This is a genomic window from Methylovulum psychrotolerans, from assembly GCF_002209385.1.
GTDB lineage: Bacteria > Pseudomonadota > Gammaproteobacteria > Methylococcales > Methylomonadaceae > Methylovulum > Methylovulum psychrotolerans.
Window position 1 is genome coordinate 2134434 of record NZ_CP022129.1, and the last position, 115343, is coordinate 2249776.

The 115343-nt window shown below is 50.9% G+C and carries 92 protein-coding genes, 3 pseudogenes and 2 CRISPR repeat arrays (2 of these 97 cut by a window edge); of the genes and pseudogenes, 40 read left to right on the plus strand and 55 right to left on the minus strand.

The window, feature by feature from the left end; translation table 11 throughout:
• The 3 genes from murA to CEK71_RS09760 all read left to right on the plus strand — a co-directional run.
• Positions 1-1020, plus strand: the 3' portion of a protein-coding gene (murA, locus tag CEK71_RS09750) for a UDP-N-acetylglucosamine 1-carboxyvinyltransferase (RefSeq protein WP_088619211.1). Its footprint begins 246 nt before the window's first position; the window shows 1020 of its 1266 coding nt (coding positions 247-1266); the start codon falls outside the window, past its left edge; its stop codon occupies positions 1018-1020.
• An 11-nt stretch (positions 1021-1031) separates the two neighbouring features.
• Positions 1032-1661, plus strand: coding sequence for an ATP phosphoribosyltransferase (hisG, locus tag CEK71_RS09755; protein WP_088619212.1), 630 nt, complete (start codon positions 1032-1034; stop codon positions 1659-1661).
• Positions 1662-1746: 85 nt separating this feature from the next.
• Entirely contained in the window at positions 1747-2571 is an 825-nt protein-coding gene (locus tag CEK71_RS09760; protein ID WP_088619213.1) for an RpnC/YadD family protein, read from the plus strand.
• Positions 2572-2862: 291 nt separating this feature from the next.
• On the opposite strand, the gene hisC is transcribed toward CEK71_RS09760, so the two are convergent.
• The 8 genes from hisC to rlmH form a co-directional block, all read right to left on the minus strand.
• The gene (gene hisC / locus CEK71_RS09765; protein WP_088619214.1) at positions 2863-3948 is read right to left on the minus strand and encodes a histidinol-phosphate transaminase; all 1086 of its coding nucleotides are present in this window, start codon (positions 3946-3948) and stop codon (positions 2863-2865) included.
• 257 nt (positions 3949-4205) lie between these two features.
• Positions 4206-5645, minus strand: a complete 1440-nt coding sequence (gene tldD, locus CEK71_RS09770) for a metalloprotease TldD (protein WP_088621566.1) — start codon at positions 5643-5645, stop codon at positions 4206-4208.
• Positions 5646-5887: 242 nt separating this feature from the next.
• Positions 5888-6532, minus strand: a complete 645-nt coding sequence (gene bamC / locus CEK71_RS09775) for an outer membrane protein assembly factor BamC (protein WP_088619215.1) — start codon at positions 6530-6532, stop codon at positions 5888-5890.
• 1 nt (position 6533) lies between these two features.
• Positions 6534-7352: a carbon-nitrogen hydrolase family protein gene (locus CEK71_RS09780; RefSeq protein ID WP_088619216.1), complete on the minus strand. Its 819-nt coding sequence runs from the start codon at positions 7350-7352 to the stop codon at positions 6534-6536.
• A gap of 115 nt (positions 7353-7467) precedes the next feature.
• Positions 7468-11415 carry a YhdP family phospholipid transporter gene (locus CEK71_RS09785; protein WP_088619217.1) on the minus strand — a complete coding sequence of 1316 codons (3948 nt, stop codon included), beginning with the start codon at positions 11413-11415 and terminating at the stop codon, positions 7468-7470.
• Positions 11416-11515: 100 nt separating this feature from the next.
• Positions 11516-12970: a ribonuclease G gene (rng, locus tag CEK71_RS09790; protein WP_088619218.1), complete on the minus strand. Its 1455-nt coding sequence runs from the start codon at positions 12968-12970 to the stop codon at positions 11516-11518.
• 470 nt (positions 12971-13440) lie between these two features.
• Complete coding sequence (locus tag CEK71_RS09795; protein WP_088619219.1) at positions 13441-14013, minus strand: Maf family protein; 573 nt, start codon at positions 14011-14013, stop codon at positions 13441-13443.
• Positions 14013-14480 (minus strand): 23S rRNA (pseudouridine(1915)-N(3))-methyltransferase RlmH, encoded by a 468-nt coding sequence (rlmH, locus tag CEK71_RS09800; protein ID WP_088619220.1) that lies wholly within the window; start codon positions 14478-14480, stop codon positions 14013-14015. Before rlmH ends, CEK71_RS09795 begins: the two co-directional genes overlap by 1 nt.
• A 294-nt stretch (positions 14481-14774) precedes the next feature.
• Between rlmH and CEK71_RS09805 the strand changes: the two genes are divergently transcribed.
• A complete protein-coding gene (locus CEK71_RS09805; RefSeq protein ID WP_088619221.1) occupies positions 14775-15251 on the plus strand; it encodes a hypothetical protein in 477 nt (158 codons plus the stop codon).
• Between the two features lie 179 nt (positions 15252-15430).
• Here CEK71_RS09805 and CEK71_RS09810 read toward each other — a convergent pair whose 3' ends face one another.
• Positions 15431-15637 carry a hypothetical protein gene (locus CEK71_RS09810; RefSeq protein WP_088619222.1) on the minus strand — a complete coding sequence of 69 codons (207 nt, stop codon included), beginning with the start codon at positions 15635-15637 and terminating at the stop codon, positions 15431-15433.
• Between the two features lie 449 nt (positions 15638-16086).
• On the opposite strand from CEK71_RS09810, the gene ligA reads away from it, so the two are divergent.
• Positions 16087-18102: an NAD-dependent DNA ligase LigA gene (ligA, locus tag CEK71_RS09815; RefSeq protein ID WP_088619223.1), complete on the plus strand. Its 2016-nt coding sequence runs from the start codon at positions 16087-16089 to the stop codon at positions 18100-18102.
• A 54-nt stretch (positions 18103-18156) separates the two neighbouring features.
• On the opposite strand, the gene CEK71_RS09820 is transcribed toward ligA, so the two are convergent.
• The 4 genes from CEK71_RS09820 to CEK71_RS23150 all read right to left on the minus strand — a co-directional run bounded on the left by CEK71_RS09820 (position 18157) and on the right by CEK71_RS23150 (position 19442).
• Positions 18157-18591 carry a hypothetical protein gene (locus CEK71_RS09820; RefSeq protein WP_088619224.1) on the minus strand — a complete coding sequence of 145 codons (435 nt, stop codon included), beginning with the start codon at positions 18589-18591 and terminating at the stop codon, positions 18157-18159.
• Positions 18592-18806: 215 nt separating this feature from the next.
• Positions 18807-19166 (minus strand): hypothetical protein, encoded by a 360-nt coding sequence (locus CEK71_RS09825; protein WP_088619225.1) that lies wholly within the window; start codon positions 19164-19166, stop codon positions 18807-18809.
• A gap of 32 nt (positions 19167-19198) precedes the next feature.
• Positions 19199-19348, minus strand: coding sequence for an IS3 family transposase (locus CEK71_RS24145; RefSeq protein WP_088618104.1), 150 nt, complete (start codon positions 19346-19348; stop codon positions 19199-19201).
• Positions 19296-19442, minus strand: coding sequence for a hypothetical protein (locus CEK71_RS23150; protein ID WP_198328626.1), 147 nt, complete (start codon positions 19440-19442; stop codon positions 19296-19298). The genes CEK71_RS24145 and CEK71_RS23150 overlap by 53 nt, the downstream gene beginning before the upstream one ends.
• 259 nt (positions 19443-19701) lie before the next feature.
• Here CEK71_RS23150 and CEK71_RS09835 point away from each other — a divergent pair, with 259 nt between their 5' ends.
• Genes CEK71_RS09835 through hypF form a run of 3 tightly spaced genes read left to right on the plus strand, consistent with a single transcriptional unit; the run spans position 19702 to position 24062 of the window.
• Positions 19702-20670: an SPFH domain-containing protein gene (locus CEK71_RS09835; protein WP_088619227.1), complete on the plus strand. Its 969-nt coding sequence runs from the start codon at positions 19702-19704 to the stop codon at positions 20668-20670.
• A gap of 21 nt (positions 20671-20691) precedes the next feature.
• Positions 20692-21735, plus strand: a complete 1044-nt coding sequence (hypE, locus tag CEK71_RS09840) for a hydrogenase expression/formation protein HypE (RefSeq protein WP_088619228.1) — start codon at positions 20692-20694, stop codon at positions 21733-21735.
• Entirely contained in the window at positions 21699-24062 is a 2364-nt protein-coding gene (hypF, locus tag CEK71_RS09845) for a carbamoyltransferase HypF (RefSeq protein WP_332455535.1), read from the plus strand. The genes hypE and hypF overlap by 37 nt, the downstream gene beginning before the upstream one ends.
• A gap of 125 nt (positions 24063-24187) precedes the next feature.
• Here the strand turns inward: hypF and CEK71_RS23920 are convergent, their stop codons facing one another.
• The 5 genes from CEK71_RS23920 to CEK71_RS09860 form a co-directional block, all read right to left on the minus strand.
• Entirely contained in the window at positions 24188-24316 is a 129-nt protein-coding gene (locus CEK71_RS23920; RefSeq protein ID WP_269766616.1) for a hypothetical protein, read from the minus strand.
• 178 nt (positions 24317-24494) lie between these two features.
• Positions 24495-24647, minus strand: coding sequence for a hypothetical protein (locus CEK71_RS22525; protein WP_198328534.1), 153 nt, complete (start codon positions 24645-24647; stop codon positions 24495-24497).
• A gap of 535 nt (positions 24648-25182) precedes the next feature.
• Positions 25183-26448, minus strand: coding sequence for a type II toxin-antitoxin system HipA family toxin (locus CEK71_RS09850; protein WP_198328537.1), 1266 nt, complete (start codon positions 26446-26448; stop codon positions 25183-25185).
• Positions 26435-26773, minus strand: coding sequence for a helix-turn-helix transcriptional regulator (locus tag CEK71_RS09855; RefSeq protein ID WP_088619231.1), 339 nt, complete (start codon positions 26771-26773; stop codon positions 26435-26437). The genes CEK71_RS09850 and CEK71_RS09855 overlap by 14 nt, the downstream gene beginning before the upstream one ends.
• A gap of 875 nt (positions 26774-27648) precedes the next feature.
• The gene (locus tag CEK71_RS09860; protein ID WP_088619232.1) at positions 27649-28338 is read right to left on the minus strand and encodes an IS6 family transposase; all 690 of its coding nucleotides are present in this window, start codon (positions 28336-28338) and stop codon (positions 27649-27651) included.
• Here CEK71_RS09860 and CEK71_RS09865 point away from each other — a divergent pair.
• From CEK71_RS09865 to tnpA (CEK71_RS09880), 4 genes are all read left to right on the plus strand, one after another.
• A complete protein-coding gene (locus CEK71_RS09865) occupies positions 28312-33294 on the plus strand; it encodes an SIR2 family protein (RefSeq protein ID WP_198328539.1) in 4983 nt (1660 codons plus the stop codon). The genes CEK71_RS09860 and CEK71_RS09865 overlap by 27 nt on opposite strands.
• Positions 33295-33538: 244 nt before the next feature.
• Positions 33539-33799, plus strand: coding sequence for an IS66 family insertion sequence element accessory protein TnpA (gene tnpA, locus CEK71_RS09870; protein ID WP_232463797.1), 261 nt, complete (start codon positions 33539-33541; stop codon positions 33797-33799).
• Positions 33787-33987: an IS66 family insertion sequence element accessory protein TnpB gene (tnpB, locus tag CEK71_RS09875; protein WP_157679621.1), complete on the plus strand. Its 201-nt coding sequence runs from the start codon at positions 33787-33789 to the stop codon at positions 33985-33987. Before tnpA (CEK71_RS09870) ends, tnpB (CEK71_RS09875) begins: the two co-directional genes overlap by 13 nt.
• Before the next feature lie 40 nt (positions 33988-34027).
• Entirely contained in the window at positions 34028-34321 is a 294-nt protein-coding gene (gene tnpA, locus CEK71_RS09880; protein WP_088619234.1) for an IS66 family insertion sequence element accessory protein TnpA, read from the plus strand.
• Between the two features lie 88 nt (positions 34322-34409).
• On the opposite strand, the pseudogene tnpC reads toward tnpA (CEK71_RS09880), so the two are convergent.
• Positions 34410-36064: pseudogene (tnpC, locus tag CEK71_RS09890) on the minus strand (IS66 family transposase).
• Between the two features lie 96 nt (positions 36065-36160).
• A complete protein-coding gene (gene tnpB, locus CEK71_RS09895; protein WP_088619235.1) occupies positions 36161-36433 on the minus strand; it encodes an IS66 family insertion sequence element accessory protein TnpB in 273 nt (90 codons plus the stop codon).
• Positions 36434-36565: 132 nt separating this feature from the next.
• Here tnpB (CEK71_RS09895) and CEK71_RS09900 point away from each other — a divergent pair, with 132 nt between their 5' ends.
• The 4 genes from CEK71_RS09900 to CEK71_RS09915 all read left to right on the plus strand — a co-directional run bounded on the left by CEK71_RS09900 (position 36566) and on the right by CEK71_RS09915 (position 40100).
• Complete coding sequence (locus tag CEK71_RS09900; protein WP_088619236.1) at positions 36566-37255, plus strand: IS6 family transposase; 690 nt, start codon at positions 36566-36568, stop codon at positions 37253-37255.
• 55 nt (positions 37256-37310) lie between these two features.
• Positions 37311-38150, plus strand: a complete 840-nt coding sequence (locus tag CEK71_RS09905) for a histidinol-phosphatase (protein ID WP_088619237.1) — start codon at positions 37311-37313, stop codon at positions 38148-38150.
• Between the two features lie 91 nt (positions 38151-38241).
• Positions 38242-39303 carry a hypothetical protein gene (locus tag CEK71_RS09910; protein ID WP_198328541.1) on the plus strand — a complete coding sequence of 354 codons (1062 nt, stop codon included), beginning with the start codon at positions 38242-38244 and terminating at the stop codon, positions 39301-39303.
• Positions 39300-40100: a hypothetical protein gene (locus CEK71_RS09915; protein WP_088619238.1), complete on the plus strand. Its 801-nt coding sequence runs from the start codon at positions 39300-39302 to the stop codon at positions 40098-40100. The genes CEK71_RS09910 and CEK71_RS09915 overlap by 4 nt, the downstream gene beginning before the upstream one ends.
• On the opposite strand, the gene CEK71_RS09920 is transcribed toward CEK71_RS09915, so the two are convergent.
• The 13 genes from CEK71_RS09920 to CEK71_RS09980 form a co-directional block, all read right to left on the minus strand.
• Positions 40055-41392, minus strand: coding sequence for a glycosyltransferase family 9 protein (locus tag CEK71_RS09920; RefSeq protein ID WP_198328543.1), 1338 nt, complete (start codon positions 41390-41392; stop codon positions 40055-40057). The two genes, CEK71_RS09915 and CEK71_RS09920, sit on opposite strands and share 46 nt — an antisense overlap.
• A 316-nt stretch (positions 41393-41708) precedes the next feature.
• Positions 41709-42041, minus strand: a complete 333-nt coding sequence (locus CEK71_RS09925) for a hypothetical protein (RefSeq protein ID WP_088619239.1) — start codon at positions 42039-42041, stop codon at positions 41709-41711.
• A gap of 196 nt (positions 42042-42237) precedes the next feature.
• Complete coding sequence (gene brxL, locus CEK71_RS09930) at positions 42238-44295, minus strand: protease Lon-related BREX system protein BrxL (protein ID WP_198328544.1); 2058 nt, start codon at positions 44293-44295, stop codon at positions 42238-42240.
• Between the two features lie 5 nt (positions 44296-44300).
• Entirely contained in the window at positions 44301-46907 is a 2607-nt protein-coding gene (gene pglZ / locus CEK71_RS09935) for a BREX-1 system phosphatase PglZ type A (protein ID WP_088619241.1), read from the minus strand.
• Between the two features lie 51 nt (positions 46908-46958).
• Positions 46959-48203, minus strand: coding sequence for an RNA-binding domain-containing protein (locus CEK71_RS09940; protein ID WP_088619242.1), 1245 nt, complete (start codon positions 48201-48203; stop codon positions 46959-46961).
• Positions 48204-48214: 11 nt separating this feature from the next.
• Complete coding sequence (locus tag CEK71_RS09945) at positions 48215-50875, minus strand: TrlF family AAA-like ATPase (protein ID WP_088619243.1); 2661 nt, start codon at positions 50873-50875, stop codon at positions 48215-48217.
• A gap of 24 nt (positions 50876-50899) precedes the next feature.
• Positions 50900-54628, minus strand: a complete 3729-nt coding sequence (pglX, locus tag CEK71_RS09950) for a BREX-1 system adenine-specific DNA-methyltransferase PglX (RefSeq protein WP_088619244.1) — start codon at positions 54626-54628, stop codon at positions 50900-50902.
• Entirely contained in the window at positions 54625-55047 is a 423-nt protein-coding gene (locus tag CEK71_RS09955; RefSeq protein WP_088619245.1) for a type II toxin-antitoxin system VapC family toxin, read from the minus strand. Before CEK71_RS09955 ends, pglX begins: the two co-directional genes overlap by 4 nt.
• Positions 55044-55277 carry a hypothetical protein gene (locus tag CEK71_RS09960; protein WP_088619246.1) on the minus strand — a complete coding sequence of 78 codons (234 nt, stop codon included), beginning with the start codon at positions 55275-55277 and terminating at the stop codon, positions 55044-55046. The genes CEK71_RS09955 and CEK71_RS09960 overlap by 4 nt, the downstream gene beginning before the upstream one ends.
• 77 nt (positions 55278-55354) lie before the next feature.
• Positions 55355-58960: a BREX system P-loop protein BrxC gene (brxC, locus tag CEK71_RS09965; RefSeq protein WP_088619247.1), complete on the minus strand. Its 3606-nt coding sequence runs from the start codon at positions 58958-58960 to the stop codon at positions 55355-55357.
• A 28-nt stretch (positions 58961-58988) separates the two neighbouring features.
• Positions 58989-59576 carry a DUF1788 domain-containing protein gene (locus CEK71_RS09970; protein WP_088619248.1) on the minus strand — a complete coding sequence of 196 codons (588 nt, stop codon included), beginning with the start codon at positions 59574-59576 and terminating at the stop codon, positions 58989-58991.
• The gene (locus CEK71_RS09975) at positions 59576-60169 is read right to left on the minus strand and encodes a DUF1819 family protein (RefSeq protein ID WP_198328545.1); all 594 of its coding nucleotides are present in this window, start codon (positions 60167-60169) and stop codon (positions 59576-59578) included. The genes CEK71_RS09970 and CEK71_RS09975 overlap by 1 nt, the downstream gene beginning before the upstream one ends.
• 63 nt (positions 60170-60232) lie before the next feature.
• Positions 60233-61141: a WYL domain-containing transcriptional regulator gene (locus tag CEK71_RS09980; protein ID WP_088619249.1), complete on the minus strand. Its 909-nt coding sequence runs from the start codon at positions 61139-61141 to the stop codon at positions 60233-60235.
• A 264-nt stretch (positions 61142-61405) separates the two neighbouring features.
• Between CEK71_RS09980 and CEK71_RS09985 the strand changes: the two genes are divergently transcribed.
• The 7 genes and pseudogenes from CEK71_RS09985 to CEK71_RS10015 all read left to right on the plus strand — a co-directional run.
• Positions 61406-62761 carry an effector-associated domain EAD1-containing protein gene (locus CEK71_RS09985; RefSeq protein WP_088619250.1) on the plus strand — a complete coding sequence of 452 codons (1356 nt, stop codon included), beginning with the start codon at positions 61406-61408 and terminating at the stop codon, positions 62759-62761.
• A gap of 31 nt (positions 62762-62792) precedes the next feature.
• Entirely contained in the window at positions 62793-64070 is a 1278-nt protein-coding gene (locus CEK71_RS09990; protein WP_088619251.1) for a GTPase-associated system all-helical protein GASH, read from the plus strand.
• A gap of 80 nt (positions 64071-64150) precedes the next feature.
• Positions 64151-65026 (plus strand): TRAFAC clade GTPase domain-containing protein, encoded by an 876-nt coding sequence (locus tag CEK71_RS09995; protein WP_232463799.1) that lies wholly within the window; start codon positions 64151-64153, stop codon positions 65024-65026.
• A complete protein-coding gene (locus CEK71_RS10000) occupies positions 65019-65864 on the plus strand; it encodes a TRAFAC clade GTPase domain-containing protein (RefSeq protein WP_088619253.1) in 846 nt (281 codons plus the stop codon). Before CEK71_RS09995 ends, CEK71_RS10000 begins: the two co-directional genes overlap by 8 nt.
• The gene (locus CEK71_RS22530) at positions 65861-68302 is read left to right on the plus strand and encodes a GAP1-N1 domain-containing protein (RefSeq protein ID WP_157679115.1); all 2442 of its coding nucleotides are present in this window, start codon (positions 65861-65863) and stop codon (positions 68300-68302) included. The genes CEK71_RS10000 and CEK71_RS22530 overlap by 4 nt, the downstream gene beginning before the upstream one ends.
• Before the next feature lie 39 nt (positions 68303-68341).
• Positions 68342-68581: a hypothetical protein gene (locus tag CEK71_RS10010; protein WP_088619255.1), complete on the plus strand. Its 240-nt coding sequence runs from the start codon at positions 68342-68344 to the stop codon at positions 68579-68581.
• A pseudogene (locus CEK71_RS10015) lies at positions 68565-68867 on the plus strand (IS6 family transposase); the annotation flags it as partial. The gene CEK71_RS10010 and the pseudogene CEK71_RS10015, both read left to right, overlap by 17 nt.
• 34 nt (positions 68868-68901) lie before the next feature.
• Here the strand turns inward: CEK71_RS10015 and CEK71_RS10020 are convergent.
• A protein-coding gene (locus CEK71_RS10020) for an IS3 family transposase (protein ID WP_232463800.1) occupies positions 68902-70079 on the minus strand; the annotation gives its coding sequence in 2 pieces (ribosomal slippage) (positions 68902-69806 and positions 69806-70079; 1179 coding nt in all).
• A gap of 57 nt (positions 70080-70136) precedes the next feature.
• Here CEK71_RS10020 and CEK71_RS10025 point away from each other — a divergent pair.
• Positions 70137-70535: pseudogene (locus tag CEK71_RS10025) on the plus strand (IS6 family transposase); the annotation flags it as partial.
• A gap of 499 nt (positions 70536-71034) precedes the next feature.
• Here the strand turns inward: CEK71_RS10025 and cas6 are convergent.
• The 9 genes from cas6 to csm6 all read right to left on the minus strand — a co-directional run bounded on the left by cas6 (position 71035) and on the right by csm6 (position 81501).
• Positions 71035-71958 carry a CRISPR system precrRNA processing endoribonuclease RAMP protein Cas6 gene (gene cas6, locus CEK71_RS10030; protein WP_088619256.1) on the minus strand — a complete coding sequence of 308 codons (924 nt, stop codon included), beginning with the start codon at positions 71956-71958 and terminating at the stop codon, positions 71035-71037.
• Positions 71959-72118: 160 nt separating this feature from the next.
• Positions 72119-73264 (minus strand): type III-B CRISPR module RAMP protein Cmr6, encoded by a 1146-nt coding sequence (cmr6, locus tag CEK71_RS10035; RefSeq protein ID WP_088619257.1) that lies wholly within the window; start codon positions 73262-73264, stop codon positions 72119-72121.
• Positions 73261-73686, minus strand: coding sequence for a type III-B CRISPR module-associated protein Cmr5 (cmr5, locus tag CEK71_RS10040; RefSeq protein WP_088619258.1), 426 nt, complete (start codon positions 73684-73686; stop codon positions 73261-73263). The genes cmr6 and cmr5 overlap by 4 nt, the downstream gene beginning before the upstream one ends.
• A 1-nt stretch (position 73687) precedes the next feature.
• The gene (gene cmr4, locus CEK71_RS10045; RefSeq protein ID WP_198328547.1) at positions 73688-74626 is read right to left on the minus strand and encodes a type III-B CRISPR module RAMP protein Cmr4; all 939 of its coding nucleotides are present in this window, start codon (positions 74624-74626) and stop codon (positions 73688-73690) included.
• Complete coding sequence (locus CEK71_RS10050) at positions 74627-75913, minus strand: type III-B CRISPR module-associated Cmr3 family protein (protein WP_088619259.1); 1287 nt, start codon at positions 75911-75913, stop codon at positions 74627-74629.
• Positions 75906-77894, minus strand: a complete 1989-nt coding sequence (gene cas10 / locus CEK71_RS10055) for a type III-B CRISPR-associated protein Cas10/Cmr2 (protein ID WP_088619260.1) — start codon at positions 77892-77894, stop codon at positions 75906-75908. Before cas10 ends, CEK71_RS10050 begins: the two co-directional genes overlap by 8 nt.
• Entirely contained in the window at positions 77891-79072 is a 1182-nt protein-coding gene (gene cmr1, locus CEK71_RS10060) for a type III-B CRISPR module RAMP protein Cmr1 (protein WP_088619261.1), read from the minus strand. The genes cas10 and cmr1 overlap by 4 nt, the downstream gene beginning before the upstream one ends.
• A 9-nt stretch (positions 79073-79081) precedes the next feature.
• Positions 79082-80263: a TIGR02221 family CRISPR-associated protein gene (gene csx2 / locus CEK71_RS10065; RefSeq protein WP_088619262.1), complete on the minus strand. Its 1182-nt coding sequence runs from the start codon at positions 80261-80263 to the stop codon at positions 79082-79084.
• 116 nt (positions 80264-80379) lie between these two features.
• Positions 80380-81501 (minus strand): CRISPR-associated ring nuclease Csm6, encoded by a 1122-nt coding sequence (csm6, locus tag CEK71_RS10070; RefSeq protein WP_088619263.1) that lies wholly within the window; start codon positions 81499-81501, stop codon positions 80380-80382.
• A 404-nt stretch (positions 81502-81905) separates the two neighbouring features.
• On the opposite strand from csm6, the gene cas2 (CEK71_RS22535) reads away from it, so the two are divergent.
• The 6 genes from cas2 (CEK71_RS22535) to CEK71_RS10100 all read left to right on the plus strand — a co-directional run bounded on the left by cas2 (CEK71_RS22535) (position 81906) and on the right by CEK71_RS10100 (position 91563).
• Positions 81906-82187 (plus strand): CRISPR-associated endonuclease Cas2, encoded by a 282-nt coding sequence (gene cas2 / locus CEK71_RS22535; RefSeq protein WP_157679118.1) that lies wholly within the window; start codon positions 81906-81908, stop codon positions 82185-82187.
• Complete coding sequence (gene cas2, locus CEK71_RS10080) at positions 82184-82531, plus strand: CRISPR-associated endonuclease Cas2 (RefSeq protein ID WP_088619265.1); 348 nt, start codon at positions 82184-82186, stop codon at positions 82529-82531. The genes cas2 (CEK71_RS22535) and cas2 (CEK71_RS10080) overlap by 4 nt, the downstream gene beginning before the upstream one ends.
• A gap of 109 nt (positions 82532-82640) precedes the next feature.
• Positions 82641-83615: a CRISPR-associated endonuclease Cas1 gene (gene cas1 / locus CEK71_RS10085; protein WP_157679121.1), complete on the plus strand. Its 975-nt coding sequence runs from the start codon at positions 82641-82643 to the stop codon at positions 83613-83615.
• On the plus strand, positions 83608-84447 hold the full coding sequence (locus tag CEK71_RS10090; protein ID WP_088619267.1) for a reverse transcriptase domain-containing protein: 840 nt from the start codon (positions 83608-83610) through the stop codon (positions 84445-84447). Before cas1 ends, CEK71_RS10090 begins: the two co-directional genes overlap by 8 nt.
• Before the next feature lie 120 nt (positions 84448-84567).
• A CRISPR array of direct repeats spans positions 84568-85516; the repeat unit is 36 nt; unit sequence GTTTGATAGGTATCCCTGTTCAGAAGGGATTAAGAC.
• Between the two features lie 162 nt (positions 85517-85678).
• The gene (locus CEK71_RS10095; protein WP_088619268.1) at positions 85679-88426 is read left to right on the plus strand and encodes a PD-(D/E)XK nuclease family protein; all 2748 of its coding nucleotides are present in this window, start codon (positions 85679-85681) and stop codon (positions 88424-88426) included.
• Positions 88423-91563: a UvrD-helicase domain-containing protein gene (locus CEK71_RS10100; RefSeq protein WP_198328548.1), complete on the plus strand. Its 3141-nt coding sequence runs from the start codon at positions 88423-88425 to the stop codon at positions 91561-91563. The genes CEK71_RS10095 and CEK71_RS10100 overlap by 4 nt, the downstream gene beginning before the upstream one ends.
• A 193-nt stretch (positions 91564-91756) precedes the next feature.
• Here CEK71_RS10100 and CEK71_RS10105 read toward each other — a convergent pair whose 3' ends face one another.
• A complete protein-coding gene (locus CEK71_RS10105; protein WP_088619270.1) occupies positions 91757-93868 on the minus strand; it encodes a hypothetical protein in 2112 nt (703 codons plus the stop codon).
• Between the two features lie 447 nt (positions 93869-94315).
• Here CEK71_RS10105 and CEK71_RS10110 point away from each other — a divergent pair, with 447 nt between their 5' ends.
• Both CEK71_RS10110 and CEK71_RS10115 read left to right on the plus strand, forming a co-directional pair.
• Positions 94316-94645, plus strand: coding sequence for a DUF1232 domain-containing protein (locus tag CEK71_RS10110; protein ID WP_088619271.1), 330 nt, complete (start codon positions 94316-94318; stop codon positions 94643-94645).
• 25 nt (positions 94646-94670) lie between these two features.
• Positions 94671-95096: a YddF family protein gene (locus CEK71_RS10115; RefSeq protein ID WP_157679124.1), complete on the plus strand. Its 426-nt coding sequence runs from the start codon at positions 94671-94673 to the stop codon at positions 95094-95096.
• Between the two features lie 274 nt (positions 95097-95370).
• A CRISPR array of direct repeats spans positions 95371-95756; the repeat unit is 36 nt; unit sequence GTTTGATAGGTATCCCTGTTCGGAAGGGATTAAGAC.
• A 144-nt stretch (positions 95757-95900) separates the two neighbouring features.
• Here CEK71_RS10115 and CEK71_RS24150 read toward each other — a convergent pair.
• Positions 95901-96104 (minus strand): IS3 family transposase, encoded by a 204-nt coding sequence (locus CEK71_RS24150; RefSeq protein WP_088619273.1) that lies wholly within the window; start codon positions 96102-96104, stop codon positions 95901-95903.
• 298 nt (positions 96105-96402) lie between these two features.
• Here CEK71_RS24150 and CEK71_RS10125 point away from each other — a divergent pair, with 298 nt between their 5' ends.
• The 6 genes from CEK71_RS10125 to rapA all read left to right on the plus strand — a co-directional run bounded on the left by CEK71_RS10125 (position 96403) and on the right by rapA (position 103183).
• Positions 96403-97617, plus strand: a complete 1215-nt coding sequence (locus CEK71_RS10125; protein ID WP_088619274.1) for a hypothetical protein — start codon at positions 96403-96405, stop codon at positions 97615-97617.
• A gap of 162 nt (positions 97618-97779) precedes the next feature.
• On the plus strand, positions 97780-97983 hold the full coding sequence (locus CEK71_RS10130) for a hypothetical protein (RefSeq protein ID WP_088619275.1): 204 nt from the start codon (positions 97780-97782) through the stop codon (positions 97981-97983).
• 8 nt (positions 97984-97991) lie between these two features.
• Positions 97992-98378 (plus strand): type II toxin-antitoxin system VapC family toxin, encoded by a 387-nt coding sequence (locus tag CEK71_RS10135; protein WP_198328549.1) that lies wholly within the window; start codon positions 97992-97994, stop codon positions 98376-98378.
• 228 nt (positions 98379-98606) lie between these two features.
• A complete protein-coding gene (locus CEK71_RS10140) occupies positions 98607-99536 on the plus strand; it encodes an ABC transporter ATP-binding protein (protein WP_198328551.1) in 930 nt (309 codons plus the stop codon).
• Complete coding sequence (locus CEK71_RS10145) at positions 99533-100297, plus strand: ABC transporter permease (protein WP_088619278.1); 765 nt, start codon at positions 99533-99535, stop codon at positions 100295-100297. The genes CEK71_RS10140 and CEK71_RS10145 overlap by 4 nt, the downstream gene beginning before the upstream one ends.
• A gap of 60 nt (positions 100298-100357) precedes the next feature.
• A complete protein-coding gene (gene rapA / locus CEK71_RS10150; RefSeq protein ID WP_088619279.1) occupies positions 100358-103183 on the plus strand; it encodes an RNA polymerase-associated protein RapA in 2826 nt (941 codons plus the stop codon).
• Positions 103184-103252: 69 nt separating this feature from the next.
• Here rapA and CEK71_RS10155 read toward each other — a convergent pair whose 3' ends face one another.
• Positions 103253-104725, minus strand: a complete 1473-nt coding sequence (locus CEK71_RS10155; protein WP_088619280.1) for a RimK family protein — start codon at positions 104723-104725, stop codon at positions 103253-103255.
• 263 nt (positions 104726-104988) lie between these two features.
• Here CEK71_RS10155 and CEK71_RS10160 point away from each other — a divergent pair, with 263 nt between their 5' ends.
• On the plus strand, positions 104989-106080 hold the full coding sequence (locus CEK71_RS10160; protein WP_088619281.1) for a DUF2817 domain-containing protein: 1092 nt from the start codon (positions 104989-104991) through the stop codon (positions 106078-106080).
• Positions 106077-107195, plus strand: coding sequence for a GNAT family N-acetyltransferase/peptidase C39 family protein (locus CEK71_RS10165; protein ID WP_088619282.1), 1119 nt, complete (start codon positions 106077-106079; stop codon positions 107193-107195). Before CEK71_RS10160 ends, CEK71_RS10165 begins: the two co-directional genes overlap by 4 nt.
• An 87-nt stretch (positions 107196-107282) precedes the next feature.
• Here CEK71_RS10165 and ald read toward each other — a convergent pair whose 3' ends face one another.
• From ald to accB, 9 genes are all read right to left on the minus strand, one after another.
• The gene (ald, locus tag CEK71_RS10170) at positions 107283-108380 is read right to left on the minus strand and encodes an alanine dehydrogenase (RefSeq protein ID WP_088619283.1); all 1098 of its coding nucleotides are present in this window, start codon (positions 108378-108380) and stop codon (positions 107283-107285) included.
• A 265-nt stretch (positions 108381-108645) separates the two neighbouring features.
• On the minus strand, positions 108646-108924 hold the full coding sequence (locus CEK71_RS10175) for a helix-turn-helix domain-containing protein (protein WP_088619284.1): 279 nt from the start codon (positions 108922-108924) through the stop codon (positions 108646-108648).
• 1 nt (position 108925) lies between these two features.
• On the minus strand, positions 108926-109906 hold the full coding sequence (gene dusB / locus CEK71_RS10180; RefSeq protein WP_088619285.1) for a tRNA dihydrouridine synthase DusB: 981 nt from the start codon (positions 109904-109906) through the stop codon (positions 108926-108928).
• Positions 109907-110150: 244 nt separating this feature from the next.
• Positions 110151-110696 carry a hypothetical protein gene (locus tag CEK71_RS10185; RefSeq protein ID WP_088619286.1) on the minus strand — a complete coding sequence of 182 codons (546 nt, stop codon included), beginning with the start codon at positions 110694-110696 and terminating at the stop codon, positions 110151-110153.
• 228 nt (positions 110697-110924) lie between these two features.
• Positions 110925-112121: a class I SAM-dependent rRNA methyltransferase gene (locus CEK71_RS10195; RefSeq protein ID WP_088619288.1), complete on the minus strand. Its 1197-nt coding sequence runs from the start codon at positions 112119-112121 to the stop codon at positions 110925-110927.
• A 1-nt stretch (position 112122) separates the two neighbouring features.
• Entirely contained in the window at positions 112123-112797 is a 675-nt protein-coding gene (locus CEK71_RS10200) for a DUF3426 domain-containing protein (protein WP_088619289.1), read from the minus strand.
• A gap of 9 nt (positions 112798-112806) precedes the next feature.
• Complete coding sequence (gene prmA / locus CEK71_RS10205; RefSeq protein WP_088619290.1) at positions 112807-113685, minus strand: 50S ribosomal protein L11 methyltransferase; 879 nt, start codon at positions 113683-113685, stop codon at positions 112807-112809.
• A gap of 198 nt (positions 113686-113883) precedes the next feature.
• Positions 113884-115227, minus strand: a complete 1344-nt coding sequence (gene accC / locus CEK71_RS10210; protein WP_088619291.1) for an acetyl-CoA carboxylase biotin carboxylase subunit — start codon at positions 115225-115227, stop codon at positions 113884-113886.
• An 18-nt stretch (positions 115228-115245) separates the two neighbouring features.
• Positions 115246-115343, minus strand: the 3' portion of a protein-coding gene (gene accB / locus CEK71_RS10215) for an acetyl-CoA carboxylase biotin carboxyl carrier protein (protein ID WP_088619292.1). The gene runs 349 nt beyond the window's last position; 98 of the gene's 447 nt are visible here — the last part of the coding sequence; its start codon lies off the right edge, out of view — the gene reads right to left on this strand; its stop codon occupies positions 115246-115248.

Sequence of the window (115343 nt, forward strand, 5' to 3'; positions counted from 1 at the left end):
GAAGCCCCTTACGAGCTGGTCAAGACCATGCGGGCTTCGATTCTGGTGCTAGGGCCGTTACTGGCGCGGTTTGGCGAAGCCCATGTGTCCTTGCCCGGCGGTTGCGCCATCGGCACCCGTCCGGTTGACATCCATTTGAACGGCATGATCAAAATGGGTGCGGACATTACGGTCGAAAACGGCTATATCCACGCCTACGCCAAACGCCTGAAAGGTTGCCGATTAGTGCTGGAGCAAGTCACGGTAACGGGCACGGAAAACCTGTTGATGGCGGCAACCTTGGCGGAAGGCATAACCATTATCGAAAACGCCGCGAAAGAGCCGGAGGTGACCGATTTGGCGCATTTTTTAAATGCGCTGGGCGCGAAAATCACGGGTATCGGCACCGATGTGCTGATCATTGAAGGCGTGGAGAAATTGGCCGAGCAAGGTGTCCACTATGACATCCTGCCAGACCGTATCGAAACCGGCACTTATCTGGTGGCGGCGGCGATTACTGGCGGCAAGGTCAAGCTGAAACATACCCGCCCCGATATTCTTGATGCGGTTTTAGATAAGTTGATTGAAGCGGGTGCGGACATCACCACGGGTGACGACTGGATAGAATTGGATATGCACGGCAAAAAGCCCAAAGCCGTCTCGTTGCGCACCGCCCCGTATCCGGCTTTCCCGACCGATATGCAGGCGCAGTTCATCGCCATGAACACCGTTGCCGAAGGCGTGGGCGTGATTACCGAAACCATTTTCGAAAACCGTTTCATGCACGTCCAAGAACTGCACCGCATGGGCGCGGATATTAAATTGGAATCCAACACCGCGATTTGTACCGGAGTTGCCCGCTTGACCGGAGCCCCCGTCATGGCGACCGATTTACGCGCGTCCGCCAGCTTGGTGATCGCCGCGCTGGTCGCCGAAGGCAGCACCTTGGTAGACCGCATTTACCATATTGACCGTGGTTATGACCACATTGAAGAAAAACTGACGCAATTGGGCGCTACCATCCGCCGCGTCGCCAAATAAAAGGTTGCCCCATGCTGACGATTGCCGTATCCAAAGGCCGTATTTACGAAGAAGCCCTGCCGTTTTTGGCGGAGGCGGGTATTGTACCGACCGATGACCCTACCACTTGCCGCAAATTGATTTTACAAACCACCCGCCCCGATGTGCAGTTGGTCATTATCCGCGCCACCGACGTGCCGACCTTTGTCGAATACGGCGCGGCTGACCTAGGCATAGCGGGTAAAGACGTGCTGCTCGAACACGGCACGGAAGCCTTATACGAGCCGCTCGACCTGAACATCGCCCGTTGCCGCCTGATGACCGCCGCCCACAAGGACGCGCCGCCGATTACCGGACGGGTGCGCGTCGCCACCAAGTATGTCAAAACCGCGCAAAGTTATTTTGCCAGTTTAGGGATTCAGGCGGAGATTATTAAGTTATACGGTTCGATGGAACTCGCCCCGCTGGTCGGCCTCGCCGATTGTATCGTCGATTTGGTCGATACCGGCAACACCTTAAAAGCCAACGACTTGGAGCCGCGCGAACTGATTATGAACATTAGCTCGCGCTTAGTGGTCAATAAGGCCGCGATGAAAATGAAGAATGCCGATATTGCCCAGTTGTTGGCGCAGTTTGAGAAGACCTTGGCGCAACGGGTTTAAGCATTAAACGTTAAAGGTACCTTGTTGCCGAGTTGGGGTGGCGGGTTTTGGTCGGCTTAGTCAAGGATTGCGGATAGGGTGGGGCATGGGGCAAAAAGACATTATCTCCAAGCAGATTTTTAAGCGCATCCTCGTGGATGTGGCGACGTATATCTTTAACTTGCCCTTGGCGGCGGCCGAGCTGATAGAAACCGAGCAGCAACGCCTGGAAGACAGGCGGGCAGACTTGCTGGCGCGGGTTAGCGACCATAGCGGTAAGACGTTCATCCTGCATATCGAAATCCAAAATCAAAACCAAACCGATATGCCGGATAGGATGTTGCGGTATCTGACCGACATCAGGTTGTGCCATCCGGGCGAGGAAGTCTGCCAATATTTGCTGTACATCGGCAAATCCGCTTTGGCGATGCCCGGCCATATCCAAACCCCGCAGTTGCACTACCGCTATACGGTGCTGGATATGCACGAGATGGACTATCGGTTTTTTATCAACCAAAACAGCCCTGATGCCATCGTGCTGGCTTTGTTATGCGATTTGCAGGGTACCGACGCAAAAACAATCATCCATGACATCATCACCAAGCTGATCGCCATTACCCAAGACGACAGTAAGCGGCTACGCGAATATCTCAGCATGTTGGAGATATTGGCCAGTAACCGGAACATCCACCTAGACATACAGCAGGAGTTTGCAATGTTACAAATAGAGATAGAGAAACTGCCTAGCTTTATTTTGGGGCAGAAGAAGGGCATTGAGCGGGGCATCGATATGGGCATGGATATGGGTGAACGGAATAGGGCCATCATGGTCGCCAAGCAGCTAATCCAAAGAAATTTTTCTGTAACGGAAATCGTGGAAATTACAGGCTTGGACGCGAGTGAGTTGCCATTTATTGACGAAGAGCGTTAATGTAGGTTTTTTTGCGGGAAGAACTTAATAAGCTAGCTGTTCTGTCCACGCGCTTTTAGCCAAACAATCGGCGTGTTAAGGTGTAACATCTTAAATGGAACCACCTTAATTAGCTGCACAAAACAACTCACCCCGAAACACTTTCAAGGTTAGCTACGCGAAGTTAATGTCCTTTGCACAATGGCCGAACTGCGTGTACAAACGATAAGCTGCAACAACACACCATAAACGCGCATAGGGTGAAAAGCTCGACCATACACCCTACCCATTGCTTAGTTTCCCCAAAGACAGTCAATCTTTAAGGCTCTGCCCCAAAGCCTGCAAAAACGCCGCATTTTCTTCCGGCGTACCTACCGTAACGCGCAGGCAGTCGGCCAATAGCCCGCCTTGGGGGCTGAGGTTTTTAATCAACACCCCCTGCGCTTTCAACGCGGCAAAAATAGCGTCGGCTTGACCGCTGGGCGTTTTAAAGAGGATAAAATTCGCCGCGCTAGGATAGGCCAACAGTCCGGGCAAGGCGTTGATATGTGCCATAACCACCGCCCGTTGTTCACAAATGCGCTGGGTTTGCCCGTCAAACAGGGGCTTATGGCGTAAGGCGAAGTCGGCGGTGATTTGGGTCAGGCTGTTGATATTATAAGGCAAGCGGATTTTATTCAACTCGCCTAGCCATTTCGGCTGGCCGACCAAATAACCTAGGCGCAGCCCCGCCAAACCTAACTTAGACACCGTGCGCATCACCAGCAGGTTATCGTAAGCGGCCAGTTTGTCCATAAACGTGGCGTGGGCAAACGGCGCGTAGGCTTCATCAATCACCACCAAACCGTATGCGGCTTCGATAATGGCAATCATGGCGGCGGGGTCGAACAGGTTGGCGGTCGGGTTGTTAGGGTAGGCGAGAAAAATCACCGACGGCTGGTGTGCGGCAATAGTCGCCAACAGGGCGGGCAAATCCAAGCCAAACCCGTCGGCGACTAGGGGGATAGCGTGGTAACGCAGGTTGAGGCTGTCGCTCAGTTGTTTGTACATGACAAAACCAGGCGCAGGTGCCAAAACGCTGGCGGTCGGCGGCAAGGCCATCAAAAGCATTTGGATGATCTCGTCGGAACCATTGCCCAGCAAAATATCAAAGTCAGCGGGGATTTGCTCCACCTCCCGCAAGGTCGCCGCCAACTGCCGCGCTTCGGGGTCGGGGTAGCGGTTAATCGGGCAATCTTGGAGTTCCGCCAACCACGCGGCTTTAATGTCCTCAGGCCAATGGTAAGGGTTTTCCATCGCATCGAGCTTGACCATACCGCTGGCATCAGCGACTTTATAGGCGGATAGGGCGAGGATTTCTGGGCGGAACAGGTCGGTAGGCTGGCGTTTTTCGGTCATGGCTGGATTGTGGGGTTAAATAAGGTTTTGCTGATATAAGAGAGTACGCGGGTCAATTCGGGATTCAGGACTGACACCCGATGCTTTTCAGGTAGGCAGGTAAGGCAAGCGGTTCTGCCCGACGTTTTCGCAAATCCGCTTGCGTCAATCCGGCCATCTTAATAGCCTTAAGCACAAGCAGAAGACCTGGCAAAGGTCGGGCAGAACCGCTTGCCCGACCTACAGCCACATAGGCTTCCCGCTGTTAATGGCTTTGCTTAAACGCTAGTCCCGCCCACCGTCAAGCCGTCAATTTTCAAGGTCGGCTGGCCTACGCCTACGGGTACACTTTGCCCGTCTTTACCGCAGGTGCCGACACCGCTGTCCAGTTCCAAATCGTTGCCGACCATGGAGACTTTGGTCAACACATCCGGGCCGTTGCCGATCAGGGTCGCGCCTTTGACCGGACGGGTGATTTTGCCGTCTTCGATCAGATAGGCTTCGCTGGCGGAGAAGACGAATTTGCCGGAGGTGATGTCCACTTGCCCACCGGCAAAGTTTTTCGCGTACAGACCTTTTTTCACCGATTTGATGATTTCTTCAGGGTCATGCGCCCCCGGCAGCATATAGGTGTTGGTCATGCGCGGCATGGGCAGGCTGGCGTAGGACTCGCGCCGCCCGTTACCGGTCGGGCTTACGCCCATCAAGCGGGCATTTAGTTTGTCCTGCATATAACCTTTCAAAATGCCGTTTTCAATCAGTACGGTTTGCTCGGTGGGTGTGCCTTCGTCATCAATGCTTAAAGAGCCGCGACGGCCTGACAAAGTGCCGTCGTCGACCACGGTGCATAAGCTGGAGGCGACCCGCTCGCCGACACGGCCACTGAATGCGGAGGTGCCTTTGCGGTTGAAATCGCCTTCTAAACCGTGGCCGATGGCTTCATGCAGCAAAATCCCCGGCCATCCGGGGCCTAAGACGACGGTCATATTACCCGCCGGGGCTTCGCCCGCCTCCAGATTGACCAATGCTAAGCGTACCGCTTCGCGCCCATAGTCCAAAGCGCGGTCTTGGGTAAGGAAATAGTGGTAGTCGGCCCGCGCCCCGCCACCCATGCTGCCCTGTTCGCGTCGGCCATTTTCGACCACGATTACGGTTACGTTCATACGCACCAAAGGCCGGATGTCCGCCGCTAAAGAGCCGTCTTGATTGGCGACCAGAATGCTTTCGTGGACACCGATCAGGCTGACGATGACTTCTTCAATCCGGCTGTCGAGCTGGCGGGTAGCGGATTCCACCGCTTGCAGCAAGGCGATTTTTTCTTGATCCGGCAGGGATTTTAGGGGATTGGCAAACGGATACAGGCGGTTCGGGCTGGCGGCAATTTTTAAATTGACTTGCGCGTCTTGGCCTTGTTTTAAGATGGCATTAACGTTAGTCGCCGCCGCCAGCAGCACCGGCAGTTCTAAGCGGTCGCTGTAGGCAAAGCCGGTTTTTTCGCCCGCGACCGCGCGTACCCCCGCCCCTTGTTCGATGTTGTGGCTGCCTTCTTTGATAATGCCGCCCTCCATCACCCAGGATTCGGAATGGCTGGTTTGAAAGTAGATGTCGGCGGCATCGACAGGCACGCTAAGCAAGCGGCTCATGATGGTTTCAATATCGCGGTCTTGGAGGCCCGCAGGGGTCAAGATAGCGTCTCTGGCAAGGTTTAATAAATTCATAATAAGATCCGCGCCAAAGGCTGATACCGGCACAATAGCGGTTTGGGTTAAAGGGTTGGAAGGATATGACAGCATGGCAAAGGTTTGTCGGGCGGGCGTTGTTGTTGCCCGACAAACCCATATATTAGGTTGCCCAAAGCCCGTCAACAAAAGCCACTGCTATTAAACCTGCCTCGGTTTAACAGCGGCGCGGCGGGCAGAAACCGCTTGCCCGACACAGTCGCCTGTTGCGCCTTAAGTCCTTATATCATCTTCAAATCATCATGCAAGGTTTCGAACAATTGGTATAGCAGGGCTTCGGCATCATCAGCGGCATCTTGGTCGATATTCCGCGCATCCAATTCGCTGCTTTGCTCGGCTTCACTGGCTTTTTTAACGCTGACCCGGGTCTCTTGGCCGTTAGGTTCGACGCTGATCACATAAATGACCTGCTTTTCTTCCTTAATAACCAGTGAGGCGACCGCACCTAACAGGGATTTGGGGTTGTAGGAGACAAAAAACAACCCCTTATCACGCACAGCGTCAGTGACTTTGATTTCACTTTGGGTCAATGCCAATTTCAACGTATCCCACGCAATCCCCAATGGTTGTTTGATGTTAAGCACTGGCGGCTTGGAGGCAGTAACATAAACATCGTCTTTCAAGCCTTTTTTATGCTTGGCCTTAGGGACAATGCTATCATCTTTGACTACCGCAAGCTCGGCCTCAGTCGCGGGGGCCGCAGTAACGTCAGCATCTACGGCGACTTGTTCCGCCGCCGTCTTATGGGTTATCAAAACAGGCGGGCGTTCGAGCATTTCGGTGTTGTGATAACGCGGGTCATCGCCGCTACACGCGGCCAATACCGCCAAGGCCAACACACCCATAGTTTTTCTGGCAACTTTCATATCATTCACAGTTAAAACGTCGATGGTTTAAGACAGGAAACGCCCCGCGCACTTGGCTGAGGCGGGTTAGATCAATATCAGCCAAAGCAAAGCCTGGGCCTTCGGCGTGGCAATCCTGCACCGCCCCCCATGGGTCAATGACCATACTGTGGCCAAAGGTCTTGCGGCCATTGCCGTGCAAGCCGCCTTGATTGGGGGCAATGACGTAGCAGAGGTTTTCAATAGCCCGCGCCCGCAGCAGCACTTCCCAATGCGCCGCGCCCGTAGCGGCAGTAAAGGCGGCGGGAAATACCAAAATGTCCACGCCTTGCTGACTCATGGTGCGGAAGAATTCGGGGAAGCGCAAATCATAACACACCGCCAAACCGATACGCCCGAACGGGGTATCGACCACCACCCGCTCTTGTCCGGCTTCAATGGACGCGGATTCGCGGTAGACTTCACCCGTCTCCGGCACACTGACATCGAACAAATGGATTTTATCGTAACGGGCGACCCGCTCGCCCCTGTCGTTATACACCAAGCAGGCGGCGCGGACTTTCTCCTCGGCCTGTGCCGCTATCGGCATCGTACCGGCAATAATCCAGACCGCGTGTTGCCGAGCGGTGGCGGCAAGAAAATTTTGGATGGGGCCACTGCCATCGGCTTCTTTCACCTTGACCTTATCCAATTCATGCAGCCCCATGAGCGCGAAGTTCTCCGGCAACACCACCAGCTTCGCGCCCTTCGCGGTGGCGGCGGCGATCAGTTCGCCAGCGGCTTGCAAATTGGCGGCGACATCCGGTGAGGATACCATCTGGATAGCGGCACATAAGGTCATAGTTACTCCTTTTTGTTAGTTTTTTTAGGGTATGGCTTGCCTACACAGGACACAATGCGTTAAACCGGAACCCAAAGCGTAAAATCATTTCGGCATTTACCAGCCATCTTTTATCTTAGTGGCGCTTACCGTCATCCAGCCAAGAAAAGTCCGTCAGCCCACTCCACAATTTCGGTACCACGCCGTCGCTTTCATGCTCGGGAACCACTTGCAGCACTCCCCATTGGCCTACCAATTGGTATTGCGATCCCAGCAAGAAGCCGTCCTGATCACTACCTGTCAGGGTATGCGCCACCAAACTGGTAAATTTATCGACAATTGTACCAGCAATAGGCAAGGCATCGGCACTTTTGGGAATGACGCTGGCTTGAATATCCAAGGTTTTATTAACAAAATCAGTGCCGCCGCTGAGGCTAATCCGTGCCGGAATCGCATCCATCAACAGATCATGGGTCACGGCTTTACCATTGGCAATTTGGAAATGGCCTTTGCTAAAATTAAACATCAGGCCTTCTTCGTACAGGTCGCGGAAATCCAATTGCAGCCGTTTCGCCCATTGATCTATCGCCAAAATGCCCAGCACCCGCCCCAAGCCTGGTTCGATACTTAAAATCCGCCCTTCGTTGGCATATACATCCAGCGAACCTTGCAAGGCCGCCAAGCTAAACTGGTGCGGCGCACCGCGCCAGTGTCCGGTAAAATCGGCGGTGGCGTGGCTACCGACCAAATCATGGGTCAAATCCAACTCGGCTAAAGTGCGCCCGGCATTAGGCAAATCCAGATGCCCATGCAATTGGGTTTGTTGCCGACCGTCTCTGACCGTCCACTCCCCGGATAGCTTCAGGGTCTGTGCGGCATTGCCCAGTGTCAGCGCCGTCAAGGCAATGCCGTCCGCCAAGCGTTCGGTACGGATATCCAAACTGCCTAAATCGGCGGCTTCCCAACGCGTTTTATGACTGTGCAAGCTTAATAACGGCAAGGTTTGCGGTGCTGGTGCCGAATCCGCCGCCGAGGCCGTAGCCGCCGCTATATGACTAGGGCGCTCAGTCCCTTGCAGTTTTTTAATGACCGCCAAATCTAGCTGTTCCATCGCCAAGGTAACAGTGCTAACCGGAGTAACCGCTAAAGGCACAGTCAGCGTACCGACGGCAAAAGCACTGTCAATCTGCCCCTGCCAATGCTGCGGTTGCGCCTGTAGGCGTAAATCAACCGCCCCTAACGGGGCTTGCGCCCAAGTAGCGTTGTCAGTATGCAAATGGACGCTTTGGACGGCCAAGCCCTGATTTTGTCCTGAGCTGCCCGCCAGCCCGCCTAGCATGGCTTGTAAATCCACCGTCGGGCGGTTGATGCCGATACTTAAGCCGTGGGCGGTGGCGTCGGGTAACACGGCACTGCCGGCCCCTAAGATCAAATGCCCTGAGACCACCCGTTGCTGGGCGGAGTCAAAGCGCAAGGCGGCTTTTAGGGTATCGGCGTAATTGAGCGTGATCGGCAGGGTTTGCGGATTACCTAAGCCAAACACGATACTAAAGGCCTGCTTCTCACGGCGGGGTTTAGCCAAGAGTCCCGGCAGCTTGACTTCGACCCCCAGCAAATCCGAATTGATCGTTATCTCGGATGGCTGCTTGTCCAACGGCAAGGGGAAAACCAATTGATAATCCAGGCCACCGTCAGCGTAGGCGGTATGCGGCAAGCCGAATTGCGCTTCCAGATCACCCAGCTCGGTATGGCCTGCCGCCATTAAAGTGGTTTGCCCGTGGTTGCTGCTAACAGTAACGGCCACCGGATAGTTTAAGGTTTCCGCCTTAATGGTATCGCTGTAAACACCCTGTTCGTTAAATTTTAACAAGCCGTTGATATGCTGCATCGGCAAGTCCAAAGCCACTATTTTTAAGCGGGCATTATTCAAAGTCGCCTTGCCGTCCACTTTAGGTTGCGCCCCCAAGGCCAAAGGTATGCTTAAGTCTAAGCTAACCTCAGTGTCGCCTTGGGTGCTGATGGCATCGGCCACCGCCCCAATACGGCTTTGCAAAGGTGAGGCTTTTAAAAACGCCAACGCATCGGCAATTTTGCCGTTGACCAAGCCCTGCACCAGCAAATGGTCGCTGACCCCCACCGCCGGATTAATCACCGTCACTTGGCTAGCCTTTAATTGCTGGCTATGGCCTTCGTCGCCGTGCACCACCAAACGGTTTTGTAAAAAGCGCAGCTGACCATTAACATCGGTCAATTGCGGCCAACCGGGCGCATAATTCAGTTGCAAATGCCGGACTTCCATTAACGCCTCAAAAAAACCGCCGCCCAGCGGTTCGCTAGCGATAACCGTATCGGTAGCGCGGGCAGGTTCACCGCTAGCGGCCACGGCCGTGTCCTTCACTTCAAAATCTTGAATAGGGCTAGCCAGCGCTTGCCCCAGATATCCCGTATACACCAGCTTACCTTCAGGAATTTGTCCCTGCACAAATGCCCCGTCCAGCCAAACGATGTCAGAGGGCTTCATTACCCCGACCGGAAAATAGTGTTTTAATTGACTGGCATCCGTGCAAATTAAGGCCGTTTGTAAATCCAAAAACGGTAAAGCTGACACTTGTTCGGGTAAGGTCAAGCGGAGCTTGTTAACGGTTTGCACCCCTAACAGCTCAAGGGCAAGTCGGTCGCTGGACAAGGTTAAACCACCCGCCTGGCGTTGCCAGGCTAAACTACCGTCCAAGCGTTTAATCACTAAGGCCTTCCGAAATAATGTTGGCAAAAGTAACTGGGCATCACCAGTGCGCAACTGAAGCACTCCGCCTTGCCCAGTACCGTGCAGGTGGCCGCTGAGATTCTCCACGCCCGGCAAGGCGGCGACGGGAGCAAAGCCTAGATGGTTAATATCGGCGTTAATGGCGGCGGCGCGGGTCGGCACATCTACCCATAACGAAACATTATCGACCGTACCTTGGGCAGTGCCGGGCAATTGCACCGCCAGTGCCGGCGCAAAAAATTGGACGGTGCGTAATAAGGGTTGGATATCCAGTTGACGGGTCACTAAAGCCAGTTGTTGCGGGGCAAATGCGTCGGCGCTTTGTCCTGACAGCCGGAAACGGACATCGGCGAGGGTTGCCTCGTTATGGCTTAAGAGCAAACGCGGCACTTCCAGCCGCCAAACGGGAGCCAGCGCCTCCTGTTGCCAAGCAAAAGTGCTGTGCAATGCTGTCAGTTTCCAGATCGGCTGCTTATCGCGCTGCACCTGCACCTTATGCGCCGACACCGCGCCAGATACCGCCATCATCCGTGATTGGGCAATATGTCCCCAGACCTCGATATCCGCCTGCCCGGCACGAATGTCCAGACCTTGGGTCTGCGGCCACTGCCGGAGCGGCACAGCGGCAGCGTTCAATTGCTTAGCGGCCAAATACGCCGTACCGTTGAGGCTACCACTGGCAAAAGGGTTGCCAGTAAAGTCCGCCACCAGTGTTAAAGCTTGCCCATAAGCGGCGGGCAGTTTCGCCAATAGCTTGATGCTGTGCTGTTGGCCTCGGTTAAACACCACCAAATCCACGCCTTTGAGACTCAGCGGCTGGTTAGAGTTAAGCTGGCCTTGCCAGAGAATGTCGCTTTGCAATAACTCGAAACGGCGGCCTTGCCATAACCAGTCCGGTTGCCCGCCCCCCGCTTTCAGGCCGACAATGGCAATCCGCCCATCCACTTGGCGTTGCACCGAAAGCTTAGCGCCCACCAGCGTCACCCAAGCGGATGACATAACCTCGCGGTTCGCCGCCATCGCCAACAAATTCACGCCGATACGGACTTGCCGCAAAGCCACAGCAGGGCTTTGGCCAGGCGTAGACGCGGCGACGGTAATATTGTCCAAAATTAGCTCAGGGGTAAAGCCGCGCAATTTGGCACGGAACCGTCCGATACTGACTGGCGCACCGACTAACGTGCTGATTTGCGCCGCCAATTCGCGTTGGTAATGCTCCAATCCCACCAACGCGACACGCAATCCCGTCAGCCCCACCGCCACCGCCAGTAAGCTCCAGAAAATAACGTGCCGTGATAAACGGGTCAAGCGTGGGATCATGACATTATGCCGGGCTTAAAGGGTCGTCAAATAGTCCCAAGATCGTGTCAACGTATTACGCTGCACACAAATAAAGGCCTCGACGATCTTGAATATCGGCTTACAACAACACCACATCGTACTGTTCCTGATTATATTGCGCCTCGGCACGGAATTTTATCTGCACACCCAAAAACGTCTCCAGTTCGGCGAGCATGTTCGCCTCTTCATCAAGCAGCATTTCCACCACGGCATTAGAAGCCAACACCAGCAGGGTTTGCACTTTATATTGCCGCACTTCGCGGATGATTTCGCGGAAAATCTCCAGACACACAGTTTCGGCGGTTTTCAGCACTCCCCGGCCACCACAAGCACTACAGGGTTCACACAGGATATGCTCCAAGCTCTCGCGGGTACGTTTGCGGGTCATCTCCACCAAGCCTAAAGCCGACACCTCGGTGATCTTCGTTTTGGCGCGGTCTTTCTCCAAATGCCGTTCTAAAGCCTGCAACACTTGCTTTTTATGGTCTTCACTCTTCATGTCGATAAAATCAATAATGATGATACCGCCCAAATTGCGCAAGCGCAGTTGTCTGGCAATGGTTTGCGCCGCTTCCAGATTGGTCTTAAAAATGGTCTCTTCCAGATTACGCCCTCCGACATAGCCGCCGGTATTGACATCAACCGTGGTCATGGCCTCGGTTTGGTCAAACACCAAATGCCCGCCGGATTTCAGCTTAACCTTACGTTCCAAGGCTTTTTTAATCTCATCCTCAACGCTGTAAATGTCAAATACCGGACACTCGCCGCTGTAATGCTCCAGCACCGGAACAATTTCCGGCACGAACATTTCCGCAAATTCGACCATACGCAAATAAGTCTCACGCGAATCCACGCGCACCCGATCAATGCTTTCCTTATATAAATCCCGCAAGGTACGTACACTCAACGGCAAATCGTTATGGATAAATTCCTTCGGTTTGGCGGTGGCGATTTTTTCCGAGATGGCTTCCCATAATTTCAGCAAAAACGCCATATCGGCCAGCAACACCGACTCCTCCGCGCATTCGGCAGCGGTTCTGGCGATAAAACCGCCGCAGCCATGTTCTTTCCGAAAACCGTCCAAACAGGCACGCAAACGGGCGCGTTCGGCATCGCACTCAATGCGTTGCGATACCCCCGACGTTTGCGAAAACGGCATATACACCTGATAGCGCGAGGGAATGGCGATTTCGGTGGTCAGCCGTGCACCCTTAGAGCCTAACGGATCTTTGACCACCTGCACGATAATGGCTTGGCCTTCGTGCAGATAATGCTCGATATTTTCCGAACCTTTCTTTTCCAGCTCTTTGCTGCATAAATCGGACAAATGCAAAAACGCCGCCCGATCCAAACCAATATCGACAAACGCCGCCTGCATTCCGGGCAAAACCCGACAAACTTCGCCTTTATAAATATTGCCGACCAACCCGCGTTCGCGGCTACGTTCGATAATCAGTTCCTGCACCACACCATTTTCAATCACCGCCACCCGGGTTTCTGGCGGGGTCACATTAATTAAAATCTCTTCGCTCATTATAAATACTGTCCATTATGGGGCTAAGTTTAAGCCATTACCGACAGGCACAGCCTGACGCTTAAGCCCTATCGCTGGCATCCTAACCTTATGGCTAGCGGCATACTTTCAGTATGCCGCCCCCTGTTATGTCCCGCAATAGACCGCCACTGAAATTAAATTTTGGTTATGGTCGAGCAGGATACAGACAAGCGGCGACTGATGCAATCGGGCGATTGGCAGGGCTATGCCGACCAAAGCCAACTGAGTTACCGCATAGAGTCTTAGGAAGGGAATTAATTCACAGAGATTAGGTGAATCGTTGACAACGTGATGCTCAGTTGGCAGTGTGGGTAGCCGCTGCCATTATAGGACAAAGGGTTAGGCTTGCCAGGGGGAAGAGGCTTTTTTCCCTGCGAAGGGAGGCTGGGGTGGGTTTAACATGCTGTGGTGCAATGAACGCCTGCTTAACTTTATGCACATCCCTAAACTTAAAAGACCTTAATCCCCTGCGCGGCTAACAATTGCGCAGTTTCAAAAATCGGCAAGCCGACCACACCGGAAAAGCTGCCGTTAAGGGCGGCGACAAACACCCCGCCTTGGCCTTGGATGGCATACGCCCCGGCCTTGTCACGCGGCTCGCCGCTGGCCCAATAGGCCAGCAGTTCCGCTTCCGCCAAAGGCCGGAACGTCACCGCGCTAATACTGACCGCCTCGCCATGCCTAAGGCCGCGTAACGACACGGCGGTATAAACCTGGTGGGTCGTCCCCGATAAACGCCGCAACATCGCCAGCGCGTGGGCTTGGTCTTGGGGCTTGCCCATGATCTCCCCATCTAAGACCACGCTGGTATCGGCCGCCAGTACAGGAATATCCGTGCCGAAGCGCAGCACAGCCGCCGCCGATTTTTCTGCCGCCACCCGTTGCACATAAGCCAACGGGGCTTCATCCGGCCTAGGGGTTTCATCAATATCGACCGGACAAACCCGATAGCGGATACCGATTTGGTCGAGCAGTTCGCGGCGGCGCGGCGAGGCGGAAGCTAAAATAAGCGCGGCAGTCATTAGCGGTGATAAGGGTGGTTGTTTAATAAAGTCCAAGCACGGTAAACCTGTTCGGCGACGATGATGCGGACCAACGGATGCGGAAAAGTCAGTTTCGACAAACTCCAAGACTCTTGCGCCCGTTGCCGCGCCGCGTCCGCCAGCCCTTCGGGGCCACCGACCAGCAACGCCACGGATTGCCCGCTGCCCATCCAGCGGCGCATGGCTTCGGCCAGTTCGGGAGTCGTCCACGGCTTGCCCGGAATATCCAAGGCCACAACCTGCGCCCCGGACGGAATCGCCGCTATCATCCGCTCGCCTTCGTCACGCACTAACCGCGCCACGTCGCTGTTCTTGACCCGTTTGCCCGGCGCAATTTCCTTAAGCACCAGCTCGCATTCACGCGGCATCCGCTTGGCATATTCATCGTAGCCTGTCAGCACCCAGCCCGGCATACGGTTTCCTACTGATATGAGATGTATTTGCATAGGCGGGCAGGATACAGATAAGCGGGGCTTGATGCAATTAGGGCGTTAGCATACCCGCACTGCTTGCCGGGTTACCTTCGCGGTTTGCCCACCCCAACGAAACAATTACTTATAAAATACAAGAACCGAAACAGACTAAAATAGCTTGCTAAAGGGCAAACCCATCAGCACAGGCAGTTTTAAAAAGTGATATAACTCACATTTTAAAACACTTAAAAATCACTTAGCGGTGACAAGAGCACATTTGGAGGCTATGATTAAGGAAGCAGACCTTTCAACTTTTTAGAGAGATTTATGAAGCTACCTTACGCCCTCATCGCTTGCCTTGCCTTGGCAACCGCCCCTGCCCACGCCCGCAGTTTTTCCAAGCAAGAAGCTAATCTGATGGCAGCGACCATAAAAACCTTACAAGCCTATAAAGACGCGGGGTTAGATGGGGTAATGGAAAGTGTCAGCGGCTGCTATAGCCGTCTCCAACAGAGTAACCCGGTCGTGGCAAAAGAAGCCGAGTTTTGTATCGCCAGCGACCTTAGCGCCTTTATCATCGACAAAGATGTGGCCAAAGCCAACGGTTTACCCATCGATCCGCGTTTTACTGACCGGGCACGCGCAGAGCGGGCCCATCCCATACTGGTACGCGCAGGCTTGGCAAAAGACCCTAAGGACAGCCAAAATTATTTACTGGCGCGTCTTGAAAAAGTGCAACGTTATACGGCACATGGCATAGGCCAAGAACCATTAGAAACCACAGAAACAGAAACCGACAAATAACCGCCGCCACACAGCTTAAGCAGAACACGGAGAAGCCAAAAATCTCGTGAGAGAGGGGGATTGCTGGCAATAAGCCCGGCTTGGCCGCTAAGGCGGACGGTCACTTGTGCGGTTAAGAGGGGCAGTTATCCGGCACTGGCTGGCTGTCCAGCAGCGCCGACACTGCGCTTAGGGGATGATCAGGCTTTAGCCAAACGCTTTTCTAAGGCGGCGGCAAGGCTGGCGTTTTCAGTGCGGATCTGGGTCAGAAAATGCCGTCTGAGGATAGAGTCTTCAGGCACATCCAGTTCTTTTGCCAATTTGGCGACATTAAATTTGTTAATGAGCGGAAAACAACTGGCGGCAACCGCAACAGCCAGCAAACCATAGATAATAATCTCAATCATATCAACACCTTTAGACAAGTGAAAAAATAATGCGTCACACGCATTGCACCATGCTATAAAAGCGCATGGCCTGTTTAGTCGTGCAAAAAAAGTGCCACGCCTCTCCAAAATAGCCTGTACAGGCCGCAGAGCCTGCCAACACTGGGCTTACCATCAGAAATGGCGATTGAATTAAGGCGGTGAGAGCACGGCTTGCTGTTGGTTTTGTGACAATGCACCAGAAAAAGGGTTGGGATTGGTGGTTTTAACCATGTGTGGGGCGATTATGCACCTATCAGGGCAGACGGATACCCAAATAGCGTCAAAGCGCACGGCGTATTAGTGCCAGCACACTCCCCAAGCATTCTTTGCGGCCAAGATAATTCATTTCTTATCCCTTGGTCTAGTTTGTTATGATAACGCCTTGGTTGCTTAGGCCCTAACGCATTATCCACCCTCCAGGATCAACCTTGAAACACGCTTACACACAACTGCTCGCCACACTCAAACAATGGGATTACGAATACTATGTACTCGACAACCCCAGCGTACCCGATGCCCAATACGACCAAGCTTTCCGCGACTTGCTGGATTTGGAAGCGGCGCATCCCGATTGGGTCACGCCCGACTCGCCTTCGCAGCGGGTGGGTGGCCAGCCGATTGATGAATTTACCAAAATCGAACACCGCGTCAGGATGCTGTCGCTGGCAAACGCCTTTTCTTTAGAGGAAACCTACCAGTTTTTTGAAAAAGCCGCCAAAGACCTCGATGTCGCCACCGACACCCTCCCCATCATCAGCGAACCCAAGTTGGACGGGCTAGCAATCTCTATCCATTACGACCATGGCCAGTTCAGTTACGCAGCGACCCGTGGCGACGGACAAATCGGCGAAGATGTCAGCCATAACATCAAAACTGTCCGCACCGTACCGCTGCAACTCGCCACCGCCAACCCGCCCGCTATCCTAGAAGTGCGCGGCGAAGTGTTTATGCCCAAAGCCGCATTCGCCAAACTCAACCGCTGGGCGGAAGCCAATAATGGCCGCGTTTTTGTCAATCCCCGCAATGCCGCAGCGGGTACAATCCGGCAAATGGACCCGAAAATCGCCGCCAGCCGGGATTTGCGCTTCATCCCTTACGGCCTGGGCGAATACCAAGGCGACCGGGAATTTACCTCCCATGCCGAAATACTGGACTATCTGGTCAGCTTAGGTTTCCGTAAAAATGCCCCTTGCCAGCAATTTTGTGGCAGTTTCGCCGAATTTAGCCAAAACTACGCCATGATGGAACAAGCCAGAGATGGCTTGCCGATGGAAATCGACGGCATTGTCTACAAAATCGACACCTTAGCCTTGCAAAATGCCTTAGGCTTTATCGCCAGGTCGCCAAAATGGGCGGTGGCGCGTAAATTTCCCGCCCAAGTCGCGGTCACAGCCTTATTAGGGGTAGATTTTCAAGTCGGGCGCACCGGCGTATTAACTCCCGTCGCGCGGCTGGAACCCGTCTTTGTCGGCGGCGTCACCGTCAGCAACGCCACCTTGCACAATATGGACGAGATCGAACGCCTGGGCTTGTGCATCGGCGATAGCGTCGAAATCCAACGCGCGGGCGATGTCATCCCAAAAATCACCAAAGTCGCCCACCACGGCGATACCAGAACGCCGATTATCATGCCTACTGAATGTCCGGTCTGTGCGGCGGCAGTTGAACGCACCGCCGGACAAGCCGCGTTCCGCTGCACGGGCGGCCTAAGCTGCGCCGCGCAAGGGGCGGAACGCATCCGCCACTACGCCTCGCGCAAGTGCATGAATATCATCAACCTCGGCACAAAACTGATAGAAGCCCTCTACAGCAAAGGCAGCCTACAGACCATTGCCGACATTTACACGCTCCAGGCCAACGACATTGCCGACTTGGACGGGCAAGGCGAAAAGAGTGCGCAAAACGTGCTGGACTCCATCAATGCGGCTAAAAACACCCAACTAGGCACCTTTATCGCCGCCTTAGGTATCCACGAAATCGGCGAAGAAAGCGCCAAAGCCGTCGCCAAGCATTTTAAAACCTACCCTGCCCTAGCCAACGCCAGTTACGACGACCTGCTGCAAGTCCCCGACATAGGCCCAGTCATGGCGCAAAACATCGTCGATTTTTTTGCCGATACCAAAAACCAAGCGATAGTGCAGGCGATTATCGACGCAGGCGTGACGTGGCCGGAAATCAGCGCCGACCCCGCCCAAGCCCAACCCTTAGCCGGGCAAACGTGGGTCATTACCGGAACACTAAGCCTACCCCGCGACAAGGCCAAAGACTTACTGGAAAGCCTAGGCGCGAAAGTGTCCGGCTCCGTCTCGAAAAAAACCACAGCCGTGCTGGCAGGCGAAGAAGCCGGATCGAAACTGGCGAAGGCGGAAGAGTTGGGGGTTAAGGTGTTTGATGAAGTGGCGTTTAATGCCTTGCTAACGGAATTGGGGGTGGCACAAGCCTAGGAGCACGGGCATCTTGCCCGATATTATCCCCTAAACCCTTGCCAATAACAGCCTTTACAAAGGCGATTCCGGCGGCTCTGTCAGCATCCAGCCGTTTTCGGTTTTGATAAAGGTCAGGTGGTCTTGTTTGACGAAGCGGTCACCCGCCTTAAAGTTGCCGTAGGTGACGTTTAGCCCCAACAAATTAAAGCCCGTAATCACGCTTTGCAGGCCTTCGATCAGGCCGTCGGGGGTGTCTTTGGGCATAGATGTTTTCGCCAAATCGGCATAATTGACCTTAAACACCAAGTCGTAAGCAATATCAATGGTATAGGTGTTGCCGTCGGTTTCATAGCCGTTGGTTTTGCGCAGGTTTTTAATGTCGGCAATGTCTTTGGTGCTGGCGGTGGCGAGTAAAGGCAGCACTTGGCTTTGTATTTCACTGTCGCCGGGTTTATTAGAACAAGCCGCAACCATTAGCAGCAAAAATAAGATAAGGAAGCGTTTCATTGGGCAATACCTAAAAAAGGGCAGATGAAGCCTAAGATTATAGTTACCCGGTTACGCCTTGGGTAGTGAATACTTTGCTATGGGCTATAACCCCGACTGACAAGCCAGTCAGCGCTTTAGAGATGCAGGTATCTTGTCGGCTTTTGCGGGCAAGATGCCCGCGCTCCCAAGCCAAGCCGCATTAAATCGCCCTATTAAAGCAGCAAAATACTGAGTTAACTTAAACGCCCCTTTTTTAGCAACAGCAACGCGTTCATCATCTCCATAACCGCCTGCATGTCTTTCATATCAGCATCTGGAATAGGAGCCGAACGCTTAGCATTTTCTTTATCGATCAAAACATTAAGCGTCCACGCAATCGGATAGTTTTCTACCGTTTGTGTGTATCGGGTCAGCAACCGGTTGGTATCCATGCCGGGAATCGTTAACAGACGGTCAAGCATAAAGACATTGACTGGCAGAACGTTCACTTCATCACCTGCCACAGTGACTTCGGCAACCCCTGGGAAAACATCGCCATTTTTTAACTCAATTGCCGCCGAAACGATAAATTGCCCAAAACTTAATCTGGGCACTTTGTAATGGTCAACAAAAACCGGACACTTTCTTAGGCAACCTTGCTGTAAAATTCCCGCTCAAATTCCAAAGGGGTTTTATAGCCCAATGTCGAATGCGAACGTCTGCCGTTATAAAAAGCGAAATAATCAATAATGCTTAGTTTTGCGGCTTCTTTTGTCTTGAACCTTTCGTAGTTCAATTGCTCGTGCTTTAGGCTCGAATTGTCGGCACAAGGCGCGGATGTTCGCCCCTTCTTGGCAGGCCAATAGGACAAATTCTTTTCGGGCTGACATTAGGGTGACCTCTTTCCAAGGCATGAACTTTTTCCGGTAGGTTAAAATTCACGCATTCTAAAGTGTTACCCATGTCCCCGAACATGTGTTACCTATGTCTCCAGTCCATACACCCTTCGCAGGGGAGGGGGACGGATTCCATTGCAACTTGTTGTTTTTACTTAATTAAAATACTAATCCAATATTTAGTGGCTAAGTTGCTTATTCTAATATTAAAAACTTGATGATCGAGTTATAAGAACCATTAAGAAGTAGGACTATGAAAATGCTCATGTCGAATATTGCCGAGACTTCAACCAGTCAATTCAAATCATGGCTAGGTTACGGCTTGGCAGTCCTTTTGCTGGTCTATAACACCGTGTATACGGTTGACCCCTCAGAAATGGCCAATGTCCGCCGCTTAGGCAATGTCGTTTATGAACAGCCGATTAAGCCTGGGCCGCATTTTAAAATCCCGTTTATTGATACGGTCGATAAAGTGCAGGTGAGCCTGACCACGCTGCATATCCCGCCTTTTGATGTCAACACGATTGACAATCAAAAGATCACCTTAGATATGAATTTCAATTTCACCATCCCTAAAGACAAGGTCAACCACTTGCTTTATGAGGTCGGCAAAACGGGTGATGTCGATATTGCCGACAGCATTATCCCCATTGTTAAAGACCGTGCCGGACGGGTATTTAACAAAAAGAACACCACGACCATTTCCCAAAACCGCGAAGCCATACAGGAAGAAGTCACCACGATTGTTTTTAGCGCCGTCGTCGAACTGTTTGGCCTCCAGCCGCATAGCCTGCAAATTGCCCAGATTGTCTATTCGCCTGCGTTTGTGCAGTCGAACGAAAATGCCGTGAAGGCGAAAAACGATGCGGTGGCGGAACAAAACAAGCAAGTGGTGGAAACCGCGAAAGCGCAACAAAAAGTGATCGCTGCCAAAGGCGCGGCAGATTCCGCTATTGAAGCCGCAACCGGGGCCGCCAGATCGGTGGTGATTGAAGCGGAAGCCAATAAGACCAAGCAACAGTTGGATGGTGAAGGGCAAGCCGCCCGCCTGAAACTGGAAATTGCCGCGTTTAATAATAACCCCGAATTGTATATCCGTTATTTGCAAGCCCAAGCCCAACTGCAATGGGACGGGCAAGCCCCGCAAGTGGTCAGTGCGGGTGGCGGTGCGGGGCAGAATGCCATTATTGTCCCCATGACGCTGCCGTCTGGGGTTAAGTAAGATGACAAAAATTCCTTGATAATGAAAAAAACCTACACCTCACGCCTCAACCTAAGCACGGGCAAAGTCGATTTAAGCCACGGCGGTGGCGGGCGGGCAATGGCCCAACTGATTGACGAATTGTTCATCAAACATTTTGATAACGACTGGCTGCGCCAACGCAACGACCAAGCCTTACTCAGCCTACCCGCCGGGCGGCTGGCGATCAGCACCGACGGCCATGTGATTTCGCCGTTGTTTTTTCCGGGCGGCGACATCGGTTCGCTGGCGGTGCATGGTACGGTCAATGATGTGGCGATGTCGGGTGCGCAGCCGCTGTATTTGGCGGCGGGCTTTATCCTCGAAGAAGGTTTGCCGCTGGCGGATTTGGAGCGCATCGTCATCAGTATGGCCGCTGCCGCCCAAAGCGCAGGTACGCCTATTGTCACGGGCGACACCAAAGTCGTCGAACGCGGCAAGGGTGACGGCGTGTTCATCACCACCACTGGGGTCGGCATCGTCCCGGAGGGTGTCAATATTGCCGGCCACCGCGCCCAACCGGGCTGTGCGGTATTACTGAGCGGGCCGATAGGCGACCACGGTGTCGCCATTATGGCCGGGCGGGAAAACCTGCAATTTGCCACCCGCATCCTTTCCGATTCCGCCGCGCTCAATGGTTTGGTGGCGGCAATGGTCGCCGCCGCGCCTGCCGATATTTTCTGTTTGCGTGACCCGACCCGGGGCGGTTTGGCGACGGCATTAAACGAATTGGCGCAGCAGTCGGGGGTCGGGATGCTCATCGACGAAACCCAAATACCGATCAGGCCTGAAGTGCAAGCCGCTTGTGAAATCCTCGGCCTAGACCCGCTGTATGTTGCCAATGAAGGCAAGCTGGTCTGTATTTGCCCCGCCGCCGCTGCCGAACGTTTATTGGCGGTCATGCGGGAACATCCCTTGGGGCGTGATGCCGCCATTATTGGCGAAGTGGTCGCCGATGCCCACGGTTTTGTGCAGATGCGCACCGCTTTTGGCGGCAAGCGCATTGTCGATTGGCCGGTGGGCGAGCAATTGCCGCGTATCTGTTAATGCCGGGTAAGGCGATACGGATACGCGGGCTGGTTCAAGGGGTCGGCTTTAGGCCGATGATTTGGCGGCTAGCCAGGCAACACCGATTAGGCGGCGAAGTGTGGAACGATGGGCAAGGGGTGATGGTCCATGCCTTCGGCAGCGCCGAAAATTTGGCCGCCTTCATCCGGCAAATACCGCTGCATATCCCGCCCTTGGCACGGCTGGACAGTCTGGACGTGCAAACCTTGGCTGGCTTGCCCGCTCCTGATAGCTTCCGCATTGCCGCCAGCCAAGACGGCGGGGCGCAAACCCCTATCGCCGCTGATGCCGCCACTTGTAGCGATTGTTTGGCTGATATTGCCGACCCTGACAACCGCCGCTACCGTTATCCGTTCACCCATTGCACCCACTGCGGGCCGCGGTTGTCCATCATCAGGGCAATGCCTTACGACCGCGGTCACACCAGTATGGCCGACTTTGTTATGTGTAGGCACTGCCAACAGGAATATCAAGACCCCAACGACCGCCGCTTTCATGCCCAAGCCAATTGTTGCCCGGACTGCGGCCCTACGCTATGGCTGGAGGATAAGCACGGTCAACGCTTGGCGGGCACTGACCCGCTCAGCCTAGCCGCCGAACTGCTCCGGCAAGGCCATATCCTTGCCATTAAAGGGGTGGGTGGTTTCCATTTGGCCTGCAATGCCGCCGATGCCGCCGCCGTCAGCCGCTTGCGGGCAGCAAAGCGGCGCGATGCCAAACCGTTCGCCTTAATGGCTAAGCATATCGGGATGGTGTCGCGGTATGCGCAGGTCAATGCGCAAGAAGCCTGCTTACTGCACGATAAAGCCGCGCCGATTGTCTTGCTGGCTGCACACGGCGCAACGCTTGCGCCAGGCGTTGCGCCTGATGATGACAAACTCGGTTTCATGTTGCCTTACACGCCGCTGCACACGCTGTTAATGCAGGATTTGGCCGCCCCTATCGTGTTGACTTCGGGTAATCTCAGTGACGAACCGACCTGCACAGACAACACGCAAGCCCGCGCAAACTTGACCGCTATCGCCGACTATCTGCTGCTGCACAACCGTGTCATCGTCAATCGTCTGGACGATTCGGTGCTGCGGGTAATGGCCGGCGAAGCCCGCGTGTTACGTCGGGCGCGGGGCTACAGCCCGGAGGTGTTGGCCTTGCCGCCCGGTTTCGGGGAGGCAAACGCCATTCTGGCAATGGGCGCGGAATTGAAGAACAGTTTTTGTTTATTGAGCAATGGCACGGCCATTGTCAGCCAGCACATCGGCGATCTGGAAAACGCCGCCGTCCAGCAAGAGTACCGCCACCTGCTGGAGGACTACGGCAAGCTGTATGGCTTTAAGCCCCGCGTTATTGCCGTTGATCGCCACCCCGGCTATTTATCGACGCAATACGGTTATGCACTGGCCGATACTTACGGCGCAACCGTCATACCCGTGCAGCACCATCACGCCCATCTGGCGGCGTGTTTGGCCGAACAGGGGGTGGCCTTAGATGCCCCGCCCGTGTTGGCGGCTTTATTTGACGGTTTAGGGCTGGGCGATGACGGCGGCTTATGGGGCGGCGAGTTTCTGTTAGGCGATTACCGCCACTACACCCGCCTCGGCCATTTGCAGCCAATGGCCTTGCCGGGCGGCGCCCAAGCCATGCGCGAACCTTGGCGCAACGCCTACGCGCACTTGCTGCATTATTTTACCTGGCCGTACTTGCAACAAACCTATGGTGAGTTGGAGATTATCCGCTTATTGGCCAGCAAACCCTTGGAGACCTTGGCGACCATGGTCAGCAAACAGCTCAATTCCCCACTAAGCAGTTCTTGTGGACGTTGGTTTGATGCTTACGCCGCCCTGCTTGGCCTGCATAGCGGTCGAATCAGCTACGAAGGCCAAGCCGCGATAGCCTTGGAAAAGTTGGCAACCCCGCCGTTTGCTGACGAACAGGCTTACCCGGCGGCTTGGGTGATAGCCGAGGATAACGGCATGGCGGTGTTAAGTTGCCAAGGCTTATGCCAAGCGGTGTTAGATGACTTAAAGCGCGGGGCCGATAAAGCCCGGATTGCCGCGCGTATCCATCACAGCTTGGCTGACGTGACCGTCAGGGTACTGTGCCAACTCAGTACCCAAACAGGTGTTGACCGCATCGTGCTGAGCGGCGGGGTGTTTCAAAACCGCCTGCTTTTGGAGGCGGTGACCGGGCAATTGCACAAGCACGGCAAAACCGTGCTGTTACCACAAGCCTATCCCCTAAACGATGGCGGCTTAGCCTTAGGGCAAGCAGTTGTTGCGGCGGCACAGGGCATTAGTCCCGAAATCTAGCCATTGGTTGGCAAATAAGAAGGTTACTGTGTAACTTTAGTGATACCCCAACTAAAAAATTCAAAGCTCTCTATGGGTTTCAAGGTCTTTTGATAAAATGCGCGAATGGAAACATCAATTATCACTCAACTGATTTTACCCGCGCTGGTGACGGCGGTGACGGGAATGCTGCCGTTGGCGGCAAAGCCTATGGTGACGTTGAAGTCGGTGAAGCCACCCACCCAGTTTTTAAAGGCTTCGGCAGGTTTTATCATCGGGTGAATCCAAATAAACACAAAATATATATCGTTATAATCGCCAGCATCGCAATGATTCCTCCATATAAGAGGAAAATAAGTTGAGATCTTGATAACTTATCACAATAAATATAAGCAATTCCAATTGAAAATATTCCTATGGCACTAAAAACCATAAAAACGTATATATTAATATTCATGAGTCAGTGCAATTTTGTATAACTTCACTAGGTGCAAATAATCCAACCCCTCCTGAAATGACAGTTGCCAATAAAGCCATAAGGGCATCAAACATGTCTTTGCGCAAATTTCCAGCAGAAAATGAACCCAAAGAATTGAAAATCATCATCACTTGTCCTATCCCCGCCATTACTGATGTGAATTGAGCTCCAGCACTAATGCCTTGCCCGTTCATTAAGCTAAAAGTAAAAGTGTAAATAACCGATGCCCTACAAAACAGGCGGATAGGGCCGCCTGTTTACACGTTTACTTTAACGCATTTAAATTAAAAGCGTAAAAAAAAACGCGGGTTGAAATGACGGTTTAAGAAATGTGCTTAAGGGTCCGCCCCGCACCCGCCAACCCGCCGCCGCCCGTGTGGCGGCGGCCTCCGCGTCCGCCGTGTTTACAAGACATGTTTAATTCCGGTGACACTTTTAGTTTAACGGACGGCCGGAAAAACCGGCAGGATACCCACGGCTTCCTGTATAGATTATGGGGATTATCTATACCGGCATGACCTATTAGTGAAATTTAACGGCCTTAGGCTGAAAAAATTATTCACCGGACCGCCGGGTGTTGGGCGTTTTTGTAGAGGTAGGGGTGTAGGGTAGAATAAATGGCTTTGGGCCGCCCCAAACCCCGCCTTCAGGATGCCGGCGCCCTTAACGGCCTATAATGGAAAAGGGGTTGAAAAATTGCCTGCCCCAGAGCAGGTTCTTGTCGGTTTCGGACAGCCGGGCTTCGGCGCACACCCCGTCCCAGTGCGTTTCGATGGCCGCAGCCACCCGGTCAATAATGGCATGCGCCTCGTCCTTGCCGAGCAAGAAATGGTGCGCCGCCGCCAGGCAGGTGGCGAGCTGGCTGAGATTGTCGGCGCCGGTGATCCGCATCGCCTGGGAGGCCTCATAACCGGTGCGGGCCTGCGGGCAGATGTCATACGCCGGGGTCAGCCTGAGCGTTTGGCCGTCCCAAAAGGCCGCATGGTTGCGGGCGTGGTCGTCGGTGTTGCCGCACAGGACATTGAACACCAGGCGGGAGAACAGCTCCCTGAGCGTGTTTTTGGGGTGGGCGAAGCGGTGCCGGATGATCGCCGCCAGCTCTTCGTAACTGGCATAACGCGCCGCCAGCTCATCCAGCCCGAACAGGGTCAACGCCGACACCATCGCCTTGCGCGACCACCCCGCCGCAGTTTTTTCGCGGTCAAACCGCTCGACCAGCAAAACGTCCTTATGGGCGGCTTGCCCCAGCCGGACGGCGGCCACCTCCAGCCCCGCCAAGGCCGCCAAGCGCATGGCAACGAATTCCGCCTTGACGACGCTGTACAGGTCGGTGCCGGAAGAAAATTTGGCGATGTATTTTTTGCCTTGGTCTTCGACCAGGGCTTTGGGGCGTGCCCCGCCAATGGAACTGCCGTGAAACAGGGCCAGGCCGAGTTCCGGCGAAAGCGGCAGGCCTTTTTCCACACGTTCCGCCGCTTCCAAGAGCTCCTCTATGCTAGCGTTAGTGTAGGCGCGGGGGCTATATTCTGAGGGTGACCGCTGAAAATCCAGGGCGCCGATGCGGTCGGAGCCCGATTCCAGCAGATAGGTCAGCTCGTCCAGCACGGCGGTATCCGCATCGGTGCCTTTCAAGCCCCATTTTTTGTTGATGATCACCCGCCGCCCCCACGCATCTGGGGCGGCATCACGGATGCAGCCGGGCATGCTCAGCCCGTCCACTAAAGGCAAGACCCCCCGTCTTAAAGGCAATTCCGGTTCGTAAATGGCGATGGCCGGGGTGCTGTCCTTGACGCGTTCCAGATAGCTTTGGCCGTAATTGAAGTGTATTGTGCCGCCGCCGCCCTCCAGCTTGCCCGCGACGACCGGTTCGGTCGCGCCCGGCAGCCAAATCCAGACGAAGGCCTCCCTCGCCGGTTCAGAACGCATCATCGGCCACCTGGGTCGGTTTCCGTACGGATTTGGGCAACAGCACCAGTTTGGCCTCGGTTTGGCGCAGCTGCTGGGCCAGGGCGGGGCCGTCGGCGTCAAACAACCGGATCCCCACAATGGCGGCGACCTCAAAGACGACGCCGACCTCGCACTTCATGTCGCCCTTTTCGATCCGCTGTAACAGCCCTCGGGATATGCCGGCGCGGTCGGCGACGTCTTGGACGGTGAGCTTGCGCTCCTTGCGTGCCGTGCGGATCAGCCCCGCCAACAGGGTGGCCGCCTCGCGGCTGTGGCGGGAATAGGTGCGGGTGATGGATTTTGGCATGGCGGTTAATTAATCCTTATATGGATCATAATAGGCTATTATGGCCTCTTTATAGGGCAAATTAACATGATTTGCTTGGATAAACAAGGTGGATTTGTAAGGGGTCTTGAAGCCCGGGTAGTTTCTTGGCCTGTTGTCGGGTAATTTCATGGCGAAATGAAGCCAACCAGAATATCGGCAGTCAGCTGTAGGAACGCTACTTTCCACAAGAAGGGGAGTCGCTATTTTTGCGAAAGATTGCTTCGGCATCCTTGCCGGTCAATCAGCAAAAATCACGCGACCGCTTATGCCTTCGGCTGCCCCAGCCGTCCTGGTCACTCGCTCGCCACCCAACAAGGGGTGGCTCACATGCTCTCCAATGACTAGACGCGATTTCGTATAGCCTGCATTTTCACTTCCGCTTCGCTTCGTGAAAACTCAGGCACTATCGCTTCTGGGGACTACTCGACTCCTGTCTCGCAGCGGCGGAAAAGACGTGAAATGTGCACATAATCATCTTCGTTACCCCAACGTCACCCACAAAAATAGATAAAGCATCCCCGGTCATCGGTATGGGTTATGGCGGTTTTTTATCTAATTTAGCGTGATTCTACCTAAAATTGCATATGGCAGAGAATAATAGGATTGGTAATTCGAAAACTATCATGTTAATAATCAATGACATGTAAGTAAAAATAGGATATTGTGAAAAAGTCCACTATTTTTTTGGTAATCCTTAATAGTATTTGCGCAAATCTTTTGCTACGCTCTGCTAAAAGATTCATTTTGATTGAATCAAGCGTAAGCAAAGTGAGTTTTTATAATTTCGATTGGCTTACCCGGGTTCTGTCGCAAATATTTACAAGAGCCGAGCCCGGCCTGATTGGCGGGCAAAACTAGCCTGCCAAATTGATAAATTGCTGGTAAGCGGGAAGTGTCTTCCCGGCGAGTTGCCCCTTGCGGATCATGTGGGCGGTTTCTATCCCGTCGAGGGTCGCCTGCGCGGAATGGAAGGCTTTGAACCCCAACATTGGCCCGGTTATCTTTTTGATGAACCGGTGATCTTGTTCCACCCGGTTATTGAGGTATTTGACTTGGCAAATGTCGACCATCAGGCAAAGCAGGCCTTCCAGCACCAGCAAGGCGTTGATGTTTTCCAATCCGGCCAGGTTGGCACCGCTTTTGTCCATGACCACTTTTTCTGGCAGGCCACTGCCATCAATGGCTTGCTTGAAGAAGGCGGTGGCCGCCGCTTCGTCACGGCGTTCGGACAGCATAAAGTCAACGGTGTCGCCAAACTTGTCGACCGCGCGGTACAGGTAAACCCATTCGCCTTTGATTTTGATATACGTCTCGTCCATACGCCAAGAGCCGGCAACCGTCCGTTTGCGGCTTTTTGCCGCCAAAGCGATCAGTGGCGAATAGCGGACAACCCAGCGGTTCAGGGTCGCATGATCCACGGCGACACCGCGCTCCGCCAAAATTTCTTCCAGGTCGCGGTAGGAAACGCCATACCGGACATAGAAGAAAACCGCGTGCAGGATAACGTCTTTCGGATAGTGGGCACCTTTAAAGCTGATCTTCATAGTCTGGCAACAAAAATTGGCGGATTATCCCCCAAAATTAGAAAGTTTGCGACAGAACCAATCAGGCCGGCCCCAGCTTTTGCAAATATTTGCGACAAAACCTTCTTAATCAATACCAAGAGGTACAAAATGGCATCTGCTCAAAAAGATTATGATTTTAAACCCACTAAAGACATAATTGATGAAATTACCGAGCAGTCTAGGCATAGGCCAATTGTACCTTTTATAGGTTCTGGCATTTCTGTTGCGGCTGGTTATCCTTCAATTGGTTCGGTCATACACTATCTGGCCAAAGTTCTTTTTGCCATTGAGTTTGGAGTCTACAAAGATCGGCTTCCACAACTTGATGGCGATGGTAAAGATAAACTTTTAAACAAGTACAGGCAACATCCTAGTCAATACATGCGAGATTTCGGTTGGCCTAACTTAGGGAACTTAGATACCGATCTGTGGAACTGGATTGATAAAGATGAAAATAAAAATTTTTTTAAGGCAAACTTTAACGATGAATTGGAAAATGACGAACTGGAAGTAGAATACCGTGATTCACTACTGGCTATAGTCCAATGGGTTTTGCGCCGAGAACAGCGTCAACGGGATTCAGGCACAACTAGGGGTATAGAAGAAGAATGGCGTCGATGGAAATGTAGGCGAAAACGTAGTTTATCATCTGAAGAATGCAAACCTGAACCTAAACTATTGTACGGTGATTGGGAGATTCTTTTAGATAAACTTTGCGAAGGCGATTTTGCCTTAGCAGACCAGTTATTCAGTGAATTTGAACAAGGACTCTACCCCACTCAAGCACATCGCTTGTTAGTATTTTTGCAAGCAAAACTGGGTATTCCTTTGATGATGTCCACTAATTTTGATTCCTTTCTAGAGCGTGCCTTTAATGAAGAAGGAATTAACCCTAAAATTTTCGACATACACCGTGATGCCGAATTGCCAGATTACAGCCTTGTCAATCATCAATTTTCTATATTGAAATTACATGGCTCCGCTTATGGATTACGCCTTGGTGAACGACTCAAACTTCAGTTAGAAACAGATGCCCGCCAAAACGCCCTAAAATATCTACCTAAAAATGCGTTAATCTTAGTCATCGGGTTTTCTGGTTCTGAACGGCGCATGATGCAATTGCTGAATGCATTTATAGAGGCTGACAATGAAAATACAGAAGAACTCGATTTTTTAGAAGAGAATAAAGAAAAAAAGAAACTTAAATTAATATGGATTCAAGGTCCAAGTAATCCTGGTCCTTTATACGACGAGTTAACAATAAACCATGGTGAAAAAATCACAGCTTGTCAAATTAGACATGCCGATACGTTTTTACAAGAACTTTACTTTCAAATTGCGAATAGTCATCAATCTGCTAACAATCCATACTCTAGCCTTCCAGGCCACAACTACCTAACTGCATTGAGCCTAAACCTCCCGAAGGAAGATGATAATGCTGTTGATCGACTTAAAGCGATACAGATTTTTTACGACGATCAATCTGAGGAAATTAATTTAAGCGGTCAAACAGAAAAAAATATTTCAAAAAGCTGGGCAACATTAGCCGGTGCCGCTTTTGTGCAATCGTTAGCTGCGGAAGGTTATAGAATTATTTGGATAGATGTTGAAAACCATAGGACACTTGAAAGTGTATTGGCAGAAATTTTTTTTCGGATACAACTTATCGATTCACTTGCACCGGGTTTCAATATTTCAATCCCCTTGGAAATTTCAGATGATAATGCTAATAAAGCTATTAATAAAGCAGCCAGCAGAATATTTGACGTTTTAAAAAGAGGTAAATTTGTGCTTGCGCTTGATTCACTTGACTCTTTCGGTCGTCAACCATTAGGTCATCATGGCATACCTAATTACAAGCATAAAGAAGAAGAGTTAGATAATACATTTAAGCAACAAATGAAGCGTTTAACGTCTTTAATTGAAAAGCTTATTCTGGATCATAATAAAAACCACGATGATAAAAAAATTCACGATTCTTACATTGTTTTAACCATTGAAAAACCATCGATTAGGCATCCACTAAATAACAAAGATGAAAAATTAGAACGAACATATAAAGAAACTCAAGAAGCTATTAGAAAAATTATTGACATAGCAGAAAGACATGACATAAGCGTCTTTAAAAATCCCGATGCGCCTTTTTGTGATTACAGCAAATTTAATAAGGAAGCTTTTAACGAAATTCCCACAGACAAGGCCACTAAAAACTATAGCGAAAATTGGCTGCTTAAAGAAGTTACGCAAGAAGGACATCTTATGCGTGCCCTAAAGCGAAGTAAAGATGTTTACGATCTATTGTCATTCATTAAAGCAACAAAAAAAGAAGGTAATCCCGTTGATGAATTAAATCGTAATCCTGATGGAATTTTGACTGCTTTTGTATGCTGGTTGTCAATTTTCAGACGGCCTAGAACCTTGCCGGTTTTACGAGGGATGGTTAGCCAATGGGCGATTGGACAGGATTTTGTACCAGAAGAAGATGAAAAGTCCTATCATCAAAATTTTCGAAATTTATTGGCATTAATCATGCCGCATAAAAAGTGCAGTCATAAGCATAATTCTAACTTCATAGGTGAATACGATAATTTAATAAGCCTACAAAACCGGATTGGCATTGTTGCACAACAACTTGAAGGCGGCAGTATCTGGCTGTTTAGGGAAGCACACGAGGCATGCTATGAAGCGTTAACACAAAATGTCCATCTTCAAAAATGGGTTGATGCTTGGCCTGAGAAAGCTCGCCCTGATGACCTTTCTGCTGAGGCGGCGATTTTAGACGGTATGATTGTTGTCAACTGGCATCTGCAAGCTGCCATAAACTGCCATGTTAACGTATACTTACCGACAAAGGATGTTCAGGCATTTTATGAATACTTTTACCATCGAATCTCTGCGTTAAGAGTGATCACATTACTCATTGAAATTATTTGTTGGATAAGCAATGACGAATGGAAAGATATTGAAGACAAAGTCGTCCATGAATCCCAGAAAATGTCCTTAGATTGGTTGCGTCCAAAAGACAACGAAAGCATTTTCTATTGTTTTGCTCAGCAAATTGGAACGTTTTCAGAAATATCCGATCCTGATCCGAAAACACTCGAAGCTAAAAGAGAGCATTTGTTAGTACGGTTATTAAAACTTAGGTGTAGTTTATTCAAAAAGACATATATGTCGCTGAAACGTAACGTAGAGCCTCTAATAGCATATTCCGTCCCTGAAATTGTTTGGTCTTGGTCAAGACACATATTAACCCGTGACTTACCTGAAATATCCTTTAAAGAACCTTTTGAAAGTAAACTGGTAGAAGAAAAATATGATGACTCGGCATTCGATCAAAGAGCTGTTAAATTTAAAATCTTACTAAAAAACTTAGAGCTCAAGGCACTGTATGCAAAATTAGATTTTGATTTTGAAGGGCTTAGAAAAGAAACCCTAGAAGACAACTTTGAAGAAAAAATCGCTAAAATAAGATGCTTGTTGCAACAAAACAATATTGAAGCATTAAAAAGAATACTAGAAGAAGAAAAATATCTTGAAAACAAGATTAATAACGAGAAAGAACAAAAACTGGATATTGAAAAAACAATTACCAGACTAGGATTTATGATAGAAAAAAATACTTATAAAGTAATGACAGAAGACGAATTAAAGTTATTGCAAGAGTTCCTGAAGAAAAATGAAGCTAATGAACCCTCTGATACAGAAAAAAATCTCAGAGATTTATACGCTTATGGAGCTAAAAGTATTTTGGCAAAATGGACAGTTTGGGGATATTTCAATAAACGTATATTTTTTAACTATAAAGAAAATAGAGAAATTAAAGCTTTATTAGAAAACTTAACGGATTACACCAAAAAATATGAACTTTTTTTGCGAAAAACTTGCGACTCCAAAGATGAAGAATTAATTCATCGGAATGAATGTTTTGCAATTAAGGCAAGGGTTTTATACTTACAAGAGCAATTTCAAAAAGCACATGGATACTTGGATTTGGCCGGTTCCAATCATCAACCCAAAGAAATTGAACATAGGGTAAATGCGGGCATGGTGCATATTTTACGCGCAGAACTATTAGCTATAAGTGCCGATAGCCACTATAAAATATGTTTAGAACAAAAAGAACAAAAATTATTTTTAAATCAAGAGATTGGAGCATCTTTAAAAAAAATAGACCGAGCTGAACAAGAACTAAATTTAGCCAAAAACGTATTCGGCACCATGTCACACCAAAAGCTTTGGCAAGTATACATGGAATTAGGTTTTGCACGATTAAAGCTAGAGCGCATGTTATTCGAGTTGGAGGAATTGTATTTAAATTGGCGACAACCAAACCAAGATGAATATTTAAAAATAAGTGGCAAAATTGAACAGACCATAATTGATACTTTAGGTTATTTGCGTAGTGTTTTTGATTTATTGCCTTTCAATTCTTCAGATTGGGCTAGCGCATGCAAATCCGAGGATGTTTTTAGCAATGATCTTCCATCTTTAACAAAAATAGAAATTATAAGTTATGCGCTTTGGAATAGTCTATTTATAGTAGGAATATTTTATAGTGCTTTACTTGGCTTATCAGAAAAAAAAGAAAATAAAGAGCAAAAGTGGAAACTACCACCAACCATTCACGAAGCGTTTAGCAATGTTGTTTGTATACAATTTATGCCTTATGCTTTGCGTTGGAAAGCATGGAATAAATCAATGCGTTTCCACAAAATGCATACTATGCCATTGACATTGGAGCTAGGCCGTGAAATGCGATGTGAGAATGGTAAGGAAACAGTGCAAGAAATCCCTGAAATATCGGGATGCTCTATAAGAGAAATAGTGATACAGATAATTGAATATCAAAACACAAAAACCAGAATCGGTGAAATTTGGGACAAACGGAGAGAAGAAACCTCGAAGCAAGCTGAAACTGGTAAGAAATTTTGACGGTTTTGTCGCAAATATTTACAAGAGCTGAGCTTGGCCTGATTGGGTGAATTTAAACAAACGACAGAATTGTTTCATAGGATTTCGAGTATCTTTTGCCGCCTGCTCCAGAAAAAACGCTCAGGGTAGAGAGGGAATCAATCCACGGTAAACGTCTAACCCAGCCACCTAGGCAAACCTGATACGAACTGTCATCCTTGCCCTTTTGTATGGGGAATGACGATAGCATTATCAAAGAAGTGGATTGGGCATATTGAAGCATGGCGGCCTGGCGCAAGCGGATTATTGCCGACAACAGCAGTTAAACGCCAAAACTTTTGCGGCACGATTGTGCGAATACCGTCGGGTGCAACCGGCATTGCCGCCTCCGGCCTTCATTCCGGTACAAGTCCAAGTGCCGGCATCCGAGCCTTTGGTGCTGCGGCACGCGGGCGGCCACAGTCTTGAGTTGCCGCCGGGCGTGTCGGCGGCTTGGTTGGCGGAGCTGTGGCGATGCCTGGGCTGATCCCATGCCCGCCGCACATTTGGCTGGCGGTGTCGCGCAAGGGTGCCGACGGCCTGTCGGCCATCGTCCAGCAGGCGTTGGGGCATACGCCGTGCGCGGGTTCCGCGTTCGTGTTCCGCAACCGGGCGGGCAACCGCCTGAAGCTGTTGCTGTGTAAACGTCTAACCCAGCCACCTAGGCAAACCTGATAGGAACTGTCATCCTTGCCCTTTTGTATGGGGAATAACGATGGCATTATCAAAGAAGTGGATTGGGCATATTGAAGCATGGCAGGCCAGCGGCCTGCCGCAAGCGGATTATTGCCGGCAACAGCAGTTAAACGCCAAAACCTTTGCGGCACGATTGTGCGAATACCGTCGGGTGCAACCGGCATTACCGCCGCCTCCGGCCTTCATTCCCGTACAAGTCGATACGGCGGCACCGACCCCCTTGGTGCTGCGGCACGCGGGCGGCCACCGGCTTGAGCTGCCGCCTGGCGTATCGGCGGCTTGGTTGGCGGAGCTGTGGCGATGCCTGGGCTGATCTCATGCCCGCCACAGATTTGGTTGGCGGTGTCGCCCGTAGATATGCGCAAGGGCGCCGACGGCCTGTCGGCCGTAAGCGCGTGTCCCTACCACGTTGCCTTTTCAGGTAAAGTTTGTTTGATCGCCTTTATTTGTTCGGGTGTCAAAGGCAACAATTCATCAATGCGGCTATTAGGCCACACGGGCAGTTTTTCTAATGTTTCTTTCAGCCATGCCGCCGGGTTTAGGCCATTAAGCTTGGCCGTGCCCAGTAAGGTTTGGATCGCGGCGGCACGTTGCCCGGCACGTTCGGAGCCGGCAAACAGCCAATTTTTCTTGCCCAACGCAATGGGCCGGATGCAGTTTTCCACGGGGTTGTTGTCAATCGGCAGATGTCCGGTTTCCGCATAACGGACTAGGGCGGGCCAGCGTTTTAAGGTGTAATCCAAGGCTTTGGCGGAAGCGCCGCCGGGGGCGGTGACGGTACGGGTTTTCAGGAGCCAGTCATGGAAGGCACGCAGTTGGGGCTGGCTTTTTGCCGCCCGCAGTTGTTGGCGTACCTCAATGCCCAAGGCTTTGCCTTCCGCTTCGATGGCATAAAGCACGCTGATGCGTTGTAATGCTTCCCATGCCATTGGGCTCTGGTTGGCTTGGTGCAAGTCGAAGAACTTTCGCCGCGCATGGGCAAAACAGGCCAGCTCGGTGCAAGGGCCGCTGTTGCCGGTGTCCGTGAACAGGGCTTTGTAACCGGCATAGCCGTCAACCATCAGGTGGCCTTTCCACACGCCCAAAAACTGGCGGGCATGTTCGCCGCTTCGGCCTTTTTGGTAGTCGAAGACGATCAGCCGGGGCCCGGCCTCCGCAAGGTCGTTGCTGCGGTACGCCCACAGGTAGGCCTTACGGGTTTTGCCGCTGCCGGGGTCAAGCTGCGCCACGGGGGTTTCGTCGGCATGTAAGGCGCCGCCCTGCAACAGGTGCCATTTCAGCCGCTCCGCCAACGGCTGCAACGCGACGCCGACACGCCCGACCCAATCGGCCAGGGTTGACCGGGACAGGATGACCTTGTCGCGGGCGGCGATTTGTTCGAGGCGGTACAGCGGCAGGTGGTCTTGGTATTTGCTGACCATCACCCAGGCCAACAGGCCGACGGCGGCCATGCCGCCATCAATCACTGCCGGCGGAATCGGTGCCGCCGTGACGGTTTCGCAAGCGCGGCAGGCATATTGGGGACGGATATACCCGCAGGGCATAAATGGCGGCGGACAAAGAATTTGGCGGGCTCGACATCCAGTTGTTCGGTGACATCCTCGCCGATTTTGACCAAGTTTTTGCCGCAATGCCCGCAAGTGCAGGATGCCGGCTCATGGAGGTGGTCGACACGGGGCAGATGGTCAGGTAAGGGTTGGCGTCCGGCGCGGGGACGTTTGGGTTTCGCCACTGTACCGCTGGGCTGGCCATCCTGAAGCTGTTCGGCCTCCGCTTCGATGGCGGCAAGGTCGGTGTCCAAGGTTTCCTCGAACACGTCACGTTGCAGCGGCGGCAAGGTTTCGCTTTTCGCGCCGAAGCGGATACGCCGGATATGGGCGAGCTCGTGGGTCAGGGCTTCGATTTTGAGGTCTTTGGCTTGGATTTGCGCGTCTTTGAGATGCAACAGCTCCGCATCATGTACAGTTTGCTCAAGCAACGCCCGGATCATACCCGCCACTTGGCTTTTGGCAGCGGGGTCGAGGTCTAAACTGTCGAGTTCGGCGAGTGGGTTCATAGGTCATATTATACCAAAAAAACACCTGTATGCCTTGTCAATACTGGGTTTACCCCAAATTTTCGGCGTGCTTTTTAGGTGCCGGAACCTGTCTGTTCAGGGTTGCCAATGTGCGGCTGGGGCCGCCGACAAACGTTGCCAATCCACCCCGGCCACCAACCAGCGCCATTCGTCCGGCGTCATCGAAAAACAACTGTCCGTGGCTTTTGGCCAGACAAAACCGCCCCGGTGCAAACGGCGTTGGCACAACCAAACGCCGTTGCCGTCCCACAGCAACAGCTTCAGGCGGTTGCCCGCCCGGTTGCGGAACACGAACGCGGAGCCCGCGCACGGCGTATGCCCCAACGCCTGCTGGACGATGGCCGACAGGCCGTCGGCGGTAAACGTCTAACCCAACCACCTAGGCAAACCTGATACGAACTGTCATCCTTGCCCTTTTGTAGGTTCTGTCGCAAACTTTCCAATTTTGGGGGATAATCCGCCAATTTTTGTTGCCAGACTATGAAGATCAGCTTTAAAGGTGCCCACTATCCGAAAGACGTTATCCTGCACGCGGTTTTCTTCTATGTCAGGTATGGAGTTTCCTACCGCGACCTGGAAGAGATTTTGGCGGAGCGCGGTGTCACCGTAGACCATGCGACCCTGAACCGCTGGGTTGTCCGCTATTCGCCACTGATCGCCTTGGCGGCAAAAAGCCGCAAACGGACGGTGGTCGGCTCTTGGCGCATGGACGAGACGTACATCAAAATCAAAGGGGAATGGGCCTACTTGTACCGCGCGGTGGACAAATTTGGCGACACCGTCGACTTTATGCTCTCCGAACGCCGCGACGAAGCGGCCGCCACCGCCTTTTTCAGGCAGGCCATTGACGGCAACGGCCTGCCCGAAAAAGTGGTCATGGACAAAAGCGGCTCCAACCTGGCCGGGCTTGAAAACATCAATGTCCTGCTGGTGCTCGCCGGGTTGCTGTGCCTGGCCATTGAGATTTGCCAAGTCAAGTACCTCAATAACCGGGTGGAACAGGATCACCGGTTTATTAAGAAAATCACCGGGCCAATGCTGGGGTTCAAATCCTTCCGTTCCGCGCAGGCCACCCTCGACGGGATAGAAACCACCCACATGATCCGTAAAGGGCAACTCGCCGGACGGGCACTGCCCGCCCACCGACAATTTATCAATTTGGCAGGCTAGTTTTGTCTGCCAATCAGGCCAAGCTCAGCTTTTGCAAATATTTGCGACACTACCCATGATCGACTCTCACTGCCACACTTTCTATTCAAAGCATGCGACTGGCACTGTCGACGAACTGGTTCGTGCCTCGATCGCAGCTGGGGTGACCGTGCTGACGATCACCGATCATGCCCCTTTTCCGGTTGACAGCGACAACCGCCTGCTGGAGTCAGAACTTGAACAATATTTTGCCGACATCGACAGTGTGCGGCAGACCTATCGGGGGCAGATCACAATTCTTCGGGGTCTGGAGCTGGATTACATGCCTGGCACCGACAATTTCAATCGCGAATTGCTGGCACGTTACCCAATGGACTTTGTGATCGGTTCCATTCATTACGTGGAAGTTCCAGACGAACCCATGGTGAAAGTCTGGGAACTGTCACGACTAGCTAGTCCAGCGTTCCTGGATCGTTACTTCGCCAACCTCGAAGCGTTGCTGGATAGTGGTTTGGTTGACGCTGTTGGGCATGCCGATACTCTGCTGCGTGGAGTGCCGGAAGATATTCTCATCCGTCGTTTCGAGCCCTTGCTGGAGTTACTAGCCCGAAGTGGCATTGCATTCGAGCTCAATGCTTCCGGCCTCCGCAAGTCGAGTCTGGATTCCGTAACGGGGATGGAGGTGCTGGGCTTATGGACTTATCCGTCGCGGGAATTGTTGGGGCAGATGATCGCTCGTGACGTACCTTTCACAATCGGCTCCGATGCCCACAATCCTCGCGATGCCGGCGCAGGCATTGCAGACATGCTCGCAACCCTGCGACCGCAGGGGCTGCTCCAGCGTATCAGTTACTACGAGCAGCGCCGACGAATCGATGTCGCTCTTGACACTCTTGTATCGCCAAGCAATCCATAACCTTATAAGGATTTATATAGTCTTGAACATGATGTCCCCTGAGAACTCAATACGGTGGCCTGAGGTACTTAAGGAGCCGGTCGATTTCCAATTGTCCATATTCCAACAGGCTACTGCTCGAATCCATGCTGATCATGTGAAGTCCGGATTTCGTGCGTTCGCGGCCGACCTGTTTGCTCGCGATCAGATCACCATGGCCGACTATGTCGCGATTCTCGGAGGCAATGCCCTGAACTACCTGACACCCGACAAGTCGGGTCTATTCCTTGACATGACTACAGGCACAGATGCATCGACGCTGGCCGGGATCTACAGCCGTGCCAAGTACGGCAGTGTGAGTGACATCCATTATCTCGCACGAGAACTGATCGATTACCTGTGTCGCGAGTTGGATAGCTCAGACTCTCAATGGTCTAACCTGTTCCGAAACGCCAAGGCGTGTGGCGACACCGTGGTGATGATGACTACAGGTTGGCGCAACGTGCCCTCCATGGCGAACGTGCTCTACCAAATCGTGGTCGAGGAGGTCAACGTTAAACTGGCGCATATGGCGTTGCCAACGATCATCAACGTTAAGCTTCCCAGGATCGCACCGCCCTGTGAAGACTACGCCATCCTTAGCATTGAGGAGCGCGAGCGCGTCAATTTGATTCAGGATCATGTCATACCTGCCGAGAACTTCTACCGTTGGAGCGGCGTGCATGTGATTTTCGGTGACGATGTATTGGTCACAGGCTCGACTGCGGACAAAGTGCTTTTTGAATCCATGCACTGCGGTGCCAAGTCGTTCCGAGCGATCTATCCGGTGGCAATTGACCCGCGTGTAGCTCTGAGCGATGCCTCGGTTGAGGATCGTCTAAATAACGTGGTGGTCGGGGAGATGCTGGACGATACCCTTGCTGATCTATTGTCTTGGCCCGACTACCAACCCATCCTGCGTACCCTGCGTTTGCTATTCGGAGAAGGCAACAGGGAGTCGCTCGCGGCTTTCCTACCCAAGGTTCCGGCGTCGACATGGTTGAGGCTGTATAAGTCTGCTTTAGGTAACGAATTCCTCGGTCAAGCGCAATGTACGCAGTCCTTAATGATATTAATGGCCTATCTGACCGAACTCGGATTGCTGAATGCTGATGGCAGGGCAATGTGTCAATGAACAGATCTGCTTGCGCTTCCGTGCGCTATGTAAGCTATTGGGAAAACGCCCCCGGGCAGATCATGCCAGCCTACGTCGCGCTGGCACTGGTTTCGATGCGCAGGGCCTTGGGTGAACGCTTCTCTTTGCTTACACCACGAACGGTCAAGGACCAGATCGATCCGCTCATCCTTGGCAAAGCGTGGGCCTTTGAACCGTTGCCTTTCACGCTGGCAGCGGGGATCGAGGCCATAGTGGCCAAGAGCGACTTCATTCGCATGGCCTTCGTCCATCGTAATGGAGGTGCCTGGGTGGATGCTGACACACTGCTCTTTCGAGACCCAACCAATTCGCTGTTCCCGACAGGCTTAAGCCATAAGCTGCATTGGAATAGTGAATGTATTTTCGCTTCTCAACCGGGTAACGCCTTACTTTCCAGGGCGTTGGCTGTTGGACTTGATGGGGGGGCTCATGCTTGGGGTAATCCCGGCTGCATCAAGGACATCGTGGCGCAGGCAGATGACACTCTGGTGCCTATTTCAGAAGATGTCGTCGACCCCGGCTACTGCCCACGGTATAAATTCGCCAGTTGCGAGGTGATGCGTCGTCAGGACGTGAGTGTTGAGGATTTCCTGCTGACCGATGTGGCTATGCTGAAGCTCTACAATACTTACTTTCGGCGTACATCTAAGCGCATAGAGTCCGTTGAGGAGTTTCTCGCTGGCGGCACTCTGCTAGCAAAGTTGTTTCTGCACATTGAGGCGGATCCTGGCTATTGGCTAGGTGAGAGTGAGCAGTTCATGGATGCCGTTTCTTGATCCGTACATGGTGTTAACGATACGGCACTAGCGCGTACATGAAGTCGGCACTCACTGGCATTGCTCAGGTTTACTTGCCGGGCAATCACCTCATGAATATTCGACGTGCAGCGGTGAGGAGACCCATGGGCAACGTACAGCCATGCTGCCACGCGTGCTGGTAACTGGTCGAATTCGAGTTCAACACGCACTAGGTCGAATATTTCGGTAGTTCGTTCGCTTGGCGTCCAAGCGAGCGGAAGGGTGCGGTGGTCGGGCTGTGTCACTTCTATTGAGAATTCGAATTCCAAATTTATAGTCCCGGGATGGCAATCGGCGACTTCGGGGAAATTTTGGCTGATTAGCGGCAACTGGCGTGCGAGAGTTCCCTGCGCAACACCCAGGCCAGGTACGATCCGTGCTCTGATCGAGAGAATGGACTCCGGATCCGGTACTGTGGCTAAAAGCTCTTGGAGGTTGTTGAGCAATTCCTCGATCGAGAATGCATTCATGTCCTTTTTACCTGCGCGCAGATATTGGCCAGGAGGTTGCCGGCTATAGACCACACGGGTCAAAGGGGACGGGGGAGGCAGCCACAGGCTGGCTTGTTTATCCACGGTTGGGTAGATTGCCACCAGTCTTGTGTCCAGACCAACTGCCATGTGCACGATTGCCGTATCGACAGTGACCACTGCTTGCGCTTGGTTTATAACCCCTGCAACGTCCTTGGGTGATACCAGTCCATTGATTAATCTGACGTTCTCCCGTGCCACGGTGATTTCCATTTGCAGCGCATTCCCATGGGTCGCAGGGCTACACAGAATGCCAACAGATCGGTTTGGATAAGTATCGGCTATCGCACGCAGCAAGCTCACCGATCGGTCGAAGGCCAAGCTTTTGTTTGGTCGGCTGGCGTAAGGATTGAACAGGATATGCGTGGCCTGTGCAATATTTTGTAGTGTCTCAGGAAGAGGGACGATGTACTTCCTATCAACCACGTTTGCGCCTAGGTCTGTAAGGACTCTCCGGTAGAGTTCGGCCATGTCTAGTCCGGCTGTCGCTATGCCAAATTTGCGATTGACACAGCGCAAACGGTCATCGAGCGAATAAACCCAAATCGGGCACAACAGTCTCAGAAAAAGGATTTCCGCAGGCTGAATCCTCCAGACCAGATGCACCACTACATCGATCTGCCCAAGCTGGCACGCCAGACGGCAGAGCTCGCGAACTCCGGGGTTAGCGTTGGTGATTACAACTTGATCTACCGCAAAATCAATAGCATACATCTTGGCAAGCTCTGCGACCGTCAACACGGTCACTCTGGCGTTAAGTCTGCGAGCCTCCCGAAAGAAAAATGACGAAACGATCGAGTCACCTAACTTGGCATCCCACCGAGGAACGAGAATGTGTAACCTTCCTTCCGTCGCCCTGGGTGTCAGCAACCGATCGGCCAATAATCGAAACACCACTCGTGCGCATGCTTTGCGTGTATTCCGCAGGGATAATATGTTATTCAAAAGTAGTGTCAATTTTTCCGAAACAGATAGTAGTTGGCGGGCTAGTTTTGTTCGCCAATCAGGCCAAACTCAGCTCTTGTAAATATTTGCGATAAAGCCATTTGGACAGCCATTAATCGTCGCCGCCACCCCTGCCGCTTTTGTTGGGCTTCATGCCGTTAACCCGGTGATGCGGACGGGCTCCCTGTCCCCTTTGGCGACCCAGTTTGCCATAACGGTTGGCGGGCGGCGGGGTTTTGTAAGTTGGGTAGTTGCTCCCGTAACCGGGGGGAACTTGTTGGCCATTACCCAAATTGGAACCGTTTCCGTACGGGTTGCCTTGTGCGGGGTAGGCTTGCCCATAAGCACCATTTTGGACGTTATTGCTATTATCATTATCGTCATCTTCATCCGAAAGGGCTGGGAATGACAGGATCAAAAGCATCACCGCGATCAATTTATACATAGTATGCCCTTACTGCAAGGTTAACGGAAAGTCAGGCCAAAGCCTGCTTGATATGCTCCGGCGGGTTATCGGTTGTTGTTCTACACCATCCGGGCAATATCGTAAAGCAGCAGGTTTCAAACATTCTTCGGCCAAGCACAGCCAAACCTGTCTCTGGCAACAGGTCATATTCTAAAGCGATGCGGCTCTTGACCATTTATTCAGCCCCCAACGCCTTAAACACCGCGTCAACCGGATCGGCATAAAAGCTGATTTGGAATTTTGCGAACAGTTCGCCCCTGACGGTCGGAATATCGCTGACACTGGCCATCGGCAACAATATCCGCTTGCCCCCCGAATCAAAGGCCATCTGTAACGTTTCCGCCAGATTTTCAACAGGGATAATATTTCCGCCCAAGGTCATGGTACCTAAAATAAGCATCTGGCTTTGCACGGGCTTATTCAGGATGCCTGAACAAAAGGCGATAAAACCCGCCATTGTTAGGGTAAGTGATGGCCCGCTGTTATGCAATTCAACCAGATGCAAATGATAGTCGCGGTCTGCCGCTTTGGCGGAACCGCTGACCCTGGAAATATTGCCTTTATAATAGTCAAATCCGACTTTGACGGCTTCTTTGGCTTGGGTGTTGCTGCCAAAACCGGACAGGTTCAGCTTGCCATTGCCGGCGGACATTTGCGTTTCAATCCTGAACAACCCCAAATGGCCTTTGGCCCCTTGGGAAATGGTATGCAGCACGCCCGCTTTTAATGTGCCTTCCGGTATCAGCTTATCGCCGCCTTGCTCCGGGACGGCCACAAATTTTTCCTCCAGCGTTTCTTGGTCGATATAGCTAAAATGCACGTCAAAAAACTCCATGCCGCCGAGCTTTTTTAATTGCTCTTTAACACGGCGGCGGGTTTCCAACGCGTACTCAAGGCATTGCGCAACGGCGGCCTTGTCATAATCGCCATGCGGGTAAAGCAGCTTTAACAAACCCGATACCGTGCGCCGGACGGCAATGGTGTCGCGTTGGTTGAGGTTATTGCCCAGCTTGAAATGTTTATCAATGGCATCGGCAAAGCTGCGCTTACGCATTTCGCGCATAAACTCGGCCAAGTAATCGACAATAAAGCCATATTGGTTGGTGAAAAACTCCGGGCGCATTTTGGGGATTTCCCAACCAGGGATGTAGGCATGGAAGCGGTCAAAAAACGCGGTGTCAATCATCACATCCGGGAACGGCGTCAATAAGTGGCTGGTTTTGACCAACGTATCAACGGATTGGTTGATGTTGCCGATGAACACCATACTGGCCGACGCCACAATGGAATCCCGCCCTCTGGCAAACGAGCCGGAGGCCATAAAGTCTTTCATGATCTGGATGCCGTCCTTGTCCTTAAAGGCTATGCCCGCCACCTCATCAAACGCGACGACATCCCATAACCCCACCAAGCCGATGCTTTGCCGCCCCAGATTATAAAAAAGGTTCGCGACGGTGGTCTGTCCGCCGGAAATCAGGATGCTGTTGGGGCTGACCTCTTTATAGATATGGCTTTTCCCCGTACCGCGCGGCCCCAATTCGCAGACGTTATAATTGTTCTCCACAAAAGGGATCATGCGTGCCAGCAAATGCCATTTGGCACGGCCAGTAAAATGTGCAGGCTCCATGCCGGTCGAGCGCAGCAAGACATCCAACCATTGCCCGGCATCAAAAGCCTTACGCCCTTCAAATAAGGCCTCCATATCCATATTGGGCATTTGGATGGGCTTTAATTCGGTGATTTGAAAAGGCGACCCGGCCTGCCCTTCCTCAAACACATAATGCAGCGTGATGATGCACCAGATACCCCCGGCCAACAGCTTTTCATACGCCTTAACCAAGCGGTCAGAAATTTCAACGCCCTTAACCCCCAGATTGAACAGCATGGCTTCGTAGACATCACGGCGTTCGTTCAGCTTGACGGCGACCTTATCAATCACCTTATAACTGCCGCTTTCCCTGATTTTGGACTTGATCTTTTCGGCCTCATCAGGGCGCACATAATTATCCGCCAAGATGCGCTTGACACTGGCCAAACCGGCCTGGATAGTCTGCTCGTCATCACTGGCGCAATACATGCCCAGCAAATATTCCAACACATACACCGGCACATTCGCGCCTTCCTTGACCAGCTTGGTCAAATCCTTACGGACGACCTTGCCGGCAAACGTGTGGTTTAATAAAGCGTCCAGACTCGTGTCCGTCCCGTTAGGGGGTGGTTTCCCGTCCATCATTCCTCCTAAAAATCGTTACTAAAGGCCAGATCAACTTGCAACGGCACCCGCAGCATTTCGACTTTGGTCGTTGCGTCACGCGCAACCAGGAAATAATCTTTGTTGCGGTCATAAGCGCCCGATAACACGGTCAGCACGACCGAGCGTTTGCGCTCATCCAGCAATTGGGAAGGGCTGTCAAAAGTGACCGTCTGTTCATTACTGATGGGCTGGTCGCCATCGCGTAAACAGACCACCACCGTGCGGGGCAAGACCCGTTCGGACACCGCCTCGTTCTGGATAAACTCAAAACGTTGGGTATTGGTGACGACCTTATTGGATGCGCCAAGCAAACTGATACTGGCCGCCTTAGTCTTAGCCAATTCCGATTCGCTCGCCCGGACGGTGATCACCGGCACCACAATCTCCTGGGGCATGGCGCCGCCATGCACAAACCGTGCGCCGCCCGTAAAATGAAAGCGGTTAATGCCTTTGGGTAGCCAAAAATCCAAGCTGCCATCCGCCCCTGTGCCCGCCGTCAACGCCGTATTGCCAGACCAAGCCTTGGCATTAGTGCCCAGACCTTGACCCAACACATAACGCTTTTTCGCCAGCAATGTCCCTTTCGGCTTATCAGCCAACACCGATTTGTCGGCTTCCGCCAAAGCCGACTCCTGATAGATAAACCCATGATCGGCGGTCACCAACACGTTATAGCCGTTCAGGCTATTGACGATAAAGCCCACCAATTGCGCCAATTCAATGACGGTATCGGCGGCGGCTTCAAAGGTCTTGGTTTCAGAGGCTTGTTTGTCGCCAATCAAATCAATCCGGTCGTGGTAAATATAAATAAGCCGACGGTCACGGACAAATTCGCGGCCTTTCTCTTTGCCCATAGCCACCAAATCTTCGGCCTTAATGGCCGCCCCGCCATGCAAACCTAAATAAGCGCCGCGTTGCTCCATTGACGACACCGGCTTGCCGTCCGCGCTCAGCTCCAGATTGCTGTTAATCTTATAGGCCAAGCGCTGATGGGGTAATAAAGCCGCCATGCCCAAACCGGTATAACTGGGCAATACGCCCAGCATAGCGGATAGCGATGCCTTAATCCGGCTCTTACTGTTGATGGCCTGCACCAACTCCTCGGCCACCTCAAAGCGAAACGCATCAGAGATGACGACAAACACCCGCTTGGCGCCGTCATCGGATAGCGGCGCCACCACTTTGGCAAAAAAATGCTGTTGGTTAATGACACCGGGTAGCTGCCAAGATGACAACAACCCTGACCCGCCTTCGAGAATATTGCCCCAAGCCGAACTGAGCTGGGGCATAAACCAACCCGAATAAGCCGCTTCAATGCGCTGTTTCACCTCATGCAGGACTGACCAACCCATCGGCTCGACCAACTCGTAGGCCCGGTTAAAATGCCGGTAGCCTTGGTCAAACCTAAACAACCCGGTTTGATAAGCCGAAAACCCCGCCTTACCCGAAGCAAAACTAAAGCCGTCCTGATACTGGTCTTTCAATGCCAAAAAGTGGATGGCGGCTTCCAAGGCATCATAACTGGCGGCTAACGCCCGGTTGACATCATGGGTGTTCGCCAAAACCGGATTGGCCCAATGCCCATCCCTGCGCCGGGCAATCAAAGCCAGCACCGCCTCCAAAGCCGCCCCCGCCCCGCCCAAAACCCGGTCTTTCAAATCACTGATGATCCGGCGTTCCACGTCTTCAAACGTCATCACCTCAGCCAAGTCATCGGCGGACAACCCGGACAACAGGTGCGCCAAAGCCAAATCCTGGCCGACAGCGGCGGACATCAGGTTATAGCTTGAATAATGCGCCATATCCGCACGCCAGCGTGACGCGAAGACGGACGCATTGGCGGCAAGACGGCGTTCCGGCAAAACAAAATGTTGCAACGCCCCGACCGGCTTGGCGCCGACAGAGCGGGAAAAATCGGTCACCAAAATGCGGAACAACAAATCCCGCAGACCGGGCTCGGCTTCCGCGTAACCCAACTGTGTTTTCACCGCTTGCCAAAAAGCCTCTTCCAAATCATTGGCGATAATGTCCTGCCAGATTTTCGGTTGGGCATTCAGGTCAACCTCGCCTTCCTGCACAAAAGCCACGAACAAACGCAGCAGGATGGCGAACAGTTCCGGCTGGTCGGCACGCACTAACACCGCCAACATTTTCCGGTCAAGGTCATCGGCGGTGTCACTGGCAAGCACCAGCCGTTTTAAGCGCCCGACCCGTGCCGATGAGCGCAAAAACTTCGCCCGCGCCTTTAAATGCCCGCGTAGGTTTTGCGACGCCAACCCTAATTCCGCCAACAAAATAGAAGCCGAATCGGCTTTAAAAGACTTGCTGCGCAGGCGGATATCCAATAACCAATCGGCATAAGGGTCAGGTTCGGGCTGGGTGCTGTACAGCAGCCAGCATTGCCCAGGCTGGCGTTCAATAGCCAGTTTGACTTGTAACGCGGGCGTGTCCTGCAACCGGACAAGCGCGGCATTCTCCGGTACGAGATTGTCCACCGTTGCGGCAAACTCGCCTTCAGCATCGTGCCAAAACACGATGGGCTGCACGGCAAACAAGGCCGCTAGAGAATCGGTGATACGTTGTAGGCTCAAACTGTTAGCTTCCGTTTAAAAATTATTCTGGGACGGTGTGGGAATGATCCCTTACAACGCCGGACGTGCGGGAATCACCACCCGTAAATGATCGTCAGTAAGATCAAAATCCGCCTCTTTTCCAGAAAACAAACGTGTCAGAGGAATTATTTTTCTCCTAACCCCCATGCCGCGGGCATCCACATAACCATAATCACGCATAATTTCAACAATGATGGGGTTTCTGGCCGAACGCTGGCCTGCGAGCATTTTCTCGACCGTCATGGAGTTTTGCAGTGTGCCGGGGCTGATGACTTCCAGCCGATCGGCATAGTTGACAACTTCAACCTCGGTTGAGCGCGTCCAATCGCGATGTACAAATGCGTTTAAAATGGCTTCACGGACAGCATCAAGCGGATAGCGGTAACGCGGATCACGCCGGAGTCCTGCATTAACTTCGGAACTGTCCTCCGAAATGAAAGGCCGCATCCGGTCAGACAGGCGTTCAACCAAACCGTCTTCAACCAATGTCCGGCCTTCACCAGGCCGCACTTCCCATAAAGCGATCAATGGGCCATCTAATACCGTATCGTCCTGAGCCTGATAAGCTTTCTCGGTGCCGGCAAACGACATCCAACGGACCCCGGCATGTCGGAGGCTCCGTCTTGGGCTACGGCCAAACAACACCAATCCGGCCACCGTGCAAACGGCAGGGTCGCCATCCGGGCGCCCCACCATTAAGCCCAAGCCTTTTAAACGTTGTTCCCATTCTTCACCCGATTGCGGGGGCGTCAAATCCCCAATGACATTCAACAAATAATCCGATAAACGGCTTTGGTCAAGGTCTTCCAGACGGCTGCCTGAAACCGGCAAAACTTCGCTGTGCAACATACCCCCGCTCTCAAACAAGCGGGCTTGTTGCTCCCGTGTGGCCAAACGGGACGTGCTGCCGACACGGACATAAATGTCCTCCCGATTGTCCTTGCGTAGCACATAAGGTTTTGCCGTACCTTGGGTAAAAGAAATCACCGCAACCCTTTTGCCGCCATCAAATTCAACTTCTTCATAGAAGGGCAGGATCATAGGATGGACATAGCGGCCAAAAACCGTATCCATAACCCATGTTTCCAGGCCGTCGCGTTGGATGCCGCTAATGCTGCCGTCGTCTTCAACCCCTAACAGCAGCTTACCGCCTTGAAAATTAGCCAAGGCGACTATCTCTTTGGCCAACTGCTCCGGCCGCAAATCGTCCCTTTTAAATTCCACGCCGGAGTTTTCGCCATTGGCAATGATTTCCAGCAACTCACTTTTCAACATAAAAACGGCCTTTAAAATTCATACTTTTCTTTACGCTGGATAAAGGCGGCACGGCCACCTTCCAAGATAGCGGCGACTTGGTCACGGATAACCGGCACATCAATCGAGCCTTGTGCATCCGCATCCAATGAACCGCGATTGTCCACGGCGGTAAACACACCAATCCACTCGGCATCACCGAAAACCGGGATATTGGCATTGTGGGTGGCAAACAAAAATTGGCGGGTTGTCTTGGCGGCCCGCAACTCATGGACGATACGTTCGGCAATGAACGCATTATCCAGATTGTCTTCCGGCTGATCCATAATTAACGGGTCAACATTCTCCAACAACAGCATGTGCAAAATGGCGGTGCACTGCTGGCCTGTTGAGAGTTTGTCCAGCGGTTTGAATAGGGCTTCTGCTTCACCATGGGCAATGTTCAGCAAAATATCAATCCGATGACCCAGTTCCAAAGCCTCCAGCTCCATCAATTGGGACAAGTTTAGCTTACTCAAAGCCGTAGCGACCAATTGAGATATTCCATAGTTGCTGAAGAGTTTTGCTTCTCCTTGCCTTATAGCATGGGCAAGAGCCAGTGGTTTGATGGACTCAAGTTCATCAATCCAGGACAGTCTTTTTTCACCAACCCCATCAAGCCGACAACTTAACAAGAAAGTTTTTAACGGGGTTCGGTCAGCTTCAATGACAACCTCAACTTTCAATTTACCTTTAAGATGTTTGTTTAACTTTTTTGCCGCCGCATGTAGCGACTGGGTGCGTTGGTCACGAAGATCAGACAATTCTGCCAGCAAATTACGCCGTTCCTGCTCCTGTGCATCTTTTACTTTTTCAAAGTTGGCGACGCGGCTTGCCAAGGGCTTGATCCGTTCAATTTCCTGTAACAAACGTTGATAGGCCGTCCCTACTTCCTGACCGCTTTTCCCTGATAGGTCTGGAAGGTTGCGTAAAGCGGATTCCAGCTCCTTTTCACCTATTTGTAGCGATTGTTGCCAAACGTTAAGATGGGTCGATAACTGTTGGTCTGCTTGGGTCAGCCCACCTTGCAAATCACCAATAGCTGTCTGGAATTTGTGGTGAAGATGCAGCAAGGTTTCACGGATAGGTAAGAATAACGCCGCATTCGGTAAACCCTCCAACGCTTTGTCGCTAAGGAAAGCCAGGTCGGGAAGATTGTCGCGTAATGCGCCCAGGCCAATTTGCAATTGGTGGATTTCCTCAGTGGCACGTTGGGAAATTTGCCGTTCGCGGGCAAATAAAGGGGTTTTTGACAATTTTTCTTTAATACCCAGAGCGTTATAGCCCTGCAATTGTTCTTCCAATTTTGGCAACCGTGCGACCTGTGCTTGCAAATCATCCAATTCACCTACCGTCTGCAAAAGCTTCTGTTGGTTCTCATGCAGACGTTTACGCAACAAGGTGTTTTTATCGGCATAGTCGCCATCGTTCGGCAGAAACCGGTCTAAAAGCCGGAGCCGGCTTTGTTCATCCTGTGCCAATTCGTATATTTCGTTTTGACCGTAAATGTCTATGCCAGGCAATAAGTCACGGGGTTGCAATGTTGAAACATTGCCTTCCATATCCCGCACAATGGGCATTTCACCAAAACGGCGGGAAACCCGGTAACGGCGGCCATGTTGGGCTGAAGACAAAATTTCCATTTCAATCCGCCCCGAGGCTTTACCTAAATTCTCCTTGATAATATCGGCATGGAGTTTTTGCGCCTGTTTGCTTTTAGGTTGGATGTCTAGCGCATAACGTAGGCATTCCAACAAAGTCGATTTGCCCGTACCGCGCCCTCCGATAACCGTGTTCAAATGGGGAGAAAAGGTAATATTCAGCCCATCCAGATAACCGCCAGACACGCTCATTGATACAATCTCACCCGTAGGCTGTTCTTCACTTTGAGAATTCAACCGGATACGCGATTCTGGATCAAGGAACGCCACCTTAAAAGCATCAAAACATGGCTTAGTCATTTTGACCCGACAGGTGACGCCGGCCTCATCCAGATCGGCGGGTTTTGCCACATCTTTGGCGTTGATGACTGCGAGCGGACGTTCGCGTTGCCAGTTTGCGTCCACATTTTCAACGATCCGCTTGAATTGGAATGGCAACTCAGAAATTGGTCCGGGTATTTGTCCTGCACGGACTAAAGCATGATTTTTCCAGACATGCACCAAACCGCCGCCGTCTTGGTTTAGGCGAAGCAGGCCGTTTTTGCCGGTGATATGTGCCGCATACCAGAAGCCGCCAAGGTCACTTATTATTCTGGCCAGCTTCAGGCATCCGAGGTTTGATGGCGATACTTTTTCTTTGGTGTCGGTTAAATCAAGTTTGCCCAAGTAACGGTTCAATTGATCCTTACTTGTCCCTTCCGGGAACAGGCACACCATGTGGATTTTCTCGGTCGAAGCAATTTCAAAACCGGGAAAAACTACAATGCCATAGGGTTCCAAAAACGAGCGCAAGGCATCGACACTATCCACACTGCCATGATCGGCAATTCCTATGACTTTAATGCCATGTTCCAGACACTTGTCTAACAACTGTTGGTTATAGGTTGCCTCAGTCAAGCCGTGTTCGCCGCCACGGTAGTCTCCGTGGTAACTGAACGGGTTGACTTGTAAGGCGCAACGCCAAAATCGCGCTTGGTTGTATTGCTCGCTCATAGACATACCTGGCTCTTAGCATGTTTAATCATTTGCACTCCCAGTCACCGTCTTCACCTCCGCCAATAAATCCCCAAATTTGCCGTAATTGACTTTTACGCCTTCATCCAAGTCAAGCGCGATGCGCAGGTCGGCGTAGTGGCGGAGTTTTTCATCGTAGGCCAATAGCTCAAGGTGTTTTTTTCTGAGCCTTTCGCTGTCTTTGTTCAGCTTGCTGCGGGTGGCGTTGGCGACAGCGGCGGCGGCATCTTTTTCCAGCATATCAAGGCGCGATTGCAGTTTTCCGGTCAGCGGCACGACATATTCGGTGCGCATTCGGGATAATGTGCCTTCGTGGTAACGGTGCAAATACACCAAAGCCTGGAATGCGCCGTGTTTACCGCTGGAGAACAGCCAATAAATCGGGCGTTTTTTGTAAGTTTGCAGATGGTTTTTATAAAAGCTCCCGGCAAGATAACGGCGGATGGTTTCTTGGGCGGTTTCGGTCGGTTTTTGGCCTAAGCTTGCCGCCAGCCACGCGAGATTTTCATCCTGGGTGTCAGCCCCCCACACCGCCAGTAAAAATTCATTGAGGCGGTTGGCGGCATCGTCCTCAAACCAGAGTTCATCCGTAATCGGCACAATGCCATCGGCATCGGCGGGAAAGCTGGGGTAACGGTCAGGGTCAAAACGGATATTACCCGCATGGGCGTAGATTAAACCGGGTGCATCCAAGCTATAACGCCCCATCATACAGCCGACGGCATAAGAGACTAGGCGTTGGCTGTCTTTTTCACGGTCGGCGCGGGTTAGGGTGATTTGCTCTTCGGGTACGTCGGGCGACAGCTCATCTTGCAGGCCGTAGGCTTCGATGAATAGGCGGTTATTTTCTTCTTCTAGGCGTTGCATTTCGGCAATGGCGTTGCAGTTTTGTGTTTGCCATTGGTTAAAGCAGAGTTCAAGGTTGTTTGAGGCGTAGGTTGGGTTAGCGGCTTTATCGCGTAACCCAACATCGGTGGCTTCGGTTTGTTGGGTTACGCTATCGCTAACCCAACCTACGAAGTTTTGTTTTTGGCGAATCAGCGGGTTGTCGGTAAAATCCCATGAGGTTTCGAAATTGTTCCAGTCGGTTATTGCAATTAGTATCGCGTTTTTAACAAGCTGATTTTGTTCGTTTTCCAAATTTTCATTTAGTTTTGAGATTGGTAATCTAGCAATATCTCCAGGATTAGTTGATAAAGTCGGCGCGAGAATGGCTAAAAGAACACCAGAAACTTTTGAATTAAGAAATCCAAGAATGCTAAAAAAATTGTCATCTTCTGTGAAGCAGGATAACCCTGTAGAGGCAAATAATTCTCCTCCAGGAGATGCTCTAAAAGACAATTTAGAAGATGTAATACTGTTCCAATTGATGTTTTTTTTGAATATAAAGTCTAAATTAAAATTAGTAGCCCATACTCTATTTTCAACTGGGTGCATTTTTGTTTGTATATCAACACCGTCATTCTTCCAATTTACAACTTCATTTCTATTTCCAAACCATTTTCTATACTCACCTCCCATAATGTACGGAAACCATTTTTTTCCAGAATTTATAGCAAATTCTCTGTCATTGGCTTCACTGCAAAAATTTGAAATGGCTATTTCAGACCAAGTACGAACGAATAAATCATTATTAGCTGTTACCATTCCTTTCCGAGTATTAGCTAATTCGCCTATATTTTTATTTTCAAAAATAAACCGAACTTTATCACTCACCCAATAAGCCACAGGACTACCTGAAATTTTTTTGAAATTATCCTGACAAACATCGTGAATTAACTCTTTTGTATGTCCTAAAAAAACTTGATTTTTATCAGCAGATTGTGGGGCTGAATTTAAATCTATATAGCGACCAGTGAAATTATTAATATGCGTAGCAATAACACTAAATACACATGCTTGGGCAATTTTGGAGTTCATTTCAGGAAAACTATTGTAACCAACCTGCACAAGATTAGAGATCGTTCTACTTACCAGTAATTTCTTTCGCATTTCCTCAAAGGATGACAAAAACATCCAGCTCTGCATCGTCACCATTGCGTTAAAGCCCGACGATTTGCACCACTGAAAACCACACTCCATAAACATCGCAAACAAATCGGATTTGCTATCGGGAAATTTGCGTTTGGCAAATTCCTTCAACGCCGGATTCATACCCTTGCCGCCCATGTACGGCGGGTTAGCCACCACCACATCAAACTGCATCGCCAACACACTCGCTTGCCGGATAAACGGCAGTAAGGTGGTCGCGGCGGTTTTTTGGAAACTGTCGCCTTGGCTTGCCAAGGTTTGGCATTGCGCCAATAGGTCTTGTAAAGGTTCGGCGTATCCGGCGGGGATTTGGATCAAGGCTCCGAAGGTTTCCGCCTGTTCAAACAAGGCCAAGGTGTTTTTGATGAGCCGGTATTGGCTGTCATCAATGGCCTGGGTCAGGTCGGTTTGCGGGTCTGCAAACAAGGAGCTGGTCGTGCCGAGTTGGCTTTGGCGGTTTAAGTCCAGTTGTTGCCATAACAGCGGCAGGTTCAGGTTGTTGCTGGCTTGGATCGCCAGCACATTGAGTTGGGGCGGGTTATCCAGCAAGCGCCTGTCATCGGCGCGGGCTTTCATCAGCAAGGCGAAGCCTGCCAGTTGCGCGGCGCGGTCGTCAATGTCCAAGCCATAGAGGTTTTTTTCCAGTATCAGGCGGGGTATGCTGCGGAGCGGGTAGCCGCGTTCCAAATAAATGGCTTTTAATACAGCGTAAGCTTCCACCAAGATATGCCCACTGCCACAGGCGGGGTCAAGTACGGTGATGGTTTCGGGATTGAGGCTACCGCCATCTTCTGCCCTGCGGGATTGGATGAGCGCATCCAGTTGCGTCTGCACTTCAGGCGTTTGCTCGGCGGGTTCGATGTAGTATGCCCATTCGTTTTTTAGCGTCGATTCTGGATTTGCCATTGTCCATAACCGCCCGACACTGTTTTGCACCAGGTATTTGACTATCCAGTTCGGGGTAAAAAGCTGGGTGGCGGCGGGTATGTCTTCGCTTTTGACCACTTTGCCGATGACTTGGTCTTTTTTCTCGCTGATGTAAAATTGGTACAGCCAGCCGATGATTTCGATGTCTTGCCAGTCTTGTTCGGGAATGGCGGCGACCAGTTTGGCAATGACCGAATCGGTCAGCAATAAGTTGTCGGGCAGCAGCAGTTCGCTTTCGTTGTCGATACGCTCAAACAGGAACGGCATGGCCTTGGCTAAGGCGTTGCATTGGGCAATCAGGGCCAGGCGGTATAACTCGCCGTCTTTGTCGCCCGCCAGTTTGAGCGCGATGGCTTGCTCGGCGTTCAAATCGGGCAAGCCGCCGTTTTGCGCCAGTTCCGCCGCCGCGTTCAGCAGTTCCGGCAAGCCGCCGTCCCGGCTGGACAGGGCGCGATAACCGTGGCTGAGGTAGTCGTGGATTTCCATATAACGCAAGGCGGCAAAACGGTTAAACCAGGTGTAGGCCACGGCCTCCAACGTCTGGCTAAAGCCATCTTTGTCGATACGGGCCAGCAGTGCGTCCCGTTGACGGCTGATTTTGGCAGGCCAGGACTGTCCGGCAATGATGACGAAATCACCATTTTTTTCCGCTGGCGCAATGGCCAGTGTGCCGTTTTTCTCCGCCAGCCCGATCCGGTTGGCGCGGGCGGTGACGGCGGCGATAAAGTCTTTCCGCGCTTGGGGGGCGTAGGTTTTGAGTTTGGCTTTGTTCATCCTGCGTAATCCTGTAAACGCACAATATGACCAATGTCTTGTGCTTTGCGGTAGTAAACTTCATCGGCAGTGATGAATTTTGAGCCGGGGGTGTGTAATGCAACGGCGTGGTAGAGGGTATCGAACAAATGATGCCGATAACGGATGGAGAGATCGATGGCTGTTGTATAAATCTCTGGCCCTTGGGTGATGTGACATTCGACGCACAACAAATCAAACAGGTCATCTAGGGCTTCATCGGGCTTTTCGCGGGCCAGTACCGCCGCCACTTCCGCAATAAAATGCGGCGGTTGCAGTAGTTGGATTCGTCCCGCGCCCACACTTTCCAAAATGCCCAATGCCAAGTCGCAATCAGTTTCATTATCCCGACCCTGAAAGAACCATTTGATGGCGACGCTAGCATCGACCACCAATATCATGGACGGCCTTCTTCGCGTGCTGCACGAAATTCTGCTTCGGTGATTGCCGGCGCATGTTTGCGCCGTTCTACTATACTTGCAATCGCATCGCGGCTGCGTTGTTTACGCTGGGCACGTTCAACGGCTTCGCGCATCAGTTCGGCAATGACGGCACTCTTGTTTTGTCCTTGGTAAGCGATGTTAAACGCTTCTTTAACATCGTCTGGGATGCTGAAATTCATAGTGGCCATAGTAATCTCTCTTAGCTTGTTGAAATTTTCAACAAATTATTGAGTATCGCCGGATAAAATGCAAGTCATTGCGGATTTCACTGAATCCGGGCTTTTTTGCCTTCCCGCAGTATGGCCATCAGGGATTGCCTGAGTTTGGCAAGGTAAGCGTCCACTTCCGCTTCGGTTTCCAGATAGCTTTTGTCGCTCAGCGCTTGGGCATTAAGCACTTTAACAGGTTTTGGCGCGGTGTGGTTGCTGGGTTTGCCGACGGTTGCCGTGCCGGGCGCTTTATCGCCAACCAGCGGCGGCTTTTGGCTGGCGGCAATCTTATCCATTGCCGTATCCAATAAGGTGCCGGTCTGTTCGCCCAGATAGCGGATTTGGGGGATGCTGGCCAATCCGGCAATTTTGCTTTTGAGCTGTTGCAGCGGGTATAAGGCCTTATTGCGCAAAGCCATATCCGCTTGCACTTGCGTCAGGGCGGTGTCAATTTCGGCCAGCTTCTCCCCAATGGCCAATAAGGCGTTTTCCCGTTCGCTGTCCGCCAGTCGCCCGTTAACCGCGTCGACCGTGCCGAGTAAAGGGGCGATACGGTTGATCTGGCCGTATGGGGCCGGATTATCCCGGATGAGATTTAGCTCTTTGAGGGCGTTGGCGGCGTTACTGTCTTGCTGCAAGGCTTCGTGGTTGTCGGCAAAATTAGCCAATGCGTCGAGCATTGTTTGCCAGGTTGTCAGTTGGGTTTTATAAAAGCTGGTGACATCGTGGCTGTCTTCCCGCAAATCCAGCCAATCGTCTTTGCCCGCCAGGAAGGTGTCGATGAATTCGTAACTGTCGCGGATCGCCAGTTGTTTGCCTATCTTGGCAAGGGCCTGGTCAATGACGGTTTTGCCGGGATGATATTTCCCCGCCGCCACATGGCTGGTGTTTTTGAGTTCGTTTTGCCAGAGCGTGAAGCTGTCACGGATATCCGCGACCAAGCCGTCCTCTTCTTCCCTAGGCAGTTTGGCAAACAATTCACGGTGCAAGTCGCGTGCGCGTTTGAGCGAGACGCTATCCGCCGATTTTCGTTTGAGCAGGGAGACTTGTTTAAAACGGACGGCTTTGATCAACGGGTCTATGGCCGCTTTGGGTTCAATGTCAGCGCCTTCGAGCATCAATTTGATCTCACCCGCCATGTAAAGCCGGGCGACCAGCAAGACAATCTCCCATTCCGGTTTCCAGCCCCACGGGATGCCGGTAAACCGGTCGATGAGGTCGGACAGCAACACGCGCTTTTCTGAAGCCGCCAGTAACAGGTATTGGCGCAGTTCGTTGACCGCGAGCGGGTTGAGTTCTTCGTTTTGGGTATCCTGCAACAGCGGCCTAATGTCATCGCCGGCAAGGACGGCTTTGATTTCGGCGACGGGGTCAGGTGTGCGGTATTTGAGATAGGGCAGTTTGTAATAGGTGTTGCCGATCAAATAATTGCCCAGTTCATCCAGCAAGCCAGTCGGGTTAAGTCCGGCTTTAATATCGGGTTTTTGCCCCAGCACATAAAAATCCCCGGTCACCATCAGTGTGCCGAGCTGTTCGGTCAGGCGCAGTTTCCGCTCGCGGTTTTCATCCTTACGGTCAGCGAGGATGCGTTTTAATGACGGCGTGGCCTGGTCGGCCTTAGGGCTGATGATGTATTTTTCAATTTGCAGGTACAGCGTCAGCTCTTCATAAAGGCGTTGGCCTTCGGCCATGCGCAAGATGGCCCGGCCTGCCGATTCGCTGCTGCGTAATATACAGGTGGCCTCGTACAGCTTTTCATAGTCATCGCCTAAGGGCGTGAGTATTTCCAGCGTTAAGGCATGGTGGGCGGTTTTCCACGGCGCACCATCAAGCAGGCGGTTAAATTCGTAGTCGCCTTTGGTGTCACGGTGGCGGACTTTGGTTTGGCTGCGGAGGATGTCCTCGAAAACCAGTTCGGACAGCAAACGGGCCCGTTCTGAGGCTGACACGTCGACATGGCCGAGTTCCCTGGCGACATCGCGCTCTTCATTGGTCAGGAAAAACCAGTGGTCGCCGTTACGGCTGACCAGTTGCTGTTGCTCCAGCCGGGCCAAGGATTCTTGGATACGGCGTTTGAGCTTGAGTTTGTCGGCATCCACTTCCTCAAGACACAGCGTCGCCAAATTGTCGATGGTGGGCTTGATGGTTTCTGAAATGTAGCGGATCAGGAACAAGGCCTTGAGCAATTGGGTGTCGTAGGGTTCCAGCGCCGGGTTATCCGGGGCTTGGTCAATCGACTTTTTGGCGATGCTGTCAATAAAGCTGTCGATGGACGGATAAAAGTCATACAAAGGTATCAGGGCGTTAATGGCCTTGCCGGCGTTTTGCACCGCCGCCGACTGGAAAGCGTCCAATAAGGAGCGTTCGCCGCGTGACAAATGTTTGCCGGTCGCCCCCACTTTGCGGACCGACTCGAAGATTTTTTGTAAAAGTTGGAATTGGTAAGGGGTAAACGGATAAAAGGCGACAAATTCCGCCGCATCCTTAAAGCCCCGCAGGTGGGCGGCATTGCCCTGAAATGACAGTTGGTTGTTGATAATGTCGCCTTTTTGGGCATAGATGTCGCGTAAGGCAATATGGGCGGCTTCGGTTTTGGACAGCAAACGCTCGCCAATCACTTCGTCGGTGTTGGAGCTGGCCAAGGACAAGCGGGTATGGAAGCGGGCTTGGATTTTGGAAAAGTCTTGGGACTTGGTTTTGTTGGTGCCGCCGATGGCGGCGTCAATATCTTCCTGGCTGGTGACGATCACCCAGGCGCGTCCTTGGCACAGCGTGCCCAACTGCTCGACGATGGTTTGCAGGCTGAGCATCAGTTGGGTGTTGTCGCCGATAAACTGCCCGACTTCATCGGCCAGAAAAATGACCCGGTGGCCGTCGGGTTTGCTGTCCAAATACTCACGCACCAACTTTGCCAAGCCTTCAATGTTGATGCGGTAGCTGTCACGGGCGTTGTCAAACCAACGTCCGGCGGATGCTTCCGTCATGTTGAGGGCTTGCGCCAAGGCGGCGACCACGTCATCACGCAGGAAGTCCACCGCATCGCGTTCCTGTTCCCAGGCATTGCCGTTTTGGCTTTGGAAGACGGTTTTGAAGGTGCCGTAAGCCCCTTTGGCGATCAGGTAACGCTCCATTTCCGCGATATGCGGGGCATCGCCACACAGCCCCAGCTTTTCGTTAAACACCCGCAGAAACACTTGGACAATGGCGTCGCGTTCGGATTTGGCATCCGCTTTGGCATCGATATTAAACAGGATGACATCGGCAGTCCCTTTAATGGCCCTATGGATGTCGGCCAGCAGCAACGGGTCTTTGATTTTCTGTCCGTCAAAGAAATCCGCCGCTTTTTTCCGGTCGCCGGTGTTGGGGTCAACCGCCTCACGGTTTTCCAACAAGTAGGAGAGGATTTTGATGTAATGGGATTTCCCTGAGCCGAAGAACCCAGAAACCCAAACGCCCATCCGGGCGGTAATGGTCGGGTCTTTGGGCTGTTCGGCGGCGGCCAAGTAAGCGTCGAAGAATTTACGGAAGTATTCGGTGAGCTGTTGGGTGACGACGTACTCTTCCAATTCCTGCCAGATGCTTTCCGCATCCAATTGGTCGGCCTTGATGACCCCATTGATCGGGCGGTCAATCGGCTTGGTGAACAGTTCCTTTATTTCCATCGGGCTCTTTTCTCTATTGGCGGCGGTGTTATTGCGCTTCAGGTATCAACCTGAAGGCACGGTAGTAATGGTCTTCGGACAGTTTGTTGAACAGGCGCAATGAATAGCCGTCGTAACGGCCAGGGTAAAACATCAGTAACGGTGTCCTGCCCATTAAGGGATGCAGCGCCGACAGCAAGGTGTGCGTCCTCAGCAGGGGGTACGCGCTACCGACGCCCCACAGGATCAGCACGTCGCAGTTGTCCAGACCGGCCATCGCCACGATTTTCTGCGCCAATTTGTCTTCCTTAAGCACGGGGCGTAAGGCGGACAGGATGGCATCGTCACCTTTAGTGCGCTGCATTTCGATAGCCTTGTCGAGCAGCTTGCGTTCCTCAAGCACTTGGATCACGAGGTCAAATAAGTTAACGGCTGCCGCACGGATGGGCGGTTGTGACTTGTTCAGCCGGGCGATCACCGTCCGGGTCAGAAAATCCCGCATGTCCAGTTCGCGTTCGGGCGGATAGTCAAAAATCCAAAAGCCAATTTCATTGCCGAGGCCTTTGCTGTTTAAGAAGTCATCGGAGGCAATTTTCGGCAGGATTTGATTGAGCCGTTCTTCAAAAGTCAATGCCATCAAACCCGCTCCAAGAGTCCGATTAGGGTGGTGTCGCCATGGGCCGACAGGTAATGCCGGACATCGGGATGTAAAGATTGCGGGGTCAGTTTCATGCTGCCGGAATTTTCAAGATAGTTGGCTTCGGCCAGGATACGGCGGATAACCTGGAATAATTTGGCTTGTGTTGCGGCCGACCAGTGCGCCACGGACGGGTCCCTATGCCGGCATTCGCTTAAGAAGCCGTCCCAATCCAGCGGGGATAGCGCCAAATCTAACCGGCGTTGATGGCCGATATAAACGTCCCTTATATAATCGGCCAGCAATTGGCTGTGCTTGGCGGCGGCAACCAATAAAAGTTGGATGCTCACCTCTTTTTCCCGATGGGCGATCATATCCCAACCGGTGTCATCAAGCGTCTTCAGGCGTTTTCTGATCAAACCGGCCTGGCGTAACGCCGTGGCCGGCGCTTTCTTTTGCAAGAGGTTATCGTCAACTAAAGCCTGTTTCCAGGCCTTATCATCAGGACGGCCCAATAAAAATGCCGCGATACGGCGGCTTTCTAGGGGCATCAGGGAACCGGCGGAAATTTCTGCGTTGTAATAAGCGTTCACAGTGTGTTCAAAAAATTGCCCATCATGTAATCCCCATCCGTTTTTCGGACGGCTCTGTTAAAGCTATAACGGTGCCTCGTACCCAGGCGCAAACACTGCGCTTGATACGTTATATAAGGCAAGGTGGTTCCTAAGCCAAAGCCGATATTCATTGCCTTTAAGGCGGTGGTTTGGCGAACAATCGACAAGCCAATGCCGAAGCACATAGCCGGCGGTGGCCGCCCTGACATTTATCCGCAACACCCCCGCTATCATGCCATAGTCGCCTTCAATAATTTGGGAATGTTCCTGGTTTGGGTGCGGTACCAAGTCCAGTTCCACTATCCGGTTCCATTGTATATCCGCCCCAGGTAGCTCATGGCTTTCAATGGGGCTATTGTCAACCGACGTGGTTGCCAACATCCTGGTAAGGACAAAGTCACGGAACTCGGAGGATTTCCGGTCATACGCACGGACATGCCAACGGAGGCCATCATTGACTAAGGCGAACGGAATGATTTCACGGACGGTCGCCCCGCTGGTGAACGATTTATATTCCATGCGGACGGCTTTTTTATTATAGATAGCCCGTGTGACCGGCGCGAGGATGTCGATGGACGGGTTATTTAACGTCAGCGGAAGTTCGCAAGCCAGCAAAGCGCCCATGCTAGACCCGCCCTCACCAAAACCTTGTGATAAGGCCGTTAACACCCGCTCCGAAGCGTGTCGGAACGCCGCCGTGAAACCATCCCCCAACACATAGCGTTTAGTTTTGCTGTCGAAATTGATGTTTTCCGGGAAGGTGTCCCGGTATTGGGCAAAGTCCCTGGTGGCGACGGCAGGCGCTGTCCCAAACCGTTGGATTAAATCCTGGCGCCGCGCTTCCCCAAGGAAATACAGGCGGAATTCAATGTAGGCCAAACGCTCCCTTTGTGCGCGGCTTAAATGGTCAAGCCCATTCGGAATAAAGTTTTCTAAGTGATTATTTTTCATGGTTTCAAGTATAGCCAATAAGACTATAACAAGCAATCAAGCACATTCATTGACATAACTAAAACGATTACATAGAATAATCGAAAGAATCTTTAAATAAAATAATTATTACTTAGCGTCAGGTCATAATATTGACAATCGACCAAACTTAAAAATTTCTTTTATCTTATGGGTAGTGATGAAGATAGCCCATTTACCCTTATAGGGGAATGAGTCCGTAAAATCAGTTATCTTCAATGTATACGAGGCCTAAACGAATCATTCATGAATAAATCTTCCCAACTTGCTACAAATCCCACATCTAAGCAACCTATTGACGTCATGCTCATTTGCGCCCTCAAAGACGAATACGACCAAGTTCTACAAGTGACAAATGGTCTTGTTAACCCTTGGCACGAACATTCAGACGCTAACGGCTGGCTAGTTGCCGATGCCAGTTTTGCCACCCCATCCGGTAATCCGCTAACCATTCGTGCTACCCATGCCAGCTATATGGGACGCGAACAAGTCCAAGCCTTTGCCAGCAAACTGATTAACGACAATCCAGCCAGTTGTATTGCCATGAGCGGCATTTGCGCGGGACGACGTGGCAAGGTGGATTTAGGCGATGTGATATTCGCCGAACGACTGTGGTCTTATGATGTGGGCAAAACAACGATTGAAAACGGTGAGCAACGCTTTCAAGGCGATATGCTGCAATATCGGCCTTCAACGCTTTGGGTGCAACGGATGCAACATTTCAACATCACTCCAGATACTGATTGGCTGACGTTACGCCCTCAATTGTCCTACGAATATCAAGAAGATTGGGTTTTATTAAGACGGTTAGCAGACGACAGCAACCCTAGCCTACACCCTGATTGCCACAAAGAATGCCCCGATTGGAGCGAAGTTTTAAAACGTTTATGGCAAAAAACGTGGTTAGAAAAACCACTGGTTTTAACTGAGACAGGCCGCAAACGGGCTGAAGAACTGCAACTGCTCCATCCGCTCGGCCTACCAAAACCAGCCAGCTTTAACATTCATACCGCACCTATCACCACAGGTGCAACCGTCACCGAAGACCCCAAACTTTTTGACCGCCTCGCCGACTCCATGCGCAAAGTGCTGGGCATAGAAATGGAAGCCAGTTCGCTAGGGGCATTGGGTGATATTCATGACATCCCTGTGCTGGTGGCAAAAGGTGTCTCCGACTTTGGCGATGCGTTCAAAGATGACCGTTATCGGCCATTTGCGGCAAGGGCATCGGCGGAGTGTTTGATCGCGCTATTACGCGATGGCGAAGGCTTGTTACCTAACCGAGCAAGCAGAAACACTGGTATTTTGGCGGCATCTAGCCCTTCATTACCTGACTTATCCGGTATCCCGCGTGATCTTATCGAAGTGCTGGCGGAGCAATACCCCGATGTCCGTGATGCCCGTGCTTTGTGGCAACGGGCAGGCGGTAAAGCGAGCCAAGTTGAGAACATTCCTAATCCGCGTGATTTATGGCAACGGCTTTGGCAAGCCAGTACGCAAGGTGCGGCGGCAAGGCGGGAAGACATTTTGGCAGAAGCATTGGTGGACTTGCCGGCTAACCCGACCCTACAAAATTACCTTGCCGCACTGAAATTAAACTAACACACTTAAACCAATGCCTTGGAGGCTTTGCATGACGGACTTGTTGACTCAACTGTTGAACGCTGGACTGATTGATAAACTGGATGGCAACGATGACCGCTTTACCAAAATGGAAAAAGCCGCCGAAGCGATTGCCCAAGAACTGCGCGAGCAGCCTCCATTATTGATTCGCGCTATTTTAGCGGCGCTTGATCCCAATATACCTCCTGATGATCCGGCAATTGTCCAAGCAGAACAGGCGTTAATTGGCCAATGGCCAACCATGCGTTCGGTACATACCGACAGGCCAGTTAATTTATTGCGTGCGATCTTATTGGAAGCTTGCAACCAAGCTACGGATGATTACACCAAGGTAGCTATTCTTTGGCTGACGGTTGCGAATACGTTGCCAATGTTGCGGTTGGGGAAAGAGGAAGCAGTGGTGCTTCAGATGCTGGAGGTATGGGCAAGACGTTCAGAGGAAAATGCGCTTATTGGCCTTACAACGCCTTCCAAAAATTATTTGCAAGCAACTATTGGAAAATTGGAACCAATTGAACTTACAACTCATGAATTGTATAAAGTTGACCAAGATTCATTAATAAATACAATAAGAACATCATTTAGTAATAATAGTTATCATGGTGTACAATATAATGGTTTTCATGAGAATATGGCCCATATACTTACAACTGAAATTAATGGCTGCTCTGAAGCATTACATGATGGCTTACATGAATCTCAAACAGAAACCAATCAACAGCTACAAAATAATCTAATCGAACTCAGTGAATCAGTAAACAAGGCATTAACATCTCAACAACACTGGGTTATCAAAACCCAACAAGCCGGACAAATTTGCCTAAACGCCCTCTGGTGGTCAGAAGCACTCTATTCATCCTCCTTAACTTGCAGCTATCGGGAACTACCCCAAGCCATCGCTACCGTGGTAATGGCAATAGACCTGCTTAACGAAGTCACCAAACCTACCCCCGCCAGCGTCGGCTATTTGCTTGCTGAAGCTGTCAACCGCCTGCCCGAAGCCGGATTTGACCGTAAACTGACGCTACAAGATTTATTGGCAGCACTGGCCAAAAACCGCACCAAATTACCCAAGACTTGGCTGGAAACATTTATCCCGCCACCCGAAATAGGCCGCTTAAGCTTGCGTGATTTAGTAGTGTTAGTACTGGCAAACCCGACCTTCGATATTGCTGCCGCCATCAAACGCACCGGAGCCAGCGGCGAATTTGAACTAAGCTTACCCAAATTCGCCCATGCCTTGTTTCGGCAAGAACAAGCCGTGCAATTGGCGGGGAGTATTCAATGAACCTAAAATGCTCCAATACAAGTTGTAACGCTCATAGGGGAATAACATGTGTTTTAGGTGAAATACTCCATACCGAGTGCTTGGCTTGGAAACAGGGTTATTCTGACGTAGAAGTCAAAACCAAACCTTCACCATATTCCCAAGTCTCGGCACGGGTACCTTGGTCGGGAAGCACCTTAGGTTTAACGGATATTGCCAACCTAACCCCACGTGGGCGATCTATTTTAATTGGCGTTATAGGCCCTCATGATGCAGGCAAGACGACGTTGTTACTCGGCAATTATTTAAAGCTTATGCAAGGCCGATTATTGGCAGATGCGCAGTTTGCGGGCTCGCGTACTTTAGGTGCTTGGGAATCTCTGGCAGCTTGGACTCGTTTTGATGATCCTGCCAGAACGCCTTCTTTCCCTCCTCATACCGAACGTGGCATAAGTAGAGTTCCTGGGATTTTACATCTCGCGCTGCGCCGTAAAAATGATGAATTTAGGGATGTGTTATTAACCGATGCACCGGGTGAATGGTTTAACCGTTGGGCGATTAAAGAAGAAGCTCCTGATGCAGAAGGTGCTCGATGGGTGGTTGACAGAGCCGATGCGTTTTTGGTGGTTGCTGATTGTCAACGGCTTTCTGGTTCTGAACGGGGAGTTGCTAGAGATGGCTTACGTGAACTTTTGGAACGCTTGAGCAACCATGTCAAGAACCGACCTACGACATTGGTTTGGGCAAAAGATGACTATGAACCTAACGATAAAATACGTAATTCCATTCGTGCAACCTTGGACAAACAAATTCCGCACGCCAATGAAGTTAGCTCAAGCAGTAATCGCCCCGAATCACTTATGAAGGCGCTTGAGTCTGTACTTTCGCCTGCATGGACAGGTATGCAAGCCAAACCAATCGTTGAGCCAATTATTCAACATCAAGCTTTTGCGGCTTACCGAGGCCATTATGCATAAGCCTGAAATAGTTTTGCTAGGTGGCCCCAATAGCGGAAAAACCCATTATGCTGGACAGCTTTATGGGCGATTACGTCGTTGTTCTGGTTTATTGCAATTACGCCAAGATCAAGGTACACCAACTGACCTGAGTCCATTTGAAGAGGTTTTTCGCTGTTTATCAAGTGGTCGTGCCGCCAATCATACAACAGCAGGCACTTGGGTCGAGGTGTTATTACCACTTATTGACAAACTAGGCAACGCATTAGATTTGCGCTGGCCAGACTACGGCGGTGAACAAATCAAAATTGTTTTTGAACGACGCGAAGTACCCGAAGAGTGGCGACAACGGTTAATCAATGCGGATGGCTGGCTGTTACTTATCCAGTTACAGACTGAAACAGTTTACCTCGATGCCCTTGACCAACTGACAGAACGGGCTAAACATAGCTGCGACAGTAATGCAAGGGCGAGCAATTGGGATGCTAACGCCAGATGGGTGGAGTTGTTACAAATATTGTTGCAAGTCGCAGGGTTGGGAACTGTTGAGCGGCTTCATGCACCCCGGCTGGCAGTTTTGCTGTCTTGCTACGATGAGATCGAAGCTAATGATGAACCACCGCCAAACGTGTTAGCTAAAAGACTGCCCATGCTGTCAGCTTTTATAAACAGTGTGTGGGCTACCGATTCTTTAAGCGTATGGGGGCTCTCTGCACTAGGTTGCCGTTTGGAAAAAGACAGCAATAATGAAGACTTTATAGATGGCCCTGAAAACCAAGGTTGGGTAGTTGCCCCTGAAGGTGGTGAACCGGATTCCGACTTAAGCCGCCCATTGGCTTGGTTGTTGGAAACGCCATGAAACCGTTGCGTGCAAGTTATGGTGTAAAGAATAAGGGTCATGAGCTATTGGCTTGGGAGGGCGACCCAACAGTATTGCCTTATCAATTAATTGGCTTAACTGATAGACCAGGTAACCCTGCTCCAGGAGATATTTGGTGGCCTTCTGTTGGGTGTGAACCCTTAGGGGATTGGTGGGCTTTATGGTGGACTGTGCCTGATACCAAAGAATCTCGTCCGGGCATGGTAAAAAGTGAAGTGGCATTATGGCCATTGGATGAAGTAGGCAATATAGATGATTTACGTCCTATATTGGGAGCCTTATCTGATGGCGAGGTAATACTTCCCGTATCCATAGATGTATTACAAGCTGTCGTAAAAGCGTTAATATCACAAACTACAGAACAACCACCTGTGGTTTTAGGCTTAGATATTTGGCCGAGTATTATTGCTGATCTTTGGCTACGGCTTTGGCCGGAAGCGCGGAGAAATTTTTCTGCTAGAATTGCGCTTAGCCCCTCTCAAGGTTTTGATTACATTGAATTGCCGTGGCTTTTTTGCATACCAGTTACACGCTCACAGGAATGGTCTACACACCAATTGGTTAAGATTAATCCCACATCAAACATTACAAATCGTGCGGCAGCTTGGTTGGTTGGGCATGATGACTCAATTTTTGATGTCATCCTGACATCATGTAATTTCCAATCAGCTAATTTAAAAGAGCTTGATTTAGTTGCTAATGCCGCAGACCATTTGGAAAGGATACGAAAACAAGCAAACCCTCAGCAAGCATTGGATTTATTGCGAATTCTTTCATTTTTGGCTTCAAGTCCAGATTCAGCCTTTGATCTAAAAACAGAGGCCTTGCAAATGTTTTCTGCTGGTTTTGCCAATGGCTCAGCAACATGGGTAATGTCTCTAGCCAATCTGGGTTCCGCCTTACCCGAAGCATATCTACCAAAATCCGCACTTTTACGATGGACTAGCCAAAACGCACCCACGCTTTCCACCCCAGAATCCGCTAAATTGCTGGAAAAACTCTCTCCTAACCGCGCGGAAATTTGGTGGCAAGACGCGGTGCAGAACGCCCTTTCCGAAGGCTTGGCTAATCCTGATAAGCGTTGGGCGAAAGCTGCGCTACATTGGTTAAGTCTGGCAAACTGTACGCAAGTGCTTAAAGTGATTCTGCCCGCAACTGAAAAGCTTGAAACAGGTTTGCTGGCAGCTACTTCTAACGTTGCCTTATCCGATGCCGAGTTACAGCAAATCAGGGCGCAAACCATAGAACGTGGCTGGTCATGCCTACACGCTTGGACGACGGAAAACTTGTTTTCAGCCCATGACGCTTTCCAAGCCCAACGCATATTTACTGGCGATCCGTTACCTGGATTGGCTTACTTGGTCGAGCATTTATCAGGCTTGGCGGTTATTGAAGAGGCCATTGCCAACCCAAATCAACAATTTATTTCGTTAGTCGCCCAACGTACCGCCAAAGAACCGGAGTTATTACAAGGTTTGGATGTTGTGCATTCAGCTTGGCGCAAACTTTGGGCGGCGCATGTCAGTGCGGGCGGCATACTTTGGCCAGCAAATGCCAATCAGGAAATATTGGGCAATGAGCTATTAGATGCAGTGTTGGCAGGTGACGAACCACTCGCATTAATTGCAAAATTAGCAGTTGATTTGGCGGAGTTGGTTTTCTACCATCCTAGACGAGCAGAGCTTTGGGGTAAGCTCAGTGTTGATGGGAGCACGGCATTGCTACCTAACGTGGCGGATATTCTGATTGGCCAATGCAATGCCGGACAAACTGTCGCCATGCCAGAACCGAAATTATTAACAGCCGTTGTCAGCAAAGCCCGCAAAAACCGCCCATCCGTAAAACTGTTTGCCGCGCTCTTGTCTTGGCGTGTGTCTCTGGATGAGCAGGAAGTGGTCACTTGGCTTTCATGTTATTCGGGAAGAGATTGGGATACGGCTACAGCAACGGTGATTGGTAAAGCAGTGTCTAGCAATCGATGGAAACGTGCAGCTGATAAGCTCTTTGATTTATATAAAAGAAATAAAACTTACGAATTGGGGCTTGCTGTAGACAGTTGCCAAGATTTGCTTTCTATATTACAAAGTATTTGGCTGTCGTTTAATCATGTTAGCCGCAGTCCAAGTCATCTTGATAGAGATAGGCTTATTAGAGTAGTTGCAGACTTAGGTGCAAATATCGCACCCGATGAATTGGATAGTATTTGGGAACGCGCTGGTGGAAAGAAGAAACAACTTACTTCTGGCGGTACACCCACAGTCCGCTGGCAAGAAGCGGCTAGTATGGCTAACCAAGGGGCTTTAAAAAATGGATTAGGTGATTTAGTTAAAGAGTTGAGAGAAATTCGTGTACATAACCCTGATTTGCAAGCGATTGAGCAATTAATTAATCAATATTCGCAAAAAACCACAAAATAATTTATTCAACCTTATCTACGGGCTAATGGTTTAACTGTTATGAAAAATTCTTCATCAAAAGTAAGCGATTCAGTTGATGTACTATTAATCTGTGCTCTCAAAGATGAGTATGATGAAGTTTTAAAAGTTACGGATGGAATTGTCAAAGTTTGGGACGAACATCCAGATGCTAACGGCTGGATAGTTGCCGATGCCACTTTTAAGGTTCTGTCGCAAACTTTCCAATTTTGGGGGATAATCCGCTCATTTTCGTTGCCAGACTATGAAGATCAGCTTTAAAGGCGCCCACTATCCGAAAAACGTTATCCTGTACGCGGTTTTCTTCTATGTCCGGTATGGCGTTTCCTACCGTGATCTGGAAGAGATTTTAGCAGAGCGCGGTGTCACAGTGGACCATACGACCCTGAACCGCTGGGTTGTCCGTTATTCTCCATTGATCGCCCTGGCGGCAAAAAGCCGCAAACGGACGGTGGCCGGCTCTTGGCGCATGGACGAGACGTATATCAAAATCAAAGGCGAATGGGTTTACCTGTATCGTGCGGTCGACAAGTTTGGCGACACCGTTGGCTAAGGTACTCCCCATTGTCTAGACCAAAATCTCATAAGATTAAGATAGAAGCCGGCTGATAAAAATGGGTTGTTTCATCTTTTTCATATTTTTCATAACGCCTGGCTAAATACACGTCAGCGGGTGTCCGATAGCCCAATGATTGATGCAGCCGTTCATGGTTGTAAAAGTGGAAGAAATCCCTCAGTCCTACCCACGTTTCTTGGACGGTGTGCCTATCCTGCAAGTACACATGCTCATACTTGACCGTCCGCCAGAGCCGCTCGACAAAAATATTGTCCAATGCCCGACCACGCCCGTCCATGCTGACCTTTATGCCTTTGTCCAGCAGCGGCTGGGTAAAACGGGGCGTGGTGAACTGCGAACCTTGGTCGGTGTTGAAGATGTCGCATTGCTGGCGTTCGGTTATATTGCCGACGGCTTCAATGCAGAAATCCGCATCCAAGGTGGTGCTCAACGCCCAGCCCAGGACGTACCGGCTGTACCAGTCAATCACCGCCATCAGGTAGACAAAGCCTGATGCCAGCCGGATATAGGTGATATCGGTGCTCCACACTTGGTCGCAACGGTCAATCACCAGTCCGCGCAACAGGTAGGGGTAGACTTTATGTTCCGGGTTCCGCTGGCTGGTGTTGGGTTTCTGGTACACCGCCTCCAGCCCCATCTTCCGCAGCAAACGCCTGACTCGCTTGGCGTTCACCACATGACCCAGGTTGCGCAAATGCGCCACCATTTTCAATACCCCATAACAGGGTGTCCGGGTGTATTGTTCGTCCAACAGCCGCATCAGCGCCAGGTTTTCCTGGTTTTCACCCGCTGGTTGGTAGTAAAGGGACGAACGGTTCAACCCCAGCAGGCCGCATTGTTGCCGAACACTGAACTGTGGGTCTTGCGGGTCAATCCCTAGTTGCTTTGCCGCTAATGGTTGGCCGAGGACTTTTTTTTCAGCCAGTCCCGTTCGGCGATGAGCTGGCCTATCTGACGGTGCAGCTCGTCAATGTCCTGTTGCTGGTTGTCCCGTGCCTTTTCCTTTTTCCCGCTGAAGGCTTCCGGGATCACCGCCAACGCCTGCTTTTTCCAGAGGTTGATCTGGCTGGCGTGGACACCGTATTCGGTGGTCAGCTCGTTAACCGTTTTTTGTTGGCGGATCGCCTCAACGGCCACTTTGGCTTTAAATTCCGTTGTGTGGTTCTTGCGTACATTTGCCATAGTTTAGTTTGCCTTTTTGGGTAAGGCTTTCTATCTTAACTGCTGGTCTAAAATATGGGGAGTATCATAGACTTTATGCTGTCCGAACGCCGTGACGAAGCGGCGGCCACCGCCTTCTTCAGGCAAGCCATTGATGGCAATGGCCTGCCCGAAAAAGTGGTCATGGACAAAAGCGGCGCCAACCTGGCCGGATTGGAAAACATCAACGTCTTGCTGGTGCTGGCAGGCCTGCTTTGCCTGATGGTCGACATTTGCCAAGTCAAATACCTCAATAACCGGGTGGAACAGGATCACCGGTTCATCAAAAAGATAACCGGGCCAATGTTGGGGTTCAAAGCTTTCCGTTCCGCCCAAGCCACCCTCGATGGGATCGAAACCGCCCATATGATCCGCAAAGGGCAACTCGCCGGGAAGACACTTCCCGCTTACCAGCAATTTATCAATTTGGCGGGCTAGTTTTGCCCGCCAATCAGGCCAGGCTCGGCTCTTGTAAATATTTGCGACAGAACCTGGACAACATCTATATCTTAAACCGTCTTAATCCCTTCGGTACAGGGATGCCTATCAAACAAAAAAAACTTGGTAAATAGGAAGTGATGAGCCTGGTCTTAATCCCTTCGGTACAGGGATGCCTATCAAACGGAACAGACTTTGTGTTTAAGATGGGCAGTTCGTCTTAATCCCTTCGGTACAGGGATGCCTATCAAACCCCATTAGCACCATATTTAATAAATATATCAATATGTTATTGGGCACTTTTAGGAGACCGTTTTTGGCTTTTTCAGTTAACTCAAAAAAACCATACGGTAAGGCCATTCTAACAAAAAAATTAACGGGTTGCATGGGGTCATTTTTTCCTAAAAACGCCACTGGGGCCGGTTTCAACCCAACACGATGGTAAAACGGTCCGATGTGCCTCACACCAACGGGGCTATTGTTGATAGTGATAAATCTGTCAGCTGATTTGATAACGCCCCATGCCAAACGTGGTTTTGTTGCCAATGTGTAGCCACTGCCCGGCTTGCAGCATGGGCAAGAAAGGCCGCAAGTCGCCGCTTAAGCTTATCTGCCCTAACACGCCATCAAAGCGCATCTTTTGTTGTTGCCTATTGGAATAGCGTTGCCAATGGCACCAATGGAATGCCGTTTGGCTGCGTATCGTTTCGGCGTGGGCGGCAAGCGCTGAAAACGGCGGGGCTTGATAGTTGTTTCCGTAAAACTCATGCAAAAGGTAGTGCCGCCGTATTAGGGCCATTAAAAAATCTTTGGCGGTCATATTGTCCGCCAACACTTTGCCTTGCTTTTGGATATGTAAGGGGGTGAGGAAGGCGAGGGCCAGTGTTTCTTGCCCGGCCAATGCCGGTATATGAACGGGGGCGTGGGCTTGCATGGACGGTTGTGTTTGCGGGTCATAGACAAGGTGGTGGCGGTTTTGCGTGTCCACTACGCTTACCGCCTTTAGCCGTGCGGTGCTTTGGTATTTGCCGACCCCTTGGGCAAAGGCCTGTTGCCAGGCAAAAATAATCAAAGGCAGTTGGGCGATGGCGGGGCCGATCAATACCATCGAAAAACTTAGCGCCTCACCCGCTTTGTAGGCCTTATGGCCCAAGGCTGGCGGTTCCAGCAGATACGGGTTGGGTATCTGGCTAAACTTTTGCAGGTTGTGGTGCAAGGGTGGGGGGCTTTCAAAAACGGTGGGGTAAGGGCAGGTGCGGTATAAAGGGCATTCGGCGCACACGTTGAGTTTGGTCATGCAACTGACTTTCCGTAAGGCGTGACCAAACACGCCGCGCAACAGCGAACCGGCATAAAAATCCAAGTGCAACGGGGTGTCTAGGGTAAAGTTGAATTGGTAACGGTGGAAGCTGAGCCCTGTCATGATAGTCCTTGGGCAAGGCGCTTGTGTTGTTGCCTGGCTTTCAATCGGCAATGCCAGCCGCTGCTTTTGTTGCCGCACCGGTTTTTGATCAGGCCTTTGGGCATTTGGTGTTCTCCTGGTGTGATAACATGGGCAGAAATGGGTTGTCGGGGATATGATGTCAGCCTTGTAACGTCTTTAATCGGTTTTTGACATTTTTGTTGTTCCAAAGCGTTTCGTTGATTTTGGTGCCGAGCGCCCATAAGGCTTGTCTGTCTTCGCTGGGCCAACCGCCAGATTGGTTAATGGTCTGGGTCAATAGTTGGTTTAATTGGCCGCCTACAGGCTGCGTTTTTGGATGGGCTTTGGCCTGTCCGTAGTCTTGTGCCAATTTAAACACGGATTTTTGGGCATCGGTCAGGGCTGCGAATTGTGCGGCTTGGTCGTCTGCGTCTTTCTGGGCTTGCAGTTCTAGGATAAAATTTTTATCCTCTGTCATATAACCATAGCCTGCCGCTGTTTTCGCCCCTGCGCCTAACCAAAGCAGGGCATTGTTTAACGCGTCAAAAACCCGCGCCAATTCCTTCACATCATCGGGTTGCTTGTCCGGGTTACGGGCGGCAATGCTAAAAATGAACGGCGCTTTTTTGACCGCCAGAAACGGTACGGGAACCGGTTCATGCCAATCGGCGGGAATGGCGTTAGGATTTAAGCTGCCTGAATCACCTTGTTCGTACCATTTGCCCATGTGCGGGGTCATAATGTCACACAACAACACGGGCGGCTCGCCGGGTAGGGCGTCAAAGAAAATAAAATCCCCCGCTTGTTCTGCCGCTTGCCCTTTAGCTTCGGTGCCGAACCAGCGTTTTAAGAGGGCTTTGTTTTCATCTGCACTTAATCCGTCCTCATTCATTTCTACCCAGGCACGAACCAAACCTTTTACGGCCGAACCCGCCAAATAGGGTACGGCTAAGGTCGGATGCCAAGCAAAGCCATTTTCTACGGGATGTGGATTGCCCATGCCGGTTACGAAGTGCCAGTCGGTGCTGTAACAATGGCTTTCGCCTTGTAAGGCGGCGATTAATGTTTGCTGACGTTGCTGAAATTCATTTAGCTGTTTTTGTGAGCCTATTTTGCCTGTAACCGTATTGATCCAGTCTTTTTTAGGGTCGTGTTCTTTACCGTCTTTCCCCTTAAGCGGTTTGCGGATTTGCCAATGGTTGTCGTCATCAAATTGATTAAAAAAACGTTCGAACCATAAGCCTGAATGCGCGTTTTCTGGTTTTTTGGCCGGCATGTTATGATCTTGGTATAAGGGCGTTGTCATGATTGGCTTTCCTCTTCGGCTAAAAAGGCTTTGGCAAATTTTTTCACCCAAGACATCAATACCAAGGCTTCCGCTTGCGCCAGTTGATAACTTTGTATCTGTTCCTGAGTAATGCCTTTTAATACGTCATCGTAATTTTCATAGACTTGCGGCGGCCTACAAAGCCAATCGGAAACGATTTTGTACAAGGCGTTATAGCTCCTTTTCTTATCATCCGTTTCATTCAGCGCGTTGTTGCTGCCTTTCGCTTTATGAAATGCCATGGTTTGCCCCAAACCGTTGGTATGGATCATTGCGGGTAAGCTATTGGCATAACTGATAAAATTTTTCTGCTGCTCTTTAGTAAAATGGTGTTGTCCTGTCAATGCGGTGACACACTCTAGCGCGTATTTTGCCCGTTGCTGTTGTATGGTTTGTGCCATGTTAAGCCCCTTTGCTGATTTGAACTTTACACCAGCCCATGCCTACCGTTTCATTGCCGCCGATTTGCAGATAGGGTTTAGCCAACAAAACGTCGGTGATACTGGCGAGCACCGCTTCCGCCTTGCTGTCTTTAACGGCCTGATTTTCAAATTTCCCTTTAACGTCTTCGCCTTTGTCATCCCTAACGGAAGGGTCGCGTACCGCACTCGCTTTTAAAGCCAGATAAAACACGGTTTCTGGCGGCAAAGTTTCTTCATACCACAACGCACCTTTTTTCACCGTTTTTGTGGTGTTGTCTATGGCAATATGGGCGGCGACCGGGGTGGCGTATTGGCACAAATAAGTAAACATGGCATCACTGACCAGCACCAATTGCGCCCTTAAATCGGCTTCTTCAATGCCTGACAAGCCACTTAATAGGTTGACGATTCCGTTTAATTCACCGCATTTTTGGGTTGTCAGGCGATATTCTTCTAAAAATAAATCGCCTTCCGCTTGTGGCTGTAGGCCTGACTCTAATGCTGAGACGCAGACGCTTGGGACAATGAAAGCATTGATTGCCACATCAAAGCATTTGGCATCGTTTTGTAGCCGTTTTAGCAGTGCGGGACACGTCACCCATTTAAAATGGCCTGTTAATGAGCGCACAGGCAGCAGTAATAAGCGGGCATCGCTAACCATTATGGCGCCTGCGTGCTCCGAGGCTTTGTCGCTGTCAGAATCAGGGCCAAACAAATACCGCACGCCGTCATTTTTACCCCATAAATCTTCCGCTTTCGCGCGTAAAGCCCCTTTCACTGACGAGCCAAACACACAAGGCCAACCGTTATGGCTTTCGCGTTGGATGGGTAAATCAATGCCGTCTATTGAACTGCCCGCCCCGGCGTGGATGCTGGTTTGCGCCCATAAACCCAATAATGCTGTTGTCGTCGCCATCATTTATTTCCCCTGTATTTTCGTGTCATTCCACACGCCGATTAAAATTTGTCCGCGCCCCCATTCGGTTTCCGCACCGATAGATTGGCCGTGTAACTTTTCCAGCAATTCTTTATTTGAAATTTCCGTCACTATGCGGCAAAACCACGCACTACCCGCCGGAATATAACTTTTAACCGCACGGGGCTGATGTTTTTGCATATCCCATCCCCCTTCCCGATGCGCTTTACCGATCACGGCGGCTTCAATGATAAGTTCTATACCGAGCAGGGTGCCTTGCCAAACGGTTTGCCCGCCAATCTCCCGTTTATCAAACCCTTTTGGGAACATTAACCCGTCAAAATAGGCGGGCGTGATAATGTGGACAATGATTTTTTTCGCCGGCCAATCGGGCTTATTGGCCGTCAACGTGGGCAATTGCCCATAATGGGAATTTTTTGCCAACACCGCCATGCGCCCTTCGCCACCTAAACGCAAAATTTGGTGTTTGCTTGCGATGGGTAATTTTTCAGCTAAACTTTCATGTAAACCTTTGACATCAAGCTCGACAGTCACGTCATTTTTTAAGCGCAAGTGTTGGGTTTGATAAAGTTTGCCTTCCAGCACGCTACGCGTCTGATTATTGCGGGCAATCCCTAGGCGCGGTTCCTTACCAAATAAATCCTCTGCTTTAACGAGCTCTTCTTTTGTCGGCGCATCCCCTTGCAATAATTTTTGCCAGCCTGCGGGGGTAACCCACGTTTGTTCCATGTTTTTATAGCCCGCTTTGCCTTTCGGCAATTCGGGTAAGCGGACGTTGCCCAAATCACATTCCACCACACCGCCTATTTGCAAGCGGACAAACTCATCGGTCTTGTGCATTAAATAGCCAGGCGCCGGGTATAAGCGTTGGCCGTTTTTACACACCCACGCGCCGTTAATGAATAACGCGCCTAACGATTCACCCTCCCCTATGGCTTGTTTCAGTTCAGTGTATACGCCATTGCGGTTAAATTGCCGCCAATCAACCCCAAGATTATCGCCTAAAAAACTTCGTACTGCCCCCATTAACGTACGCACAGGGGGCGGGAATAGGCTGCTCAGTTCGCTTGCGCCCGCCGCGTCGTGCGGACGGGATTCCCTAAAAAACCAAGTGTCGATAGGCGCGAAAGACAAATTGACTGCCCCCTCCCCGCAGGGTTGAAAAACCATTGGTTTTGCCGCATCTGTTGTTACGGAAGGCGGGGGTGATTTTTGTTGGGCTTTGGCTTTACGCGCTTGTTTTGCCTGTTGTTTTTTGTAATTAACCATGCCCAACCCCTTTGCCCACTAAAAAACGGATGAAATGGGCGGCATCGATATTGAGTTGGTTTACGTCTTCAAAATCCTCTTTATCTTCCGCCCCCTCCTTACCTTGTTCAAAGAGACGTTTTACAGGCATACATTGTGTGACCAATGGCCCGATGCGTTCTTCGGCTTGTGCGAACGTAATGCCTTTATTATCGATGCCTGAGTTTAGGTATTCTGCGGCTATCAATTTTTTAATGGTGGGGGTGTCAAAACCGTCCGCTAACGCTAATTCACCCTTTTTGTCTTTGGTTTGCAGCATGGCAAAACGCGCTTCGACGTTAAAGAAGAACGAATTGGAAAACGGCGTTTCCTGTTCTGTTTTCTGAAAGTCTTTCACCAATTCATCAATAATGACTTTGTTATGGGTAACCGCTTTTTTCCAAGGCCTTGCCCATTGCAAATGCTGTCCTCCAGGCTTCCAAACCCGGACGGCAATCGAATCGCGCCCACAGCCGTCCTTAGCGACATCGTCTAATAAACGGTGGGCATCGCCCAATACTTTGCCTAACGGCATTTTGATGTGGGCGTATTCAATGGCACCGGAAAGCGTGGAACTTACGTTGCCTTTTCCGTGTTTTGCAAAGCAGTCAAGATACAATTGCCGCAACTGATAAGCGCAGCCCATGGCAAACTCTACCGGCAATAAGGCCAAGACATCATCACCGCCCGCATAAATTAAAAAGCCGCTATGCCCCTTAACAACATGATCAACGCCGCTAGTGAACGCATTTAACGATTCGCTAATGGCTGCTTGTTTAGCCGTGTGGCCCATTTGGCTGCCCAATGAATCACCGTCCATCATCAATACGGCATAAAACGGGCTGACAGGCGCCAATAGCGGCCTATTATTTGCCGCTAACTGTTTATTGGCGGCATTGCGCAACGCACAAAGCGCGTGTTTGACTTTTTGCGCTTGGGCTTGGTCTTCATGACGGTTTTTATTGTCCAAAGCCGTTTCAAAAAACACATCCCCATCCAGGCTTTTCACCTGCCACAACAGCCCTTTGTCCCCCCGTTTCATCAAGGCCTGATCAATGCAAGCCAAACGGGTGTCATATTCGCCATAACAATTTTGCGTCAACACCTTGGCGGCGTTATGAAACGCTGACAATTCTTGCTCTGGCGCAACTGCCAACACGTTAGCCAACCAAGGCGCGGCCGCCATATAACTCACCGACGGCACGGATGAATTGACCTGCCAACCATGCGCCACCCAGCCGTTGGGCATGGCTTGGGATAAATTGGCAAAACATCGGGAAAAACGCCGTTTGATATAAGCGACCGCGCACAGGTATTCATGTTCGCGTAAATCGGTTTTTAAAGAACCGCCTTTATTCCGCAAGCCTTGCCAAAACAAAGCCAGCCCTTTTTCATTCGGTGTGTTGATGCCCGATAATTCTTGCCAACCGTCCATCATCATGCACTTTACGCCCGCCTCTTCGGGGGGCAGGTAGGAGCGCCAGTTTTTGCGCCGGTCCAATAAATTGCTTTCTGTGCCGTCGGCAGTTAAAGCCCAGCTAATTTCCCAAAAACACTTAACTTGCCTGTCCCAAATAACACGGGTTTGTGGTGTGCAATGGCTTAAATCCTGTTGCCAAACCGCTTCCGCCAAACCTTGCCAAGCCAATTGCACGCTTTCGGCCACTTCCTGGGCATTAAAATCAGCCGGGACTGTGGCGACCAAACCTTTAAATCGGTTGGGGATACAGCCTTGTTGCGGCGCGGGGGCATGTTTGTTGTTACCTTCGCGCAACCAGCATAAATAATTGCCGTCAGGGATGGGGAAACTGACTTTGCCGCCTTGGGCCTTAACCGCCTGTATCGCCACCGCCGACAACCAAGACAACAAAAAAGACCCTGCCCAAAAATCGCGTGTCCGCCGTGCTTGGGCAACAAAGCTTTGTACGGGGCCTAAGGTAAAATGAAAATAGCGGTTGCTCATATAATGGTTTCCTTAGTATTAAATCGGTCTAAATACTGATTGATGACGTTCCAATCAACTGAACAAGCCAAATTGAGCGCTGTTTTTGCCTTTAACTGAATTTTGTCAGTAGCGGGTAAAAAATTGGCTTTTAACAAACTCTGGACGGCAATACAGTCACCTGAAGTAAATTTGTGGATATGAATAAAAAGTGGTGATGACCGCCGATGCTCTGAACCGGTAGTCGCATCTACCGCGTGAACATCAACTTTAGCCCCATTTGAAAAAAAGTAGTTATGAGGCAAGCCGAATATCACCCGCTCAGGATGGGTAGTAATGCTTCTGTGACCAAAAAAATCTAAAATCAGATCGTGATCGTTGCCAAAGTTTTGTTCCGCAGGCTGATTTCCTACAACATGATTACCTTGTCGGTCGCGTCTTCCGTAACTACGGTACATCTGCATTTCTTGACCTATCCCGCCTAATAACGTTAACGCGTTGTTTCCTATTTTAGATAAATCAATCCGCGTTTTTTTTGAAAATGCCGTAAACGGCGGCAAACAGGGCGCTAAATCCATCAATAATTCTTGAACTTTTGTTTTATAGGTGTTGGTCGTGTCGGGGACCTCAATTGCCCGGCCATCTTCGCCCAGGCTTTTTTTATAGATAAGGGAGCGAATCGCAACCGAACCCCAGCCTTTTCTTGACCGGCTACCCAGCCCGCCCAACAAGCCCCAAATTAACAGCGTGTTTAAAACAGGTTCGGGTTTAACATCATTAGCCAGTTTCAGGTGAATGGTAAAATGTTGATTGGCGTCCAACGCTTTCTTCAGAAGCCCATTATCGAAATGATAAAGCCCTTGCCCAAGCAAATAAGCTTGTCCACTCGGAAGGTTAGTTGGCCGAGGATATTCCCTGAGATTTTCTTCCAGCGTCAATCTGATTTGTAGCTTACCCTGACCATATTTATCGTCATTAGCCGCCGCACCAAATAAGGCCGCTTCCCGCTCATGCAATAACGTTAAAGCATCGCTGATGTTGTTATTCTGAATGCCCAAACACTGCCCCCAATGCAATGCCCGCCACCAAAACCGCAATGCCCCCTTAATTGATGGGGGGCGTAACTCAACTTCGTCAGGATTGCCCCCACCGATAAACATCGGCGTAACAATTTCAAAACGGGCTTCAATGGTTTGCATAACCTTTCCTTAATGTTTAGGTAATAACCGTTCAAATAATTGCTCAAGTTCAGTGTGTAAATTGTCCTTATTGCTCAAAGCACGCTGTACCTGAGCCTTATCGCTTCGTGTGCCATGTGCTAAAGCGTTCCGCAGGTCGTTTAGTAGCTTGTAGCCGTCATTTTTCTTTAGCGTGTCTTTCGTTTGTTGGCGATGCTCATAATTTTGAGGGTCTAACTTGGGTACGGACTTGTCTTGTTGGACACAACGGGTAATAAATGCCTCGTAGCCTAAAGCCGCCGCGCGTAAATAATCGCCTTGCTGCAAGTAAAAACAGGCGTTACTGCGTTGTCTCAGATACAAATTGTCTTCTTTATGCCAAGCAATACGTTCTTTTAAGCTGGACTCAAATAATGCGCCAATGCTTGGTAATCCGTCTTTAGTCGCTGCGGTAAACTTTTTTAAAGGCGTGCGGGCGTTAGGGATATTCAGCGTATTTTCAAAAAATGCCGCCTCTTCCAAACAGTTCGCGATTTCTGGCGCCATGCCGTCTTGTTGCAATAGCCCAGAAAAGGGCGCGAGATTGCCGGTTTTGTTAAAACCGTCCAAAGCGTGCAGCCATTGGGCTATGTTTAACAAACCGTTGAGTTGCATCACGGGCGTTAAATTGTTTTTTGTCCTGTCCAATGCGCCGTAATAAATGCCGTTTATTGTTGCGGAACGGGCGGTTTGCAGATACATGGCGCTGAGCAGGCCGAGCATGGGCAAATGCCGCAAGCCATGCGTCAGGTCTAACGAGACAGTATCGCCCGCCTGAATGGCCGCCGCCATGATTTGCAGGATTTCAACTTGCTCTGTGATGTCGTCACCATAGGGGATGCGTTTTAACTGGCAATCAACGTGTAACGCCAAGCCGACCGGACAAGAAAACGCGTCAAGCTGTGCTTGGGTGACGGCATCGGCCTCCACCGCTTCACTTAACGCCGCCCACTGGTCATTACCGTCCGTGCTTAAATGTTCGCATAACACATCCCACATGCTCCCTGATGTGCCTAACATAACCAAGCGGTCCGGTTGAATGTGCCCGTTTAACGCCAAGCTGAAAAAACGGGCCGTTTTTTGGCTGCCGTCAGCAAAGCAATAATTGGCCTGCCGGTATTGTCCGTTTTGCTTTACGGATTTGCCTAAAAAACTGATGAGAATATGTGCCATTGCGCCCGCCCGGTTTTAAGTTGTTGGCGTTTATTTTACTTTAGGGCAATTCATCATTTGCCAATTGACCATTTTGTCAGGCCTGAACGCCTTGGGATCACCATTAAAACGTGCCCCTAAAGGTAGTGGATTTGTTCGGGCTGCAAAGCCAAGGAATAGTATTTTTTGTTATTGCCGCCTAACGCTTGGACGATATACGCTTGCGCCGGGGTTTCGCCCAGCGCTTCTTTAAAAGACTTTTTGACTTGACTGATGCGTTCCGATAACCAATTTTTATCCATACCTTCTTTACTCAGAATATCAATCGTTTTATCGCCCTCAAGATAGGGCGTGGGATGATAGGTTTGGTAAACCTTAATAAAAGACGCCGCATAAACTTTACTGGGGTCAACCTGCCGCTCAATCCAGTCGCCATTGTCTATGGTCTGTTGAATCATCCAGACATAAAAGGCAAAGTTGATATAGGTTAATTTGACTGTAATGCCATTCGCTGATAAATGGCGGCCCGTAAAATTGACTTCAAGCTTGGGTGGGGCTTCCAATTGTCGGGCATAGTGGATGCTCTCGTTAAATCCCACCTTTCCTGACAATAAATGTGTGGGGATGCCCGAACGTAATCTGACAAACGGGATTTCGGCCAACAGGACTTTCGCTTGTTGGGTATCCAAAGGTTTGTTGGTTTTGTCATAAATGACCCGGCTTTCAGGGGTCGGATAAAAAAAATCGTGCAACCCTTCAAAACGGTCAGTCACCAAGACATGGGACAGCCGATCTTGAGGGCGGCCATAAAGGCTAAGCGCATAGCCCAAATAATAGCCCATAGTTTTGCGGCCACCGGCAATGGAAACATGTAACGCCGAGTTTGCGTCACGCGTCAGATCGGCCACTATTTGGGTGATGAAATCGGCCGCCGCCTCGTTTTGTTGGGGGGTGGCAATATCCGCTAGGGGGGTGCCGTTGGCGTCTGTGATGACATGGAGGTTTTGTTCGGTAAATTGTATGGCGTTCAAATGGTAATCATGACAAAACTGGCCGAATTTCCCCGTTTTTGAGTGTAATAATTGCAGTTTTGCCCTTTCCGCCCCCTCAATGGTTGTAATCAAATGCACCTCGGTCGGCACAAAAGCGGGCTGCCCGCTATCCACCGCCAAAGCATACAATGTTTCGGTCAAAATCTGTGGGGACATGCCGCTGACGGCCAACAGTACGCGTTTGTCAAATTGCCAAGGTGCTTTCATAGTGTCTGGTTCTAATAAGTGACGGTATTGATATGTCTCTATTAAATAGCAATTACCCTAAGAATTCCAGCCTAACAAATTATTTAGACAATAAGCCAGCCATTGTCGCTATATGAGGTAAAGGGATATAGCGTATGCCGAAAAATGATTTTGCCCGCCTTGCTGCGTTATCTGCTTATTTTTTATAAAAAATATGTTCAAGCCTTTTCTCCCCAATAAGTATGTTAAGTGTTTTGGGGCGTCAATACGGGATGCTAAAAAACGCCCCTTACTTGAGCGCCGTAAAGAATGTCACGGTATGCCTGACAAATTTGTCAAATAGGCGCTCCCCCAACAAAATGGCGTTAAATACGTCTGCGTCAACAGTACCCCTTGTCAAGATAACATTAACGATGAGTAACGCTATGACAAATACAGCCATTGTCGCCTATGACATTGTCGACAATAAAAAACGGCGGAAAGTATTCCGTTGCCTTCAAGCTTGGCAATTAAGCTGCCAATACTCGCTTTTTGAATGCCAACTGAGCCAAAAGCAATCGGAAGAATTGTTATTGCAGCTTTGTGCACTGATAGACATAAGCCAAGACAAATTATTATTTGTTTGGCTTGACCAACAGCGTCCGGCAAAGGCTTTGACGAAACGGGCCTTAATCAACTTTAAAAAGCCCGCCAATTACATAAAATGAAAAAGCACTGGTACTTGTTAAGTTACGATATCGTTAATGAAAAGCGTTTGAAAAAATTCCATTACCGGTTAAGCAAGCACGCTTTAGCTTTGCAAAAATCCGTATTTTTACTGGAGGCCAGCACCCCCGAACTTCAACGCATCATCGAATTGGTCGCATGTCATACCCATACCCAAGAAGATGACGTGAGGCTTTATCCGATTTCGCATCCGAAAGCGATCTGGAGTGCGGGCATACAGCAACAGGTTTTTTTAGGGCTAAATTGCGCCAATACGGTAGAGCCACAGCGGAAGACATTGGATTTGGTCAGTTACGTCAAACAGCTTTGCCATCTATCGGCTTAGCGCCATCCGCCAAAAGCGTAAACCGAATAGAGAAAAACCGTTATTTAACTTAATGCGGAACGCGGGCAAACAAACTTGCGCTTTCCGTCCGTTTATGGGGGCATCGTTAATGATCCTAATCGTTGATCACCGGGAAATAACCGTATCTTATGAAAATAACACGCTATGTGTTCGGCGTGAAGGCGGGAAGCTGCAAAGGATACCTGTCGCCCTGCTGGAGCAGGTCATCGTATACGGAAGTCCGACTATTGAAATGCCGGTTTGGCGGGCATTGTCTACAGCGGCCGTTCCGACAACCCTGTTGTCACAAAGGGGTTCACAAGAACCGGCAATAATGGCAGCAGGGTTGGCGGTTCGTTTGCCGCTTAGACGGCTGCAATTTCGCTGTGCCGAACATACCGGTTGTGCCGTGGCCGTGGCCCGTTGGTTTTTGCAGCAAAAATTTGCCGCCTATGATTTGCCGCTAAGCCATTTTAATGCGGAACAGCGGCAACCCTTTAAACAACAACGGGCAGAATTGCTGGATAAACTTAACCAAGCCGATAGCATAGCCAAACTGATGGGGTATGAAGGGGTATTGGCCGCGGCTTGGTTCGCCCTGTTGGCACATGGGTTACCTGACAAATGGCGTTTTAATGGCCGTAACCGTAGGCCGCCACAAGATCCTTTCAACGCCCTATTATCGTTAGGATATACCTTGCTAATGGCCGATATTCGGCAGGTATTGGTTTGTGAAGGTTTGGATCCGGCTTTTGGGTTTTTACATCAACCCGTGGCCGGACGTGAAGCCTTGGTTTTAGACTTTGCCGAAATTTTTCGGGCCGCTGTAGATTTTTCGTTATATGCGTTTTTAGGGTGCTTGAATCCTAAAGATTTTTCCTATAGCCAAGCGCATGGTTGCCGTTTGACCAAAGACGCAAGGCCGACATTTTATAATTTTTGGGCAGAGTTCCGTGAGCAATGCCCCCGACTAAGCGCCGATGATGAGGGTGATATTACATTTTCTTCATTGGCCGAACAGATACGCGGAAAAGTGGCTGGTTTTCGGGGGATATTAAACAATCAGGAGCAAGACAATGGCTAAAGGGCTTTTGGAATTGGCGATGTCGCCTGATATTTTGGATCAAAGTTGGCGGCGGTTACAGTCGGAGCATACCCCATGGTCGCCCACCGTGTCTCGAGATGAGTTAGAACACCATTTTGTCGGCCATTTTCTGGCTTTGCGTGATGAAGTACTGGCCGGCAGCTACCGCCCTAAGCCTTTGCGCCAGTTCCCTATGCAAAAGCCCGATGGTAAAAGCCGTATCATTACCGCACAATACCTTGCCGATAAGGTTATCCAGCGTGCTATTTTGACTGTTTTAGAACCCAAGGCGGAACAATTGTTTCATGACAGCAGTTTTGCTTATAGGCCAAAACGCAACGTCGAACAGGCATTAAATAAAGCCAAGGAACATATCCGCTGTGGCCGTGATTGGTTGGTCGATGCGGATATTGAAAGTTTTTTCGATACGATACCCCATGTGCTTTTGTTAAAGAGACTGAAGCCGTTTGTTGCCGACAATAAGGCCATGAAATTAATGGCGCTTTGGTTAAAGCAAGGCGCCCACCAAAAAAGTTTGTTGGGTAAGGTGCGGGGTATCCCACAGGGAAGCGTGTTGTCGCCGTTATTGTGCAATTTATATCTGCACGATTTTGACCAGTCATTAAGTCGTGCCAATATCCCTTTTGTACGGTTCGCCGATGATTTTTTACTGTTCACCGACAGCAAAATGAACGCTTTGGCGGCAAAAGCGTATGCAAAAAACCAACTTGGCAAACTGGATTTGAATTTACATCCTGTTAAATCACGGATTGTCCAAAGTGGCCCCCATGTGATATTTTTAGGCCAAAAATTGCCCTATGCAACGCGTTAGTTTTTTGGTTAGAATAGCCTTGCCCTATGGGTTTCAAGAGTTAACTGAAAAGGTTAAAATCGGTCTCTTAAAAGTGACTTGTAACATATTGATATATAATAAAAATATTGTATGCGAGGGGTTTGATAGGTATCCCTGTTCAGAAGGGATTAAGACGTAGGATCAAGACCACTGTCGGCATTGCGGATAGCGTTTGATAGGTATCCCTGTTCAGAAGGGATTAAGACGCGGCTGGTTTCTAATGTTGGGAATAATGCTGTTAGTTTGATAGGTATCCCTGTTCAGAAGGGATTAAGACAGCGGTAACATGCCCGGTTGAACTTGTACCACCCGTTTGATAGGTATCCCTGTTCAGAAGGGATTAAGACGGTTAATGACCGCCCGTTTGTTGAGCAAGAAGCGTTTGATAGGTATCCCTGTTCAGAAGGGATTAAGACCCGCAATCAGCCTGACTTCCGTCTTTCAAGAAACGTTTGATAGGTATCCCTGTTCAGAAGGGATTAAGACGTGGAGAATCTTAGCCGTTGCCAGATAATATCTGTTTGATAGGTATCCCTGTTCAGAAGGGATTAAGACGTGGAGAATCTTAGCCGTTGCCAGATAATATCTGTTTGATAGGTATCCCTGTTCAGAAGGGATTAAGACCATTCTTTTGTTGCTCTCTTTCCACTTCAACAAGAGGTTTGATAGGTATCCCTGTTCAGAAGGGATTAAGACCATTGGGTCTTCATACAACGAGATAGCAAATTTGTTTGATAGGTATCCCTGTTCAGAAGGGATTAAGACAGATACTTTTTGCACCATTGTTGATGGTGCAAAAGTTTGATAGGTATCCCTGTTCAGAAGGGATTAAGACACCGTTACCAAGATCATTAACACTAATGTCAGACGGTTTGATAGGTATCCCTGTTCAGAAGGAATTAAGACGAGGGCTAAAGTGACCAGTTCGGGGCGGCGGTGGTGTTTGATAGGTATCCCTGTTCAGAAGGGATTAAGACCCTCATAACCATGGACGTTGCGTGGACTTGGCAGTGTTTGATAGGTATCCCTGTTCAGAAGGGATTAACGGGCGGGCGATCTACATGTGGAAATGACTGATTATCCGTGCAGTTTTATAGGCTTGCGAAAAACCTGTCCCTTCAAAAATATAACCTTTGCTTTAAATGGTGTTAAGTAATGGGATTTGGTTTAAACTGGTCGATAATTAATTATTCAACAAGGGTCAGATAGGATGCAAATCAGGTTTGGATTCGGTTTAGACGGCATTAAACCCAAACGGACACACACCGCTATCGGCGAAAAGGAGGTCGGCCCGATAGGCTTCCTGTCCGTTCTGGAGACACAATGCGGTATCGCCCCGGTAACAGACTCACTAGCCACGCGTATTATCCAGTATCTAGGTTGTCTGAAAGCTTGTGACACCCCCGACCGTTTTTATCATCTCTCTTTGGCAACCGATCAGTTCAATGTGGCCAAAACGTTGCTGCAATGGCGTGATGGCTGGTATGAATCCGGTTGGGACGGCCTATTTTCAAGCGGGGTATCCGGCCGTTTGGCGGATATGGCGGCGGTTGAACAGTTAGCGGCGAAAAAAGTCAGCCTCGGCTTCGGCCAAAGGCAGCAAACCATTTTGGCGATGTTAAAAACGCAAAAGACGCAAATCGAACGGGTGGTTTTGCTGGACAGGCCGAGTGATTTTTCACCCCTTTGGCGACAGATATTGCAATCATTTGACGTTACCGAACAGCCTGCCTTATTACCCGCCGCCCCCTTAGGTAAGGATCTTCACCGCTTACAAAGCACGTTGGCGCAATTGGCCGCCGAAAGCTTAAATAAAGGCGAAGACGGTTCCGTCCATAAAACGAAGCTGGTCGGGGATCATAGCTTCGTTGTGGTTAAAGCCCGCTCCAAAGCCATATCCGCCCGTCTGATCAGCCAATGGCTGGCATCACAAGCCCCTAACAATAGCGATAAAACCGTGGCTGTGTTAACTGGCGGTGACGGTGTCGCCATGGACGACGCTTTGTCCGCCGTCCACTTGCCCAGGCTGGGTTTTGAAAAGGCGTCACCTTGGCGGCCCATCCTGCAAGTTTTACCGGTCGCACTGGAATTGCTTTGGGAGCCTTTGAATCCGGACATGTTGTTACAGTTTTTGATGCAGCCTGTTGGGTTGTTGCCCGGCAGAATCCGCCACCCGTTAGCCAAAGTGGTGGCAAACGCCCCAGGCATAGGAGGCGAACAATGGCGGCAAACATTAACCGATCTGCTGGAAGCGGAAAAAAACCGCGAAGATTACAGCGACGGACGCTTTAAGCAATTACAAGCCGACCTTGCCTATTGGTTTGCCGCCCCCCGTTATACGCCCAAAGCGGGATTGCCGCTTGATATCGCCAAACAACGTACCCTAAAAGTCGCCAGCTGGTTGGAGCAGCAACAACCGCGTTGGGAGGATGAAGCGATGCGGGCGCTATTGGGGGCCGCATACGGCCAAGCCAGTGAATTGAACGCCGCGTTAAGCAATTTACTGGCTGACGGTACGACGCACATCCAGCCGGAACAATTACGCTATTTATTGGACCAATTAACCGGTTCTGGCATCGGTATCGTCGACCAATACGCCGAATGTGTCTCCGGCCAACCTCAATGGTTGGTCGGCGCCCGCCAGCCGGACAGTTTTAACCAAACCGTCAATACGCTGGTTTGGTGGGATTTTCGGGCGTTGCCTTTACAGTCCGCCTATCCTTGGTCCAGGCAAGAACGGCAACAATTAAACCGGCATGGCGTGCTGTTGCCTGATCTTGACAGGCAATTGCAAAGGCAGGCCTTAAGCTGGTTAAAACCCATCAATGCGGCTTCGGAACGTTTGATTATCGTTTTGCATGAAGATGAAGAGGCCTACCATCCGTTATGGGACCAAATTTGCAGTTGCCTCGAAAACTGGCAGGAAATTAAGGCGGAAGACAGTGTGCTGCGGGGAGACCCTATCCGCGTATTCGATAGCCTTACGCCCGTAAAAGCCGATGATAAACCGTTAGTCGGCTTAAGCCGCTGGTGGCGGTTGGGTGCGGGCGAGGGGTTGGCGCCGCGTGAACAGGAATCTTATTCCAGTCTGGAAGCTTTCTTTTACAGCCCTTATCAATGGGTGTTGCGCTATAAAGCCGGTTTGACGGCCGGAATGTTACAGTCTTTAGGCGACGGTAATTTATTAAAGGGTAATCTGGCACATCACCTTTACGAGCGGTATTTTATCGAAAATGGCGGCCTATTAACCTCTGAAACAGCCGATAGGGCGGCGCTCAATAACTGGTTTGATCAGGTTATCCACACCCTGCTGGCAGAAGAAGGGGCCGTGCTGTTGCAGCCCGGCAGGTTGGCGGAAAAGGAACAGTTTATAGACACCGCAAGAAAATCCTTGTATGAATTGATCCGCCAGTTAAAGACGGCAAACGTGGTGCATATTGAAATGGAACAGGCGCAGGAAGCCCCGTTTTTTGGCGGCAATTTGCGCGGCTCCATTGATATGAAAGTCACCAATGCAGACGGTAAGGAGGCGGTGGTGGATATTAAATGGGGCGGGGCAAAATACCATAAAGACAGCTTGCAAGGTAATACGCACCTGCAATTGGTGACGTATTCCTATATGCGGCAAAAAAACAGTGCGGCAAAGCAATGGCCGGCGGTGGCTTATTTTGTTATCAAGGACGGCGGGGCAATGTTGGCGCAAAATACCGATTATTTCCCGGAAGCCATAGCAATAAAACCGGATACGGATGAAAGCCATGCGGTCATTTGGCGGAAAATGCAAACAACATGGGAATGGCGGCGTAAACAACTCGACCGGGGCTTGATTGAAGTTAGCGTTAGCGGCACTGAAGCCGCCGCCGATTCCGATCCCGGTGAGGCGGCCCTGACCATCCCGAAAGCCAGCGATGCTTTTAACGATTATAAGGTGCTGACCGGTTGGGGTGAATGGCGATGATGGGACATATCACTTTTATCAGCGCCGGGGCGGGCAGCGGAAAAACCTACCGTTTGGCCGGTGATCTGGAAAAAATACTGACCACGGAACCGGCGGCCAAACCGTCTGGTATCATTGGAACCACGTTTACTAAATTGGCCGCCAGGGAATTGCGGGAGCGTGTCCGGCAACGCCTGAACGGACGCGGGTTTACGCAAATCGCCAACCAAATGGATCAGGCCATGCTCGGTACGGTGAACAGTGTCTGCGGGCAATTATTGGGCCGTTTTGCTTTTGAAGCCGGGCTGTCGCCCAACCTTAAGGTCATTGAGGAAGCCGAAGCGGGGCATTTATTTAGTCTGGCGCTTGAACAGGTGCTCCCGGTACAAACGGTGCAGGATATGAATGGGTTGGCTTACCGTTTAGGGCAGGATGATTGGAAAAGTACCGTTAAGGCGATTGTCAACACCGCCAGAGCCAACGACCAGCCTATCGGGCGTATTGAAGACAGCGGTAAAAGCAGCGCCGATGCCCTATTGGCTTTTTTTCCGGAACCCACAGCAAAAACACTGGATAGCGCGTTGTCTGATGCGGTGGCGGCCGCCATAACGTATATCAAAAACAGTGAAGACAGCACTAAAGGCACCAAAGAGTATCTGGCTTTGTTACAGGATGTTGCCGACCCCATTAAACAGCATAATCTGACTTGGGCAAATTGGGTAAAATTATCGAAGAGCGCCGCCACAAAGAAAAGCCAGCCGGCTTCCGATGCCGTGCAGCGGGCCGCCGCTGATTTTGAAAGGCATCCGCGTTTACATGCCGACATCCGGCGCTATTGTGAGCAGCTTTTTAACATCGCCGCCGCCGCATTGGCAGAATTTCAGGCTTTCAAAAAAGTCCGGGGGCTGATCGACTTTACCGACCAGGAACATTTGCTGTACCAAGCCTTGGACAACCCTTTGGTGCAAGAGATGTTGCAGGACGGGCTGGAGGTGTTGATGGTGGATGAGTTCCAAGATACCAGCCCGATTCAACTGGCGTTGTTCCTGCGCCTGGCGCAATTGGCTAAACAGGTCATTTGGGTGGGCGATGTCAAACAAGCCATTTATAGGTTCAGAGGCTCCGACCCGGACCTGATGCAGGCCATCCTCCAGCATTTGGAAGCCAACGGCGGCAAGACCGAAGTGCTGGAAACCTCATGGCGTTCGCGTACCGAGCTGGTCAACTATGTCAATGAAGTGTTTGTGCCCGCTTTCGCTAATTCGTTGCCGCAAGGACGGGTTGCGTTGAAACCGAAACCGGGCGATGAACAACGCCCTCAAGCGGCGGTCGAACATTGGCGCTTGGCAGGCGGCAATCAAGCCAAACGGGCGCTGGCGTTGGCGAAGGGCTTACAAGAATTTATTGCCGACGGTTATCGGCTCAAAGATAAGGATGACGGCCAATTTAGAATGGCCCACTATGGCGATGTCGCAGTATTATCCCTAACCCATTCCAATCTGGCTCAAATTGCCGACGCCCTATTGGCTTTCGGTATCCCTGTTAGCCGCAGCCAAACCGGCTTGCTGGATACGCCGGAAGCCGCCTTAGTGCTGGCCGCCATGCGTTATCTGGTTGACCCTTCCGACAGCTTGGCGACGGCTGAAATTATTTGTTTGTCACAAGGGGATGCCCCGGAAATCTGGTTGCAATCGCGCCTGGATTATATGGCTTGCGAAGATAAACAGAGCCGCTGGGGTGATGACATAGCCTTATTGGCTGCCTTAGCCAAGCAAAGGGGGCGGATCCAATACTTGACACCATCGGAACTGATGGGGCAGGCAATCCATTCCGCCGACATCCGCCGCGTGATTTTAAACTGGCAAACCGACGCCGGACGGGCCGGGCAGCGCCTGGCGAATATCGGGCAATTATTGGGTTTTGCCGAATCCTATGAAAGCCAGTGCGGCAATGAAGGCCGTGCCGCCACAGTGACCGGCCTGCTTTTATGGCTTGACCAACTGTCTAAAGGCCATGAAGATACCCAAGCCGGCAATACCCAAACCCATGCCGTGCAACTGCTGACCCATCACGGCGCCAAAGGCCTGGAATGGCCGATAGTGATTGCGCTGGATCTGGATACCCCTATCAAAAGCAACGTGTGGGGCTTGTCCGTTACAGCCGATCACGATAATCTGGACATTACCCGGCCATTACAAGGCAGAAGCCTGCAATATTGGTTATGGCCGTTCGGCCAGCAGGCTAAAGGAATTGCCGTAAAAGAGCGGGTGGAGCAATCCGGACACGGCCTGTCCGAACAGTTCCGCGCCCAAGAAGAAGCCAAGCGTTTGCTCTATGTCAGCCTGACCCGCCCCAGGGATTGCCTGATTCTGCCGTTAAAAGATACGCATGGCGAATGGCTGCGTGTCTTGGCCGCCGATTGGATGCTTCCGGATGACCCAAGGGATAATGGTTTGACTTTACCTATCAGCAAGGAAAAAATCCCGGCAACCTTTAAAACCCTGTTACAGGAAGAAGCCCCGGAAACGGCCCGAACACAACAGCATGACCCACACTGGTTCGCAAACCTAACATCCACCCAAATCCATTTGCCCGCCAAACTGTCGCCGTCAGCAGCCGCGCCTCTGAAAAACGCCGCTATTGGCGAAGTGCTTACCTTAGGCGACAGGGTTAGCCTACAAGGCAGCCCGAATATGGCCCGCTTGGGCGAGGCCGTCCATGCCCTGATCGCCACACAGATGCTCAACAATCCGGCCGACCCGACAATGCTCGCAGAACAGGTGCTTGAAAGCTACGCCGTCATGGGGCATATCAGTGTCGGGGACGCACTGCTCTGCGTCGCCCGATTCAGGCATTTCATTGAACAACGGCTTAACGCCAAATCCGTCCAAATTGAATGCCCGATTGAATACCGGTTGCCCAACGGCCAAACCGCCAGCGGTTGGATCGATGCTTTAGCCGAAACCCGACAGGGGTATGTGATTATCGACCATAAAGCCAACCCGCAATCCAAAGCCGATTGGCATGAAGTGGCATTAAAATATTCAGGGCAGTTGGCGCTTTATAAATCGGCGGTGGAAGCCGCCACGGATAAGCCTGTGGTCGGCTGTTGGGTGCATTTTGCGCTGACCGGCGGATGTCTGAAAATAGATTTTTGATGCTGATGGGGGGTTGGCATATCATGCCGTTCCGGTATTGAGGGATGATGAAAACCTTTTTGGCGATCCCTATGGGATGCTCACCTGAACATTAAGCGCATCAACAGGTCGGTTTTCATCATTATTCTTAATCCGGTTTACGCTTGCCGGTTCTATAAACGTCCGCCCACGCCCTTAGGTTGGGCGGTCAATTTTACGGCCGGCCTTTTGGTGTGGGTGCGGGCGCTATATTGCCGATGAGCTGGCAACGGCTATCCAACAATTGGTTTTCCAATTGGCCGGCTTTGTTCAAATAGGCGGCTATTTTGTTTGATACGGCGGCCATTTCCCCGTCAATTTCCGTAACCTTGACCGCCAATTGCCCAAGCCTGGCGGCAATCACTGACCGGGCTTTTTTATTGTCGGCGATCTGAGTATAGGAAAGGTCTGTTTTTGCTTCTATAGCCGTTCTGGCCAAACCTAATTGGCGTAAGTCTTGGCTTAAGGCCGCCTCGATATTATAAATCACCTCCAGATGCTGCGGGTTAGCAATCTTTTCATGGATATCTTCGCCTTGGTGGTTGTAAAAACAGGCCAAAACATTTTTCAGCTCCGCCGTCGCGTCGGCCTGTTCTTGCTGCAACTCGCCTTGCCCGGCCAACAGGCTGTCATAGCTTGTTTGGAGCCGGCTGGCTTCATCCAGCAAAATGTGTTGCCTGTCTTTTAACGCTTCCATATCGCGGAACCCTTCCGCCAACTGTCTGGCCAACTGTAGGCTGCCCGCATCGTCCAATAGCCCGGCACGGTTAAGGCATTCTTGCAATCTGGCGGTAATGTCCGCCTTTATTTGTAAGGCCGAGTTCACGCGCCCTTGCTCGGAGCGGTTAATGTCAATATCCGCCCGTAAATTTTTGAGCTGTTCCGCAAGTTCTGCCAACTGCTCTTGGCGGCCGTCAAAGCCTAGGCGGGCACGTTCTTCAATTTCAAACGTGATGGCTTGGGATTTGAGGTGCAGTTGTTTGATGTGTTGTTCTATTTGGGACTGTTCGGCCTGATTGGCTTGATGGGCCGCCAACAGGTTTTGGTGCGCCCCTTCAAGTTGGCCTAGCTGCTCCGTCAAATCGGCTTGTTCTGCCTGGGTCGCCGCAAGGTTAGCTTTTTGCGTTGCGAGCATGTTTTGCTCGGCCACCATAATATTTTTCAGTTCGCGGATAGCTTCTTCCATTTCGGCGCATTGTTTTAAGGCCTGATTGTGTTTGAGTTGCTTGTCGTCTTCTTGGGCATCGCTGTAAAAGGCATACAGCACCCGTTCAAACTCAAAAGGGGACGGTTTTCCGGTAAACAGATGGCTGTATTTGCCGCCAAGATAGGCGTTATAACATGCCTGAAGCTCCTCATTATAATAAAGCTTGACCCCTTTGTTTGGCTGTAGTTTTAATAACAGCATGATGGTGCATAAGGCGATAATAAGCAGGCGGGCAAACTCTTCTTCTTTTGGCGTTTGGCCTTTGCTCAATTGTTGGTACAGCCTGTCACGCACCGCAAAAGTGTCCTCAAAATAATCGATCGGGTATTGCTTAAGCAACTCCGCAGGCGGCATGGTTTTGATGGCGTCGAGTTCGCGCTTTTTATTTGTTTCTAGCGTTTGCACTGAGGCTTCCAGCTTGGCGATATAGCTGGCCCTATTTTTGGCACTGGAGCCAATACCCTTTTTTTTGCTGCCCTCTTTGCCGTCAATTTCCCGTTGCAAGGCCTCTTGCGCTTGTTTGATGTCCGCCAATATTTGTTTGCCCTGCTCATCATAACGCCGCGCCGTATTGGCGAGCAATTGTTGCATCTGGGCGTTATTATGTTGCAGCCTTTGGCTTTCAATCTCCCCGGTCAAAAATACCTTCCCTAACAAAGGCGCCGTATAGTGGATGCTTATAAACACCATGACCATGCGGACGGTGAGGGAACCCCAAAATTTAAAATGGCTGAATTTTTTTTGGTTTTTTATTAAAGGCTCGGACATGTCCGTTGTTATCAGGCTGTTATCCAACCAATAGATGGCCACTAAAACAATGCCGCCAAGCACCGCACAGCCTACTTGGCTATAGGCTTTGGGTAACAATTGCTCGGCGATGCACGTCCAAACCGCCCCTTCCAATAAGGCGATGGATAAGGCTATCAGGAACATGAAAAGCAGCCACGCCCTGGTTTTTTCCAACATGAGATGGTTTCCATAAGTAAACAGTGACAATGTCTGGAATATTTTGCCTAACGTTACGGTTAAACCGGCTTTAGGGGCGTTTTTTTCTGTTTGGAACGCTTTCGGTGAATTCATGGCTAGCCCTTGATGTTGAGTGGTTTGATGTGTTCAAGAAGGGGCTGCCGTTCCGGTATAGAATTTCTGATATGGCGCACAGCAGATTCTTACGTTAGGGCGGATTGCCGTCTAAGCCGTTTTGGATAAACAGTAATGCTTATCGTGTTCAAATGGTTTTAACTATACTTCCCTCTTCTTGTGGGGCTATTTTAAATACCTTTAAGCGATTGAGGGGGGGATGGCAAATTCTTTGTGTAAAACTCTATATGGGGAAGTTAACGCAGCCAACATTAACGCCATATAGTTTTATGGCGTTAAAAAAACTGGGCATGAAGCCCTTAAGCGCTTATCAATAGCTGAGAATTTTGACTTTATGGTCACGATCGGATGGCAAATTTGTTGCGCTGTTGAGGGGGCTTTTTCGATGTTACTCTTTTCTGGAATTTAATCAGGGGAGGTTGTGATATGAATAGTGCCGTTTATGTATTGCCTGTAGTAGCTGCCGTCTACTTGTTTTACCGGGTATGGAAGTCGTATAGGGTTGATCCGGATGCTTTTATGACGGTCTTGACGTTTAAGGCGTTTTCGTTTTTCTTTACGGTGTTGCGGTATGTTTTTCACATCGGTAAAGGGTTATTGGTGTTGCTGTTGAGTGCGGTATATGCCATTTCACCGATTGATTTCATCCCCGATGTGATATTGGGTTTGGGGCAAATTGACGATGGCTTGGCGTTGGTGGGCAGTTTTGTCTATTTTTTCAAACAAACGGTGACGTTCCCCCGTTCTGACAAATAGGGAGGGGTTGCAATGGCAGTGTTTTTTGGTTGATTTTCTATGGCTCGGGGTGGCTATTCGGCTACCCCGACCCATAGGTTGGGCTTATTCCGATTTTTCTGTTATTTTTGCCATTATGTGTGCACAGAAACCTTTAACTTATATTATCAACAGTCCTATTTTAACGAATTATGGGATTTGGTCTTTTGATGGCCCGTTGTCTGTTGAGGCCGCTAAAACGTTTTTGGCCGACAGCTTTATTTCGGCTGTTGGGCATACGGCAACCGCACAATTTCTCAGCCAGCTTTTAGGGATAAGCATTTCTGCCAACCGTGTGCAAATTACCTTGGCGCCAGGGGATCGGGCGTTGGTGTTGTGCCTAAAAACCCGCTTGCAAGAAGGGCGTGTACTCAATGCGGAAGAAATGGCGGTTATTCCCTATGAAATTGGTTTGATTACGCGACGTCAATAAAAGCCCTTTTATTATAAGAGCCGATTATCGGGAGACCGCTTCCCTAACAGCAACACCCAAAAGCCAATGAAGCTAGCCATTGCAAGAGCCGATGGGCTCAAAAGCCTGTTTGAGCGCTTTTTTAAACGTAGGATTGTTTTATGCAGCACACTAATTTTTCGGTTAGAATAGCCAAGCCTGATAGTTTTTTAGGGTTAACTGAAAAAGCCAAAAACGGTCTCTTAAAAACAGCATATAACCTACTGATATATAAATTAAATATTTATCGTCAGGGGTTTGATAGGTATCCCTGTTCGGAAGGGATTAAGACAAAACATTTTTGCTGTATGGAAGTTGACAACGTTTGATAGGTATCCCTGTTCGGAAGGGATTAAGACAATCTTCTTGTGGATGTTCTGCTGCCCACTGTTGGTTTGATAGGTATCCCTGTTCGGAAGGGATTAAGACCCTGTAGCAGTCTCTTTTATTTCTTCTCTCGTCAGGTTTGATAGGTATCCCTGTTCGGAAGGGATTAAGACATCATCAACCGAGTCAAGCCGGCAATGTGGCTAGTTTGATAGGTATCCCTGTTCGGAAGGGATTAAGACATCGACTTCGTAAGGGCGAATGCTATTTACACTTACGGTTTGATAGGTATCCCTGTTCGGAAGGGATTAAGACAATGTGATCTGCGTATATAGCCAATACGATATAAATTGATGATGCCAAAAAGGGGACAAGAAGGACTGTACGTCCTTGAAGGACGGGCAGTCCCTTATCGGCTTATATTGGATTTGTAATGGTCAACAAAAACCGGACACTTTCTTAGGCAACCTTGCTGTAAAATTCCCGCTCAAATTCCAAAGGGGTTTTATAGCCCAATGTCGAATGCGAACGTCTGCCGTTATAAAAAGCGAAATAATCAATAATGCTTAGTTTTGCGGCTTCTTTTGTCTTGAACCTTTCGTAGTTCAATTGCTCGTGCTTTAGGCTTGGGGGCGGGATAGGGTGCTTGAATGATGGCAACAATTTTGTTGTGCAACAAAATTGTTGCTATGGTGTAGGATCTTCGATCAGAAGGTTAATGTCATGTCACCACAAGACCCTATGCACATCACTATGATGCATCAGTTAGCGATGCCTGCCGAACATCACCCGAATGAGTCTATTTGAATGAATCTATTTGGTTGGGGCAGGTCTAGCTACTGCGGGCTAATGCCAATCTGGGTATCCGGTTTTACGGTTAAGATTAGGCTCGTCAATTGCCCACGTCTTTGGCTAGCCTTTGCAGGGCTGGTAAAAGGCCTTTTTTCTATTAAGGTGTCTTATGAAAATGAAAACAATCGGTCTGGCTTCGCTTTTGGGGGGCTGTGCCATTATGTCGGGGTGTTTGGCCAATTCAGGCGGGGTCAGTGAGGCGGTGGCGGATACGGGTGACGGCATTATGATCGATGCCCGTTGTTTTGATGAGGGCGGGCCGTTTTTGTACCAAGACAATGCCGACAAATATACGTTTTTTTCTGGGTCTAAGGGCGAAACGGCTTATAAGCCCGGCCAGTGTGTGTTTGGGCAATGGAATAAGACGGAGTTTATCAATCCGACCCATAAAATGCCTGCGGCTTTGCAGGGTGAAGATGATCCGGTCTTTAAAAACCCGGAATCTGTGCTGTATTCATCGCCCGATAAAGCCAGGGCGGAATCCCGGTTTCGGATTTATCGGGATGCGAAAAATGGCCGGAAAGGCGAGTATGTTTATGAGCTGATGAGTGCGAACGGTTTTGGCGATGCGGGCGGCGGTACGGCTTTAGGGTTGCAAGCACCGTTGCCTGACAATAACCGAAGCCCCGATCCGTATCTTATGGACCAACCGGTTTGGTATAATATCCGCCTAAAGCTCAAGCAGTTGTCGTTAACCTATAATGATGACTCCCCGCACCATAGAAAATTAGTCGATGGCTTTTTTAATAGCGGCATCACCTTCCATTATTTGGTCAGGGACGGTAAGGGCAAGGTCACAAAAAGATACCCGCTGTTTCTGCAAATCAGGCACGCAACCGCGAGTGTGGTTGGTAGCCAGCAGATGGTGGGGAATAATTTCTCTGTGACCAATAAGGGGCATGGCAACCAGCCGTCTGGGTTTTTGTGGGGTGGGGTTTTGGAACCCGATAAATATATCACCGCTGTGGCGCCTGCTAATGCGGGTCTTACGGCCTATCGGTTTAAGTTAAATGATTATCTGTGTAATGCCGCGCGTAAAATAGCCGATAAGCTGCAATGGACGGGTGAGGAGAGAGCGAAGGTGTTGGATTTGCATAATTGGGAGGTGCGCAGTAACTATATGGGACTGGAAACCGCCAATGGCACCAAAGACCCGGCACAGGCCGCTAGGTTGAGTAAGGTGGCTGGGCAAGCGATAAAAGTCGGTACGGCTTATGGCGACATTAAAATGACGGTGCAAATTGCCGAGCCGCATGTTTTTAAGAATAAGGCCGTACATTTGGATGCCGGTTATTGTGCCAGTTCGCCATTTATTGACGATTAGGCTTTTACGGATGGCTTGGGCAGAGGGCAAATTGACTGGGAGTGATTGGGTGTTTTTGTGCTGTTGCCGGGCTTGAAAGGCAATTGGTCGCCCAAGCCCATTTTTGATAAAATTCTTAGCTTTTTACTAGCTAAGGCGAAGTGATGAGGGGGAGTGGGTATTATGAATAGGGCAGAAATTGAACAGGCTGTATTAAAGGAAATGCACGCACTGCCTTTAGATAAAGTGGAGGCTACGTTAAGCTTTGTTTTGTCTTTAAAGGCGAAGCCCGTTAATAAAAGGCCATTAGGTCTATTAAAAGGCAAAGTGGCTTTTGCTATTGAAAAAGATTTCAAATTGACAGATGAAGACTTTTTGCGCTCATGAGAGGCTATTTGCTTGATACACATAGCTTTTTATGGTCAATATGGGAGCCTGAAAAATTAGGTTCACAGGCCGTTGCTGTAATAGAAAATGCGGATAATGAGGTTTTTGTCAGCTGCATTTCGTTTTGGGAAGTTTCTTTAAAATATGCCTTGGGCAAGTTGAGTTTAGGGTGTAACCCTGATACGTTACTTAAATTGGCTGATGATATGGGCTTTACAACAATACCGTTAACGCCGAAGGAAGCTGCTCTGTTTTATCAATTACCGAAACTTGCACACAAAGATCCTTTTGATAGGATGTTAATTTGGCAAGCTGTCGCAAATGATTGGGTATTAATTTCTAAAGATAGCCAGTTTGATGCTTACGGATCTTCTGGCTTAAAAACTATTTGGTAAGTTACTGTTGCGGTTTATCTGGCCGCGAAGCCTGTCTGTAGCTGTACGCTTTCTCCCCCGTGCGTTATTTTCTAAGCCCCACCCAATTTCTGATAGAATCATAAGATTTAATTGGCTGTCACCACGGCTGTTTGCCGCTTATCTGCCGCCGTGCCGTTAAGTGCGGGCGGGTTTTACTAACGGGCGGGCATATCCGGCCTGGTCATCGGAATAATAGCAACTTTATTGATGAAAGCATTATCTATTCGTAACCTTAAAAAAACCTATGGCAATGGGTTTCAGGCCTTAAAAGGCATAGACTTGGATGTCGAAGCGGGGGATTTTTTCGCTTTGCTAGGCCCTAATGGGGCGGGTAAGTCCACGGCGATAGGTATTATCAGTTCACTGGTTAATGCCAGCAGCGGTTCGGTGAGCATTTTTGGCCATGATTTGGAAAAAGAGCGTTCGCAAGCGAAAAGTTGCATCGGCCTAGTGCCGCAGGAGATTAATTTTAACCAGTTCGACACGGTACAAAGCATTTTGCTGAATCAGGCGGGTTATTATGGTACGCCGCGCAAGCTTGCGCTGCAACGTACCGAGCAGTGCCTTAAGCAGATGGATTTGTGGGATAAGCGTGACACGGTGTCACGACGCTTGTCGGGCGGTATGAAACGCCGGGTGATGATTGCCCGGGCGATGGTGCATGCGCCGAAGCTGCTGATTTTGGACGAGCCGACGGCGGGGGTGGATATTGAAATCCGCCGCTCAATGTGGAAAATGATGGAAGAGGTCAACCAACAAGGCACGACCATTATTCTGACTACGCATTATCTGGAAGAGGCGGAAAGCTTGTGCCGTAATATCGCCATTATCGATCAAGGCCATATTGTTGAGCATTCGGATATGAAAAGCTTGCTGGCGCGGCTGAATGTCGACCATTTTGTCTTGGATTTGGCGGAGCCTTTGGCGGCTGCGCCCGCGCTGGCCGGGTTTAAGGCGGAGTGGGTCTCGGCGAAGGTGTTGGAAGTGGCGGTGCCGAAAGAAAGCGGTCTGAACGAGTTGTTCCGGCAGTTAAGTGAGCAGCAAATTCAGGTGTTGAGCCTGAAAAATAAAACCAACCGTCTGGAGCAGTTGTTTATGGATTTGGTGGACGCAAAAAATGCCGGAGGGGCCGCATGAATAATTGGATTCCGTTCCGCACGATTGTCGTTAAAGAAATTTACCGTTTTGTGCGTATTTGGCCGCAAACGCTGTTACCGCCCGCTATTACAACGACGCTGTATTTTTTGATTTTCGGTAAGCTGATGGGCGACCGGATCGGCCTGATTAACGGTGCCCCTTATATGGATTATATTGTGCCGGGGGTGATTTTGATGTCGGTGATCAGCCATGCCTATTCGAATGTGGTGTCGTCATTTTATTCGACCAAGTTCCAGCGTAATATCGAAGAGTTGATTGTCGCGCCGGTGCCGAACTGGGTGATCTTGTTGGGCTATGTCAGCGGCGGCATTATGCGCGGTTTGTTGGTCGGTACGGTAGTCGGCCTGATCGCCATGTTATTTGCCGATATTTCAATTCACAGTATAGTGATTACGTTGGCGATGGCGTTTATGACCGCGACCTTATTTGCTTTGGCGGGCTTTATCAATGCGGTGATGGCGGAGAGTTTTGATGATATTTCGATTATCCCTAACTTTGTCCTGACCCCGTTAAGCTATTTGGGCGGGGTGTTTTATTCCGTATCGATGTTGCCGGGGATATGGAAAACCATTTCTATGGGCAACCCGATTTTGTATATGGTCAATGCCTTTCGGTACGGCTTTATTGGCGTGTCCGACATTGATGTGCGGCTGTCTTTTTTGATGACGGGCGGGGTTATCTTGGTGTTGGCCTTGACTAGCCTTATCTTGTTGCGCAAGGGGACGGGGATTAAGCAGTAGGGCAGGGCGTAACGTTAGCGCTTAACAGTTTTTGTTTAACTATTTAGATACAGTAATTTAATGGAATCATTTATACCCGGACAACGTTGGATCAGTAACACCGAATCGGAATTAGGTTTGGGGTTAATCCTTGATGTCAGTTTTAACCGCGTCACTGTGCTGTATTTGGCTTCTGACGAGCGGCGCATTTATGCGCGTGATAATGCCCCCCTGACCCGAGTGGTGTTTTCGGTCGGCGACACCATCGAATCGGTGGATGAAGATAAGCTGACGGTAACGGAGGTCATTGAGAACAATGGCCTGATGACATACATCGGCAAAACCGCCGATGGCGAGGCGATGCAGTTTGAAGAAGTGGAACTGAACCACCGCATCCAGTTTAACAAACCGCAAGACCGTTTGTTTATCGGCCAAATCGATCCGAACGATTGGTTTTCGTTACGTTACGAGACGTGGCAGCGCTTGCGCCAGCACCAACAATCCCCAGTTAAGGGCTTGTTAGGTAGCCGCGCGTCGTTAATCCCGCACCAAGTGTTTATTGCCCATGAATCCGCCAACCGCATCGCCCCAAGGATTATGCTCGCCGATGAAGTCGGTTTGGGTAAGACCATTGAGGCGGGGCTGATTTTGCATCATCGCCTGATTAATGGCTTAAGCCAGCGGGTGCTGATTATTGTGCCGGAAAGTTTGTTGCACCAATGGCTGGTGGAAATGCTCAGACGCTTTAATCTGCGTTTTAGTTTGTTTGACGAAGCCCGCTGTTTGGGCGAGTTGGGCGATGACGGTATGGACGAAGACGATGCCGACAAAGCGGTCCTGAGCGGCAACCCATTCGTCAATGAGCAACTGGTTTTGTGTAGCCAACAGTTTTTTGCCCAGCATCCGTTGCGGCAACAGCAAGCTTTACAAGCGGGTTGGGATATGGTCATTGTCGATGAGGCGCACCATTTGGCATGGAGCGAACAGGCGGCCAGTTCGGAATATTTGTTTGTTGAGCAATTAGCGTTGGCTACGCCCAGCTTGATTTTGCTGACGGCGACCCCGGAGCAATTAGGTAAGGAAAGCCATTTCGCCCGCTTAAGATTGCTGGATCCTGACCGTTTTTATAGCTTTGCGGCATTTTTGGCCGAAGAAAAACAGTTTGAGCCAGTCGCCGATGCCGCGAAAATCCTGCTGGCCGACAAGCCGTTGGCTGAGGCAGACTCCGCCTTATTGGCGGGGTTACTGAAAGACGATAATGTCGGCACCTTATTGAAAAATCTCGCGGATAGCGAAAAATCTGCCGCCGCCCGCGCAGCGCTGATTAAAATCCTCCTCGACCATCACGGCACGGGGCGGATTTTGTTCCGCAATTCCCGGCAAACCGTACAAGGTTTCCCTGAGCGCGAACGCCACGGTTATCCATTGGAAGGTGACGAAAACACGGCGGACTTGCAAAAAGATCCGCGCTATTTATGGCTGGTGAATACGTTAATCTCCGCAACATCGGCATTGCGCGACCAAAAAGCCTTATTGATTTGTAAACACGCGCAAACGGCAGTTGATTTGGAATTGACGTTGCGGGTGCGTGGCGGTATCGCCTCGGCGGTGTTCCATGAAGGCATGTCGATTATCGAGCGTGACCGCGCTGCCGCTTATTTTGCCGATCAGGACAGTGCCGCGCGGTTGTTGATCTGCTCGGAAATCGGCAGTGAAGGCCGTAACTTCCAGTTCGTCCACCATTTGATTCTCTGGGATTTGCCGACCAACCCCGATTTGCTGCAACAACGCATAGGCCGTCTTGACCGTATCGGCCAGCAGCATGTCATCCAAATCCACATCCCCTACTTAGAACACTCGCGGCAAGCGCTGTTGTACCGTTGGTATGACGAGGGCATGAATGCGTTCCGTGCCAATTGCTCGGCCGCGCGTCCGGTCGCCGATGTGCTGGCGGATGAATTGGAGGCGATGTTGTTTCAGGATGAGGCGCAGATTGAGGCCTTTATCGCCAAAACCCAGGCTTTAGGCCGGGAAATTGCTGAGCAACTGCATAATGGCCGCGACCAGTTGTTGGAATTAAATTCCTTCCGTAAAGACGAAGCCGAGCTATGGGTGGAGCAGCTTAAGCGTTACGAAAAAGAGGCTTTGCTGTGGCCTTATATGGAGGCGGTATTTGAATGCTACGGGGTCGATACCGAATTCCATTCGCCGGATTGCTTTATTGTCCGCCCTAGCGACCATCTGCGCATCGCCCATTTTCCGGGCTTAGATGAAGACGGCGTGACCGTCACCGTCAAACGCGCGTGTGCGCTGGCGCGTGAGGATATGCAGTTTTTAACCTGGGAACACCCGATGGTGACGGCGGCTATGGATTTGGTGTTGTCCAGCGAGACCGGCAATGCCGTGGTCAGCGTCGTTAAGCACCGCGATTTGCGGCCTGGACAATTTTTATTGGAATGCCTGTTTATCGTCGAATGCAGCGCCCCGGCGCAACTGCAAATAGGCCGTTTCTTGCCGCCCACGCCGATACGCATTTTAATCGACCAGCACCAGCAGGATTTGACCGAGGTCTTTAGTCATCAGCAATTGCCGGAAACGGGCAAGGCCTTTGATAAGCAACAAATCGCGGCGTTCTTGAATAGCCAACGCAAGCCGTTGAGCAAGCTGCTGTATAACGCCGAAGAATTGGCGCGGGTGCGGATGCAGGCCTTAACGGCGGAAGCTAACACCACCATGTTGGAATCGTTGTCTGCCGAAGTGAAGCGCATGGCGAGGCTGAAAAAGGTCAACCCTAGCATTAAGGCCGAAGAGATTGAGCAATTGAAGGATTTGACCATGCTGGCGCATGAGAGCATCCAGGCTGCGCAATTGCGTTTGGATGCAGTGCGGTTTGTGATTGCCAGTTAAAACTAGGCTGGTTTAAAAATAGTCAGTAGGTGTGTTATGTTCGTGTTAAAAAAACGGTTGCACGCCTACTTATATTCCCTTGCTGCGGTTCTCCATGCGCCGTAAAAATTCCGTCATTATCAGCCGATACAGGTTGTCGCCCAGGTATTGGTCTTCAATGCCGCTGTCGATGCTGGGGTTGTCGTTGACTTCTATCACATAGCCTTTGCCGTTCTTCTCCTTAACATCCACCCCGTACAAACCGTCGCCTATGTGTTGGGTGGCTTTTAAGGCCGCATCCAACACGGCTTTGGGCACTTCAAAGGTGGCCATGGTCTGAAAATCGCCGCTATCCGTCCGGTTTGTCCCGTGCCGATAAATTTGCCAATGGTTCTTCACCATGTAATAGCGGCAAGCGTATAAGGCTTTGTTGTTAAAAACGCCGATCCGCCAGTCAAAATCTGTGTACAGGAACTCTTGGGCCAGCAGGAGTGCCGATTGTTGGAATAATTCGGCGACTTTGTGGTTCAGTTCTTGGCGGTTGTTGACTTTTTCAATGCCCCGCGAAAATGAGCCGTCGGGGATTTTAATGACCACGGGGAACCCGGCTTCCGCTTCCAATTTATCCAAATGGCCGGCATTGCCTTTGTGCAAAATCCAGGTTTTCGGCGAGGGGACCCGGTGGGTGCGGAACAAATCCGCCAGATAGACTTTATTGGTGCAGCGCAGCATGGAGGTGGGGTCATCAATCACCATCAGGCCTTCGGCTTCGGCTTTTTTGGCAAAGCGGTAGGTGTAATGGTCTATGGACGTGGTTTCGCGGATGAACAGGCCGTCAAATTCCGGCAGACGGGCAAAATCCTGCTTGCCTATCAGTTCCACATCAATGCCCAGTTCGGTGCCTATTTTGATGAATTTTTTCAGTGCCGCGCGGTTGCTGGGCGGGATTTTTTCTTCAGGGTTAACGAGCATTGCCAAGTCGTACCGGGCAATTTTCCGCGCCCGGCCTTTGCGCCAGACTTTTTTGCTGAACTTATCCAGGGCTTCGGCAAACAGGGTTTGCTGGGTATCGTCCAGGTCGAGGTAGGAGATGGCTTTTAAGTGGGTCACTTCCCATTGGCGGCCAAAATGCAGGGTGGCTTCCAGTACCGGGAAGGGGAAGCGGTCGAACAGGAGCCGGGCCAATTCCTGTAAGGCGGGGTCGGGTGTGGTGCCGAAATAGCTGAGTAAGGTGAGGGCGTTATCCTTGCTTTGGCCTTTGAAGGCGCGTGCCAAGGGTTGTGACAAATCATCCAGTTGCAATCGGTACAGGGCATTTTTGCCTAAGTCATTTAGGGCTTTGACCGATGGGATGACATGATGGCTACGCGCTTCGGCCAATAATGAGCAGTAATAGCCATCGGACAGGTAGCTGTAGCTGGCGCACAGGTTAATGATGCGGACGCGTTCTTCTGCGGGGCCTTGCCCGGTTGCCAGATAGTTTTCAAAGGTGATAACCTGATCACTGGGATAGTAGGGGTTCCAGTCGGAAAGGTCGTCAACGACCAGTAGGGTGCGCGCCATAGCAAAGGGGTGTCCTTGGAAGTGAGTGGCTATAATTTTGGAACCAAGCGGTTTTTTTCACAAGCGGTTTCTTGGCTTGGAGAAGCCTATTTCTGAAACAGTGCATATAAAGGGCTGGCGAGTCTGGCGGGTTTAGTTTACGGTAGTAAGCTGAACATCGGGTGAAGACTTTAGCGATGAATTTATAACCCTTCATTTTTCTGGCCTAGCCTCTTCCGTTTCCGCTTTCAGTCGTGTCCCCATAAATTAAGGTAAGGTGTAGTATGTCATCCCATTTTCCTTTTACGGCCATTGATACCTCGCTGTTTTCAGACAGGTATGCAGTCGGCAGGCAGCGTTGGTTGGCGCAAGTGGCGCAACTGCCCGGCCATTATCGGCATATATCTTACCCTTGTGCCGGGTTGGGGCCGGAAGGCGAGCCTTTGCTGACCGATACGGTATGGATAGGGGCTGAAGATGCCACTAAGGTGCTAGTATTGATTGCCGGAACGCATGGCGTTGAAGGTTTCGCTGGGAATGCCGTTGAAATTGACCTATTGCGCCTGATGGCGCAAGAGCAGATCGTTATTCCGGCTAACGCTGCCGTATTGATGGTCCATGCCTTAACGCCGTGGGGCTATGCTTGGCGGCGGCGTTGTGATGCCGATGGCGTGGACCTTAACCGTAATGTGGTCGATTTTGCCCAGCCTTTACCCGAAAATCCCGGCTATGAGCAGCTAAGGCCAGCGTTATTTCTGTTTGATATCCGGCAGCGCCAAGCCGCGTTTGCCGACTTTACCCGCCAGTACGGGCGCGAGGCTTTTGAAAGCGCCATCAGTGCCGGACAATATACCGACCCTGTCGGGCCGTTTTATGGTGGCCGTGCGCCTGCCCATGGCAGGCTGGTTACTGAGGCCTTGCTTAGCCAGTATGCGTTGTCCCAACGTGATTTGGCGGTGATTGATTTGCACACGGGTTTAGGCCCCTTCGGTTACGGCGAAATTATTTGCGACCACGCGCCTGATAGTGCGGGGGCCGCTGTGGCAAGGCGTTGGTATGGCGGTTCGGTCACCTTGCCTTTGCTTGGTACGTCGACATCTGTACCTAAACTGGGCTTGCTGGATTTTGCTTGGCACCGCATTATGAATGCGCACAGTTGCTATGTGACCCTGGAATTCGGCACTTACCGGACGTTGGAGCTGTTTGAGGTGTTATTGCAAGACCATTTGCTGTGGGCGCAGGCCGATAATATACCCGCGCGTATTGCGCATAGCCAATTGATGCTCGAGCATTTCTGCCCGAATGATGTGGCTTGGCAAGAAATGGTGCTGGTGCGGGCGCGGCAAGTGTTTACCCAAGCGTTGCGGGGGTTATGAACTTGGCCGCCGTGATCCGCGCCGCCTTGCCCGATGATCTGGAAGAACTGGTCAGGCTTGAAAACGCCAGCTTTACCACAGACCGGTTAAGCCGCCGCAGTTTCCGCCATTGGCTCAGCACCGACCAGCGGGTCTTGCTAGTGGCGGAGGTCGGCAGTAGCTTGGTGGGGTATATCCTCATTATTCAGCATCCGGGGACCCGTCTTGCCCGCATTTATTCTATTGCGGTCGCCGCCCCGCATCGGGGTTTGGGGATTGCCAAGGCGTTGATGTTAGCCGGGGAGCAGGCCGCGCGTGATAATGGCAGGCTGTATTTACGTTTGGAAGTCAGTGCCGATAATCTGGCGGCCATCAAGCTCTACGAAACATTGGGGTTCCAAAAATTTGGCATCTACCGGGATTACTACCAAGACCATAAGGATGCTTTGCGTTACCAGAAACGTATCCGCCGTTATGGCGACACCTTACAGCACCGTACCGTCCATTGGCTGAGGCAAACCACGCCGTTTACTTGTGGGCCGGCGGCGTTAATGATGGCGATGCACGGGCTGGATAAAAACTATTTGCCGTCACGCGAGGAAGAGATCAATTTATGGCGTGAAGCCACGACCATTTATATGACCTCAGGTCATGGCGGTTGCCATCCGATTGGTTTGGCTTTGGCGGCAAAGCGGCGGCATTTTGCGGTTGAAGTGTGGATTAACCAAACCGGGCCGCTTTTTATTGACGGTGTCCGCAATGAGGCAAAAAAACAGCTGGTTGAGTTGGTCGACACCTGCTTTAAACGTGAGGCCGCCGGACAGGGTATCCCTATCCATTACGCCAATATCACTCAGAATGAACTGATTAGGGTATTTCAGGCCGGGGCGATACCGTTAATCTTGATCAGCACCTTTTTGATGGACCGCAAAAAAGCCCCGCATTGGCTGGTCATGAGCGGTTTTGATGACGATTGCCTGTATATGCACGATTCCGACCCGGACGACGGGCGGCAAACCGAAATTGACTGCCAATTTATTCCCATTACGCGTGGGGATTTTGACCGGATGTCCTGTTTTGGCAAAAATAGGTTGCGGACGGTAGTGGTTATTTGGCCGGATGGGGGGCTTGTGTAAAATAACATCGGTAAGTTGGCCGATTGCCTTCTTGGGTGTGGGCAGTTTGGCCGTGAGGGCGGGCAAGATGCCCGCGCTCCCGTTGTTTTAGCCCTGGTAATAAGCCAGCATCCCTAAGGCCTCGGCGACGGCTTGGCAGGTGATTTTGCCGTTGTGGACATTGATGGCCTTGGCGAGGGCGGGGTCGGCCAGTAAGGCTGCGGTGTCGGCGATGTTGGCAATTTTCTGGATGTAGGGCAAGGTGGCATCCATCAGCGCGAGCGTTGAGGTTTGCGGATAGGCACCCGGCATATTGGTGACGCAGTAATGGATAACGCCGTGCTTAATAAAGACCGGCTCGGAGTGGGTGGTCGGTCTGGAGGTTTCGATACAGCCACCTTGGTCGATGCTGACATCGACCAGCACCGAACCGGGCTGCATGGTTTTTACCATCGCCTCGCTGATGACTTTAGGGGCATTGGCTCCCCGGCATAAAACCGCGCCGATAACCAAATCGGCATCGCTAAGGTGTTGGGCGAGCACCGCCGGGCTGGAGAGGAAAAATTCGGCCTCCGGTAAGACGGTGGCTTTGACCTTGGCCATAAAAGCGGTGTCTATCCCCGCCACCCAGACTTGCGCCCCCATGCCGCAGGCGGTTTGGGCGGCATGTTGTCCGACCACGCCATCACCAATGACGACCACCTTGCCGTGGCGTTTACCTAGCACCTTGCCAAGTTGTACGCCCTTGCCGCCGTTAAATTGAGCCAGGTAATAGCTACCCATTAAAGCGGCCATATTGCCCGCCACCGCGCTCATAGGGGCTAGGATAGGCAAGCGTCCAGCACTGTCTTCTAGCGTTTCGTAGGCAATGGCGGTAGTGCCTTTGCTGAGCAGTTCTTTGGTCAGCCGAGGGTCTACCCCCGCCAAATGAAAAAAGGTAAACACCCGTTGCTTGTCCAGATAAGGATATTCGCAGGCCATAGGCTCCTTCACTTTTACTACCAGTTCGGTAGCCCAAGCTTCGGCGGCGCTCACTAACTGCGCTCCGGCCTGTTGATATTGGCTATTGCTGAATCCTGAGTGCAGGCCCGCATCCTGTTCGACCAGTAAGATATGGCCTTGGGCGCATAAGCTTTGTACGCCTGCCGGACTGATCGCCACTCTGCCTTCTTGGTTTTTGATTTCTTTTGGGACACCAATTTTCATCGCTTTTCCTCTGCTGTCGCTTGCTTAAGTGAGTTGCTGGTTAGGGGCGGCGCACCGCCTTTGTTTTGATCGTGTCCGTGGGTGGCTGGGTGGCGGAATATAAAAGGCGTTAAGCCTTTGCCGCTGTAGGGATAGTTATAAGAAAGCGGGTGGGCGTTTGGCAAAGCGTAATAGCTGCTTCCGGTTACTGCCGCCGCAGTTGCGCGTAGGGTTGCCGCCAGTGTCCTTATCTTAAGGGCAGTGGGGCGTTGCTGGCAAGTGCGGTTTAGGAAATGCCGTAATGTTCCAGTTTTTTGCGCAGGGTGCTGCGGCTTAAACCGAGTATTTTCGCGGCTTTAGTTTGGTTGTGTCCGGCATGGGCGAGAGCTGCCTCCAGCAAGGGTTTTTCCACTTCACCCATGACCATGGTATGCAGGTTAACGGCATCATGGTCTTTGAGTTGGGCAAAATACAGCTCCAAGGTTTGGGTCACATAAGCTGATAAGGGTACGGGCGTAATGTTGTCGGTGTTGATGGATCCGGCAGGCTGTTTAAATGCTTCCATATTATGCGGCACGGGCGTTAGTCAGATAATGAAAAAAGGCGTTGATTTGCGCGATTTGTTCGGCGGGCAGTTGCGCCTGATTGATGGCGGTGCGGGTGTCCCCAGATAGGCCTAGTGCCTGGCAGTACCATGCGATATGTTTGCGGGCTATTCTAACACCACTGTTATCCCCATAGAAGCGGTACAACGCTTCTATATGCCCGATAAGGGTTTGCTGGATACAAGCTAGGCTCGGTTTGGGCAAGTATGTGCCGGTGGTGAGGAAATGGCTGGTTTGGGCAAAAATCCACGGGTTACCTTGGGCGGCGCGGCCTATCATAACGGCATCCGCGCCAGTACTGGCCAATACTTGGCGGGCTTTGTCCGGCGAGTCGATGTCGCCATTGGCGATAACGGGTATGCGTATGGCCTGTTTGACTTGGCGTATGGTCTCATATTCGGCGGTTCCGGCAAATTTACAGGCACGCGTGCGCCCATGTAGGGTGAGGGCGGCTATGCCGGCGTTTTCGGCGATCTGGGCGATGGCCAAGGCGTTGCGGTTTTGTAAGTCCCAGCCCGTGCGGATTTTGAGGGTGACGGGGATGGTGACGGCGGACACGACGGCGTTGAGGATTTGTTTTACCAGTTCTTCATTTTTTAGCAAGGCAGAACCTGCGGCAACCGAACAGACTTTTTTAGCGGGGCAGCCCATATTGATGTCGATGATGTCAGCGCCGCGTTCGGCGTTAAAGCGGGCGGCATCGGCCATGTCTTGTGGGTTGGTTCCTAGAATCTGCACTGAGCGTATTCCGTTTTCACCGCGTTGGTCGGCTTTTAGGACGGTGCGTTGGTGGTGGCGCAAGGCGGGGTTGGAGGCGACCATTTCCGAGACGGCAAGTCCTGCGCCCCAGTCCCTGCATAGATTGCGGAACGGGCGGTCGGTGATGCCTGCCATGGGGGCGAGGATCACGGGGCTGGTAAGCGGGTAAGGGCCTATGTGCATGGCGGTTTATAGCTGTGGGTAATACGGTGGAAGGGCGCGTATCATAGCTTAAAACGCCGAAGGATTCAGCAATTATGACGGGCTAGGCGGATAGGGTGTAATTAGATGGCGGGGTTGGGCGTGAATGGTGCGTTTATATTGGCTTAACGGCCTTATCCCCCCGGCTTGCACCGCTTTTTAGCAGTGGAAGCCGGGGGGATTTTAAACGCTTAGGGCAGGCTGGTTTTGCCTTATCCCAACGGTTTTACGGATTGCTTGGGCCGTTGTGGTCGGCTGAATCGTTCCAAATGGGGTTGTTGCGGTCTTCGTCGGTCAGCTTGGCGTTGTCGTCGGGGTAGATATGCCAGAAAGATTGGTCGATTTTGGCGTTGCTGTAAGTGTCTTTTTTCTCATGGCCGAACGGGCACCACCAGTTTTCGACGATTTTCACCATATAGGCGTGCCATTCAAATAAGGCGACGCTGTAGGGGCAGTACCAGGTGCAGTTGAGTATCCAGAACAGCCGGTATTGTGACAGGCTACCGAGAAACGATGGTTTCATGGTGATTTGGTTTTTTAGGGTGTAGCGGTGGCTGGCGCGGTCGGGGATGAAGTCAGACCATTTTTTCAGGTTTTTCGCGCCGATAAACAGCAGGTGGTAATAGGTCAGATAAGCGCTTAAGATGACGAACGGCAAGGTCAGGATAGGCAGATAGACCAGTACCATGCCGACGGCGCGTTGCCAGACGGGCATGTTGTCGTGGTGTTTGCCGATTTCGACGCGGCCGGCGCAGGATTCGCAAGCTTTCATTTAGGGTGTCTCCTCATTATCAGTCGTGGTTACATTTTTTATAGTTGTGATTTCGTTATCGGGGTGCATAAGCCCGAATAGGCTTAGGCAGCCCCCGCAACAAAATTTTTTGTTACCGTTGCTATCGGTTAGGGTAAATCCTTTCAGGTATACGGGCTGTCCGCACAGGGCGCAAGGGTCTGTTTCCATAGTGGCAAGTTGCCTCAATGCGTTTACGCTTTAATGGCTTTACAAGCTGGATGATACTGAACAAAAAAACGTTTTTAGGTAGTCTGTTTCGGGTATGGCCGGATCAATCGGGTGATCTGGACCTTGACCTAGGCTGGCGAAAAAGGTCAGATGGCGGTCGATATGCCGCCCCGATGAACGTAAAATTTCCTGCAAATTATCACGGCTTAAGTGGAAAGAGCAAGAGGCGGATACGAGTATGCCGTTTTTTCCCAGCACTTGTAAGGCCAGATGGTTGAGGCGGCGGTAGGCTTCGTAACCTTGTTTAAAATCTTTTTTGCGTTTGATTAGGGCGGGCGGGTCAAGGACGATAATGTCGTAGAGTTCGTTATCCAGCCGTGCCTGCTTTAAAAACTCAAACACGTCGCTACGCACAAACTGCATCCGTTCCGCCACGCCGTTGAGTCTGGCACTTTCTGCCGCCAGTGTCAACGCACCTTCCGAGGCATCGACGCAGGTCACTTCGGCAGCGCCCGCTTGCGCCGCCGGAATGCCCCATGCCCCGGTGTAAGAGAATAAGTCCAGTACGCGCAAGCCTTTCGCCATGCTTGCCAATTGGGCGCGGCTGTTGCGGTGGTCGTAAAACCAGCCGGTTTTCTGCCCATCAAGGATATTGATGTTAAAGTGTGCGCCGTTTTCTTCAATGGTCAGGGTGTCCGGCAGTTCGCCGTAGGCAATTTCCGACTCCAAAGACAAGCCTTCCAATTCGCGTTGGCCGTTGTCGTTTTTTAAGACGATGGCGGTTGGGGTGAATAGTTCGACCAGTGCGTCGAGGAGGGACGTTTTACGTTGCTCGATACCTGCGGTGGTGATTTGTACCGAAAAGACGCTGCCGAAGCGGTCGATGACCACACCCGGCAAGCCGTCGCTTTCGCCGAATACTAGCCGATAATAGGGTTGGGCAAAGGCTTTTTCGCGTAATGCTAGGGCGGTGCTGAGGCGGTCTTTAAAAAAGTTTTGCCCGCATTTCAGGTTGGCTTTGCGCGACAGCAGCCGGGCGCAGATTAGGGTGTTGGGGTTGACGTAAGCCGTACCCATGGCTTTGCCGTCGGCACTGTGGATTTGCGCCAAGTCCCCAGGGGTAAATGCTTCTAAAGGCGAACGTTGGGTATCGATTTCGTTGCTGAACACCCATAAATGGCCTTTGCGCAGGCGTTGGTCTTCGTGTTTTTTTAGATAAAGTACAGGATGTGCCATATTAATAAGTCAAATCAAAGGTATAGCCGCCCACGGTTTCGGTGGTCGGGGCGATATGTAGGCTCAGTTCCACGGTGGCATCGGGCCGTATCAGTGCGTTTTGTGGGTTGAGCAGGTAATCTTCGGGTTTAAAGCGGCGCTGGGCGACGGCGTTGCCGCCATAATCTTGCAGCGTCAGGACAATGGTCGGGTAAGCTTGGGAAAAAGCCGCTTGGTTGTTGACTAGGGCTTTAAACAAATAGCCGTGGCTAGCCAAAGGTTCCAGTACATTGTGTATAACCGCCAATTCGGCGGCGTTACGGTAAGGCGGTAGCGGGCATCTTAGGGGCTGGCATAAACGGCGTACGGTAGCATTATTGCTGATGGCATGGCTGTGAAAATAGCCCAGTTGCCCGATGAGCAGCAGTACGCCTCCGTAAACACCCGACCGCCAGTGCGGGCTGGCGATGGCGGTCGGTTTTTCCCAGGGCAAAACGCTGGGTGTGTCCGTTGCCGATGTCGGCTCTTGGGGCGGTGCGGGTTCCGTCTCTGGCGCGGCCATTGCCCTCGCGCTTAATTGTTCTAAGGCATCAAAATGGCTGGCGCAGTGTGGGCAATAAGTGATGGCGCGGGTGATGCGCAATTGTTCTACCGTCAGCGTCTGTTCTGCCAAGCAATTAGGGCAACGGGTAAACATCGCGGCAGGTCAGCGTTTGCCGCCGTCCAGCCTTAGCCAGTCCTCTTGTTGCCGGGGCGGGTTAAAGGCGATGGCCTGTTGGTAAGCCGCCATGACCGCGTCGCCTTGGTCATGCAAAATCCCTGATAAGACCAATTGCCCACCCGCCGCCACTAAAGCGCTAATAGGCGTGGCCAGATCAATCAGCGGTTTGGCCAAGATATTGGCTAACACCACATCGGCCAGTACAGGCGTGAACTGTTCGGGCAGATAGCCGCTTATTTGCGCTTGGACGTTATTTTTTGCGGCATTGTCTTGGGTTGCGGTCAGTGCTTGCGGGTCAATGTCGACCGCGTAAGCGTGTTTGGCACCCAGTAACACCGCCGCCACCGCCAGAATGCCGGAACCGCAGCCATAATCAATGACGGTTTTGCCCGTCAGGTCATGGCTGGCCAGCCATTCCAGGCATAATGCGGTAGTTGGGTGCGTGCCTGTGCCAAACGCCAAACCGGGGTCTAGGGTCAGGCAGACGGTTCCGGGTTCGTGCTGTTCTTGCCCGGTCGGGCAGACCCAAAGCCGGTCGGCGAATTTCATCGGGTGATAAAATTCCATCCACGCCCGTTCCCAGATTTGGTCGGCAATTTCTTCGTATTGCCAATCGAACAAGTCTTGCGGCGAAAATTGCTGGTAGGCGGTCGCTTTTAACTGTTCCGGTTCGGCATCGAGCTCATATAGGGCGATCACTTGGGTGCGCGTCCAGATTTTGGTCTCACCGATGGCCGGCTCGTAAACCGGCTCGTCTTCGGCATCCATATAAGTGACCGACACTGCGCCTAACTGGTCGAAAAAATCGGCAAGCTTAGGGGCTAGGTGTTCGTGGGTGATAACGGTGAGTTGATGCCAGGCCATAGTGGGTGGGGGGTGAGGGTGGACGGGGTGGAAATCGGTAGCCCACAAGTTGGCTCCCCATCACAATGCGGTCTCTGTCAGGGGGATTTTTTACGGGTTATCTGTTTCTCTGAGGTATCCGGTCGGAACTGGAATATAGAAGGACAAACGCTGGCACACATCTAAAGCCAACGCTTATCCGTCCTACGGGCTTATAAATTAATAAAGCCCCAACTTCTTTTCCAAATAATGGATGTTTTGTCCACCTGCGGCAAAGGCGCTGTCGTTCATGATGTCTTGTTGCAGCGGGATGTTGGTTTTGATGCCGTCAATAATGATTTCGCTTAAGGCGGTGTTCATGCGGGCAATCGCGCTGCTACGGGTTTCGCCGTGAGCAATCAGCTTGCCGATCATCGAGTCATAATAGGGCGGCACTTTGTAACCGTTGTAAATATGGGTTTCGCAACGGATACCGGGGCCACCCGGCATGTGGAATTGCTCAATTTTGCCAGGGCAGGGCATGAAAGTTTGCGGGTCTTCGGCGTTCAGGCGGCATTCAATTGCGTGGCCTTGGATTTTGACTTGGTCTTGGGTAATGGACAAGCGTTCGCCTGCGGCAATGCGCAACTGCTCTTTGACAATATCAAAACCGGTGACCATTTCCGTGACCGGATGCTCAACTTGGACGCGGGTATTCATTTCGATGAAGTAAAACTCGCCTTTTTCGTATAAGAATTCGAAGGTGCCGGCACCGAGATAGCCGATGTCGATACAGGCTTTGGCGCAACGTTCGCCAATAAGCCGACGTTGTTCTTCGGTAATGCCGGGAGCCGGGGCTTCTTCAACGACTTTTTGGTGGCGGCGCTGCATGGAGCAGTCGCGCTCGCCTAAGTGGATGGCGTTGCCGTAGGAGTCGGCCATGACCTGAAATTCGATATGGCGGGGGTCTTCAAGAAACTTTTCCATGTACACGGTCGGGTTGCCGAACGCGCTGCCGGCTTCGGCTTTGGTCATGGCAATGGCGTTGATCAGCGCGGCTTCGGTGTGGACGGTACGCATCCCGCGTCCGCCGCCGCCGCCAGCGGCTTTAATGATGACCGGATAGCCGATTTCTTGCGCCAGCTTAAGGTTCTTTTTATTGTCGTCGGAAAGCGGGTCGTTGTTACCTGGGACGCAAGGGATGCCCGCTGCCAGCATGGCGTTTTTGGCGGAGATTTTGTCGCCCATCATACGGATGGTGTCGGCATTGGGGCCGATGAAGACAAAGCCGCTTTGTTTGACTTTTTCGGCGAAATCGGCGTTTTCCGATAGAAACCCGTAGCCTGGATGGATGGCTTCGGCATCGGTGACTTCGGCAGCGCTGATAATCGCCGGAATGTTCAGGTAACTGTCGGCGGAGGCGGCGGGGCCTATGCATACCGATTCGTCGGCTAGGCGGACGTGTTTTAAATCGCGGTCAGCTTCGGAGTGGACAGCGACCACTTTAACGCCCAGTTCCCTACAGGCGCGTAAGATACGCAGGGCTATCTCGCCGCGGTTGGCAATAACAATTTTATCGAACATATCTTCTTTTTTCCCGTGTTATTCAATGATGAATAAAGGCTGTCCGTATTCGACAGGTTCGGCGTTATCCACTAAGATTTGCTTGATGACACCGCTGTGGTCGGCTTCAATTTGGT

Coding starts and splice junctions, on each gene's coding strand:
- CEK71_RS09900 (WP_088619236.1), top strand. CDS start 36,566: ATGAAGATCAGCTTTAAAGGTGCCCACTATCCGAAAGACGTTATCCTG.
- CEK71_RS10130 (WP_088619275.1), top strand. CDS start 97,780: ATGAATAGGGCAGAAATTGAACAGGCTGTATTAAAGGAAATGCACGCA.
- hisG (WP_088619212.1), top strand. CDS start 1,032: ATGCTGACGATTGCCGTATCCAAAGGCCGTATTTACGAAGAAGCCCTG.
- CEK71_RS09760 (WP_088619213.1), top strand. CDS start 1,747: ATGGGGCAAAAAGACATTATCTCCAAGCAGATTTTTAAGCGCATCCTC.
- cas1 (WP_157679121.1), top strand. CDS start 82,641: ATGATCCTAATCGTTGATCACCGGGAAATAACCGTATCTTATGAAAAT.
- CEK71_RS10000 (WP_088619253.1), top strand. CDS start 65,019: ATGCATAAGCCTGAAATAGTTTTGCTAGGTGGCCCCAATAGCGGAAAA.
- hypE (WP_088619228.1), top strand. CDS start 20,692: ATGAAAAAAACCTACACCTCACGCCTCAACCTAAGCACGGGCAAAGTC.
- cas10 (WP_088619260.1), bottom strand. CDS start 77,894: ATGAGCAACCGCTATTTTCATTTTACCTTAGGCCCCGTACAAAGCTTT.
- CEK71_RS10010 (WP_088619255.1), top strand. CDS start 68,342: ATGAAAAATTCTTCATCAAAAGTAAGCGATTCAGTTGATGTACTATTA.
- CEK71_RS10200 (WP_088619289.1), bottom strand. CDS start 112,797: ATGTTTACCCGTTGCCCTAATTGCTTGGCAGAACAGACGCTGACGGTA.
- CEK71_RS10125 (WP_088619274.1), top strand. CDS start 96,403: ATGAAAATGAAAACAATCGGTCTGGCTTCGCTTTTGGGGGGCTGTGCC.
- CEK71_RS09780 (WP_088619216.1), bottom strand. CDS start 7,352: ATGACCTTATGTGCCGCTATCCAGATGGTATCCTCACCGGATGTCGCC.
- CEK71_RS10090 (WP_088619267.1), top strand. CDS start 83,608: ATGGCTAAAGGGCTTTTGGAATTGGCGATGTCGCCTGATATTTTGGAT.
- CEK71_RS10145 (WP_088619278.1), top strand. CDS start 99,533: ATGAATAATTGGATTCCGTTCCGCACGATTGTCGTTAAAGAAATTTAC.
- CEK71_RS10195 (WP_088619288.1), bottom strand. CDS start 112,121: ATGGCACATCCTGTACTTTATCTAAAAAAACACGAAGACCAACGCCTG.
- cmr1 (WP_088619261.1), bottom strand. CDS start 79,072: ATGCAAACCATTGAAGCCCGTTTTGAAATTGTTACGCCGATGTTTATC.
- CEK71_RS10105 (WP_088619270.1), bottom strand. CDS start 93,868: ATGAATTCACCGAAAGCGTTCCAAACAGAAAAAAACGCCCCTAAAGCC.
- CEK71_RS09850 (WP_198328537.1), bottom strand. CDS start 26,448: ATGATGCGTTCTGAACCGGCGAGGGAGGCCTTCGTCTGGATTTGGCTG.
- CEK71_RS09955 (WP_088619245.1), bottom strand. CDS start 55,047: ATGATATTGGTGGTCGATGCTAGCGTCGCCATCAAATGGTTCTTTCAG.
- CEK71_RS09945 (WP_088619243.1), bottom strand. CDS start 50,875: ATGAGCGAGCAATACAACCAAGCGCGATTTTGGCGTTGCGCCTTACAA.
- CEK71_RS10165 (WP_088619282.1), top strand. CDS start 106,077: ATGAACTTGGCCGCCGTGATCCGCGCCGCCTTGCCCGATGATCTGGAA.
- tnpB (WP_157679621.1), top strand. CDS start 33,787: ATGCCTGGGCTGATCCCATGCCCGCCGCACATTTGGCTGGCGGTGTCG.
- hisC (WP_088619214.1), bottom strand. CDS start 3,948: ATGACCGAAAAACGCCAGCCTACCGACCTGTTCCGCCCAGAAATCCTC.
- pglX (WP_088619244.1), bottom strand. CDS start 54,628: ATGAACAAAGCCAAACTCAAAACCTACGCCCCCCAAGCGCGGAAAGAC.
- CEK71_RS09785 (WP_088619217.1), bottom strand. CDS start 11,415: ATGATCCCACGCTTGACCCGTTTATCACGGCACGTTATTTTCTGGAGC.
- CEK71_RS10155 (WP_088619280.1), bottom strand. CDS start 104,725: ATGGCGCGCACCCTACTGGTCGTTGACGACCTTTCCGACTGGAACCCC.
- CEK71_RS10110 (WP_088619271.1), top strand. CDS start 94,316: ATGAATAGTGCCGTTTATGTATTGCCTGTAGTAGCTGCCGTCTACTTG.
- CEK71_RS09860 (WP_088619232.1), bottom strand. CDS start 28,338: ATGAAGATCAGCTTTAAAGGTGCCCACTATCCGAAAGACGTTATCCTG.
- cmr6 (WP_088619257.1), bottom strand. CDS start 73,264: ATGACAACGCCCTTATACCAAGATCATAACATGCCGGCCAAAAAACCA.
- dusB (WP_088619285.1), bottom strand. CDS start 109,906: ATGCACATAGGCCCTTACCCGCTTACCAGCCCCGTGATCCTCGCCCCC.
- rapA (WP_088619279.1), top strand. CDS start 100,358: ATGGAATCATTTATACCCGGACAACGTTGGATCAGTAACACCGAATCG.
- rng (WP_088619218.1), bottom strand. CDS start 12,970: ATGAGCGAAGAGATTTTAATTAATGTGACCCCGCCAGAAACCCGGGTG.
- cas2 (WP_157679118.1), top strand. CDS start 81,906: ATGACAAATACAGCCATTGTCGCCTATGACATTGTCGACAATAAAAAA.
- CEK71_RS09990 (WP_088619251.1), top strand. CDS start 62,793: ATGACGGACTTGTTGACTCAACTGTTGAACGCTGGACTGATTGATAAA.
- CEK71_RS09805 (WP_088619221.1), top strand. CDS start 14,775: ATGAAGCTACCTTACGCCCTCATCGCTTGCCTTGCCTTGGCAACCGCC.
- rlmH (WP_088619220.1), bottom strand. CDS start 14,480: ATGCAAATACATCTCATATCAGTAGGAAACCGTATGCCGGGCTGGGTG.
- CEK71_RS10185 (WP_088619286.1), bottom strand. CDS start 110,696: ATGAAAGCTTGCGAATCCTGCGCCGGCCGCGTCGAAATCGGCAAACAC.
- tldD (WP_088621566.1), bottom strand. CDS start 5,645: ATGAATTTATTAAACCTTGCCAGAGACGCTATCTTGACCCCTGCGGGC.
- CEK71_RS09960 (WP_088619246.1), bottom strand. CDS start 55,277: ATGGCCACTATGAATTTCAGCATCCCAGACGATGTTAAAGAAGCGTTT.
- CEK71_RS09980 (WP_088619249.1), bottom strand. CDS start 61,141: ATGAAAAATAATCACTTAGAAAACTTTATTCCGAATGGGCTTGACCAT.
- CEK71_RS09855 (WP_088619231.1), bottom strand. CDS start 26,773: ATGCCAAAATCCATCACCCGCACCTATTCCCGCCACAGCCGCGAGGCG.
- CEK71_RS10140 (WP_198328551.1), top strand. CDS start 98,607: ATGAAAGCATTATCTATTCGTAACCTTAAAAAAACCTATGGCAATGGG.
- CEK71_RS09810 (WP_088619222.1), bottom strand. CDS start 15,637: ATGATTGAGATTATTATCTATGGTTTGCTGGCTGTTGCGGTTGCCGCC.
- bamC (WP_088619215.1), bottom strand. CDS start 6,532: ATGAAAGTTGCCAGAAAAACTATGGGTGTGTTGGCCTTGGCGGTATTG.
- csm6 (WP_088619263.1), bottom strand. CDS start 81,501: ATGAAAGCACCTTGGCAATTTGACAAACGCGTACTGTTGGCCGTCAGC.
- CEK71_RS10050 (WP_088619259.1), bottom strand. CDS start 75,913: ATGGTTAATTACAAAAAACAACAGGCAAAACAAGCGCGTAAAGCCAAA.
- brxL (WP_198328544.1), bottom strand. CDS start 44,295: ATGATGGACGGGAAACCACCCCCTAACGGGACGGACACGAGTCTGGAC.
- CEK71_RS09985 (WP_088619250.1), top strand. CDS start 61,406: ATGAATAAATCTTCCCAACTTGCTACAAATCCCACATCTAAGCAACCT.
- CEK71_RS09905 (WP_088619237.1), top strand. CDS start 37,311: ATGATCGACTCTCACTGCCACACTTTCTATTCAAAGCATGCGACTGGC.
- CEK71_RS10175 (WP_088619284.1), bottom strand. CDS start 108,924: ATGGAAGCATTTAAACAGCCTGCCGGATCCATCAACACCGACAACATT.
- cmr5 (WP_088619258.1), bottom strand. CDS start 73,686: ATGGCACAAACCATACAACAGCAACGGGCAAAATACGCGCTAGAGTGT.
- CEK71_RS22530 (WP_157679115.1), top strand. CDS start 65,861: ATGAAACCGTTGCGTGCAAGTTATGGTGTAAAGAATAAGGGTCATGAG.
- CEK71_RS09795 (WP_088619219.1), bottom strand. CDS start 14,013: ATGACTGCCGCGCTTATTTTAGCTTCCGCCTCGCCGCGCCGCCGCGAA.
- csx2 (WP_088619262.1), bottom strand. CDS start 80,263: ATGGCACATATTCTCATCAGTTTTTTAGGCAAATCCGTAAAGCAAAAC.
- CEK71_RS10160 (WP_088619281.1), top strand. CDS start 104,989: ATGTCATCCCATTTTCCTTTTACGGCCATTGATACCTCGCTGTTTTCA.
- ald (WP_088619283.1), bottom strand. CDS start 108,380: ATGAAAATTGGTGTCCCAAAAGAAATCAAAAACCAAGAAGGCAGAGTG.
- CEK71_RS10095 (WP_088619268.1), top strand. CDS start 85,679: ATGCAAATCAGGTTTGGATTCGGTTTAGACGGCATTAAACCCAAACGG.
- CEK71_RS09970 (WP_088619248.1), bottom strand. CDS start 59,576: ATGGCATTGACTTTTGAAGAACGGCTCAATCAAATCCTGCCGAAAATT.
- cas2 (WP_088619265.1), top strand. CDS start 82,184: ATGAAAAAGCACTGGTACTTGTTAAGTTACGATATCGTTAATGAAAAG.
- accC (WP_088619291.1), bottom strand. CDS start 115,227: ATGTTCGATAAAATTGTTATTGCCAACCGCGGCGAGATAGCCCTGCGT.
- cmr4 (WP_198328547.1), bottom strand. CDS start 74,626: ATGATGGCGACGACAACAGCATTATTGGGTTTATGGGCGCAAACCAGC.
- CEK71_RS09925 (WP_088619239.1), bottom strand. CDS start 42,041: ATGTATAAATTGATCGCGGTGATGCTTTTGATCCTGTCATTCCCAGCC.
- CEK71_RS09915 (WP_088619238.1), top strand. CDS start 39,300: ATGAACAGATCTGCTTGCGCTTCCGTGCGCTATGTAAGCTATTGGGAA.
- CEK71_RS23150 (WP_198328626.1), bottom strand. CDS start 19,442: ATGTCAGCCCGAAAAGAATTTGTCCTATTGGCCTGCCAAGAAGGGGCG.
- brxC (WP_088619247.1), bottom strand. CDS start 58,960: ATGGAAATAAAGGAACTGTTCACCAAGCCGATTGACCGCCCGATCAAT.
- CEK71_RS09820 (WP_088619224.1), bottom strand. CDS start 18,591: ATGAAACGCTTCCTTATCTTATTTTTGCTGCTAATGGTTGCGGCTTGT.
- CEK71_RS22525 (WP_198328534.1), bottom strand. CDS start 24,647: ATGATGATTTTCAATTCTTTGGGTTCATTTTCTGCTGGAAATTTGCGC.
- CEK71_RS09835 (WP_088619227.1), top strand. CDS start 19,702: ATGAAAATGCTCATGTCGAATATTGCCGAGACTTCAACCAGTCAATTC.
- tnpA (WP_088619234.1), top strand. CDS start 34,028: ATGGCATTATCAAAGAAGTGGATTGGGCATATTGAAGCATGGCAGGCC.
- CEK71_RS09940 (WP_088619242.1), bottom strand. CDS start 48,203: ATGTTGAAAAGTGAGTTGCTGGAAATCATTGCCAATGGCGAAAACTCC.
- CEK71_RS23920 (WP_269766616.1), bottom strand. CDS start 24,316: ATGATAAAACCTGCCGAAGCCTTTAAAAACTGGGTGGGTGGCTTCACC.
- CEK71_RS10100 (WP_198328548.1), top strand. CDS start 88,423: ATGATGGGACATATCACTTTTATCAGCGCCGGGGCGGGCAGCGGAAAA.
- cas6 (WP_088619256.1), bottom strand. CDS start 71,958: ATGACAGGGCTCAGCTTCCACCGTTACCAATTCAACTTTACCCTAGAC.
- prmA (WP_088619290.1), bottom strand. CDS start 113,685: ATGGCCTGGCATCAACTCACCGTTATCACCCACGAACACCTAGCCCCT.